The sequence below is a fragment of the Saliphagus sp. LR7 genome (assembly GCF_003344565.1).
Classification (GTDB): Archaea; Halobacteriota; Halobacteria; order Halobacteriales; family Natrialbaceae; genus Saliphagus; species Saliphagus infecundisoli.
The window spans coordinates 1-115,343 of record NZ_QPND01000013.1 but is presented as its reverse complement, the minus strand read 5'-3'; the positions used below and the strand labels follow the sequence as shown (position 1 = coordinate 115,343).

At 57.6% G+C, this 115,343-nt stretch carries 113 protein-coding genes, 3 pseudogenes and 1 CRISPR repeat array (1 of these 117 running past the window's edge); of the genes and pseudogenes, 75 read left to right on the top strand and 41 right to left on the bottom strand.

The annotated features are described in order from the left end of the window. Window positions 1-50, bottom strand: the start of a protein-coding gene (locus tag DVH23_RS16535; protein ID WP_232833790.1) for a halocyanin domain-containing protein. The gene continues 550 nt to the left of window position 1, outside the view; only the first 50 of its 600 coding nucleotides appear in the window; the start codon lies at window positions 48-50; the stop codon falls past the left edge of the window. A gap of 1,031 nt (window positions 51-1,081) precedes the next feature. On the opposite strand from DVH23_RS16535, the gene DVH23_RS16530 reads away from it, so the two are divergent. Next, window positions 1,082-1,720 (top strand): sensor domain-containing protein, encoded by a 639-nt coding sequence (locus DVH23_RS16530; protein ID WP_157972446.1) that lies wholly within the window; start codon window positions 1,082-1,084, stop codon window positions 1,718-1,720. A gap of 151 nt (window positions 1,721-1,871) precedes the next feature. Here the strand turns inward: DVH23_RS16530 and DVH23_RS25275 are convergent, their stop codons facing one another. The 3 genes from DVH23_RS25275 to DVH23_RS24610 form a co-directional block, all read right to left on the bottom strand. Then, on the bottom strand, window positions 1,872-3,062 hold the full coding sequence (locus DVH23_RS25275; RefSeq protein ID WP_394342640.1) for a transposase: 1,191 nt from the start codon (window positions 3,060-3,062) through the stop codon (window positions 1,872-1,874). Between the two features lie 595 nt (window positions 3,063-3,657). Next, complete coding sequence (locus tag DVH23_RS16515; protein ID WP_114578527.1) at window positions 3,658-4,056, bottom strand: hypothetical protein; 399 nt, start codon at window positions 4,054-4,056, stop codon at window positions 3,658-3,660. A 1-nt stretch (window position 4,057) separates the two neighbouring features. After that, window positions 4,058-4,405 (bottom strand): helix-turn-helix domain-containing protein, encoded by a 348-nt coding sequence (locus DVH23_RS24610; RefSeq protein WP_114578526.1) that lies wholly within the window; start codon window positions 4,403-4,405, stop codon window positions 4,058-4,060. Window positions 4,406-6,082: 1,677 nt separating this feature from the next. On the opposite strand from DVH23_RS24610, the gene cas6 reads away from it, so the two are divergent. The 4 genes from cas6 to cas5b all read left to right on the top strand — a co-directional run bounded on the left by cas6 (window position 6,083) and on the right by cas5b (window position 10,746). After that, window positions 6,083-6,838, top strand: a complete 756-nt coding sequence (gene cas6, locus DVH23_RS16500; protein WP_114578538.1) for a CRISPR-associated endoribonuclease Cas6 — start codon at window positions 6,083-6,085, stop codon at window positions 6,836-6,838. Continuing rightward, on the top strand, window positions 6,838-8,910 hold the full coding sequence (locus DVH23_RS16495; RefSeq protein WP_157972443.1) for a TM1802 family CRISPR-associated protein: 2,073 nt from the start codon (window positions 6,838-6,840) through the stop codon (window positions 8,908-8,910). The genes cas6 and DVH23_RS16495 overlap by 1 nt, the downstream gene beginning before the upstream one ends. Further along, window positions 8,907-9,926 carry a type I-B CRISPR-associated protein Cas7/Csh2 gene (gene cas7b, locus DVH23_RS16490; protein WP_114578523.1) on the top strand — a complete coding sequence of 340 codons (1,020 nt, stop codon included), beginning with the start codon at window positions 8,907-8,909 and terminating at the stop codon, window positions 9,924-9,926. The genes DVH23_RS16495 and cas7b overlap by 4 nt, the downstream gene beginning before the upstream one ends. A gap of 79 nt (window positions 9,927-10,005) precedes the next feature. Further along, a complete protein-coding gene (gene cas5b, locus DVH23_RS16485; protein ID WP_114578522.1) occupies window positions 10,006-10,746 on the top strand; it encodes a type I-B CRISPR-associated protein Cas5b in 741 nt (246 codons plus the stop codon). Between the two features lie 129 nt (window positions 10,747-10,875). Beyond that, window positions 10,876-11,165: a CRISPR direct-repeat array (repeat unit 30 nt; unit sequence GTTCCAGACACACCCATGAGGTCTTGCAAC). Between the two features lie 220 nt (window positions 11,166-11,385). Here cas5b and DVH23_RS16480 read toward each other — a convergent pair. Continuing rightward, window positions 11,386-11,781 carry a PIN domain-containing protein gene (locus DVH23_RS16480; RefSeq protein WP_114578521.1) on the bottom strand — a complete coding sequence of 132 codons (396 nt, stop codon included), beginning with the start codon at window positions 11,779-11,781 and terminating at the stop codon, window positions 11,386-11,388. Further along, window positions 11,768-12,124 (bottom strand): helix-turn-helix domain-containing protein, encoded by a 357-nt coding sequence (locus tag DVH23_RS16475; protein WP_114578520.1) that lies wholly within the window; start codon window positions 12,122-12,124, stop codon window positions 11,768-11,770. Before DVH23_RS16475 ends, DVH23_RS16480 begins: the two co-directional genes overlap by 14 nt. Before the next feature lie 206 nt (window positions 12,125-12,330). Here DVH23_RS16475 and DVH23_RS24605 point away from each other — a divergent pair, with 206 nt between their 5' ends. The 4 genes and pseudogenes from DVH23_RS24605 to DVH23_RS16465 all read left to right on the top strand — a co-directional run bounded on the left by DVH23_RS24605 (window position 12,331) and on the right by DVH23_RS16465 (window position 14,968). After that, entirely contained in the window at window positions 12,331-12,492 is a 162-nt protein-coding gene (locus DVH23_RS24605; protein ID WP_157972442.1) for a hypothetical protein, read from the top strand. Then, entirely contained in the window at window positions 12,489-12,677 is a 189-nt protein-coding gene (locus DVH23_RS24600) for an SWIM zinc finger family protein (protein WP_114578519.1), read from the top strand. The genes DVH23_RS24605 and DVH23_RS24600 overlap by 4 nt, the downstream gene beginning before the upstream one ends. 54 nt (window positions 12,678-12,731) lie before the next feature. Then, window positions 12,732-12,845, top strand: a pseudogene (locus DVH23_RS23685) (hypothetical protein); the annotation flags it as partial. 830 nt (window positions 12,846-13,675) lie between these two features. Next, on the top strand, window positions 13,676-14,968 hold the full coding sequence (locus tag DVH23_RS16465) for a Cdc6/Cdc18 family protein (protein ID WP_114578518.1): 1,293 nt from the start codon (window positions 13,676-13,678) through the stop codon (window positions 14,966-14,968). Window positions 14,969-16,319: 1,351 nt separating this feature from the next. On the opposite strand, the gene DVH23_RS23675 is transcribed toward DVH23_RS16465, so the two are convergent. Continuing rightward, entirely contained in the window at window positions 16,320-16,613 is a 294-nt protein-coding gene (locus tag DVH23_RS23675) for a hypothetical protein (RefSeq protein ID WP_157972440.1), read from the bottom strand. A gap of 471 nt (window positions 16,614-17,084) precedes the next feature. Here DVH23_RS23675 and DVH23_RS16460 point away from each other — a divergent pair, with 471 nt between their 5' ends. Then, window positions 17,085-20,042, top strand: a complete 2,958-nt coding sequence (locus DVH23_RS16460; protein ID WP_114578517.1) for a plasmid replication protein RepH — start codon at window positions 17,085-17,087, stop codon at window positions 20,040-20,042. A 132-nt stretch (window positions 20,043-20,174) separates the two neighbouring features. Here the strand turns inward: DVH23_RS16460 and DVH23_RS23670 are convergent, their stop codons facing one another. Beyond that, window positions 20,175-20,435 (bottom strand): hypothetical protein, encoded by a 261-nt coding sequence (locus tag DVH23_RS23670; protein ID WP_157972439.1) that lies wholly within the window; start codon window positions 20,433-20,435, stop codon window positions 20,175-20,177. A gap of 522 nt (window positions 20,436-20,957) precedes the next feature. Here DVH23_RS23670 and DVH23_RS16455 point away from each other — a divergent pair. Together DVH23_RS16455 and DVH23_RS16450 are read left to right on the top strand one after the other, a co-directional pair. Then, window positions 20,958-21,857, top strand: a complete 900-nt coding sequence (locus tag DVH23_RS16455; RefSeq protein ID WP_114578516.1) for a hypothetical protein — start codon at window positions 20,958-20,960, stop codon at window positions 21,855-21,857. Continuing rightward, window positions 21,854-22,492 (top strand): HNH endonuclease, encoded by a 639-nt coding sequence (locus tag DVH23_RS16450; protein ID WP_114578515.1) that lies wholly within the window; start codon window positions 21,854-21,856, stop codon window positions 22,490-22,492. The genes DVH23_RS16455 and DVH23_RS16450 overlap by 4 nt, the downstream gene beginning before the upstream one ends. 32 nt (window positions 22,493-22,524) lie before the next feature. Here DVH23_RS16450 and DVH23_RS16445 read toward each other — a convergent pair whose 3' ends face one another. Further along, a complete protein-coding gene (locus DVH23_RS16445; protein ID WP_114578514.1) occupies window positions 22,525-22,704 on the bottom strand; it encodes a DUF4177 domain-containing protein in 180 nt (59 codons plus the stop codon). A 121-nt stretch (window positions 22,705-22,825) separates the two neighbouring features. Between DVH23_RS16445 and DVH23_RS16440 the strand changes: the two genes are divergently transcribed. Together DVH23_RS16440 and DVH23_RS16435 are read left to right on the top strand one after the other, a co-directional pair. Further along, entirely contained in the window at window positions 22,826-23,806 is a 981-nt protein-coding gene (locus DVH23_RS16440; protein WP_114578513.1) for a hypothetical protein, read from the top strand. 17 nt (window positions 23,807-23,823) lie between these two features. After that, window positions 23,824-24,807, top strand: a complete 984-nt coding sequence (locus DVH23_RS16435) for a hypothetical protein (RefSeq protein WP_157972438.1) — start codon at window positions 23,824-23,826, stop codon at window positions 24,805-24,807. A 31-nt stretch (window positions 24,808-24,838) separates the two neighbouring features. Here the strand turns inward: DVH23_RS16435 and DVH23_RS16430 are convergent, their stop codons facing one another. After that, window positions 24,839-25,906 (bottom strand): hypothetical protein, encoded by a 1,068-nt coding sequence (locus DVH23_RS16430; protein WP_198667958.1) that lies wholly within the window; start codon window positions 25,904-25,906, stop codon window positions 24,839-24,841. Between the two features lie 579 nt (window positions 25,907-26,485). Here DVH23_RS16430 and DVH23_RS16425 point away from each other — a divergent pair. Together DVH23_RS16425 and DVH23_RS16415 are read left to right on the top strand one after the other, a co-directional pair. After that, window positions 26,486-26,923 (top strand): hypothetical protein, encoded by a 438-nt coding sequence (locus DVH23_RS16425; protein ID WP_114578510.1) that lies wholly within the window; start codon window positions 26,486-26,488, stop codon window positions 26,921-26,923. Window positions 26,924-26,933: 10 nt separating this feature from the next. After that, the gene (locus tag DVH23_RS16415) at window positions 26,934-28,571 is read left to right on the top strand and encodes a hypothetical protein (protein WP_157972436.1); all 1,638 of its coding nucleotides are present in this window, start codon (window positions 26,934-26,936) and stop codon (window positions 28,569-28,571) included. 194 nt (window positions 28,572-28,765) lie between these two features. On the opposite strand, the gene DVH23_RS23665 is transcribed toward DVH23_RS16415, so the two are convergent. Continuing rightward, on the bottom strand, window positions 28,766-29,347 hold the full coding sequence (locus DVH23_RS23665; RefSeq protein WP_157972435.1) for a hypothetical protein: 582 nt from the start codon (window positions 29,345-29,347) through the stop codon (window positions 28,766-28,768). Between the two features lie 564 nt (window positions 29,348-29,911). Here DVH23_RS23665 and DVH23_RS16410 point away from each other — a divergent pair. The 10 genes from DVH23_RS16410 (at window position 29,912) to DVH23_RS16370 (ending at window position 46,241) form a co-directional block, all read left to right on the top strand. Further along, complete coding sequence (locus DVH23_RS16410; RefSeq protein ID WP_157972434.1) at window positions 29,912-32,722, top strand: hypothetical protein; 2,811 nt, start codon at window positions 29,912-29,914, stop codon at window positions 32,720-32,722. 75 nt (window positions 32,723-32,797) lie between these two features. After that, window positions 32,798-37,450, top strand: a complete 4,653-nt coding sequence (locus tag DVH23_RS16405; protein ID WP_114578506.1) for a PH domain-containing protein — start codon at window positions 32,798-32,800, stop codon at window positions 37,448-37,450. Next, window positions 37,447-37,761 (top strand): hypothetical protein, encoded by a 315-nt coding sequence (locus DVH23_RS16400; RefSeq protein ID WP_114578505.1) that lies wholly within the window; start codon window positions 37,447-37,449, stop codon window positions 37,759-37,761. Before DVH23_RS16405 ends, DVH23_RS16400 begins: the two co-directional genes overlap by 4 nt. After that, a complete protein-coding gene (locus tag DVH23_RS16395; protein WP_114578504.1) occupies window positions 37,758-38,666 on the top strand; it encodes a DNA primase in 909 nt (302 codons plus the stop codon). The genes DVH23_RS16400 and DVH23_RS16395 overlap by 4 nt, the downstream gene beginning before the upstream one ends. Window positions 38,667-38,671: 5 nt before the next feature. Beyond that, the gene (locus DVH23_RS16390; RefSeq protein WP_114578537.1) at window positions 38,672-40,204 is read left to right on the top strand and encodes a primase-associated protein; all 1,533 of its coding nucleotides are present in this window, start codon (window positions 38,672-38,674) and stop codon (window positions 40,202-40,204) included. A 722-nt stretch (window positions 40,205-40,926) separates the two neighbouring features. Continuing rightward, window positions 40,927-41,097 carry a hypothetical protein gene (locus DVH23_RS23660; protein WP_198667957.1) on the top strand — a complete coding sequence of 57 codons (171 nt, stop codon included), beginning with the start codon at window positions 40,927-40,929 and terminating at the stop codon, window positions 41,095-41,097. Window positions 41,098-41,277: 180 nt separating this feature from the next. After that, window positions 41,278-41,769, top strand: coding sequence for a hypothetical protein (locus DVH23_RS16385; RefSeq protein WP_114578503.1), 492 nt, complete (start codon window positions 41,278-41,280; stop codon window positions 41,767-41,769). A 1,800-nt stretch (window positions 41,770-43,569) separates the two neighbouring features. Continuing rightward, window positions 43,570-44,427 carry an SOSS complex subunit B family protein gene (locus DVH23_RS16380; RefSeq protein WP_114578502.1) on the top strand — a complete coding sequence of 286 codons (858 nt, stop codon included), beginning with the start codon at window positions 43,570-43,572 and terminating at the stop codon, window positions 44,425-44,427. 623 nt (window positions 44,428-45,050) lie between these two features. Beyond that, entirely contained in the window at window positions 45,051-45,539 is a 489-nt protein-coding gene (locus DVH23_RS16375; RefSeq protein ID WP_114578501.1) for a hypothetical protein, read from the top strand. Window positions 45,540-45,833: 294 nt separating this feature from the next. Continuing rightward, on the top strand, window positions 45,834-46,241 hold the full coding sequence (locus DVH23_RS16370; protein WP_114578500.1) for a hypothetical protein: 408 nt from the start codon (window positions 45,834-45,836) through the stop codon (window positions 46,239-46,241). Between the two features lie 478 nt (window positions 46,242-46,719). Here the strand turns inward: DVH23_RS16370 and DVH23_RS23655 are convergent, their stop codons facing one another. Then, on the bottom strand, window positions 46,720-47,421 hold the full coding sequence (locus DVH23_RS23655) for a hypothetical protein (protein WP_157972432.1): 702 nt from the start codon (window positions 47,419-47,421) through the stop codon (window positions 46,720-46,722). Between the two features lie 298 nt (window positions 47,422-47,719). Here DVH23_RS23655 and DVH23_RS16355 point away from each other — a divergent pair, with 298 nt between their 5' ends. The 13 genes from DVH23_RS16355 to DVH23_RS16300 all read left to right on the top strand — a co-directional run bounded on the left by DVH23_RS16355 (window position 47,720) and on the right by DVH23_RS16300 (window position 56,130). Next, on the top strand, window positions 47,720-48,361 hold the full coding sequence (locus DVH23_RS16355) for a hypothetical protein (RefSeq protein ID WP_114578498.1): 642 nt from the start codon (window positions 47,720-47,722) through the stop codon (window positions 48,359-48,361). Continuing rightward, window positions 48,354-48,752: a hypothetical protein gene (locus DVH23_RS16350; RefSeq protein WP_114578497.1), complete on the top strand. Its 399-nt coding sequence runs from the start codon at window positions 48,354-48,356 to the stop codon at window positions 48,750-48,752. Before DVH23_RS16355 ends, DVH23_RS16350 begins: the two co-directional genes overlap by 8 nt. A gap of 378 nt (window positions 48,753-49,130) precedes the next feature. Then, entirely contained in the window at window positions 49,131-49,445 is a 315-nt protein-coding gene (locus DVH23_RS16345) for a hypothetical protein (RefSeq protein ID WP_157972431.1), read from the top strand. Between the two features lie 173 nt (window positions 49,446-49,618). Beyond that, entirely contained in the window at window positions 49,619-49,792 is a 174-nt protein-coding gene (locus DVH23_RS23650) for a hypothetical protein (protein ID WP_157972430.1), read from the top strand. After that, complete coding sequence (locus DVH23_RS16340; RefSeq protein ID WP_114578495.1) at window positions 49,789-50,166, top strand: hypothetical protein; 378 nt, start codon at window positions 49,789-49,791, stop codon at window positions 50,164-50,166. Before DVH23_RS23650 ends, DVH23_RS16340 begins: the two co-directional genes overlap by 4 nt. 6 nt (window positions 50,167-50,172) lie before the next feature. Then, window positions 50,173-50,346 (top strand): hypothetical protein, encoded by a 174-nt coding sequence (locus tag DVH23_RS23645; RefSeq protein WP_157972429.1) that lies wholly within the window; start codon window positions 50,173-50,175, stop codon window positions 50,344-50,346. A 63-nt stretch (window positions 50,347-50,409) separates the two neighbouring features. After that, window positions 50,410-52,038, top strand: a complete 1,629-nt coding sequence (locus DVH23_RS16335) for a DNA cytosine methyltransferase (protein WP_114578494.1) — start codon at window positions 50,410-50,412, stop codon at window positions 52,036-52,038. A gap of 164 nt (window positions 52,039-52,202) precedes the next feature. Beyond that, a complete protein-coding gene (locus tag DVH23_RS16330; RefSeq protein ID WP_114578493.1) occupies window positions 52,203-52,652 on the top strand; it encodes a hypothetical protein in 450 nt (149 codons plus the stop codon). 244 nt (window positions 52,653-52,896) lie between these two features. Continuing rightward, window positions 52,897-53,241 carry a hypothetical protein gene (locus tag DVH23_RS16325; protein WP_114578492.1) on the top strand — a complete coding sequence of 115 codons (345 nt, stop codon included), beginning with the start codon at window positions 52,897-52,899 and terminating at the stop codon, window positions 53,239-53,241. A gap of 5 nt (window positions 53,242-53,246) precedes the next feature. Continuing rightward, window positions 53,247-53,663 carry a hypothetical protein gene (locus tag DVH23_RS16320; protein ID WP_114578491.1) on the top strand — a complete coding sequence of 139 codons (417 nt, stop codon included), beginning with the start codon at window positions 53,247-53,249 and terminating at the stop codon, window positions 53,661-53,663. Window positions 53,664-54,125: 462 nt separating this feature from the next. Next, window positions 54,126-54,350 carry a hypothetical protein gene (locus DVH23_RS16310; protein ID WP_114578489.1) on the top strand — a complete coding sequence of 75 codons (225 nt, stop codon included), beginning with the start codon at window positions 54,126-54,128 and terminating at the stop codon, window positions 54,348-54,350. 93 nt (window positions 54,351-54,443) lie between these two features. After that, a complete protein-coding gene (locus tag DVH23_RS16305) occupies window positions 54,444-55,130 on the top strand; it encodes a PD-(D/E)XK nuclease family protein (RefSeq protein ID WP_114578488.1) in 687 nt (228 codons plus the stop codon). 157 nt (window positions 55,131-55,287) lie between these two features. Next, window positions 55,288-56,130, top strand: coding sequence for a hypothetical protein (locus DVH23_RS16300; RefSeq protein ID WP_114578487.1), 843 nt, complete (start codon window positions 55,288-55,290; stop codon window positions 56,128-56,130). Window positions 56,131-56,534: 404 nt separating this feature from the next. On the opposite strand, the gene DVH23_RS16295 is transcribed toward DVH23_RS16300, so the two are convergent. The 11 genes and pseudogenes from DVH23_RS16295 to DVH23_RS16245 all read right to left on the bottom strand — a co-directional run bounded on the left by DVH23_RS16295 (window position 56,535) and on the right by DVH23_RS16245 (window position 67,797). Continuing rightward, on the bottom strand, window positions 56,535-58,007 hold the full coding sequence (locus DVH23_RS16295; RefSeq protein WP_232833785.1) for a transposase: 1,473 nt from the start codon (window positions 58,005-58,007) through the stop codon (window positions 56,535-56,537). A gap of 235 nt (window positions 58,008-58,242) precedes the next feature. Further along, a pseudogene (locus tag DVH23_RS16290) lies at window positions 58,243-58,503 on the bottom strand (hypothetical protein); the annotation flags it as partial. 78 nt (window positions 58,504-58,581) lie between these two features. Further along, the gene (locus DVH23_RS16285; protein ID WP_114578485.1) at window positions 58,582-58,947 is read right to left on the bottom strand and encodes a hypothetical protein; all 366 of its coding nucleotides are present in this window, start codon (window positions 58,945-58,947) and stop codon (window positions 58,582-58,584) included. Window positions 58,948-58,950: 3 nt separating this feature from the next. Then, entirely contained in the window at window positions 58,951-59,442 is a 492-nt protein-coding gene (locus tag DVH23_RS16280) for a hypothetical protein (protein WP_114578536.1), read from the bottom strand. 360 nt (window positions 59,443-59,802) lie between these two features. Continuing rightward, window positions 59,803-62,619, bottom strand: a complete 2,817-nt coding sequence (locus tag DVH23_RS16275; protein WP_092635704.1) for an aconitate hydratase — start codon at window positions 62,617-62,619, stop codon at window positions 59,803-59,805. A 174-nt stretch (window positions 62,620-62,793) separates the two neighbouring features. Then, window positions 62,794-65,199, bottom strand: coding sequence for a cation-translocating P-type ATPase (locus DVH23_RS16270; RefSeq protein ID WP_114578484.1), 2,406 nt, complete (start codon window positions 65,197-65,199; stop codon window positions 62,794-62,796). Window positions 65,200-65,258: 59 nt separating this feature from the next. Further along, entirely contained in the window at window positions 65,259-66,008 is a 750-nt protein-coding gene (locus DVH23_RS16265; protein WP_114578483.1) for a helix-turn-helix domain-containing protein, read from the bottom strand. A gap of 61 nt (window positions 66,009-66,069) precedes the next feature. Beyond that, complete coding sequence (locus tag DVH23_RS16260; RefSeq protein ID WP_049983734.1) at window positions 66,070-66,354, bottom strand: hypothetical protein; 285 nt, start codon at window positions 66,352-66,354, stop codon at window positions 66,070-66,072. Window positions 66,355-66,391: 37 nt separating this feature from the next. After that, window positions 66,392-67,054, bottom strand: a complete 663-nt coding sequence (locus tag DVH23_RS16255; protein WP_114578482.1) for a DUF6735 family protein — start codon at window positions 67,052-67,054, stop codon at window positions 66,392-66,394. Window positions 67,055-67,121: 67 nt separating this feature from the next. Further along, window positions 67,122-67,502, bottom strand: a complete 381-nt coding sequence (locus tag DVH23_RS16250; RefSeq protein ID WP_114578481.1) for a hypothetical protein — start codon at window positions 67,500-67,502, stop codon at window positions 67,122-67,124. A 106-nt stretch (window positions 67,503-67,608) separates the two neighbouring features. Next, on the bottom strand, window positions 67,609-67,797 hold the full coding sequence (locus DVH23_RS16245) for a hypothetical protein (RefSeq protein WP_049987720.1): 189 nt from the start codon (window positions 67,795-67,797) through the stop codon (window positions 67,609-67,611). A 201-nt stretch (window positions 67,798-67,998) separates the two neighbouring features. On the opposite strand from DVH23_RS16245, the gene DVH23_RS16240 reads away from it, so the two are divergent. After that, window positions 67,999-68,970: an IS1595 family transposase gene (locus tag DVH23_RS16240; protein WP_114578480.1), complete on the top strand. Its 972-nt coding sequence runs from the start codon at window positions 67,999-68,001 to the stop codon at window positions 68,968-68,970. A 226-nt stretch (window positions 68,971-69,196) separates the two neighbouring features. On the opposite strand, the gene DVH23_RS16235 is transcribed toward DVH23_RS16240, so the two are convergent. Continuing rightward, window positions 69,197-70,669, bottom strand: coding sequence for a transposase (locus DVH23_RS16235; RefSeq protein ID WP_232833784.1), 1,473 nt, complete (start codon window positions 70,667-70,669; stop codon window positions 69,197-69,199). 395 nt (window positions 70,670-71,064) lie between these two features. Here DVH23_RS16235 and DVH23_RS16230 point away from each other — a divergent pair, with 395 nt between their 5' ends. Beyond that, window positions 71,065-71,382: an SWIM zinc finger family protein gene (locus DVH23_RS16230; protein WP_114578478.1), complete on the top strand. Its 318-nt coding sequence runs from the start codon at window positions 71,065-71,067 to the stop codon at window positions 71,380-71,382. Window positions 71,383-71,488: 106 nt separating this feature from the next. Here the strand turns inward: DVH23_RS16230 and DVH23_RS16225 are convergent, their stop codons facing one another. Further along, window positions 71,489-71,956 carry a DUF5518 domain-containing protein gene (locus DVH23_RS16225; RefSeq protein ID WP_114578477.1) on the bottom strand — a complete coding sequence of 156 codons (468 nt, stop codon included), beginning with the start codon at window positions 71,954-71,956 and terminating at the stop codon, window positions 71,489-71,491. 289 nt (window positions 71,957-72,245) lie between these two features. After that, window positions 72,246-72,551 carry a hypothetical protein gene (locus DVH23_RS23640; protein WP_157972428.1) on the bottom strand — a complete coding sequence of 102 codons (306 nt, stop codon included), beginning with the start codon at window positions 72,549-72,551 and terminating at the stop codon, window positions 72,246-72,248. Window positions 72,552-72,586: 35 nt separating this feature from the next. Here DVH23_RS23640 and DVH23_RS16215 point away from each other — a divergent pair, with 35 nt between their 5' ends. From DVH23_RS16215 to DVH23_RS16160, 13 genes are all read left to right on the top strand, one after another. Continuing rightward, window positions 72,587-72,772 (top strand): hypothetical protein, encoded by a 186-nt coding sequence (locus DVH23_RS16215; protein WP_114578475.1) that lies wholly within the window; start codon window positions 72,587-72,589, stop codon window positions 72,770-72,772. A 175-nt stretch (window positions 72,773-72,947) separates the two neighbouring features. Continuing rightward, window positions 72,948-73,214 (top strand): hypothetical protein, encoded by a 267-nt coding sequence (locus tag DVH23_RS16210; RefSeq protein ID WP_114578474.1) that lies wholly within the window; start codon window positions 72,948-72,950, stop codon window positions 73,212-73,214. A 254-nt stretch (window positions 73,215-73,468) separates the two neighbouring features. Further along, a complete protein-coding gene (locus tag DVH23_RS16205; RefSeq protein ID WP_114578473.1) occupies window positions 73,469-73,798 on the top strand; it encodes a hypothetical protein in 330 nt (109 codons plus the stop codon). Continuing rightward, window positions 73,791-74,183, top strand: a complete 393-nt coding sequence (locus DVH23_RS16200) for a hypothetical protein (protein WP_114578472.1) — start codon at window positions 73,791-73,793, stop codon at window positions 74,181-74,183. Before DVH23_RS16205 ends, DVH23_RS16200 begins: the two co-directional genes overlap by 8 nt. Next, entirely contained in the window at window positions 74,180-74,353 is a 174-nt protein-coding gene (locus tag DVH23_RS23635) for a hypothetical protein (protein WP_157972427.1), read from the top strand. The genes DVH23_RS16200 and DVH23_RS23635 overlap by 4 nt, the downstream gene beginning before the upstream one ends. 51 nt (window positions 74,354-74,404) lie before the next feature. After that, a complete protein-coding gene (locus tag DVH23_RS16195) occupies window positions 74,405-75,223 on the top strand; it encodes an N-6 DNA methylase (RefSeq protein WP_157972426.1) in 819 nt (272 codons plus the stop codon). A 68-nt stretch (window positions 75,224-75,291) separates the two neighbouring features. Continuing rightward, on the top strand, window positions 75,292-75,750 hold the full coding sequence (locus DVH23_RS24325; RefSeq protein ID WP_198667956.1) for a hypothetical protein: 459 nt from the start codon (window positions 75,292-75,294) through the stop codon (window positions 75,748-75,750). 194 nt (window positions 75,751-75,944) lie between these two features. Then, complete coding sequence (locus DVH23_RS16185) at window positions 75,945-76,952, top strand: hypothetical protein (protein WP_114578470.1); 1,008 nt, start codon at window positions 75,945-75,947, stop codon at window positions 76,950-76,952. Between the two features lie 113 nt (window positions 76,953-77,065). After that, entirely contained in the window at window positions 77,066-77,302 is a 237-nt protein-coding gene (locus DVH23_RS16180) for a hypothetical protein (RefSeq protein WP_114578535.1), read from the top strand. 164 nt (window positions 77,303-77,466) lie between these two features. Next, the gene (locus DVH23_RS16175) at window positions 77,467-77,772 is read left to right on the top strand and encodes a hypothetical protein (RefSeq protein WP_114578469.1); all 306 of its coding nucleotides are present in this window, start codon (window positions 77,467-77,469) and stop codon (window positions 77,770-77,772) included. Window positions 77,773-78,039: 267 nt separating this feature from the next. Then, window positions 78,040-78,435, top strand: coding sequence for a hypothetical protein (locus DVH23_RS16170; protein WP_157972425.1), 396 nt, complete (start codon window positions 78,040-78,042; stop codon window positions 78,433-78,435). A gap of 1 nt (window position 78,436) precedes the next feature. Then, window positions 78,437-78,856, top strand: coding sequence for a hypothetical protein (locus DVH23_RS16165; protein ID WP_114578467.1), 420 nt, complete (start codon window positions 78,437-78,439; stop codon window positions 78,854-78,856). A gap of 111 nt (window positions 78,857-78,967) precedes the next feature. Next, entirely contained in the window at window positions 78,968-79,798 is an 831-nt protein-coding gene (locus DVH23_RS16160) for a hypothetical protein (RefSeq protein WP_157972424.1), read from the top strand. A 141-nt stretch (window positions 79,799-79,939) separates the two neighbouring features. On the opposite strand, the gene DVH23_RS16155 is transcribed toward DVH23_RS16160, so the two are convergent. Further along, the gene (locus tag DVH23_RS16155; protein WP_114578465.1) at window positions 79,940-80,218 is read right to left on the bottom strand and encodes a PadR family transcriptional regulator; all 279 of its coding nucleotides are present in this window, start codon (window positions 80,216-80,218) and stop codon (window positions 79,940-79,942) included. 194 nt (window positions 80,219-80,412) lie between these two features. Between DVH23_RS16155 and DVH23_RS16150 the strand changes: the two genes are divergently transcribed. From DVH23_RS16150 to DVH23_RS16135, 4 genes are all read left to right on the top strand, one after another. Continuing rightward, entirely contained in the window at window positions 80,413-80,862 is a 450-nt protein-coding gene (locus DVH23_RS16150; protein ID WP_114578464.1) for a hypothetical protein, read from the top strand. A gap of 101 nt (window positions 80,863-80,963) precedes the next feature. Beyond that, window positions 80,964-81,317: a hypothetical protein gene (locus DVH23_RS16145; protein WP_114578463.1), complete on the top strand. Its 354-nt coding sequence runs from the start codon at window positions 80,964-80,966 to the stop codon at window positions 81,315-81,317. A gap of 147 nt (window positions 81,318-81,464) precedes the next feature. Beyond that, on the top strand, window positions 81,465-82,259 hold the full coding sequence (locus tag DVH23_RS24320; RefSeq protein WP_198667955.1) for a hypothetical protein: 795 nt from the start codon (window positions 81,465-81,467) through the stop codon (window positions 82,257-82,259). 274 nt (window positions 82,260-82,533) lie between these two features. Continuing rightward, window positions 82,534-83,409, top strand: a complete 876-nt coding sequence (locus DVH23_RS16135) for a hypothetical protein (RefSeq protein WP_114578462.1) — start codon at window positions 82,534-82,536, stop codon at window positions 83,407-83,409. A gap of 179 nt (window positions 83,410-83,588) precedes the next feature. Here DVH23_RS16135 and DVH23_RS16130 read toward each other — a convergent pair whose 3' ends face one another. Both DVH23_RS16130 and DVH23_RS16125 read right to left on the bottom strand, forming a co-directional pair. After that, on the bottom strand, window positions 83,589-83,810 hold the full coding sequence (locus DVH23_RS16130) for a hypothetical protein (protein WP_114578461.1): 222 nt from the start codon (window positions 83,808-83,810) through the stop codon (window positions 83,589-83,591). A gap of 61 nt (window positions 83,811-83,871) precedes the next feature. Further along, the gene (locus DVH23_RS16125; protein ID WP_114578460.1) at window positions 83,872-84,147 is read right to left on the bottom strand and encodes a PadR family transcriptional regulator; all 276 of its coding nucleotides are present in this window, start codon (window positions 84,145-84,147) and stop codon (window positions 83,872-83,874) included. 179 nt (window positions 84,148-84,326) lie between these two features. On the opposite strand from DVH23_RS16125, the gene DVH23_RS25040 reads away from it, so the two are divergent. From DVH23_RS25040 to DVH23_RS16110, 4 genes are all read left to right on the top strand, one after another. Beyond that, a complete protein-coding gene (locus DVH23_RS25040; RefSeq protein WP_255565262.1) occupies window positions 84,327-84,461 on the top strand; it encodes a hypothetical protein in 135 nt (44 codons plus the stop codon). Then, on the top strand, window positions 84,461-84,811 hold the full coding sequence (locus DVH23_RS16120; RefSeq protein WP_114578459.1) for a hypothetical protein: 351 nt from the start codon (window positions 84,461-84,463) through the stop codon (window positions 84,809-84,811). The genes DVH23_RS25040 and DVH23_RS16120 overlap by 1 nt, the downstream gene beginning before the upstream one ends. A 149-nt stretch (window positions 84,812-84,960) precedes the next feature. Beyond that, a complete protein-coding gene (locus DVH23_RS16115) occupies window positions 84,961-85,968 on the top strand; it encodes a DUF6610 family protein (RefSeq protein ID WP_114578458.1) in 1,008 nt (335 codons plus the stop codon). A 106-nt stretch (window positions 85,969-86,074) separates the two neighbouring features. Beyond that, window positions 86,075-87,007 (top strand): ArdC-like ssDNA-binding domain-containing protein, encoded by a 933-nt coding sequence (locus DVH23_RS16110; RefSeq protein ID WP_114578457.1) that lies wholly within the window; start codon window positions 86,075-86,077, stop codon window positions 87,005-87,007. Window positions 87,008-87,133: 126 nt separating this feature from the next. Here the strand turns inward: DVH23_RS16110 and DVH23_RS16105 are convergent, their stop codons facing one another. The 3 genes from DVH23_RS16105 to DVH23_RS16095 form a co-directional block, all read right to left on the bottom strand. Next, complete coding sequence (locus DVH23_RS16105; RefSeq protein WP_114578456.1) at window positions 87,134-88,294, bottom strand: DUF4238 domain-containing protein; 1,161 nt, start codon at window positions 88,292-88,294, stop codon at window positions 87,134-87,136. A gap of 121 nt (window positions 88,295-88,415) precedes the next feature. Continuing rightward, window positions 88,416-89,144, bottom strand: a complete 729-nt coding sequence (locus DVH23_RS16100; protein WP_198667954.1) for a hypothetical protein — start codon at window positions 89,142-89,144, stop codon at window positions 88,416-88,418. Window positions 89,145-89,177: 33 nt separating this feature from the next. Then, window positions 89,178-90,047 (bottom strand): hypothetical protein, encoded by an 870-nt coding sequence (locus tag DVH23_RS16095; protein WP_114578454.1) that lies wholly within the window; start codon window positions 90,045-90,047, stop codon window positions 89,178-89,180. Window positions 90,048-90,516: 469 nt separating this feature from the next. Between DVH23_RS16095 and DVH23_RS16090 the strand changes: the two genes are divergently transcribed. From DVH23_RS16090 to DVH23_RS16070, 5 genes are all read left to right on the top strand, one after another. Further along, window positions 90,517-91,602, top strand: coding sequence for a hypothetical protein (locus DVH23_RS16090; protein ID WP_157972423.1), 1,086 nt, complete (start codon window positions 90,517-90,519; stop codon window positions 91,600-91,602). A gap of 3 nt (window positions 91,603-91,605) precedes the next feature. Further along, window positions 91,606-93,030, top strand: a complete 1,425-nt coding sequence (locus DVH23_RS16085) for a hypothetical protein (RefSeq protein WP_114578452.1) — start codon at window positions 91,606-91,608, stop codon at window positions 93,028-93,030. 326 nt (window positions 93,031-93,356) lie between these two features. Then, entirely contained in the window at window positions 93,357-93,989 is a 633-nt protein-coding gene (locus DVH23_RS16080) for a hypothetical protein (RefSeq protein ID WP_232833783.1), read from the top strand. A gap of 186 nt (window positions 93,990-94,175) precedes the next feature. Further along, window positions 94,176-94,364 (top strand): hypothetical protein, encoded by a 189-nt coding sequence (locus DVH23_RS16075; protein ID WP_114578451.1) that lies wholly within the window; start codon window positions 94,176-94,178, stop codon window positions 94,362-94,364. Beyond that, window positions 94,354-96,807 carry an AAA family ATPase gene (locus DVH23_RS16070; RefSeq protein WP_114578450.1) on the top strand — a complete coding sequence of 818 codons (2,454 nt, stop codon included), beginning with the start codon at window positions 94,354-94,356 and terminating at the stop codon, window positions 96,805-96,807. Before DVH23_RS16075 ends, DVH23_RS16070 begins: the two co-directional genes overlap by 11 nt. Before the next feature lie 157 nt (window positions 96,808-96,964). On the opposite strand, the gene DVH23_RS16065 is transcribed toward DVH23_RS16070, so the two are convergent. The 3 genes and pseudogenes from DVH23_RS16065 to DVH23_RS16055 all read right to left on the bottom strand — a co-directional run bounded on the left by DVH23_RS16065 (window position 96,965) and on the right by DVH23_RS16055 (window position 101,839). Then, the gene (locus DVH23_RS16065) at window positions 96,965-100,249 is read right to left on the bottom strand and encodes an Eco57I restriction-modification methylase domain-containing protein (protein WP_114578449.1); all 3,285 of its coding nucleotides are present in this window, start codon (window positions 100,247-100,249) and stop codon (window positions 96,965-96,967) included. A gap of 169 nt (window positions 100,250-100,418) precedes the next feature. Next, a pseudogene (locus DVH23_RS16060) lies at window positions 100,419-100,556 on the bottom strand (IS1595 family transposase); the annotation flags it as partial. A gap of 611 nt (window positions 100,557-101,167) precedes the next feature. Next, window positions 101,168-101,839, bottom strand: a complete 672-nt coding sequence (locus DVH23_RS16055) for a hypothetical protein (RefSeq protein WP_198667953.1) — start codon at window positions 101,837-101,839, stop codon at window positions 101,168-101,170. 276 nt (window positions 101,840-102,115) lie between these two features. On the opposite strand from DVH23_RS16055, the gene DVH23_RS24595 reads away from it, so the two are divergent. Beyond that, window positions 102,116-102,325, top strand: a complete 210-nt coding sequence (locus tag DVH23_RS24595; protein WP_232833782.1) for a hypothetical protein — start codon at window positions 102,116-102,118, stop codon at window positions 102,323-102,325. A gap of 206 nt (window positions 102,326-102,531) precedes the next feature. On the opposite strand, the gene DVH23_RS16045 is transcribed toward DVH23_RS24595, so the two are convergent. Further along, on the bottom strand, window positions 102,532-104,466 hold the full coding sequence (locus tag DVH23_RS16045; protein WP_114578533.1) for an aconitate hydratase: 1,935 nt from the start codon (window positions 104,464-104,466) through the stop codon (window positions 102,532-102,534). Window positions 104,467-104,806: 340 nt separating this feature from the next. Next, a complete protein-coding gene (locus DVH23_RS16040) occupies window positions 104,807-105,802 on the bottom strand; it encodes an arsenic resistance protein (protein WP_114578447.1) in 996 nt (331 codons plus the stop codon). 102 nt (window positions 105,803-105,904) lie between these two features. On the opposite strand from DVH23_RS16040, the gene DVH23_RS25155 reads away from it, so the two are divergent. Continuing rightward, complete coding sequence (locus DVH23_RS25155) at window positions 105,905-106,156, top strand: low molecular weight phosphatase family protein (RefSeq protein WP_342764188.1); 252 nt, start codon at window positions 105,905-105,907, stop codon at window positions 106,154-106,156. 405 nt (window positions 106,157-106,561) lie between these two features. On the opposite strand, the gene lpdA is transcribed toward DVH23_RS25155, so the two are convergent. Both lpdA and merA read right to left on the bottom strand, forming a co-directional pair. Next, window positions 106,562-107,947, bottom strand: coding sequence for a dihydrolipoyl dehydrogenase (gene lpdA, locus DVH23_RS16030; RefSeq protein ID WP_114578446.1), 1,386 nt, complete (start codon window positions 107,945-107,947; stop codon window positions 106,562-106,564). Between the two features lie 256 nt (window positions 107,948-108,203). Then, on the bottom strand, window positions 108,204-109,643 hold the full coding sequence (gene merA, locus DVH23_RS16025; RefSeq protein WP_114578445.1) for a mercury(II) reductase: 1,440 nt from the start codon (window positions 109,641-109,643) through the stop codon (window positions 108,204-108,206). A 78-nt stretch (window positions 109,644-109,721) separates the two neighbouring features. Here merA and DVH23_RS16020 point away from each other — a divergent pair, with 78 nt between their 5' ends. Beyond that, window positions 109,722-110,084 (top strand): helix-turn-helix domain-containing protein, encoded by a 363-nt coding sequence (locus DVH23_RS16020; RefSeq protein ID WP_114578532.1) that lies wholly within the window; start codon window positions 109,722-109,724, stop codon window positions 110,082-110,084. A gap of 209 nt (window positions 110,085-110,293) precedes the next feature. On the opposite strand, the gene DVH23_RS16015 is transcribed toward DVH23_RS16020, so the two are convergent. Together DVH23_RS16015 and DVH23_RS16005 are read right to left on the bottom strand one after the other, a co-directional pair. Continuing rightward, a complete protein-coding gene (locus DVH23_RS16015) occupies window positions 110,294-110,461 on the bottom strand; it encodes a DUF1931 domain-containing protein (protein ID WP_114578444.1) in 168 nt (55 codons plus the stop codon). Between the two features lie 567 nt (window positions 110,462-111,028). Further along, the gene (locus DVH23_RS16005; RefSeq protein WP_114578442.1) at window positions 111,029-111,448 is read right to left on the bottom strand and encodes a RidA family protein; all 420 of its coding nucleotides are present in this window, start codon (window positions 111,446-111,448) and stop codon (window positions 111,029-111,031) included. Window positions 111,449-111,586: 138 nt separating this feature from the next. Here DVH23_RS16005 and DVH23_RS16000 point away from each other — a divergent pair, with 138 nt between their 5' ends. The 5 genes from DVH23_RS16000 (at window position 111,587) to arsB (ending at window position 114,915) form a co-directional block, all read left to right on the top strand. Continuing rightward, window positions 111,587-111,985 (top strand): metalloregulator ArsR/SmtB family transcription factor, encoded by a 399-nt coding sequence (locus DVH23_RS16000; protein WP_114578441.1) that lies wholly within the window; start codon window positions 111,587-111,589, stop codon window positions 111,983-111,985. Between the two features lie 88 nt (window positions 111,986-112,073). Then, a complete protein-coding gene (locus DVH23_RS15995; RefSeq protein ID WP_114578440.1) occupies window positions 112,074-112,472 on the top strand; it encodes a metalloregulator ArsR/SmtB family transcription factor in 399 nt (132 codons plus the stop codon). After that, window positions 112,469-112,912: a low molecular weight phosphatase family protein gene (locus DVH23_RS15990; protein WP_114578439.1), complete on the top strand. Its 444-nt coding sequence runs from the start codon at window positions 112,469-112,471 to the stop codon at window positions 112,910-112,912. Before DVH23_RS15995 ends, DVH23_RS15990 begins: the two co-directional genes overlap by 4 nt. Further along, window positions 112,905-113,759, top strand: coding sequence for an arsenite methyltransferase (locus tag DVH23_RS15985; RefSeq protein ID WP_114578438.1), 855 nt, complete (start codon window positions 112,905-112,907; stop codon window positions 113,757-113,759). The genes DVH23_RS15990 and DVH23_RS15985 overlap by 8 nt, the downstream gene beginning before the upstream one ends. Continuing rightward, window positions 113,752-114,915 carry an ACR3 family arsenite efflux transporter gene (arsB, locus tag DVH23_RS15980; RefSeq protein WP_114578437.1) on the top strand — a complete coding sequence of 388 codons (1,164 nt, stop codon included), beginning with the start codon at window positions 113,752-113,754 and terminating at the stop codon, window positions 114,913-114,915. The genes DVH23_RS15985 and arsB overlap by 8 nt, the downstream gene beginning before the upstream one ends. The last annotated feature ends 428 nt before the right edge of the window (window positions 114,916-115,343 follow it).

The window sequence follows — 115,343 nt, the reverse complement described above, 5'->3', positions numbered from 1 at the left end:
GTTATCGATGATCCTCGGTCTGGAGTCGAGTTAAGGTGCTTGGAGGTCATTTTCTCCACGTTATCACCAATGAGTCGGATATGAATAGAGCAGACAGCACAAACGCCAGGGCAGCGTTTGTGCATAAAATATATAACTGAGATAGTTCATGGACCGAAATCTCCCAGGATGATGTTGTGTTTCTCACTTGGGTGTGAGTCACCTGATTATCCGAGTAAAATTCCCTCGGCAAATCGGGGTATTCCGTTCCAACGAATTTTCTCATCACTGCACCGACAAGATCTACCCTCCGTTACTCGTAGGCGGGATTGAAAAGCGCAATTGACGAGGGACCAGTTAGTCTACTAATCGGCGGATTCCTTCTGCGATGAATCCCGCGATGCCACCCCATACGAGATTAGTTATCATGATTGAGGGACCGGCGTACCCGAGCTGTGATACTCTCGACGGGTCACCCACGATCATCATCACGAGAACAAACACGCCGTACATCCCGCCTGCGGCTGTGAGCGTGATAATCGGACGCTGGACACACCGAATCACGACTGCAGCAATCCAAACGACTGTAATCAGAGCCGTGGCGACTATGGGGACCCCTGGCCCTCCCTCAGATAACCCGAGGATACTCAGAAATGGGCGAATAAGCGCGAAGGCACCTAATGCTACAATTAGTGGCCAGTGAAGGTTCGTGGGCTCTGCATCAGTGCTTGACGTCGATTGTTGTTGGGACATTTAACTTCTGTACTGTCCTTTGGTGGGGCACAGGAATAAGAGAGAAATCACGGTCGCTAACCTAGCGTTCGTGCACAAGGTTTAAATACTCGAATGGCGATCGACGGCTTTGACGAATAGACGATCCCCTAGTACGATAGCTTCGAATGCCCGAACTCACATAAACCCACGATGATTAAGGCCGCTCGTATCCAAGAAGGGAAGAGATCTCTGTAGAATGCCTCTCGAAAATAACCCACTGTCACTAAAGACACCATCTCTATCGCGAGATATCAGCCGATTATTCAGCCGTGTTCTCCGCACTCCCGTACGATCCCAAACGTATCGAAATCTGCTCTATCTTGCAGTGATGTTTCCGCTTGGGGTCTTTTACTTCAACTTGTTGTTAGCCGGGTCGCTAGCGGCAATTGGACTTGTGGTGGTCGGAATTGGAATTCCTCTCCTCGTTCTCCTCTTCGTGTTAGCCGTTGAATTGGCGGGGTTTGAACGGGTACTCGTTCGAAGATTACTGTGCGTTGATGTTCCTACGCCCCCTGCTGAAACGGACGGCTCGCTCTGGAGTCGAACGTGGAGACTCGTAACCGCAATCCAGACATGGAAGGCTATCGTGTATCTGCTCTCTGAGTTCGCATACGGAAGCGTTGTATTCGGATTCCTCGCCTCAGGAATCGCAACCTCAGTGAGCTTCCTTCTCGCACCATTCTACTACACACAAGCGCCTATTGCCGCATACGGGCCAATTCCACCGTCTGAATTTACACTCGATGTACTATTTGGGTGGGACACTCTCCTAATCGGACTCACAAGGACATTCCAACTCGGATCTTGGCAGATCGAGACACTCTTCGGTGCGCTGCTTGTTTCTGGGCTCGGTGTTCTTCTCTTGTTCGTAACACTTCTGCTCAGTAATACCGCTGCTCAGCTGTGGGGTCGATATGCACGATTGATGCTCACAACACCTCGCTATTGGACGATCCCGAACTGGTGATCAGTCATTATAGCGACTACTGAATTTGATTGTCTCTTACGAGCCTGTCTAAGAATTCCGCCTCACCGGTTCTCCTGACGCCAGTTGAAGATACCGCTGCACGCTGCGACAGATCGATTCACCCGTCGACAACAAAGAGAACCGAGCTCGGTTACCCGGCGATCGCGTCCACCACTTCGTGGCTGTCCGGCCCCTGGCCGGACCGCCACAGCTTCAACAGGTTGTGCGTCGCAGAAAACAACGACCACTCCGCTTGTGCTCCCGCCTCCCCGCGTAACAGGAATCGGTCGCAGCCGCGGGTGACGTGCTGACCGAACACTGCCTCGACGCTCTGGCTGCGCTTGCGGTAGATGCCTCTGCCTCGTTTCGTCCGGAGTTTTCGCTCCATGCGTTCTTTCAGCCCGTACCACTTGGGGATCCGCCCTCGTGGCGGATCCGCTTCCTGGAGTTCTTTCCGTCGCTTCCAGTCTTTGGTCGTCGCGATGAACAGTTCCAGTTGCTCATCGGCTAACTGCGCGTTCGCTTTGCTCCAGTACCCAGCGTCGGCAAGCGCCTTCTCCGGGCGCTTGCCGTTCATCTCCTCGCAGGTCTCCAGCATCGGCTTGAGCTGCTGGACGTCGTTTGCGTCGGTAGTGATCTCCTGAGCAACGATGACCTGTGTGTCGCAGTCTACCATTGCTTGGCCGTTGTAGCCCTGTTTCCACCCGGTGCTGGTTTTGAGCGTTTGACTCGCTGGATCTGTCGTGTTTGCCTTCGAGTCCTCCGGAAGCTCCACCTCCTCCGGAGGTGTGGGCTTCCGGCCACGCTTCTTTTGGCCTGATTCTTTCTCCTCCTGTTCTCTGTGGCGGATTTTCTCGGCTTGCTCCTCTTTGAGCTGCTGTTCGGTGGCGTTGAGTCGGTCCCTGGCTTCCCGCAATCGATTCAGTCGGTCCTCTCGCTCCCGGAGTTCCTCCGGGAGCTCGTCTCCACGCTGTTCGGGGCCGTATTCGTCGTCTTCGGCTTCGTCGACCTCGGCAGCTTCCTCAAGGATGTCGTGGATTTCGTCGGTTATCTGCTCACGAGTCCGGTTTTGGTCGAGGGCCGCGTCGCCCTGGACGCGACGGCCGTCCAGGGCGACTTCACCCATCTCAGCCATGCCAGCTTCTCGGCAAAGGCGAAGGATCTCGACGAAGAGGTGCTCGAACTCCTCGCGGTGGTTCTTGCGGAAGAGGGTGATCGTGCGGAAGTCCGGATGTTGATTCGCGGCGAGGTAGCGAAAGGCGATGTCACGTTCAAGGAGGCGGTCGAGTTTCCGGGAGCTCCGGACGCCGATGCAGTAGCCGAAGACGAGGACTTTGAGCATCATCACGGGATGGAAGGACGGCCGCCCGCGGCCGTCCTCCCGATTGTCCGGATAGAATGGGTCGAGCCGACCCTCGTTGTCGAGATGATCGATAACGTCGGAAACGTAGCGTTCGAGGCTATCCTCTTGGACCCACTCCGCGACGTTCTTTGGCAGGAGGTGTTGCTGATCTTGATCGTATCGGATAAAATTGAACGTCACGGATGAATCCTTACGCTATACAGGATTTTCTGCTAGATAAGGTCTACGTCATGTGAGTTCTCTGTCGATGTTTCTTGGACAGGCTCTTACGCCCTCGTTAAAGCGTATAAAATCACGGCCACTCCCGCGAGATGGGAGACGGTGATGAGAAGAAGGATTTCCGCATCAGTCGCCGCCGTCAACGCTGTCAACGTATAATTCACACCCACAGGAATCGTGGTGAGTAAGATGATTCCGGTAGCAAGATACAGCATCGGCTGGCTATTGTTCCGACGATACCCTTGGTAGGCGAGTGACGCGACGAACAAGCCCCCGATTGCGGTCGCTACCGCAAATACAGGAATTAGTCCTCCACCAGAGCCGTCAACGGTTAGGAGTCGTAGGCTCATTGGTATCATGGATCTACCTCATTCGAGTGGTCTGTCTCAAGCGTTGAATCGCTCCCTTTGTCTGGACGGGAGTGCTGATTGGATTGGCTGACGCCATAGATTGCATAGAGCATCGCCGCGAGCCCCAGGAGTTTACTGGTATTGGCTGCGGCTGAACGAAGACCTTGAGGGGTGTCTGTGAAGGTCGTCAGGGTGAACTGGAGGACAATCGGGCCAGTTGTGAGGAGTATGAGCCCTATTGCGAAGGAGAGCCGTGCGCGATTCTGGTTTTCACGATATCCTTTCACCAGGAGATACGCGACGATGAGCGCTAAGGTTGCGGTGGCGAGGAGACCGATGAGCGTGAGAACCACCACGACTAGCGAGCCACCTGTTGCTGCTTGGAGTGGAATGAGTAACAGCATGCTATCGGAACCCCTCGAAGAGATCGGTGAACCGATCGGCAGCGTTCTCTTCTCGATAGCTGACTTCGATCTTGAATTCACCGTCCACGAGTTCGATTTCGATGCGTTCGAGGCGCGCGATATACGTGTTATAATGATGGCCGTCTTTGTCAAGTTGGAGATGTTCGTCGAGAAGATCGTACTGTTGAAGACGCTCAATCCGCCGGTAGATAGTTGAGACAGATGCATCACACGCCTCGCTCAGTTCGGGTGCGGACATTTCTTGTCTGCTTGTGTGAATGAGGATGGCATGGGCGTATTCGTCTTCGAGAAGCGCACCGATTTCTCGGACGTCACTGTCCTCGGACATCCCTATTGAGCGGCACGGGCGAACGAAGATTCCGGATTAATCAGCGCTTTCATTACTTCCATACATTTGAGAAAAGATGAGCGAGGGAGTGACTTAAAAGGGTAGACATAGTCGCTGAACGAGCGACTGTGGACTTCAGATTAATGGGTGAACCATTTCAGCATACAATGCTATGTCCGTATTCAGTAGACGATCAGCGGAAAACCAGGCCAATGACAATGACGTGTCTGTTCTTGCACTAACTGATGGGAGTGAGAGAGCACTACGGATGGCTGAGTGGGAACTCTTTTTCACTGAGTTTCGGTGCGCTCACGTTCATCATTTTGAAGTGGTGAACTGCTGTGATTCTGGAGTAGTTCTAAAGCAGTACAAGAGCTGTATGAGAAATGAACAGAACAACAGAGATTTCGTATCGAGTAAGGTCTCTACGTTTGAGTCTGATCAGGTAGTCAACTCAGGTCCTGAAGTCTTTCATGAAAGACCATCAACAGCAATTCTGGAGTATGCCGCTACGCATCAGATTGACATACTCATACTTGCGTGCGAAGAAAAGGGCTCTAAGCACTCATTCCTTGAATCTATTTTCGCCCGGATTGAGAGAACTACGTCAATCACTGTTCTCTCCACTATTGTCAGTACTCATCGAAAAATTTGACTAGCTACTCATCGTTGAATCGAAACAAGAGCTTCCATCTCTACTACCCAAATTTCGACTGTACAGCGTCGCAGCACGACGCTAATCTACACCCATGAAAGCTATCAGATCGTCTCACCAATTCCACGTCGCTCATCTCGATAAATCGTCACGCGCGAACTCAGCTCCTGAGACACACAACAAAGGGTTAGGATGACCACACACCGGGTGTACAGCAATCTTAGAAGATCAATCCTGGGATGGGAGAAATTCGCCGTGGCTGTTTCGGAAGAGCTTGTAGACGAACTTGAAGGACTGGTCGATGAATATGCTGATATCGGTGCCTCTTTTGCTCTGAGATCGTGGAAACCATCCTCACTGCGTACTTCTGATCAGACATTGATGATGTAGCACGCGTTCGAGAACTCATTATACGCCATCGTAAAGAGGGCCTCTAACTATTGTAAGTCATACACCGAGTGCACGGAGTTCTCTACGCGTTATCGGTACAAACCCGACTCGTGATATGGCAGGTTACGGTTTATCGGGATGAGTGTTCCACGTTTGATGAACCGGCCCAGTATCTCTAGTTATGCGGTACAGATGTTCTATGTTTGTAGACCCCAAAATTTCAACACTCGACATCTCTCTGGAACAAAGCCACGCATCAAAATCATCCTCCGAGGTTGTATTTTCAAATATATTTGGGGCGGATTTAAGGTTCTGAACATGGTATTGCCTGAGGGTCAAAAACCCCAAGCTATAGGCTTCTGGAACGTTGATTTGGGAGTGTTCCAGACACACCCCCTGAGGTCTTGCAACCTAGGGTCGATGGGCGCAGTCCTTGACTACCTCAGTTCCAGACACACCCTTGAGGTCTTGAAACTTGCTGGGACAGGGGAAGGAAGGGGAAGGTCGTTTACACACGCGCAGCTCGCCTATCGGATCTGCTTGCGGGAAGCAGAGGAACGTATCAGTGACATTTTTTGTCAAAGAATACCCTGTCTGCGTATGGACAGGAGAGACAGATACGAATGAGGGTCATGATCGAGATGACCGCACGGCGTGACTACGAGTACGATAACACCTACAATCGTGCTCTCCAAAGCCGCATCTACGCCGATCTCGACGGGACAGAGTATGCAAACCTCCATGAGGAAACAGGGATCAAATTATTCTCATATTCCCCACCAATTCCACCACGAAACGCCGAGGAAGGCGACACACGGCGACTTATCGTCGCTGGGCATGATGATCACCTGATTACAACTATCGCCACGAAGCTTTGCCAAGACCCCGAATTAAATCTGTATGAGATGCCTTTTCACGCCGACCGCGCGTTTTCTATCACCACCCCGCTCCGAGATCAGGGAACACTCACCACCGGCACACCGATCGTCGTCCGATATTCCACGGAGACCGCCGACGAGTACGGCATTGACACTCCCTACGAGACAACCCACTGGCAGCCCGAACACGGGACCGAACTCTTCTTCGAGCGTCTGCACAACAACCTGGGGCGGAAATACCAGCTCGCTTACGACGAGGAGCCACCCGAGCCACCGTACTTCACCGGGTATTCATTCGAACGCACGATCGCGAAACCTCTCTCGTTCGACACGGAGTCAGTCACGTTCATTGGAAGTGAATGGACGTTCGAGTATGAGATTGAGAGCGGTTCCCACCGCAAGCTGCTCCAACTCGCACTCACCGCCGGACTCGGTGAATTGAATTCCCTCGGCTTCGGGTTTATGAACCGGGCTGAAGATGTCAACGACGGGGCTCCCGAACAGCCATGATGCAAGCCGCACTCCGAACGATCGGCCAGGCCATCATCGACGACGAGTACACTACCGAGTACGAACCCTACTACACGGCGAGCCCGATCGCTGGATCCAATAAAGACATTGAGTCCGTGGTCGTGATACGCTTCGAGCGGATCGCCGATCGCGTCGAATATCTGGGAACAGAGGTAATCCAGCCCGAAGACAGCCCTGAAGCCACAGCCAACACATTCGGGTACGTCTACTCGTCGGGGAAAACCGACAACAGCGTCACGAAACGTCTTACCGAAACGAGACCTGCCGACGAACGGTTCCCCGCCCTTGTTGGCTGGTTCGACGAAGACGTTCTTGGCGACGAACTGCTCTCACAGCCTGAAATCGCTGGCGTTCGCAACATTCTTCGAGGCGAACTTGGCGCGACCCACGAACAAATCGAGCAGGACATTACAGCTCTCGCCCACCGCATCGAGTATCGTGCGTTACTCACACTCTCAATCACTGAAGAAGGTGAGGAACGCTACGTCGGCGAGCTCGCCCCGTATAATGAGGGAATGAAGCAATGGGCAGCCCAAGACTTGCGAACCAAATCAACCGCTAAAGACAGCTACGGCTATGCACGCTGTAGCATCTGTGACGCGGAAACAGAGTGTTTCGGGCTCGGCGCGAAAATGGCCGAGCAGTACACGGTCAAACAGCAGTGGCCCTTCCCCGAGGTAAACAGTTCAGAAGCCTGGCGCAATCGCCCGCTCTGTCTCGAGTGTATCACCGCGATTGAGGTCGCGTCCGACCGGTTTCTCGAACCTCAACACTACGGCGTTCCAGGCATTCGCTGTCGCGTCATCCCCTATGCACTCCCCATGCCCGGCGCTGATGAGCAACTGAAGCGGGTGATCCAAGAAGCACGCGTTCACCTCAGCGGCAGTGACGACGCAGAACCAGACGGAGTACCCACCGAAGAGAACGCAACCAGTCGTGAGCGCCCTCTCTCGACAGCATGGGAGCAGTATCAGAACGCGGTCGAAACGACCGATCAGCCCGACGCCCTCCGACTCGCGTTCAGTCATATCATTCGAGAGTCAACCAAAATCCACGGTGTCGCGTGGATTGACGGCGTAAGCATCGATCAGGTCGTTACCCTCCAGACGGCGATTGAACAGCTCTATGCAACTGATCCCGTGTTTGAACAGGAGCTTCTTCCCCAGCCGGATCCCCCAACCGAACGGCAGCTGTTCTCCGGTGGCTGGCTATTCAGCTTGCTGGCCGGAACACGCGGAAGTGACCACCAAGGTCAATACATCGGCGACGAAACCCCGTGGGTAGAGTACACCGAACAACTACTCACGAACGGGACGATCGACTACACCGAACTCATTTCGGTGCTAATGCGGGAGATCCACGCTCGCTATCGCGACCGCCTCGGGACGGATACCAACTACCCGTATGATGGCTTCCACATCGCGGCGACGTATGGCTTCCTCCGCCTCGCGGAGAGCCAGGATATTCTTCAGGACACGCACACAGATCAAGATGAAGATGAGGATGGAAACACACGCATGACCACAGCCCCACTCGACGGCACCTATACTAGCTTCGGCGCTGGCCTCCAAGAGTTCGTCAACGCCCATCCGAGTATCGAACACTCACCAGGTCGGACCGCCGCATTCGTTCTCGGCGCGGTCGCAGCCCAACTCTCGAACTGGCAGGCCCACCGCAGCCTCAGCCAGACGTTCGTGCAATCACGCGACGTCGATCAATTGACCGCCGAGACACTGACACGCTGGCAGACTGATATCTGGGAGAAAGCAAAAATCTATCAGGCCCAAGCCAGCCGGTATGGCACCCCCTGGGCGGACGCCGAACAACTGTTCCACGAAGCCGTTCTCGCCGGCCAGAACGACGGCTGGCAGGCCACTGCTGAGGAAATCCGCTATCACTACGTCCTTGGTGTGAACATCGGCCCAAACATCAGCCAACGTGCCAAAGAAACCGACACACAACGTACCGACCCAACCTCAGCAACCAGAAGCGAGAACGAAGAAAGCGAACCGACCGACGACACTCCGACCCCTCCCACTGAGAACCAATGAGCCAACACCAGCAATCCGATATCAACACGGACTTGGACAGCATCGACAACCGTAGCGAGATCGTGTTCCTCTACGATGCTGTCGACACGAACCCGAACGGAAATCCGCTCACCGAGGAAAACCGGCCGCGTATCGACGACTACACGGGCGAAGCACTCGTCACCGACGTCCGGCTCAAGCGCGTCGTTCGAGATTATCTCGACCGTCAGGGCGAACCGATCCTCATCAAAGCATCCGGCGATGACGGCCGCGATGACAAAGACGACCGCTACGCGGTCCTGAAAGAGAAAATGGAGCCGCTGCTGGATGAGAACGGCCCGAATATGACCGAAGAGGAAGCGTTTCTTGCGGTCGCGACCGACGTTCGGCTGTTTGGGGAGGCAATGACCTTCGACGCGCCAATCACCACCTCGTACACTGGCCCCGTCCAGTTCAACTTCGGTCGGTCGATGCATGCAGTCAACGAATCGAGTCACGGGAAGACATCGGTCGTCGCCGCCAGCAGCGACGAGGACGACCGCAGCCAGGGTGGGAATATGTTTACCGACTACCGAATCGATTACGCACTGATACGGTTCCATGGTGTGATTAACGAGCACAACGCCGCTGAAACCCACCTCGACGCGGACGATATCGAACTCCTCGAAGACGGGCTTTGGTACGGGACCCGCACCGAGACGAACACAGCCTCGAAACAAGGCCACGAGCCACGCTTATTAGTCCGCGTCGAGTACGAGACCGACGACTACCATATCGGTGACCTCCACCGCGCGTTCACACTCGAGCCTGACGGGAAAGACGAGCGCGCGATGCGCGACATCAGTGACGGACTGGTGAACGCAACCGAGTTCATCGCACTGCTCACCGACCACGCCAGCGACATCGCGAGTATCTCGATGCGAGCAAGCCGCCGGCTTCGCGTGCGTGTCGGCGACAACGATGGCGGTGTAGCCGATCTTGAACAGGCACTCCACGACGCGCTCGATCCAGCGCGCGTAGACCTTACTACCGAATGATCAAGGCGCGTATGCTCGACTCTCGACTCCCTCCCACAACACGAGCCCCTAACCACGTCCGCGAGGAACCTGAGTATCCATGAACGACGTCCCGGATGAGTGTATTGTTCTCGAGATCAGCGGCGAGTTTGCCCATTTTCGCAAACCATCGACGACATCGCCAGCACAGACATTCGGTATTCCTCCACGAACAACGATTGCAGGAATGCTTGCGGGGATGCTGGGAATGGAGCGCGATTCATACTACGATCTGTTTAGCCACGAGAACAGCAGTATCGCCGTCTCACTGGAATCCTCAGTACGACGGCTTTCGCTCGGGATCAACATTCTCACGACCGACGGACCAGCCAGCTCACCCACCAGTGGTCGTCCAGGCACCCATATTACCGATCACCGCCAGCAAACAGTGTTCGAGGTACTATGCGATCCCGTGTATCGCGTCTACGCCAGCCTCGAAGACGAGACAGTAATGGATCAGATGGAACAGCAGTTCGCTGAAGGCAAATCAACGTACACGCTGTCGCTCGGACTCAGCGAACATCTCGCGACGTACGAGTACATCGGCCGGTTCGACGTAAGTGAGCACACGGGACGAGCGTCGGTTCGATCAGCAGTTCCCGGCGAGGAAATCGACCTGATTCCCTCGCCAGAGGCCAGATACGTGACCGAGCGGTCGCCAGCGTTCATGACAACGCGCGAAGCGGGTGGCCGGAAAGCAGATGGGTGGCAAACGCTCACGTACGAGAGAAGCGGGGACCCCCTCGACCTCCGCGAAACATCGTACGCTGTGGTCAACGGCAATGCAATCACCTTCTCTTAATATCCTCTCGCGCCGAAATCTCCTAATTCGTTCCCATCGACCTCCAGTGGAAGCACAGGATTGGCGGTCGACGGATATCGACCGCCGAAAACCCCAATCTATAGGCTTCTAGAGTGCTTATCGCCGACCGTTCCAGACACACCTATGAGGTCTTGCAACCTTGTCTTTGGGTTGTTGACACTGATCCTCATCCTCGTTCCAGACACACCCATGAGGTCTTGCAACGTTGGTACCTGGGGGCTAGTGCCTGCTCCCGACGGTTCCAGACACACCCATGAGGTCTTGCAACATCGAGTTCGCGTTCAACGCCGTTGGCGGGCCGGGGTTCCAGACACACCCATGAGGTCTTGCAACTTAGGAAGTATGAGTGCAGTCCTCGACTACCTAGGGTTCCAGACACACCCCTGAGGTCTTGGCTGTGTCACAAAGCCCTCTAGACATTACTCTCCACGTCAGAAGCATGCTTCAGCCGAGCGCCTATTACGCTGTTTAAACGCCGTACACCCGATGCACACGATCTTGAAGGAGTAAGAGGACGGATACCAGTCGCTACAACACGAAACTCTGGACCGCTTTGCGACGCGATCAAGATCTTCGCACCGAGGTGGAAAAGCCTCAGTCAGACGCGCGACTGACGTATTAGTAGGTCTGGACGTCGAGCCCGTCGATCCGTTCAAAGTGGTCGTCGCGTGTGACCACGGTCCCGCCGGCTTCGCGGACGGCGCCGGCGATCATGATGTCCGCGAGATTAATCTCTTGGCCGGCGGCGACGAGCTCCCCGTCGACGAGCGCCGCCTCTCGAGCGGCGGTGGGGGTGAGCGGTAGATGATTGGCCCACCCGAGTTGATCGACGAGGTCGGCCACGCCGGCGGGTCCCCGGAGCCGGGCGCCGCCACGGAGGACCTCGAAGAACGCGACTGACGGGATACGGTATTCGTGATCGCGGCGGTCGTCGAGAAACGCCTTCGCGTCGGCAGTCGCCGGGCGTCCCTCGTCGAGATAGTCGAGCAAGAAGCTGGTATCAGGACAGAGCACGGCCGTCCTCGCGCAGATCCTCGTCTAGCTCCTCACGTCCCTGCTCGACGGCCTCCGAAAGCCCGGTCCCCGTCCATGATCCGTAGCCGGCGAGGACATCACGCTCGCTCTCATCGTCAGGGCTCGGGACCCACCAGACGCGAGAACGGCCGCCGACCTTCTTTGAGGCGACGTCCCCCCGATCGGCGAGCGTCCGGAGCCGTTTCAGGGCCGTCGTTCGTGAGCACCCGAGTTTGTCGGCGATCTCCGGAGCAGTGAGCGGTTCGCTGTCGTCGTCACGCTCCATGAACACCTCGAGGACGTCCTCGGGGGTCACGGCCGGCGCCGGTCCTGGTTTCGCCATACGATCCCTTCGCGTGTGGGTGACATAACTCTTTGCACGTGGGGAGGATTATACCACACTACACAAGGGTGATAGTGAGATATAGGTTTATCATCCCTACTCACGTAGGAATCATTAGAGACAGACCCGTTCCTCGGGGCGTTCCGTTCGTAGGAATGCCCGGGTGTTGGACCACCCGAGCGGGGTTGTCTCTAGGGCAGACAATCATGACGACAAACGCACTTGCGGAACTTGAACCCGACGCACCGACCGCGAAGCGAGCCCAGTACGAAGCCTTCGAGTTCGCCCTCGAGGCGCCCGGTTTGCTCCGGGTCACGAACGGGAGTTATGGCGACGACGAGAAGGCCGACCACTCCTATACCGTGTGAACGTCGAGAACGGCGTGCCTGTCGCCTGTGAGTGTCCCGCCGATACCTACCGAGACGGTGCCTGTAAGCACCGCGTCGCCGTGGCGATCCGCGAGCCCGTTCTGGCGGCGGCGACCGCGGACGGCTCCCGGGACCGCGTCGCCACCGACGAGGGCGAGATGACTGTCCAGCCACGCGACCTCTGATGTGAACACTCCCCGGCGTGGTCGTGTCGCCAGGGAATATGGGGTGATCCATAGATGCGAATTAAGTTCGACGGAGGCACGCACCTGCTTCGAGAGGCCAGTGAGGATGTTCCGTATTTGGAGTGGGATAACCGGATTGAGGACTACCGTGCGCCCGCATATCGCTATTTTTGGCTCGACGTTAGTTCGGTTGATATTCATTGGTAAGGTCGATGTAGTCTCTTCTCGGATCATAGAAGGAGTATGTCACTAAAGGGACGGAGACCCCTCGTTTGGAGTGAGTCACTCTGTATATAGACAACTATCTAGCTAAACAAGCGTCTCCCGTCTGAGACGATGTAGAATGACGATAAACTATAACGCTTATATAAAGACGGTATACCACTAACACGAGGTGAACCTATTATTGCGAGAAGTTGCTAGTCTAATAGTGCTTGAGCTGTTTTCTCTTTCCCCTGTCTTGCCCCTACCAATAAATATAAAATAGAGTTTCTAGACTAGTAGTAGAACAGCGTCTCAACAAGAAAAGATGGTGGTATAGAACATATCTTCTAGTCAGTAGTCTCGTCGATATTGACGATCTCGTTGAATTCCTTTGGAGATTATGTCTGTTGTTGTAGTGCAGGTTCACCCAATGGAACTCACTCCAAACTAGGGGTGGGGGAGGTAGGTTAACCGACCATCAAATCATCACATCTGCACGCTCAATGTGGTTTGAGGAACCTCTTTTCTCCTTTTCTTGACAACCCTTCTCTAAACCGGGGGTGGAGAGAGGAAACTTCATGCGTTGTAACATTCTGTACGAAATACTGTCAGTCTTTTCTCATTCTCACTCCAAACTAGGGGGGTGATACACCGATAGCCCAAAGCTCACTCCAAATTGGGGGTGTTGAAGCTATACAATCAGTCCTATATTTCTGATCTAGAGATCCCTACTGAGGGAACTCATTCCAAACCGGGCCCGTCATCTTTATTTGGTTGTTCTTAGATGTCAGAGTATGGGCGACACAAATCAAGACGAGTTCTCGGTGGATCAGGTCATCGGTAACTCTCCTCGAATTTTCAGAGACAAGTCTCTCGTCTCAGTCGGAACAGTCCCCGACGAAGATCGAATCGTTGGGCGACAACAAGAAATCACCAATATCGCTCTCAGTCTCGAAGATATAATTTACAATGATGTCCCCGATAACGCTCAAATCTATGGTAAGACTGGGACGGGGAAGAGCTTAGTCTCACGCCACGTCTCTTCAAAAATCGTCGAACGTGCAGAAGCCAACGGCGTTCGCGCAGCTTCTATCTATATCGACTGCAACCAGGACAATACAATCACACGAGCAGCGAGGTCGCTGTATTTCTCGATCTTTGATGAGCTGGACAAGAAGTTCGGAATATCAGACCAGCCCGATGTCACCCAACCTCCGAAACGTGGGGTCGGTTGGAGAACATACACTGAGGAAATTTGGGGTCTCGTCGATGGCCACTACGACGGCCTCATCATCATCCTCGATGAAATCGACCTGCTGGAAGAATTCAATAAGTTACTCCATGCTCTCTCTCGCGCCCGTGAAAACGACGAGATCGACACGTACATCTCTATTATCCTGATTAGCAACAAGACCACACAATTCAGAAATGACGTCAACCAACGTGTGCAAAGCTCGATGGGTGGATCTGAATTCGTCTTCTCGGCCTACGATTCAGACCAGCTCAAAAACATCCTCGAAAATCGTCGCGATGCCTTTGAGGACGGTGTTCTAAGCGACGGTACGGTCTCTACAGCCGCCGAACTCGCTGCTGACGAACATGGAGACGCACGCAAAGCTATCGAATTGCTGAACAAGGCTGGGATGATGGCTCGTCGGAATATGGATGAGGAAGTCACTGAAGAACACGTTGAGGAAGCACGAGATCTTGTCGAGGCAGATCTACTCTCAAAGAGTATCAGTACGCTCCCGGATCAGGCCAAGCTGGTTCTCTACACGCTCGCAAAGCAACTCAATGGTCCAGCATCTACCGTCTCTACGTCACAAGTCTACGACCGTTATCAGACTGTCGCGAAAGACGTGCAATCGAACGTTCTCGGTTATCAACGGGTGTCGGATCTCCTTGATGAACTCGAGTTCCTTGGGGTAACCATTAGTGAACGAAAAGGCCGTGGTGACCGGAAAGGCATCAAGAAAGACCACGAACTCAACCATAGACCAAGGATCGTGCTTGCGGCAACACTCGCAGAGGACAAACGGCTACAAACACTGGAAAGTGTCGAATCTTCTGAAGACATTCTCCAGTGAACTGCTCCAGGGCCCATCCGTTCTAGGCAAACTGGAGAAGATGCAGAGACCGCCAGCTGTTAGTGGGGTGAAATCCGGTGGGGAGATGCATGGCTCTCCCCTCGGATTCGGTGATAGAGGGGCGGTTGGTGAAGACGTTTCCGAATACCCGGCTGTGCGAGCTGGCTCGCGCAAACAGGTTGGTCCAACGCGATGGCGGGAAATTCGAGCTGATACCCTGTTTTGGTCGCTCACACTCGGTTCGTTACCGGACACTATCGAACACTTGGAGAGTTCCGTCCAGAATACATCGACAGCTTCGGCGGAACATTTCGCTACTTATCGTTTCACGATTGGTTTACTGAGCGGCTCTGTGCGTTTCTCTGAGAGGCCGTCAAGGGGGCTCTTGAGTACCTCGAACAGCAGGAAGACCGTCTTCAGGGTGGATGATGTACCTACAAGCCCACGATTGAAGCTACACCAAGGGACGCGTCGAGAGTATAGCCGTCTCGCCTTGTGCAACAGTAGGATAAATACTCCCTCCACTGTTGCACAAGGCAGTGGGGATCAAGTGTCGGTGTTAGCGGATTCCATCCCCACCTCAGCGGAAACGCGGTGTCTCGTGACCGTCGAAAACCCTAAGCTATAGCCTCCTGGAATACTGATTTCCATGCGTTCCAGACACATCCCAAGGTCTTGAAACGCAGCATTCATGGATCATATCTCATCCGTAGACCGGGGCTGTCCGCGATGAGGACAGTATCTCTCCCAACCTGTCCAGGCGCGAGCGGCCCGCAACGTGTCTTTCAACCCTGTTACAGCTCCTGATCAGTGACTTCCTCCTACTTTCAGTGAACTACCCCGCCCTGCTTGGCCTTGCGGCCTCGCTGAGGACGGGGCTTCCTGTTTCGATGACGCGCTTTGCAGGAACCGAATCGGTTCCCGAAGGGAGCGCAGTCTCCGCAGGCGTTGAATCGAGGTAATCCGTTCCACTTATGCGAGTGTACGCCAATATCCACCGCTCCCAGATCGGATGGTGAGCCGTAACGCGCGTTCTACGATGATTTTCGACGGCAGATAAAAGCTGTCAAAATATCACTCGGCTTTGCACGTTGGAGATGCTACAACTTGTATCGCCAGACCAGCAGAAGAGTGGCTGTTGACCAGATATCCCGACGCTGGTTAAGCATCCGATCTCGTTGATAGCGCACCGATCGGTGCGAAAACGCGGGCCGGTCGCTCCTATCGAGGGCAACTCGTCGTTCGGCTCACCAGGGGAAATACGTCAGTAGACGGCGTTTCGTGGCTGTTTCGGTAATAAAAATGTCACCCACACTACGTGCAAAGCCGAGAATATCATCTAAATATGTGATTATCCATCAGGCCCCAATGCTTCGAGATCCTCCGTGGATATGCTACGGTTTAATACTTTCTCACCGGTGTCATTAATTGAATAAAATGGCCCTCCATCTTCATCAATATCCAATAATTCACAAGAGACAAGCAAATCTGCTCGTCTTCCTACATAATCGGGGGAATAATCAATGTTCTTGGATATTGCACCGCGATTCAGGCTCAGCCTCTGAGGAGGACCAAGTACCTCTAAGATTGCAATATCTACCGGACGTAACCACGACACACGGCTAAACACATTACTAATATCCATGCACAGACGTTTTAACTGCCGGGATTGGTTAAAAACGTTCGCCATTTAGAGCTTTTGAGTGCGGGATATCACTCACAAAGGTTAAGAGGATGGCTACTAACAGGCTATCACACGCACAACCTAAAACTCAAAAATCGCAATGGAATGAAAAATGAACCAAACATTACCAAAGGGATTAATAAGCCCTCGGGAAAGCGACTAGGTCAAATATAGGAACGCACCAGACACCAGCGGCTCAGGGTCGATAACCGCAGGAGGATGATTGGTACCTTCTCCTGGGTTGTTCGACCACATAAGTGTTCCGCTTAGATAGCGGGAGCGCTGTTCCGCAATACGAGATTCATCCGCAATCTCGGTGGAGTAGCGTCTGGTGTCGAGTGTTCTCTCGACCAACCTCATGCCAAACCCCGATATGCCTGTCTACGGGATTGACGAGCGCTCTGCCATCGGCACCGAGCCGGAGGTCCAGCTATGACCGAAGAGAGCGGCGCCCCCACGAATGCAGGGCTCCGGGCGGTCGAACCGCTCGGGCAGGCGTCGCTCTCCGATGTGGTCATCTCCGCCGTTGGGCCGCGTCGATCATCCTGGTTGCCTGACGTCCTCGACGAACTCTTACCGACGACGAGCCGCGCGATCCGCGAGCTCGTGGGGGATCATGATCCCCGCGTTTTCGCGGACAAGCGGCTGCGGTCGTCGTTCGTGCGCGAGGTTCTCCTGGACGATGTAATCAATGAGACCGGCGAGGTCGCGATTGGGACCGCCGATGCTGGCGTCGCTCTCGAGACCTACCTGGAGTCGCTAACGCGCTACGCGCTGGAATTCGACGGATTCGAGGCAGAGATCGAGGACTGGCCTCGTCAGTACCGCCAGCAACGCGTCGGGGATATCGAGACAATCACAACCATCGGGACGGGCCGCGGCAAGTGGAATGCCGGCCTTCCCGTCCTCGAGCATGGCTTCTGCGAAGTCCACCGTCGTGCGGAAATCGCGCCGACGGTCCTTCTCCTGCTCGACGGCCAAGAGTGGCTCTCTGTCGACGACAACCGGACAATCCAGTCGGCTCTCGACGCGATCACGCTGCTTGGCGAGGTCCTGGACCTCCGACTCGTTCTCTCACCGTCCTTGGAGCGCTACCTCGAGCAACACTTCCAGTCCTTCTGTGAGGACGTTGTGGGTCTTACTGAGGAGGGGGATGCCTCCACCACCCCACCCCCTGTTTCTGCCGACCCGACTGAGTCTGATCTGCTCGCCGACGCGTGGGATCGCCTGTGTAATCTCGACGGCCGGGGGGAAGGACGGCTTCGGCTTCTCGCGAATCTCGATCCAGATGGCGCTCGCGAACATCGAGACCTCAAGCAAGACGATGAGATCGACTTGGCTGCTGGCTCAGTGGATCGTTACGTCGGTGACCTCGAGAGCATAGATCTGGTGACCGTCGACGACAGTAGCCGATACAACACTGTCTCACTGTCGCCTCTCGGGGAGGCCGCACTTGAGTTCATCACTGACGACTACTCTGTTCGTCACCCGCTTCAGTCCCAACTCGACGCGCCTTACGCGGACCCCCCTTTCGACGACAAGTACAGTGTATCGCCCGAAGATGAGATTCCCCCCCAGGATGGCCAGGACGACGAAGACAGCTCCGAGAATGCATCTACTGCTGAAGAATGGCTGGCTGAGACCGGCAATCCTGACGACGGTGCCGCGTACGTCCAATGGATCGACGGCGGGCCAAGTGAAACGCTCGACGCGTGGACGATGCACGATCGACTTGCTGCTGGTCGCCGCGTCGAGGGCGTCAACCTCGTCGATCACGAAATCTCCGAGTTCGAGGACGGCCGCATCGCCCAACTCTCTTGTTTCGAGGACGACGCTCAGGTCGTCGTCCAGTGGGGCGGGTCGCTCCCTACACTGGCACGTCTCCCAGCAGCCTTACTGAGCGACCGCGCGTTCTCGAAGATTCTCGAACCCAGTGCAGTCGGCTCCGCGTTCGAGAACCTCTTCGAAGCCCACCTCGAAGAGGAGATCGAGGCAGTCATCCAGCGTGGGATGCAAATCGGCTGGTTCTCCGAAGACGAGCTGCAGTACGAGTCCTGGCGTAAGCGGTGGGGTCACGTCCGGACGGAGCTGCTCCAGCGCCTCGGCGAGGCCGTCGGAACCCGCGATTACGAACTCAGACAAGAGTTATACAACGACCTCCACGGCCTGCTCGCGTCGGCGACCGCGCTCTACCGCTCGCTTGGGATCGACGTCACGATCCACATCCGGATGCCGGATACGGCGATGCTGCGAGATGACGAGACGCGTCTCGGCGATTTCCTCTCGTTCATGCGCCACACAGTCCCGAAGCAAACCGCATACGGTATCCACAGCGGGAACCGGATGCTCCTCGAGGACCGACGCAAGAAGCTCCGGCAGCGGCTCCCATATGATGTCCAGGCCGACGACCCGACGATGGATCTCACCGCATCCTGGGTCGTCTCCGGTCCCCAAGCATCGCTCCTCCAAGAAGACCTCGAGAATGCGATCGGCGCCGCAGACGAAGACGTCCGCGAAGCCATCCAGGAAGGAGCGGAGACGGCGCCGACGATGGAGATTCCCGTCGTCGTCGCAAACGAGTTCGGTGCGATCAAGTCCGAAATTTCGCGCCACCTGGAGCGTAAAGGATTCCGCCAGCGTCACGACAACGTCGTCTCACTCACGAGGGCTTGCATGGCCGTTCTGGGTACGGAAACTCGGGGTGCGAGCCCGTTCGATGTCGCCGAAGCGCTGCTGCACCTCAAAAAGAAGCCGGGTCTCTCGCTTTCACTCGTCCAGCTGGAGAATGCGCTCGCGATGCTTCCGGCTGATCGTCTTCTCCGCGGCGAGAAGGCGACTGTCCAGAAGATGGTGAAAGCACTCCTTGAGGCCGACGATCCACTCGGTCGGAAGGAACTCATCGAGACAGCAGGGATCTCGGAGAATAGTTACGACCGGAACTGGCATGATCTTCGCGCTCTCGAGGCCTTTGGGCTCGTTGACCGACTCAACGATAAGCGCTGGCAGGCCCGTCTGATCCCGTTTTGGAGTGACGTCGGATCGAAATCGTCCCCAGAGGACCTCAAAGAGTGGGAAATCCCGTCAACGTGGTCGGAAGTCCTCTTCGAGGCGGTGTTTGTTCTTGGTCGCGACGACGATGTCGACGTCAACGACCTCTTCAGCTGGCCGCAGGATCTCGCCGAGATCCTCCGGGCGATTGAGTGGGAACACTGGAGTCCGATGCTGGTCTTCCTTTTCGATGGACTCTTCGAAAATCGCCAGACTGCAGTGATGGGGGATCCCGGTAAGATACTGAGAGATCCGAGGAAGAGAGGAGTCGCGACGATTGGGCGGCGCCCAACAGGAACCGATCCGAATCAGTGTGAGATTGTCGAGAAGCCGACAGTATAGGGTACATGAAAGCTTCTGCACAACTGCTAAACCACTAAACGAACGCCGAACGCCTTTGACCGGTTCGATGGCGTTCTTCGAGGCGCCACAATCGACGACGGAACGGTACCCTCTCTACAGGGATCGGCGGGTTCACATCGATTCTGAACGCCGGCTTCTGAGAACCAATACCGTTCCGATCCAAGCCAGAGCTACTCCTATATAAAGAAGAAAGGCGATACCCAAGAGAGGCAGAAGAAATTCAATGTCTCCTGCTTGTGCTGCTGTTAAGACCGTCACAAAGGGGTTTTCCAAAGTGAAGTGAAGGAGAATGAACGTTACCCCTACAGCAAACGCTGCTGGAAGAATCGGTAGAGGCGGAGTTCTTGACACTTCATTGGGGTTCTCTATCATATTTCATATCTGTTAGACATTACTACTTAACATTATCCATTGTTTTCCAACCAAATCTATTGAATTCAACAGTGCCATCGAGTGTGGGTGAGAAGGCTACCACTCTCCAGGCAGGGCAGGCCGAGTGCCTCGGGTCAAGCTCGGGGGGTCCATGATTATGGTGAGCCGTGAAATTTGCTGGTCTAAAACCGGCACCAGCAGAGCGTCAGATCCAGGGTTCAAGCCAGCGGCGGAGTTCATACGCGCTCGCAAGCGGAACCGGAAGGACCAGCAGCCCACCGAGGAAAACGACAGCAACGTCGACGTTCGAGATCGTGGCCCACCCAATGATTGCGACGGGCAGCGTCACGATCAGATTCCACACGCGCACTGTTCCGACACAGATTGAAACTCCAGCGTAGATAGTCGGTCCGTCGTACGTGTCTCATTAGCGGCTGAAAACCTCAATATTGTGGGGTAACCCTCTCCGAATTCTTTTCTCCTGGCCGAACACTTATGTAGAGTAATATGAGATAGGTCAGTATGGATCGACGGCGGCTGCTCACCGCCTCGGGTGCGTCGTTCGCCGGTTTGGGAGTGGCAGGATGCCTTGGCTCGGGATCCGAGGAGAGCATTTTCGAGGAGATCACGGGCGCAGGCTGGAACCTCGTAGTCTCATTCGCCGAAGGATCGGAAATTGAAGAGATCAGCCTTGTGACGCCCGACGGTGACGTGTTCACTGGGGGATCCCTCGAGTTGGGACAGCGCCGCATTGCACTCCCGCTCGTCGAGCACAACTTTGGCGAGATTCAATCGAGCTACCGCCCGGGGGATGAGTACACGCTCGCGGTTGTTGATGCCGACGACGAGCGTCACGAGCGAGCGATCACGCTTGACCCAGCTGTCGAACTTTCCGGTATCGACATTTTCGGAGAGACCAGGATGGGACAGGACCCCAGCACTGGACCATTCACCGATCTCCGCGGGGCTTCGACGACAGCACCAGCGATCACACTGGAGAATAACGGGAACGCCCCAGGCCTCCTTCTTGAATCAGGCGTCATTGGCGACCGGGTCCCAAATCCACGGCGTGGTCCGGGGAATCGCGACGATTCAACTCCGGATGGGGCGAGACTCATCCCATTGAATGATGATCGATATGGGATGCAATCGACGATCGACGGCGTAGTCGTTGGGGCAGACGAGACGACGCACGCCGTCACCGCGTATCACCCGTTTGCGTTCCCCGAGGAAGACTTCACTGAAGATGATCTTGCAACGGAGTGGGCGGGTACGGAAATCGAGGCTACGTTGGTGGTCGCGACATTCCCCGAGACCGAGCACCATGCGTCGCTCACGGTTGCGTTCAACGGCGAGATTTCTCGCGAGTCGAACGTATGGTATTTCGATGAGACACGACTCGTGGAGGGAGAGATTGAATGAGTCAGTATGAATCCCAGATCAACTCTCGCTATGACGATCCAGAGACGTACTCGGGGAAGAATCCGCCGGACTGGGAGGCACGCCGCAAGACAGTGTATCGACGAGACGACTGGACGTGCCAGAACTGCGGGCGACAGAGCGGACCCCACGCTGGTGACGACGGCGAACGCCTGCACGCTCACCACATCCAAGCGTACGCCAACGGCGGATCGAATCACCTGTCGAACCTCGAGACGCTGTGCGAGCCCTGTCACCAGAACAGCCACGAGCACAATATTTTCCAGGACGGCTGGGTCGGCGACGGGCCGACAGTGTATCGGATTGGGGCCGTGCGAGCGAGCCTACGAGGGATTCTCGCCGCGCTTTTCATGTCGATCTGGATTGCGCTGTTTGGTCGATTGATACTCTACGAGGGAGGAACTTCATTTGGATCGCTCGTGAACGAGGCGGGATTGATCGGAATCCCAACGCTGCTCGTGTTGGTAATCTTGCTTCCGAAGCCGCGAGTCGTTACGAGCCTCCTTGGGTTAGGGACAACAGGGATCACAGCGGTCGCATGGCAGGAGTTCGGGGCGAGTCCCGAACTGCTGGCGATGGCGCTAATGGTGTGGCCACCAGTTCTAATCGGACTGTAGGGGATCGTTCGAGGCCATTTGAAGGGGTCGGTTTAGCGAGAGCGTCTCAGAATGAATTTGAAGGACAGTGACCACCCGTCGAATGGTGTTTGATCGAGTTCCCATCCCTCTTGCGCGAGCTGATTGAGGCGCTGTTCCGTTTTTTCCTTCTTAATACGTCCGAAGAATGTCGTTGACGGCTCGATCACTTTGTACTCGTACTGGTCAGCCATGTTATTTGTCGTTGATTGGAGTTGGTATAGTTTTTAGGGGGCCCAGTGGTACGTCGGTTCAGATCGGGGGGAAATTTTATTGCTGATAGGTATCTAGTATTATAGAACAGGAAGAGAGATAATGGCACTCACAACGTACATCCCAGGGATGGCACCGGGTCGGACACCGCGCAATCTTGTCGTGCTTGTGGTGTACCTTATCTGCTTCCCGGTCGTGCCGTTCGTTTTGGCGTATGCAGCTTTCTCAAACTATAACCAGATTTCCGACCGGCTCGCGATGAGAAACACGCCTGGCTTCACTCCCGGGGGAGGTGCGAAGCCAGCAGCAGTCACACTTATTGTGTTGCTCGTGACGATTTCGCTGATCGCAAGCCTCGGTGCCGCTCCGTTCTTGGTGCTCGCCGACAGCGGTAGTGGGTCCCAACCTAGTACTCAAGCTAGTGCCGATGATGAACAAGACAGTGGCGCCGACAATCCGACGGCTGATGAAGGGGGAGGAGACGAAGAGCGGGGAGAAGAAGCAGGCGAGGGGGAGGAACAAATGGGGAATACAGCCGATAGTGATGATGGTTTTGGCGGGGAATCGCTCATGGATGGGGAATCGTTCATAGATGGGGGAGCCTCAGCCTCAGATAACCTCTCTGACGAGGAAAGGGCAGCTAACACGCAGGCGCTATTTGAAGATATGCTAACAGAAGCTGGGTATGAAATCACTGATGGGGAAATGGATGATGGAGTCATCCACATTGAATACCGCACGTATGCAGAAGATCGGGATGAGGCCCTCGCTGAAATAGTTGAGATTGCCGGCGGTTATGTTGCGTTGGAGGGAACCCTTCTAAACGAATTTGCAGAAGAAGACCAATATGAAGGTGTATTCAAAGAACAGACAGAGGGGCTCCACGTGACTATCCTCGATCCGAATGATGTTGAACAAGGGACATTCTCTATTGAAAGTGAATGGGCTCGAGCATTTGCCAACGAGGAAATTTCGGAGGAGGAATATTTAGATCGGATCGAGGAGACGATCGAAATTCCTGACCACTTTGAGAACAGTGGCGAGTTCGGCGACAGTGGGAGAGACAACAACAGTAGCGGCTAACGATGGACCACCGTTATTTGGCAGACACAGGCGAATCTTTTCCTCGGCGTGAGTATCTTCTTGCCGCTGGGGCTGGGAGTATCGCAGTTCTCAGCGGGACTGCAGGCTGTCTTGGGCTGGGTGACGATGAACAGCAATCTGAGTCCAGTGACGAGACGGACGAAAACAACTCTGAAAACGGAAGCGACAACGGGACAGAGGGGACTGAGAACGAGTCTGAAGACGAGGACGCGACTGACGAGGAAGATGTAGATGATGAGAGCGATGGTTCGATACTCGAGGATGAGGAGTCGGATGAGAACGACTCTGAAAACGAGAGCGAGGCGACCGAAAACGAGTCTGAAGACGACGAGGCGGGTGATGGGGATACCGAGAACGGCACCGCAAACGAAACTCAAGACACTGAAACTCCTGAAGAACCCCAAGAAGACGCGGACAATGAGACTGACCGGAATGAGTCTGAAGCTGATGCTGCCAAGAATGAGTCAGAGGACGGCGCTAGCGAGACCGACTCCGAAGGCGACCACGAGGGTTCCGGTACCGAAGACCCTGATGAGGGTGAGGGCCGGAGCTTCGAGCAGTATGCGATTGACGAGCTATCTTACCACGTCGACTACCCAGCTGACTGGGAAGTGGACGAGTCGAACGACGGCTACGTCCAAATCCTCAATAGCGATGAAACGGCGTGGATCTGGATCGAAACCGAGGAGGCTCGTCTCACACTCGAACAGGAGGTCCGAAATTACCGCGAAACTTTCGAGCCCGAACCGAGTGCTGAGATCCATGCGGACGACTCGGTGACGCTCTCGAGTGGGGAAGACGGCCATCGGTTTGTCATCGAGATGGCCGACAGAGAAACCAACCAACTCATCGCTCACGAGCTCTTTGCACATGCTAACGGCATTCAGTTTCTCACCTCTGTCATGTTTTCACGGTCGGAATACAACGAGGACTACGCTCAGTTAGCAGAGAAAATCCTTGCGTCGGTTGCTCTTGACTGACTCAGAGAACGGTTCTCCCAGGTCGAGATGATTACGTAGTGTTCACGATGACATCTTTGAGTTGATCGGCACCCACGCCACCGATGAGGCGATTAAGCCTGGTATCCCAGCCGACAGTGTTGATCTCAATATCGTGGGCCTCGAGGGAGTTTGTGTACGGCGAGACGTAGATCGCATCCGTGTTTTCGTGGAGCGTGATTGTTGAGTTCTCGACGATGGCTGGGCCGGCCGGTGCCGATCCGCCTTCGCCGCGCGTCCCGAAGCCGTACGTCCCTCCAGCCCCGCCGCCCTCGGCATACGAAATCTCGACTTCACAGTTGCGAACGATCTGCGGGCCATCTTGGAGTAGGATTCCACGCGGGTTGATGTAGACACCCTCTGGCTTCTCATTGATCAAGACGTGGCAGTTTTCGATGACGGAGCCTGGATACGGCCCGTTGAGGGCTTCCTCTTTGCTGTCGGTTCCATCCAGCCATTCAACGGGTTCCCAATCATCGCCTCCATTGTTCCGGATTTGGGACCCACCGCCGTTCCAGACGGTGCATCCAGAGACGATCTTTCGGCCGGTGCCCCCTCGAGGATAGACCGTGTTATCGGGCCAGGGGCCACAGACCATGTTGCGGATCACGGTCGTCCCCTGTTGATCGGGATGGCCTGTGAATCCCGTCGAGCCCCAGCTTTGCCCGAAATCGGGATGCTCAGGTCCCTCATCGAATCGGCGCTCTTCTCGCGTGTTGATCGTATCGATGTAGTGGAGCCCGCCCCCGCGCATATCGATCGAGTCAACGAGAGCCACCGAGTCGGGCGTGGCGCTCGCGACGCGTAAATTGGCGAACGACCCAAGCGAATGAGTTCCCTGAAAGGCGATATTCCGGATCTCAGCCTGTCCATCGATGAACGCATTGAGGCCCTGCATTCCCGCGTTCTCATGCCACCCCCAGTCGAAAATGAGACCGCCGAAGACGAGATCGCCATGTGGGTTCGTTGAGGTCCCGATACGGAACATCATCGTAGAGCCGGTATACTCGCCCCGATCGACAGTGTGTCTATTGATTGCCTTCACTTCACCGTGCCGGATAGTCGCGTTCTGGCCGATCAACCCAACGTTCGAGGTCCTCGTCCGTCGGAAGGGGCGATTCATCTTGTATTCGCCTTCCGGGAGTACGATCAGTCGGTCGTTGTCCCAGGCTTGTCTGAGAGGGGCATCGATCGGCTGTTCGCCCGATGAGTCCGCACCGAAATCGTCAACGAGATTGACGACCTCGGAAAAGCGATCTGCATAGTGATCTGGCCGAAGGGCGGTTGGCGTATCCGTCTCCCCAATGTTGGGAGGGACAGAGTTCCTTTGGTCACCACAGCCGGCAAGTGCCGCTGCACCAACTGCGCTCCCGATCCCCGCCAGGAGCCGACGGCGTGTTAGTCTGGGAGATGGCATACGGATTGTTCCCCTTTACCAGACTAGTGATCACTCCTAGACTATTCAATTTATCTATTATTTATACCTGAAACCCCCGGGGAATCAATTCAAAACAACCAGCCATAAAATATTATACAATTTATATATTATCTATGTGGCATTACCAATAAATATTTTCACCTAGCAATACCATATATTGAACTACTGAAGACGAATAGATTTTGAGCAAGCTATAAATGTCTCTGCCTAGACGTAATCTCTATGGGTGAACATACCAATAACCAAAGGCGACCGACAGAGGTAACTCTCCGAGCACTGGCTCGAGTGAGTCCCATAGCAGCCCAGATCGCGATGGTCACCGCAGGGGTACTGATGTTGATCCAGCCCGTTGTTGCCCAGTCTGCGTTTGAAGAAGCAGCCGAGGTTGCTTGCGGGGGTGCATTGGGATCGGCGGTTTTCCTCGCGTTCGGATTGTTGACATTGATACTAATACTAGCTGGCATCGCCCAAATTGCGATCGGCTTTCTCGGTTTCGGAGGTGGCGGCCGTCGAGGCGAGCGCAGTTCGATCATCAACGGATTTGTGACTCTTCTCGGAGGGTTATTCCTAGGAAGCATGTCAGCAGTACTTGATTATTTAGGCATCAATATCAGTGGGTGCTTGCAGGGCGAGATCTTGTGGGTAATGGTGCTGATCTGACGATCCACGCATGAGCTCCCGGTTGTTCATCGGTCAGAGATGGTTGGTGATTGCGGTTTTAGGGATGTTGCTCGTGAGTGTGGGGCTCTTTGGTACGATCGGGGCCGGAATCGTTGATGCTCAGGAAAATGAAAGTAACGAGTCTGAAGACGATGGATTTGGGATTGATCCTGGCGAGGTAGCGAATGCAACGAATGGGTCTGGTAGTGAAGCAGGTGGGAACGAGACGGCCGAAAACGAATCCACCAACGCGAGTGAAGACGATGGATTCGGTATCCAGCCAAATTCTATTCTTACCGGTGAGGAAAATAATGAAAGTCAATCAGATTCAGAGGACGAAGATGGCAACGGTGGAGTATTATCCTCAGCGGGGGATGTTGTCGAATCTGCGGGCCAGTTTGCGGGTTATGGTCGGGATGTTGCTGAAGAGCACATTCCTGGGGCAGCACAGGCTGGCCACATCTATGATACGCTGACTAATCCCTCAGACGAAGCAGTCCAATGGTTCAATTCGTGGGTGGCAGCGTTCGTTGACGGGGTGTTGTCGGAAGTGATTGGGGCCATCAATGCGATACATGCTATCGCTATCCAGGTTCCAGCACCGGGGGAGGCGGAGGACCCTTCGAGTTGGGCCGAGCCAGCGAGTGAGCAGTGGCAGACTGTCTTTGCGGTAATCTCGTGGCCGCTCGTGGTCGCCATAGTCTGGCTGATGGCACAAGTAGGCGTCTCGTTTTCCTACGATAGCGCCGAAAAACGCCGTCGGGGCTGGAAGCGTATCGCTCTCGCTGGCGTGATGGTCTTTGGGACGTGGGTGTTCGCGCCGGCACTCCTGCACTTGTCTGCGGAGATGGCCCAGGCAATCTACCCTGATGGAGAACAATTCGTCACTCCGGACGGTGCGATCCGCTTTGGGCTCGGTCTCTATCTTCTAGCAATCTTATTGATATTCAAGGCGATCGTCGTCGTCGCAGCACTCGTCAGTGTCATCATGCTACACTTATTGACATATCTTTCTGTGCTGTTTTGGCCGATTTCGTGGGCTGCATGGGCAACCCACGGTCAAGCACACGCGTATGGAAGTTTTGGGCTGTTCGTTTTCGGATCTCTTCTCGCCCTCTCGATTGTCCAGTCGATCATCTTGCGGTTCCTCATTTACCTGCCGCTCGATGGGTCAATTGCCGGAACCGCTGGTTCGATCGTTTTGATCCTCTTCGGGCTGGCGTTCGCACTCGTCTATCTTCCGTGGAAAATGCTCGAAAAGGCGCATGTCGCCGCCGCGCTCAAACTTGGGAAAGGGCCCACCCAGGATGTGAGTCAACGAATGCGGCACGCTCCTAGCGAGGTACACCACTTGGCTCGGCATTACAGAGCAGCATATGAGCAGAAAACCAGTGGTTCCGACAGTAACGACGGCAGTGACACTGTGCTTCCGGCGCCGTCGGATACGAACAATGGAGGCGGAGATGGAGGTGGAGGCGGAGATGGGGGCGGAGGTGGTGGTGAAGACGAGACGAGTGAGCAAGAGTCGCCGCGGACTCAGGATGGTGATTCCAACCAGGAAAACCGCAGGCAAGGCAACAAATCGCGCAAGAAAACGACGTTCAGCGAGACGCAAAAAGATCGGATCAATCGGAAAGTGAACTCGTAAAACAACCACCACTGCCCCACCACTACCCCATGACAACCGACACATCACCGACCAACGCGGATACGACCGACCGAGATCCGTCACAGCTCGCCCTGCCGTACATCGATTCGTCGATCAAAGTGCGAGGGTACAAGCTCAAACACATCTTCTACGGCGCGCCTGGAGGAGTCATCCTCTTTTTCGGGATTTTCACCTCACCGTTCACGAGTGGCCCTGGGCTTTTCTGGATGACAGCAGCCATCGGGATCCCGCTGGCGGTGATCGGGATGACGGTTTCTTATAGCACGGATTACGAGACGACGACGGGGATCGACCGGGCTCGGGCCGGCCTGCGGTCGCTCGTCCTGCGTTGGCGGTACCCGAAAAATCACCTTGAGTCGTCGGTCGAGCCGATTCACGGTGTCAAGCGAATTTTCTCGAACGGGTTCGCCGAGATGGAGGACGGACGGTATGTCGCGCTCGTTCGCGTCGATGGTCGTAACACTGAGCGACAGTCCCAGTCGGCTGTCAACGACATGGTTCAGGATTTGACGTTCGCGATTCGCCGCGAGATGGATGATGTGTTCGATTTCTTTGTCACAACGTTTGATACTGATGTCGATAAAATCACGGACAAGTACCGTGAGCAACTCCACAGCGGGCGATTTGGTGGCGACGAGTGGATAATCGCTCGCGATTTGCTCGAGGATTACATCCTGTATGAGGAGGAGGAGGCCGAGGCGTGGGAGGCTCGCGAACTCCGTTCGTACATCGTTGTCGAGGTCGATCCGACTCACCTCGAGCACCGCCGCCGGTCGGATAGTAGCTCGCTCTTCTCGCTTGGTGGAGACGAGCCCGACGCACGCCAGCGCAAGCAAATGCGACGGCGACTGCGTGATCGAGTTGCCTCCGCGAAGACTGTCGCGGGTTCGGTAAGCGGATGTTCGGGTGAGTTAGTCGACCCGGCCGAGCACGCGTTCTTGCTTGCGAAATACTGGGCCGGAGTTGAACACCGGCAATTCACCCCTGAGTCGGCATCCCAAGTGGCGAACCTCTCGGTGTGGCCCAATATCAAATCGGCCGAATCGGGATCTCACGAGCACGAGCAGGCAGAGACGGACAGTCACCGGCCGGGAGCTGTCGACGCACACCTCGACGAGCAAGCTCGAATCAGCGCGGAGACAACCACCGCAGGTGAAGACTTCGACGAAGCGGCTGATAGGCAGCTATCGCTCGATGCGGTTGCAAACGTCGATACGGTTGAAGTCGCGGGCGATGGCGGAGCGACCGGGTTGGAGGCGACGGATAGCGTTGTCACTCAGCTGCTCCAATCACCCGCTGAAGCCGGACGTGCTGAGGATATGATCGACGATGCGGAGACAGCAGCACAGACGAGCACGCTCGCTCGCCTACGTGAGGGCTTGTTCCACCCGCTCTCGGATTCGGACACTGACAGTGGCGTGGAGTCGTCGCCGCTTCAGAACGCCCTCTCTCCCGGAACGATCGATGTTCATGGCGATTTTGTCGAGGTCGGCGATCAGTACGCTCGCACGTATTGGTTGACTGGCTGGCGAAAGCGTCCCTCGGGGAACTTCCTCAAATCGTTGCAGACGCTCACGGGCGTGGATTTCGATCTACGACTCCGTGCACGCCCGGTTGAGAAGGCTGATGCGATCGAGCGTCTGAAGCCGAAAATCAAGGATATCGACGCGGATATCAGCGATCGACAGGAGGTCGACGATATCGAGTCCTCGGTCATGACCGAGGACGTTCACTACTACCAGGGGATGTATAAGCTGCTCAAGCAGACGACGGTCCAGCCGTTCGATCTCAACGGCTATCTCACTGTCCGGGCCGGGTCGAAGCGAGCACTCGATCTGGCCGAAGAACAGATCAAGCAGGGGTATGAATCCCCGGAGACGCTCACGCTCGATGTCGCGAAACGTCGCGCACTCGAGGATGCTGAAGAGCCCGTATTGAACGCAGTCGAAGACACTCCTGCGGAACTGTCCGCGATATCGTCATCGCGTGCGGACGAACTGTTCAAATCGGGCGCTCCGGGTGCTCGCGACCAGTACAATGAACTCTCGTGGAAGGACCACACGACGATGGTGTGTGATGGGGCGCTCGGTGCTCTGTTCCCGTTTGCCCGGTCGACCGTCCAAGATGAGGATGGCGTGGAGTACGGCCGCTCGGAACATCACGGACAGAAGATCATCGCGAGCCAGTTCGAACGAGGCGGTGCCGGGCACAAGATCACGCTAGCGGACTCAGGGTCCGGGAAAACGTATCACGCAGGCAAGCAGGCACTCCGCTGGTGGCTTGGCAAGGAAGATCGAACCGTGATCTTCCTCGATACGATGGGCGGTTTCTATCAGCACACGGAGGCAGTCAACGGCAACCGAATCGTCGTCGACGGGAATACGACGATCAACCCGCTGCTGATCCAGGAAACGCCCGAGACGGTGATGGAAACGAAGGACGTCGATCCGTTCGGGATGGCTCGCGACTCGGCAGTGAGTTGGATCCTGTCGATCATCAAGGCTCAGGGCGGCGATCCCGACGATTTCAAACATCTGGTGAGCGAGATCGTCACGGAGACCTACCGCGAGGCTGGGATCTACCCCGGTCGCCCGGAGACGCATGGCCGGGAGAGTCCGACGATGGATGACTTTATCGAGAAGACGACCACAATGCTCGAGAACCCCACCGAATACACGCTCTCCGGGCACAATATCGAAGGGGAGGAAGTCAAACAGGAGGTGCGGCAATTCCTCCGCAAGTTGGTCGGCTTCAAGAAGCATGGGCGCTACCAGCACTTGATTGGGGAGAGCGAGGTAACCCTCGAGGAGGGCCAGGTTAACTACCTGGACCTGCAGCAGATCGAAGCACTGGGCACGGCGGACAAGTCGACGATGCTCCAACTGCTGTTGCGCAACGTCTACGAGATGGTCAAGCGCGCGCCCGAAGAGACGATTTTCGTGGTTGACGAAGCGCACTATCTCTTGCACAGTGAGGAGATGCTCCCGTGGCTCCAGCAGGCCGCACGCCACTGGCGCCACTACAATGCGGGGCTGTGGTTCCTCTCGCACCGACCGGACGAGTTCATCAGCGGCGACGAGGACGGAGCCGGACACAAAAACGCGATCCGAGGACAGTGTACAACGACCGAGTTCTTTCGGTTGAAGGATCTCGATTGGTCGGTCGGTAGAGCGTTCGGATTGAACGAGAGCCAATACAACTTCGTGACAAGTCAGGCAGTGACAGGAGAGGCAGATGTGGGCTATTCGACCGGGATCGTCGGGTTCAGTGACGAAGAAGAGTGGTACACGTTCGAGGTCGCTTCCGGGGACTTTGAGGACGCACTCCTGAGTTACAATCCGGACAAGCACGGCGCGTTCAAGTCGTACATCCGCCGGTTTGTGAGCGATCCCGGTGCCCTCGATCGGGTCTTCGGGGCTGAAGATTCCAATGAGGAACGCACTGATCGGGCGGTAGGGAAGGACGAGGACGAGGAATCCGACGGTCACACGGACGGAACCGACGGCGACGAACGCACTGCTCAGGCGACGAACAAGGACGAAAACGAGGAGACAGGCGACGGGCCAGGTCCACTTGAGTCAGCTCTCGCGGCAATTCACAAGGAGGATCAGTCGGCAGCTGACGAGACTACTGACAGTACCGCCGGCACTGCGAACGCACTCTCCGCAGATGATGACTCGACCGGGACGACGACCACAGAGACAGACGGTGAGGACGAGTCAGCAAACGAAACAGAAGAGCGCGAGACGCCGACAGAGGCGACAGAAGACGAACAGGAGGAACGTAGTACCGAGAACACTGACGACGAACCAGACGACGAGGCGCCCGAGGACGAGAGTGAAGACGAGCGCCAAGAGATCACGACGATCACGGGTATCGGAGAATCCTACAGCAGTCAGCTCCGTGAGGTGGGGATCGAAACCGTTGACGACCTCGCGGCGGCGGATCTAAACTCCCTTGAGGAGGAGGAGGTGCTCATCTCCTCGACGCTTTTAGAGAAGTGGATCGGTACTGCTCGGACCGAGTGTACCACCAGCAGTGACACTGCTGCCGATGAGCAGCCAGGTAAGCCAGACAGTGGTGGATCAGCCCCTGGGGACGTGGAGGTGAGTCTCGATGATGACGATTAGGACAGCAGTCCCTGAGTGCGACTGGTCTGTGGGACCCGTGTTCACCCGTCTGCAAGTTCACGAGGTGAGATTTGAATGACCAATCCAATAGACAACAATCCAACGGACGACCAAGCGGACGACGAGCGAGCGAGTGAATCTGCCCACGAAAAATCAAACAACACTCCGAATCTCGAGTGGATCGTTGCAGAAGACGACCGAGTAGCTGGCATTGCCGACCTCGACGTTCGGTGGGCTGGCACGCCGCTGGCTCGGAGCGGTCTTCGTGCGTACGTGGGCGCGATCCTCCTCGTTGGGCTTGCAATCGCCCTCGCGACACCCAGTGTCGCTGGATTCGCTACGGGGCCGGCCCTCATTGGGCTCGCGCCGGTCGAGCTTGGGCTGGTTGTGACGACCATCACTCTTCCATTGTGGTGGCTTGGGGCGATCCCAATCATCCTCGGAGTCACGGGCGTTGTCGTCGGCCTGCTTCCACTGGTACGGTCGGTTCGAACCGAATACGTTCTCACTTCAGACACCCTCTACGCGCGTACGCGAGGGATTCGACGGGATCAGTTTGCGAAGCTTGCTCTCGAGCGTGTCGTCGAAATCACTCGTCACCAGTCGCTCGTGGGACGACTGCTCTCCTACGGGACGATCACGTTCCGGACGGTCGAAGCCGAGATCCCAAAGGTGGTCTGCAAAGGCATCCACAACCCGAGGGAGGTCGAAGCGAACGTCCTCACTCTCGACGCCTCCACTGACTCTCCGCTCGATCGCAAACAGGAGTACGTTCGCGTCATTCCCTCGACGGGCGAACGGGCGCCCTCAGAAATCGTCAATCAAATCCGCCCTCTACACGCCCTGAACCCGACCGAAGAATCATTCTGGCAGCGGATTAACCCGTTCGCCAGCCCTGACCCACTGACGTTCGATTTCACCATCTACAGCAACGGAACGGATTCGCCAATCGAGTTCTATTACTCGACTGACCAGCACCTCTCGACGCTCTATGATCGGCTCAACTCCGCCTACCCGGATACTGTCGAAATCGAACGCGTGACCGTCGATCTGGCCGAGAAACTCGTCGCTCCAGAACAGTACAGTTACGAGGAGTTCGAGACAGCGCTGGAAAAGGGGGCGCTTCAGACCTCTGTCGAAGAGGTCGAAGCGATCACCCGCGTTCACGGCGATCAACCCCTCGCTGCTGATGGGGCCGGTATCAGCGACGGCCCGGGGACGGGGACGGTATCGGGAACGGGATCGGAGCCGGAGTTGGGGTCGGAGTCGGGAGCCAACACTCTGCTTGGAGGGCAACTCCCAAGCGTTGATCTTGACGCACTTCGGAAACAAGAGGAGGAGGAAAACCGCGATCCAGGCTCACTGAGATTCGGACTCGACACCCCTGTTGATACCGGCGAGGGCGTTCTCGCGCGGCCCCACCCAGACGACGTTGAGCCGTATAGTCTGCGGTGGACTGGCAGTGGCGACCCGATGACGCCGATCAGGCTCTTCGACGAGGAACTTGATGGCGAAGACTTCACGAAAGATAGCTCACACGCGCCTCTCACTGTACTGATCGACCACTTCGCAACGACCGATCATCCGATCGTCTTCCAAGCCGCGTTCGAAGGCGAATCGGATTCGACTCACAGTGGTAATCAACGGATTGAGCGTATCAGAGGCGACCGAGAAACGTGGGGAGATGTCATCATTCAAGCTATCGAGGACCTCATCTATGGCGCCGAACCCCAGCAAGAGCACCATCCACAGGAGTCCCAGCCGATTCCCGAAGCTGATCGTGATCTGATCGACAACCTCCAAACAGAAGACTTGGGGCATACGTTCACGGCTAACCTGCGGGTCGTAACCGTCCCCGCGAAGTCGGCGAGCAGTGACACGTCCGAGCTCAAACAGTCGCTCCGAAGCATCAGCACGGTGTTCGACCCGCTTGAGGGGCGATTCTATGGCATTGAGAGCGAGAAACTATACGACAAGGGGCTGGTCGCCCGCCGCAGCCGGACGTTCTCACGGCGCTGCTTCAACCGTGTCCTGAATCGAGACGTCGTGACTGGCAAGCGACTCGGCCGCTCGACGCCCGACCTCCACCTCGATCCGAACGAACTCTGCAACATGATCATCGTACCGAGCACGGAACACCTCACGGACGAGGCAACGAAAGAAACCCACGCGAATCCCGAAAGTCGGACCTCGCTCCCCGGCTTGGACGCGGCCCAGCGCCGCCAGTACACCACGGGAATGGTGCTTGGTCAGGACCCCACGAGTTCCGTTGATGGGCCGCTTCGATTACCGCCAGCTCTCCAGACACGCCACTGGCTGGCTTGCGCTACGACTGGGGCGGGGAAAAGCCAACTCGTCAACCGGATGCTTCTCTCGCTTGCGGAGACGACGTTGGGGCCGAACATCCTCTTCGAGCCGAAAGGCGACGGGATGTGCGTCAACTACCTGATGGGCCACTACAAGAAATACGGCTCGCTCGAAGACGCCTACTACTTCCGCGAGCCCGAAATACTCCCAGCAGTCTCGTTTTTCGACCTCCGGCCCGCGCTCGACGCCGGCCACGATCGGGAGACGGCAGTCAAAGAGAAAGCCGACCACTTCCACGCGTTGATGCGGATGATTATGGGGGCGGACCGTCACGAACAGGCGTTCGTCGCGAACGAAGTGCTGACGTTCCTCATCTATGCGCTGTTCGATCCCGTCCACGGTGATGACGTCTTCGGGTTGGATGATCTGGTCAATGCCGCAACGCGAATGCAGCAGAATCAAGAACTGCCAGACATTTCGGATATCAATCAAGACATCCACAAGTCGTTAGCCAATCAGTTCACCAAAGAGGATCATCAGTTCCACACGACAATGGGTGCGGTGCTCAACCGACTCAACCGGCTGAAAGAGGATCGTCACCTCCACTGGATGCTGCGACACAAGCCCGGTCGAGAGGCCGACAGCGACCCGCTCTATGGCTTTCACGAACAGGACGTCCACTTTGATTTCCGCGATATTCTCGACGAGGACGTGACGGTCCTGTTCGATATCGGCGACCTCACGCTTGACGCCCAGCGGGGGTTGACAACTATCCTGCTGAGTGATCTATGGCACTCCATCCAGCACCGACAGCAACCATCGTCGGACCACGTGGTGAACGTCATTCTCGAGGAAGCAGCACCGTTCATCGCGACCGAACTTGTTGCTGACCAGTTACTCCCGCAAGGCCGGTCGGCGGGATTGAGCCTGGGATTCGTGATGCAGTACCCCGAACAGGTCCGAAGCTGGGATGATGGAAACGGGGCGTACGAGGAACTGCTGACGGAAGTGCATACGAAGCTCGTGGGGGATATCTCGATCACGGATCGATTTGCGAAAACGTTCACCCACGACGACCTCTCGGTTGAAGACGTTCGCAATCGGAACAACCGAATCGCGTCGGGCGAGTGGTTCACGAAGCTCGCGAGCCCGCAGTTCGGCGAGGAGCGACCAGCTCCGTTGACGTTGCACTCGCTACCGATAATCAGCGGCCATCCCGAGAGCGACGACCCGCTGTCGGACGCCGAGCAGAAACGGTTCGACGAAGACATCCTGCCGGAGGTCATCGAACGGACTGACGAGGAGTACGGCCTCGACGTGCCGACCCACGAGGATACACTCGAATGGTCGCCGTGGAGCGATGCCGGGACAGGACGAAGTGTCGGATCGCCACCAACACCAGACGGATCACCGGAACCGACACCGGAGGGAGATCCAGAATCGGAGTCGGACCAAGTAGGATCACCGGGACTAGGGACAGACAGGGACCCGGAGTCAGATACACAGGCAACTTCTCCTAAGGCCGACGCTGATGGGACGAATGCCCCTCCCGAACAGTCGGCGGACGAGGAGAATGAGGACGCCGAAGGCGCTGACTCGAGAGAGGAAGACGAAAGCAATAGCGAGAGCGACGCCGACCAGTCATCGGAGGGGTCGATGGGGGGTTCATTCTTCGGCGGCCACGAGGAGAAGGATACCAACCCGATCGACGACGAAACGCTTCGAGCACGGGGACTCTCTCGAGATGACGCCACGTTCCTGAAACGGGTGCTGGACGCGATGAATCGGGACCTTCCCGGCTATACGCTCTTGGAGGGGATGGACGAGTTGGAAGACGGTCTCCCTCAGCTTGATGTTTCGATGCTGATCGAGCGAGGGCTCCTCGAAAAAGCACGGGTGAACCGGCGGCCGTACTACACACTCCTTCCAGAGGGGAGAGAACTGCTTGACGAGACGATCACGGCTGAAACAGGCGTGGGCGATCTCGGAGAGAAGACACCCCACAAAGTGGGCGTTGAACTGCTGTTTCAGTGGCTGAGTGAGCAAGAGGATGTCGAGCGCGCTGAGCGGTATTACCAGCAGGACCCAGAGGCGATCTTCGATGTCGTCGGGTTCGATGCTGATGGCGATCTCATCTGGGTTGGTGAAGTAGAAATGACATCGAATAACCCCACCGCAGTAACAGACGACTACGACAAGATGGCCGCTGTCGATGCGGACGCCGTATGGGCTTTCTCTTCGAGAGATGATGCTCGAAATATAGTGAATCTGCTTGCCGACCACGATCGAGTTTCTGGCCGAGTGGGTGGGCGGGCAGCACGTACGATTGCACAAATCCAAGAGAGAGTCGACGAATTGGACGCAGACGGGCTGACGACGGTCCAAACGTTCCGGCGGCTGGGAGACGAAATAGGCGAATGAAACTTCTCGAGTTACTCCAGAGTCTCGTTTCCGAGCTGGGCATTATCTCAGCGTATCTCTCCCAATACATGCCGATCTACAGTTACGGGGGAGTGATGGAAATCAGCCTCAGTCTAATCTTTGTGACACTCATCGTCTACGCGCTGCTCTTGCCCGTTCTTTTCATTTTTCGACTGTTTGTTGGGACGATCCTCACTCCGAGTTGGACGCCGTTCCCGCGACGTGGTGATGGCGTCGTGGTCGGTGTCATTTCACTCCTGGCAGTAATCGTGATGATCGACTTTCTCCAATTCGCGGGAGGAGGACTATGACGTGGAGAAAAGCAAGCCGCGATGAGATATATACGTACTACAACCAGGAGTTCCCCGCGTACACGGATCAGATTCCGGGGTTCATAACAGCAACTGGGCCGAAAGAATTCGGCCTCAGCTTTCGCGATCGGCACCCGATTCGCAAAGACGGACGGCCCGACCGGGACTTCATCCGACGGGCGACGTGGCGGACGGATTCGACTGGCGAACAGCTCTCACACAACTTCGACGGGTTCGAGGATGTTCTCTCGTTCATCCAATCCCCTGCGCGCCACGATCCCTTCGGTGACAGCGAGTACGCACTCGCCGACCCGGATCTTCTTGTGAAATCAGATCCCGTGTCGGCAGGCGTCTACTACGGGTTAGATAACTGGGAGCGTCCCTGGGTAATCGCTGTCGACATCGACGCGAAAGACATTGCCGCAGCACGGGCCGAACGAGAACTCGCGGAAGTTGAAAGCGACTACGACACTCACCACGACGAGCGCACCCGTGACGAGAAATTGCTCGGTGAATCCGGCATCAAAGCGGCTGATCCCGCGGACTATCCCTACGCGTTCGAGGACCTCGAGCGCGCCATTGAATACGGCTTTGAAACGCGTGATATCTTCGAAAGCGAGTTCAGCGCCGAGGAAACGATGGTCGTCTACTCCGGACAAGGTGTCCACGTCTACCTGCTCGACGACGATCCCGAACACGACTACGACGAGAGCAGCCGGGAAGTGCTCAACGATCTCCTAATCGAGCGGTACGAGATCCCAATTGATCCTGTCGTGACCGCCGATCGAAGCCGCCTACTCCGGGTCCCCTACTCATTGCACGCGGAGGTGTGTCGCGTCGTCCAGCCGATTGACAGCCCCGCGTTCAATCCACGAACGGACGCCCGACCACAGTTCCTCGAGTGATCACAATGGTTGATCCACGCAACACCGAACGAGACGCCTACCTGGTCGCCGCTGTCCCGACCCAGTACACGATGAGCGAACTCGTCCAGCTATTCGACCGGGGGTACGATCGCTACCTCGTCGACGACGAACCAGACCCTGACACCTTGCTTTCGGATGTCGAACACTTCGGAACCAGTGCGTTTGAGCAAGCCCAACGCGAGCGAACCCTCGAGCGATCGTTCGTCGATTGGCCCGCGACACTCGTACTGCTCGCAACCATCGGGGCGATCTGCGTGATAGAACAACCGCGCTTTGAAGACACGCCCGTTCGGCGTAACCAAGTCATTCAGAACATCCGCGAACTGTTCGCAAACAACCTCATCTCACTCATCCGTGAGTACGACGACCCCACGCTCTACCAAGACATCGCGGAAGTCCTCTACGCGAAATCACCCAGCGAAGACGGGCCACATCCGGGGCGGGTCTGTACCGACGTCACCACCATGCCCCAGTTCGAAACCGACGAATTCGACGAGGACACTCTCTATATCGAGGTCCCGATGGCAGCCGCCTCACGGGCTTGCCTCACGCGGACAACCGACGAGGCGACCAGCGCCGAGGAGACAGGCGAAATCCGGACACAGCTCGCAAACAACAATCTCTATATCCCGATCGAAGATTTCGAGGCCAAATACCAGGAGTACGCCGAGACCGGTTTTGCTCGCTTGCGCTCGGCCCAAGAAGACGAACTGGGCGAGGACGAACGCAGTTGGCTGACGGCCAACGAAACAGCGGTCAGCGACCGGACCGAGCGAGCCCTTCGTGGCGGCCACTACGAAAAGGTCTGGAAGAACTGGAACCGTGGCGAACCCCTCGTGCGTCTCCTTCGATCGGCCATCAGCGCGAGTTCGCACACCCAGGTCGGCGAATTTCACACCTCGAAGGAACTCTACGATGCCCTCGATACGTACGACCCTGACAATAACGGAGAGCAAGCACAACTACGACAATTCACCAATCCGCGGACGGTCGGCAACACGCTCGCGAATCACGATTCACACCAGTCAGTAACGATCGATCGGAGTGGCCGAATCAACACCTATCAGATTGCTCACTCGAGTAGTGGGGCGCGTCCGATCGAAGTCGACGATCTCGAAGATCTGTTCGAACTGCCGTGTCTGGCCGCCTTGGATGAGCGCCTACAAGACGAAAAACCAGTCCGAAAAGATCTCTTTAATATCGTCCGCATGATCATGTGGCTTCCTCAATACCAAAATACATCAATCGAAGAAATCATTGATGATATCCAGGATCTCTTCAGCCGCTGGCCGTGGCATGACCCCGAGATTACCGAGTACCAAATCAAATATGAAGCCCGTCGTGGAGAGCGCGGTATTGGTCCCCAGGGCACGACACCACTCCCGATGAACTGCGATAACGACGACATGCAACGGTACTGTATCGGGCAGGATCAGTGCCCCTACTCGATCTACGGAAGTCTCCCATTTCCCGACGATATGTACGACCAGCTAGAAGGAAATGGGGACTGGTTTTGAGACGCTTTTCTCTACACGTTTCGCTGTGTAGATGGGTCAAATATCACACTGGCAGATCGCTCCTTTTCGACCGATGAAATCAGTATTTGTAGGGGTGGAACAAACGGTCTGATTAGGTTACTGAGTTCAATCATACTGATCACTCGTTGAAGTAGTTCAGCCTATCTGCAAAGCTCCACTCTGGCAATCACCTATTCAATAAGAAAAATAATAATATCCTATGATATTGGTGGGATTATATCGCGTCGGGCACGATCTGAGGGCTGAAACTCCAAAAATCCCGGCTTCAGTGGTTTCAGACCATCCACCGGACATTCAGTCTACATTTCCTAATCAAAACTCAGCTGTCATTATTCTCCTGATTTTGGCGATATTGCCGGTTTCACCCCCTCGTCACGCACCTTTTGGATTCCACCTCCAAAATCCGGTTTTGTCACACACCTTGAAACGGCCTGAGAGGTGCGGGACGGGCCTCTACTCCATTTTGCATCCGTTAAATCGCGTTCGTACACCTGAAAATCGTCCAAAGGATAAGAGGGGTATGCAGAAACTGAGAGGTGTGTGACGGGGTGTGAAGAGTGGACGGTGAAGGGGGTGGAGAAGAAGGAATGTATCAGAATGCGTAAGAGGGTGTGAGCGGGTGGGATGGGAGAGACAGGGTGCTCAGAGAGAAGCTAAGATGAGGATGCGAAGGTAGGCAAAGAGGGGTAAAAACAGGATGGGTGGTCAGCTGGGAGAATAAGGTGACCGAGGTGGGTGTGATAGAGGATGAAGAGAGGAATCACACCGGAGAAGAGACGGGGGAAGAGGATGACAGAAATGAGGAGGGTGAGCGGTGGATGTATCAGATAGAAGAGAACGAAGTGACGGGGGTGGATAGAAGGGACGAGTAGGGGTGGGACAGCGGGGGAAGGAGTGGACGGGTGCCGGGCTCGAGGGGTACGGGGGTGAGAGATAGCCTCGAGAAACAGGCTCGAGGAAACCGTTTGAGGATGAGGGTGGCGCAATCGGAGGCTGCCGGACGGACACTTGCAGGGTGGTGTCGGTCATCCCCCAAGAGGGGTAGAGGTCTCATGAGTTGGAGCGATCGGAACGAATCAGACGACGAATCGGACGGCGAAACAGAGAGTGCGCTAGACGACGAGTTCGACGAGTGGGTTCGGGAGGGGGGAGAGCCAGGGCCGAGGGGTCAAACGGGATCCAACGCAGACCACGTTTCGAGGGGACAGGAGCCACGACAACGGGGGGTAGCAGACGACCCACTGGCGATGACGCAGTGCCCTCGGTGTGACAGTCGTAGGTTTGTCTCGAAGAAACTGGTGTATGAAGAGTTCCACTACAGCGAGGGTGGCGATCTCGAGCGGCATCAGAATCGGGTCCGTGCTGAGTTCGAATACACGTGCATTGGCTGCGACAAGCGGTTCCACGAACTGCCGAAGGGGGCCCGTTCGTACTACTCGGAAGTGGCCGTCCTCAAGCAGGATCTTCGAAAAGCGATCCGGGTGCAAGTGCGAACGTGGGCCGGCTCGGTGTGTGAGTTCGTTCGCCGCCCCTTCAGAGACTGACTCGAGGAACGTAATTCGACTGCACGATCCAGTGTCCAGCTATGACCGTGATCAATCCATCCTCAGAAAGTACAGAGACGTGCGAGAACTGTGGCAGTACGGAGGTTCGGACTGTCGCGTGTGCACTCGGTCCTGGAGAAGCAGTCCCCGTCACGTACCAGTGTCAGAGTTGCGGACACATGCCCTAGGAGTCGGTAGGCAAGCGTAGACTGGCTCGAGAGAAGAGAAAGAGAGCGGAGAGATCGAAGGGTAACGGAGGGGGCGATCGGTACCGGCGAGACGAGACTGGACGCCCCGCACAGCACCGCCCACCCACGAACCCCCACCCACCTCCAGGGTCCGGGCGGCTCGCTCCCTGCGGTCGCTGCGCTGCCGGGCTTTCCCCAGCGTTCCCAGGCCGGCTCTGTTCGGATCTGGATTGTTCGTCCGTGACGACGGCTGTTCACCCTCGACCAGCCGGGATGGGGATGATGATCGCGGGAGACGGTGTAGATGGATGATGATCGCGAGAGGGGGTGTGGGCGCGTGGATACGACGAGATCGACGTCGACGGCAACAGCGACAGTGACAGCGACAGGGAGATCGGGAGCCCTCGAGACGTGAGGGGAGCAAGCGGAGCAACAGGCGCAGGTAGAGTATATACTGCCCCCGAAAGCCCTCGGTCGCTCGGCATCCCGCGACCGCCGCTGCGCGCCTCACTGCGTTCGGTGCTTACGGGGTCGGGGGACGACCGAGACGCCCTCGCCCTTTCGAAGTCCACCAGGAGGGGTGAAGCCGGGGACGCATTACACCTCGAGGATTGGTGTGTGCGAGACGGGTTGCTCCTGCAGGAAGGGGGGTGGACAGAACGGGCTGGCGCGACTGGGAGGGGGGTCGCTCGATCGGTAGCGTTGGATGGCAGTTTGAGCGTCATCAGTGGTGAGCGCGGGGGCCGGAACGCCGGATGGCTGGTGTGTCGCCTCTCCCGTTTCCTTCGATCATCGCGCCGCCGAGAATGCAAGATTCTCGGCTTCTGGCCTCTTGCTGCGAGACACCGCAGCCAGCAGACTCCCTCCGGTCGCCGCGCCTGTCGGCGCGGTCGTGCCGCCGATCTGCAGGCAGCGGGTCTCTCGCGGGCGAGTCCAGGCGCGAGATCGAAGTCCAGATTCCGACTCGCCCGTCCACCGTACTGCACCGCACCGCCGGACGGGCTCGCGGAACTACGGGAGACCACAACTGCCCACCTCCCTCCAGTCTTCTCTCGCCGCGCCTTCGATCACCGCACCGCACCGGGCCGCACTCAGGCGCGTCGGAGACGGCTCACGGATCCTTCCCACGCTCGCCTTCTCCGCACCGCTCGGCAGGCGAGCGCGGGTCCCGTCCGTTGTGCCGCCCGGAGGGTTTCCCACAAACGTGTCCGTTTGATCTAGATTTAATTGAGATCGCTTGAAGGAGTCGGTCCAGCGTTTGCCGCGCGCTCACGCCGCACCACAACCGGCCGCGAGCGCGCGTTTCCGCTGGACTGCTCACCGCACAGCACCGCGATCGCATCTCTCAGCCACCCGCTTCAGCCAGCGGACTCCTCGCCTTCCGGCGAGCTTCCGCTGACCTTCGGGGTGGCTTCGAGACGAGCACCAACAAGCGATCTCAATCATAAGATGGAGGTGAACTTCGTCAGGAAGGACAGCAGCGTCGCCTGACGGGGTGCCGCAGAAGGCGCTAATCACCGTGTCTGACGTGACGATTCGCTCACAATCGGAGTTGGCACTCAGAAGAGTTGGAGTGAAGACGCGGTGGAAGGCGCCTTCGGAGTAATCAACAATGAGTTCTACGAACTACAGCGGTGATAAAGGTTCCGACGAACAGGACGATGATCAGGCGGTTGCAGGCGAGGACGAGCCGTTCGCGGATGACATCGTGGACGAGACGCCAGAGTTCGCGGCGTCGGTCGATCAGGAGGTCAACACGAAGGTTGAGACCGAGCACCCGGAGACGGTGGTCGGGCGGGAGGAGAACGAGTACGGGCATCTCCCCCTCGCCCAGGAAGAGGAGATCCGGGCTCGGGAGGAAGAGCTCGATCGGATCAGTGCGAAAGCGACGTTCGGCCAGCAAGAGGGGCGTGAAGAGCGCACCCGTGAAGTGGTCGTCGAGCAGCGGCGTGAGCGGCGGATCGAACGGGTCGATCCCCGGTCGGAACTCGAGCAGACGGAGGTTGCAGAGGTGAACACGCAGTCGGTGCGGATCACCGAGAGCGTGCGCAGTGGACCAAGCCGGGCGGCAGTGAGCCGTGGGCTGGCCGAGAAGGTCGAGAACGGAAAGTCGATGATCGAGGCGACTCTCGCACAGATGGAGGAAGTCAAGGCTGAAGCGGGGACGATCGTGGATATCGCGGACGTCCCGGAGGTCGAGACGGGCGAAGTGGACGTGGAAGGCGAGATCATCGAACTGTGGGATCCCGCGGATTCCTCGCAACAACAAGTGGGGCTGATCGCGGACGACACAGAGAAGATCAAGTTCACGGTCTGGAAGAACTCCTACCAGACGAAGGTGAGTGAGGGCGACACGGTGCGGTTCAAGAACGTGAAGAAGAACTGGTACAATGAGACGTGCAATCTGGCCGTGACCGGGTGGAGTCGGATCGAATTCCCCGAGCGCGGCCGGTGGTGGACCGGGGAGTAGCCGACATGCCCCTCTTTTTTCGTGTATACGACCACCCGCTCGCTTCGCTCGCGTCCTCCCCAACCGACTCCCTACGGAACACACTCTGTGAGTGTGTCCTTCGGTCGTCCCTCGCGCGTTCTGCGCTTCTAGCGAAGCGCTTTCATCGCGCGCCACCGCTCCTCGCAGCCCCGCAGGGAAGGGGTGGACGGAACCGCTTCGGAGAGTGTGACAGCAGAGCGCACAGACAGTGGCGTTACTCGCCCCCTCGAGGGGTAGAGGGAATCAGAGATGAACGATCGACCAGACGGCCAGCCGGAGGCGATTGTTGTTGAGTTCAAATCGAGGGACAACCCGCTGTTCAAGAAACCCGATCGCGATCCTCACGGTGAAGTATCGGCGCTTGCAGCCCGTTCTGGAACACGGTGCGACAGCTGCGGAACCTACGGCCTGGTCCCGACGGCAGCGTGCGATGACGCCATGATCCGAGACGTTGATCTCATCTGCTCGAAGTGTGGGTGAGTTCAATGAGACGACGCCCAGCCGGTTGATGAACACGAACAGGAGCAGGAGCACGAATGGACGGACAACGCCGCCGCCCGGTGGCGTTGATCGACCCCCAAGAGGGGTAGAGGGTTTCAGAGATGTCGATACATGATTCAGTTAGCCGATCCGCGACTGCACAGAGACTCGAGACGCCGGAGAGCATCGAGCAGCGATTCGACGCGTGGGATTGCGAGGAGGGCAGCGTCCGATCGTGGGCACTGGGACGGCGGCAGTGTGTCCTCTCGTTGGTTCGATTGCTCGCTGACGACACAGAGGAGATGTCATTCGCGACGCCGATGGAGGTGACGATCGCGCCGACAGCGGTGTACCAGCGATCGCCAAGCTGGCGCGAACGCTTCGGCGGGACGTACCAAGTGGCCGTCTACCCGAATGCAAATCCGGACTGGGGGTCGGTCGAGGCTGAAGTCGGAACGCTCGCAGACGCACTCGCGGCCGCAGAACGCCTCTGTAGCGACCTCGAGGAGCAGCACGACCTACAGAGGGCGGGAGAAGAAAAAGAGGAGCGAGAGGGACGAGAGGGCGGAGAGATCACCCTCTCGTGGCGGGGACCGAAGCCGATCGTCTAAGGGAGGGGAAGTCGCTCAGTCGTCGTCGTTCCGCTCTTCTTTCAGCCGTTCGATTCTCGAGGGTGCGGAACTGCTCACATCGCTCACAGGGCCCTCTACCGGCCGCTGCGTACGCTCGTTGTGGTTCCGGGTTTCCCCTTTGGTTCGCGCTCGGACGCTGCTGATGCGCCTGAGCGCGCGTCTCTGTGCGTGCGTTGGCGTCTCCCGTGATCCTGCCGCAATCGTGGCCCGCCCAGAGAGCGTCGGCACGCCGCTCTCCTTTTCTCTTTCCCTCGAGCGAGCAGCGGAGGTCCAGTGGCGTTGATCGACCCTCAAGAGGGGTGGAGGATTTCAGAGATGTCGACGAGTGACAGCTCGGCTGGCGGACGTTGCACCGAACTTCAGACAGAGGCGGCCGGGGCGGTGGAGTCGCTGTTCGCGGGCGGCGAGTTGATCGATGCGGCGGAGATGGTCGGCCTGGAGACAGAGTTCAGCGTGACGTCGCTCCAAGAAGAGACGGAGCAGAAGTTCTGGACGGACGACGAAACCACACACAAGGGCGAGGTGGAGACGCTGGAAGAGGGCGCACAGAGAGCGCGGTGTCCGAACTGTGAAGAGGAGGTAGGTGTATCGGTCGTGATCCAGCAGACGCGGGCCGCAGACGAGGCGGGAACGAGGCTGTACAAGGGATCGTGCGGGTGTACGTGGCGGCGAGGAAGTTAACTCGGTCGCAAAGCGCTTTTTTTTCGTGTATACGACCACACGCTCGCTTCGCTCGCGTCCTCCCCAACCGACTCCCTACGGAACACACTCACAGAGTGTGTCCTTCGGTCGTCCCTCGCGCGTTCAGCGCTTCTGGCGAAGCGCTTTCATCGCGCGCCACCGCCGGCAGTCCCGCAGAGGTCAAGGGGAAAAACGGTATTGCGGCACATCCCACAACGTGAACATCCCCCTTCTCCAAACGAACCTCATGAACGAATGCGCCAATTGTGGTGAAACCGTCACCGACGACTACCGGCGTGTGTTCGCGGACAACGACGGGACGCTCCACGGCTGCCGGCACTGTCGGACTAGCGGTTCCATGATGGAGGGCGCTGGTGCTGGCACCGACAGGGAAGCAGGCCTGTGACCCGCACGGAGTGGACCGCCTTCATTGGATCCGTACTCGTCGTTCGGGTTGTGGATGAAACCGCCAGAACGGTCAGACTTTCGTGGCAATCTCTTCGATCTGGTCGCGGTGGGGTCCGTCGCCCTCGAGGAGTTCGCCGGGTTCGAGGCGATAGGTGACGCCGAGTTTTTCGGTGACGACAGTGTGTCCGTCGGGTTCGATCTCGGCGGGCAGTCCATGGTCTGTGAGCGTTTCCTTGAGCGCGCGGACGTCAGCGGAGGGCTCGGGATCTTCGGGAGGTTCGTCAGCATCTGGTGCCGTCTCTTCAGCATCTATCGGTGGCTCGTCAGCGTCCGTCGTGGATTGGTCAGAGTCGCTTTCGGCCTGGTCTTCACCATCTGTGTTTGTACTCTCGTCGTCGGTGTCGTCGGCTTCGTCAATGTCGTCGGCTTCGTCAATGTCGTCGGTGTCGTCGGTCGCGACACTGGTGAGACGGGGGGCGGGGTATGCGTAGTGAGAGACGCCTCCTTCGTTGAGTGTGCCGAGTGAGAACGGCTCGTCGTGATCAGCCCAGTCGGGATCAAACTCGGCGAGTTCATCGCGGTAGGCCACGACGACAACGGCGGCATCCTCGGGGTAATCAGGATTGTCCTCAGCGACCGTCGTATCGTGGTAGGCGTTCCACTCGTCGGCAGTTTGTGGCGGGCAGTTGACGACGATTGCCGTGTTCGGATCGTCATCCGGTGAATCGCGATCGATCACTGGCTCACCGATATCATAGGACTCTCGACTCATGCTCACTCCGATGCTCGGCTGTTCTGCCTCTTAATTGGTACCGTCTTGATCCTGGTCTTGATCTTGGGGGCGGTGTCGGGCGTGTGCCGACCGATGAAACTCTCTGAGTTACCCCACAGGGGGAACGGAACGCGAGAGAGTGGGGTAACTCAGAACCCTACCGCTGTTCCACCGCACCAGCTGGCCGCTGCCCGCACCGTTCGGTGGCGTTGATTTCCCCCTGAGAGGGGTGGAGGCGAACAGAGATGGAGATGCAGTTAGACACGAGAGAACAGACGGAGACCGGAGGCGAGAACTGATGGACCGAGACGAAGCCCACCGCGAACGCGATCGGGTCGCTAACCCCGACCCCCACGACGTGCCCGGCTTCGATCGCGCGACCGGGATCGACGACCCGATCCCGGACGCCGAGTACGGCGCCATCCAGCCCGACGATCGTCCCGCCCCGAGAGATGTACAACGTCGCGACGAGGGCGATGGCCCGGCCGACATCGGCGAGCTCGAGCGCGAAGGCTGTCGCCGCTGTGGGGGGTCCGGCCAGATCACGAAGTCGGTCGCGGGCCGTTCGGGGCTCGTCCCTTGTCCCGGCTGCGAGAACGTCCCCGACTACGCGGTTCTCGACGAAATCCCGGAGGATCCCGAGGGGCGGATCGAGGAAATCGAGGCTGAGATCGGGGCGTTGGACAGGGAGAAAGAGGCCGTGGCCGACCTGCGTTCGGGGGTCCTTGGCGCAAAGGACAGACTCCTTAGCGCCGCCAACGACGACCTCGTGGGCGACGAGACATCGATCAAGCTGGCATTCCTCGCGACCCAGGTCATTCGCGTCCTTGAGACGATGCAGGACGATCGCCACTACAGCTACCAGCGCGAACAGCTCGGCCGCGAGAAGGCCAAGCTCCGAACCTATCTCGACCACCTGGAGGACGGCAACAATGCCTGATCCCGGCGCACACATTTGCGTCTCGGAGTGGCGCGACATTGACGCGGCGCCGTCGGTCGTCTCGGGACAGGACAAGGAGCGGGTCGCCCAAGTGCTCCGATCGACGGACTGGGCGACGGTCGTCTGGACACCGACCTGGATCCTCGAAGACCCCGAAACGACCGTGCTCACGATCGGCGGCTCGGAGAACCTGCTCGTCGGGGAATGCGACGATTACAGCGAGGACTCGTGGCGGCTCTCCCAACCTCAGCACGAGGACACCCTCGATGATCCGAGCGCCTATTTGGCGAAGTCGCAGGTTGTTGTCTTCGAACTTACGGGAGATTCCGACCACCTCGAGTCCCCACAGCGGGGACTCGCCGACTTTGACCGGGACGATCACAGCCGCTGACGCGCCCGGACCGCATGGTGGTGTCGGTTCTCCCTCAGAGAGGGGTGAGGGTTTCACAGATGGCCCAAACCGAGACAGAGCGGTTGATCGCAACGTGGTCAGACAACCCGTACACTGGAGTTCGAAAGCGTCACATCACAGTGACGCATCGAATCATAGTGAACTGGTATCCCGGCAGTGGATGCGACATTCGCCACGAGATCAAATGCGCCGATCGGGGATACAACGACTGGACGCCTGCCGAAACATGGGAACTGCGGAGCCACGGCGTTGAGAAGATCCAAACGCAGACTGGGAGAGGATTGCCGTGACGACGGAGGGTACTGACAGCGAGAGGGACAGCAACAGAGACAGCGACCATGCGGCTCGCACCGCACGGTGGTGTCGGTTCCACCTCAGAGAGAGGTGGAGGGTTCGATAATAATGACGACAGCAAAGCAAACCAAGAACGCAGTCGACCGGATCGGATCCCAGCCACTCGTTTCGGACGCCTGGGGCGCGGATCGGGGATACGTTATCGCAGTCCTCGACCGGAGCGCAACGAGTGGAACCATCTTTCAGGTCATCGACGTGGCGAAACATCTGGAGATGGATGGCGAAATTCGGATCGTGACTGAGTTCATGCACAAGGGGGAGAAACGCGAGACGATTCATTTCGAATCCGTCGAGAGAGTCCAACCACCTGTCTCGTGAGTTACCCCACGGGCGAGAGACAGCACCTATTCGTGGGGTAACTCAGAATCTTGGCGCTGTTCCACCGCACCAGCTGGCCGCTGCCCGCACCGTTCGGTGGCGTTGGTTAGCCCCCAAGAGGGGTAGGGAGGCGAGCTGACGTGCAAGAACTCGTCCCCCGGAAGTGATTTCGAATGCCACTCAGAGAAGTGTACGAACGCACGTTCGACGAAGACGTACCGCTCTCGGAAGGGGACAGTGCTCTTCCGACCACCCCGAGTGACCGACGCGAGGAGCGGGACGAACACCGACTTGTCGGCCAGTCCAACGATTCCAGCGAGGAGGTCCTCACCGAGGGGGAGTCATGACGCTCGATGCTGCTGAGGGTGCGCCAGCACGCCAAGTGGATCTCGCCGACCGGTTCCATAGGCTGGCGATCGCTGAGTGTGGCTCCGATGGGTGCAACATTCTCACACGAGTCCACAACGACGGAACGATCACCATGCAGATCGCTCCAGGGGCCGGGAGCAGCACCGATCCGGAGGTCCAGACGCTCAGCCTCCCGCGAGGGCACTGTGGCTTTGTTGGGAGCTACAGTGGGGCACCCGGCCTGTCGATCGACGTACACCGCGATTACGTCGAGGAGACCGACGAAGCGTCCATCCGTCGTGACGCACTCGCTATCCTCGAGGTACTCTCGCGGGAGGTCTGGGACACTCGCCACCGAGTCGGATCGAGGTAAACGAGAATGGCAGACTCTCACTGCGCCGAGTGCGGCTACGAAGGGCAAAAAGAAGGACCGCTGCCCCAGCGGGGCTCGGACGTCATCCCGATCTACGAGTGTCCTGAGTGTGGCGACGTCGCCGCGATCGGCTGTTCCTGTGACGATCCCGACAGCCACGAGCCGTCGGGTTCGGCGTAACCGCCCGACTGCACCCACGTGGTGTTGGTCATCCCCCCCGACGAGGGGTGGAGGGTTCGAAAAATGACAAATCGAGCAGACGAGACCGTGCGTGCCGTGGACCTGTTTTGCGGCGGTGGAGGCCTTTCAACCGCCCTCGCGGAGGCCTGCGAAGAGTTAGATCGCGACGTCGAACTCGTCGCAGTCAATCACTGGGGGAAGGCCATCGAAACCCACCAGCGAAACCACCCGTGGGCAACGCACTTGAACGCGAAAGTCGAGGAACTCCACCCGCCGGACGTCATCGACCCTGGAACCGTCGACATCCTCATCGCTGCTCCCGAGTGTACGCACTTTTCGGCGGCTCGAGGCGGGAAGCCGGTGAACGAACAGCAGCGTGCGAGCCCGATGCACGTCCTCGACTGGATCGGCAAACTCCAACCCGAGTCGGTCCTCCTCGAGAACGTCCCCGAGTTCAAATCGTGGGGGCCGATCGTCGATGGTGAACCGACGCGTGACGGGACGAAATTCGACGCCTGGAAGACCCAGTTGGAGGCCGACCGTTATTCGGTTCGCCACACAACGTTGAACGCAGCGGACTACGGTGACGCGACGTCTCGCCGCCGCTTCTTCGTCATGGCGCGTCGGGACTATCGTCCCGAGTTCCCCGACCCAACTCACGGCGAGAACGGCGACGAGCCGGGTACCGACGAGTGGCGTAGTGCAGCGGAGATCCTCGACTGGAACGAGCTCGGCGACTCGATCTGGACGCGCTCCCGGCCCCTGTCGAACAACACGATGCAGCGGATCGCCGAAGGCATCCGCCAGCACTGTGCCGACAGTCTCGCCCCCTACGCAGACGCCATCGCCGAGATCACGCCCGAGGACGTCGAGCGGATGCAGGAGGACGTGGTTGCCCTCGACGACCTCGAGGACACAGCCGACGAACGCGACGAACCGTTCCTCGTCGAGGGGCCAGCAGCCGGTCCTGACGCCGATGAGACCCAGCTCTCGACGACGATGGTGATGGGCCAGCACTCGAACGCGCTGGCGAAGGACGCCACCGAAAGCCCCGTCCCGACGGTCGCCACGCGGGGGGCGATTCACTGTATCCACGCTGACCCGTTCGTTCTGCCACGCAACGGAGCGTTCCGAGGGCTGCACAGCAACCCCACGTACGAGCCGGGCGAGCGTCCGCTCCACACGGTGACGGCGAAAAACCACGACGGACATCTCGTTTGGCCGTTTTTCGTCCCGTACAAGAGCGAACGAGAGGGACAGAAACCCCGAACTCACGAGATCGAAGAGCCGTACCCGACGATCACTGCGACGGGGTCAGACCCGTACCTTGCTCGCCCGTTCCTGGTGGAATACTACGGAAATTCCGACGCGAAGTCGATCGGCGATCCACTCCCGACGGTGACGACGAAAGATCGCCACGCGTTGTGCATCCCAGACTGTTACCCGTGGGGACTCGATCTCCGCTACCGGATGCTCCAGCCGAGAGAACTCGCTGCGGCGCAAGGTTTTCCCAGCGAGTACGAGTTCGCCGGCAACAAGACTCAGACCACGAAGCAGATCGGGAACGCTGTGCCGGTCAACCTCGGCAAATCCCTCGTGAAGCAGTTGCTGCTCCCGACGAACCAGCCGACGATGAGTCAGTACGAACAGCCGGAGACGGTCGCCGACGGTCGTGGAACTGCCGACGACTAGCGACCGCGATTCGGCAGCTAGCCGACCGCGTATCCCCACCGCAGTAGTGTAGATTGGTCCCCGGAGAGGGGTAGAGCGATCATGAGTTGGAGCGATCGGAACGAGTCAGACGAGGAAGCGGACGACGATCAAGTGCAAGGCCGCGGCGAGGAGGTGCAGGCCTAATGGACCCCTCCGATTGGGACCCCGACCCGAGTGCCGGCGAGTGTTTCACCGCAGCCGACGACAAAGCCGAGTTGGAACAGCACATCTCCCCCCGTTGGACGGTCGAAACGTTCGACGTGTGGGGGCCTACTAAAACCAACCACGGGGGAACAGTCGACTGGAAAGTTACGCTCTCCCATGAAGCGGGGGTCGTCGTAGAGTTGGTGCCGGCAAGCACTTTCCCAGACCGCGCCCAGGGGAGGACCGTCTACAACAGCCACCGACTGTACCGAAAGGACCCAGGCGGAACACGCGAACTCGTTGCAGACGAGCGAGAAATGCTTAATTCCGACCATCCAGGCGACGTGTTCGCCACGGTGGTCCAAGCTGCCCAGGAGTTTTCATCCCGGTACCAACTCTGGCACGGGAAGCCCCGCGAGGAGAACGAATCACCGGAGGTAGAGGGCTGATGGCGACCGTTCGCGAACGCAACGAACCAGATCACCAGGTAGGCGCATCGGCTGAGTTCTAACGCCTTGTGCAACACAATTGCTGGTGTCCCGTCCATTGTTGCACAAGGCACCCAGCAGCCGGCGCCGTCCGGTGGCGTTGGTCGCCCCTCAGAGAGGGCTGGAGGGTTTCACAGATGGTTCACACAGGCGAACTGGCAGGAGCACAGCTACCGACGACCACCGACACCAGGGGTGGGGCGTGATGGTCGCCGATCTATTGACCCACGTCGACAGAGCTGAGGCTGCTTCGGAGACGTTGACCGAGTCCCAGGCGTGGGAGCTCCGAAACGGCGTTCGGGCTGCCATCGAACGCGGTGAGAAGAGCTTGTCTAGTCCGTCAGCAGCCCTCTCAGCAGATCGGTGGTACCATTGGGGCATCGGCGTCTCCGTCTGGCTCCACGACAGCGGCGTGGTCGTTCTTCAGAAAGACGGGAACACGATCGTTACCGACATCGCGATGCTCGAGCACGTCCCACAGGTGCTGGCTGGCGCTCACGGGAACATTGGACGGATCACCCGGATCGACCCCGACGGAAGTGAGGGGTGATCAGCATGGGAATCGTCGAAACCGAAGATCGCTACAGTGGCGCGTTCGACGTCGTGACGTGTCCGGTCTGTGGGTCCGATGACTGGACCCATCTGGTGTACCAGGGCGTGTTCTGCAGGCACTGCAACACGAAATGCACGCTACGGGAACCAGCCGGCGATCAGGGGTTCATCGCAGAGTTCGACGGCCAGTACACGTGGTCGGTCGACGACGGCGAAAAAATCCCCGATACCGAGGAGTATGGTCCGGTCGCTTCCGGAAAGTGGCTTGGAACCGAGAGCAGCGGCTACCACCAGCACTGGTTTTCGGCGCGCGCAGACTACGTTCACGACGACTGTGAATGGGACCCAGCATGGAACCGGGAACCAGAGAACGAGGACAAGGATGCAGGTGAGTATAGTTACCCCACGACCGAGAAGTAATTAGCACTTGAGGTTTTCATTGAGAATGTGATCGGCACTACCTCTACAAAGGTTGAAACTTAGGTGTGGACGATCGGTCCGTCGGGTGTATCTCATTGATGACTGAAAACGCCAAACTCGTGGGGTAACTCAACCAGACCAAGTCACCTATCAACCCAGTGGCTGCCCGGTCGCACGAACGGCCAGCCGGTGGTGGTGTTCGTCCCTCGCAGAGGGGCAGAGGGATGATGCGATCAATTCGTCCTGACGAGGAACCTCAGATGCAACAACAGTGTCCAATCCCCGCCAACGAGCCGCCTGACCGAACCACGACGTCGGTCCCTCGAGTGCAGTGCTTGGGGACGTCCCGGTCGCACGACCCGACGTTTCTTACGATTCGCACGGCCTCGCCACTCGTGATGGAGTGTCCGATCTGCCAGCTCACCATCCGGGTTGATCCCACTGAGGACGACGGTGATCACGATGAGTGAGAAGAAGACCGAAACGGAGATCATCGACGATCTTCGCGACCGAGGGATCGCACAGCCGATTCCGACGAACGACACGGCTGGCGACCCCTGTCCAGTCTGCACAGAACCGATTCCCGAGAACAGCCACAAAACGCTCAATCTTGGGCTGCCAGACTACTGTTCGCTGGCCTGTCGATTGGAAGGTGAAGACAGCACAGAGACCGAAGACAGTGGCTGATACCGATGAGGCCGCCCCCAATCGACACTGGATCCCAATCACACAGTCGGTGGCGTTGTTCGTCCCCTCGGAGAGGGGTGGAGGCGAACAGAGATGGCAATAGAGCCAACATCGACAGCACAGACCGACGGTCGAATCGACTTCGATCAGGCAGTTCAGACGGCCCTCGAGGACGCGAACGATCCAACGAGTCACGTCGAACGCGACGCGGAGACGTTCCACCCGAGCCAGATCTGCATGTGCGAGCGACGAGCCTACTGTTCGAAACTCGGGCTCGACGATCAATCCGACATCCTCGGCGTCTTCCAGACAGGGACGCTGATCCACGAGTTCCTCGAAGAACGGTTCACCGAGCAGTTTCCCGACGCAGAAGTCGAGCGTGAGATCGAGTACGAAACCGAGGACGTGCGGTTCGTCGGCCGGGCCGACTGCTATGATCCGGCGACGAACGCGGTCTACGATTGGAAGACGCGCAGTTCGTGGTACAACTTCGACCCGCCGGTCGATCGCCACCTCGACCAGATCCACGTTTACATGGCCGCCCTCGGTGCCGACTACGGCCAGGTCGTCTACCTGAACAAGGGCTCGATGGAGGTGCGAACGTGGCCCGAGGACGGCCTCTTCGAGTTCGATCCCGAACGCTTCGAGGCGATCGTCGAGAAAGCAACCCGGATCCGTGATGCGATCGACGCCGAGGGGATCGCCGAAAGTGCCGAGGAGATCCCGTTCGAGAAATGCGATTGTTACTTCTGTTCGCAGGAGACGCTGGATTTCGACTGACTGGCTCTCGGAGCATTGGCACGATGGCGTTGTTCCCCCTTCTTCGAGGGGCGGAGGGAAAGTCAACGATGGTCAGTAACAGCATACGAGCGCGTTCTACATCGAACACCGACCAGGAGCGGACCAATCGCTATCAGCTGAGGCACACCCAGGACCCATGAGTGAGCAAACTACCTTCAGTACGGGTGATCGGGACGAATCCGACAGCCGTACTGCTGACGAGGCGACGACCGATCGTTCCGCTCGTCGGAGCTCAACACCCGAAGACGCCCAGATCGACATCCTCCACTCGGAAACAATCGATCAGTGGGTCACAGAACGTGAAGACGCTAATGAGTCCTACGGCTACTTCCACCTGTACGTGGCTGCCGAGAGCGACCTGAGCGGCGTGCAGCGAGCACTCTGCTGGGAGACACGGATCGAACACGCCACCGACGACGCTGGGGAACCCTCTCCTCGGTTTGGCACTGGTGGGAGTCGCGCTGCGAACGCCCGTGACCGGCTCCTCGAGTGGAAGCTCGGCTTGCTGGCCGTCCCGTTCCATCCGGAGTTGCGGACAATCCCAGCCGAAAACCTCCGCGTGTTCGTTGCCGACCCAGCCCGCGAGTATCTTGCTGAGAAGGGCGTCGAGATCAAAAGCACCGTCGAGCAGGTGAATGCCCTCGACGAGCACACTCCCTCCAAGGAGCAACTGGTGCGTCGGCGCGAGTACGCGAAGATGAAACGTCTCACCGGGGTGTCAGGGCCACTGGAGGGACGAATCCGAGCGATCGAAGACACACTTCGGGCACGCTTCGAGTTCACCAGCCGCTACGGCTACGACGTCCCCGATCCCGATCCTGTATACGCCGAGACGTCGCTCAACACGCTCGAGGAGATGCTCGAACGGGCACGCCGTGATCACGCCGAGGCAGAGAGCCGGTGCGAGGAGCTTCGCGACCAGATCAGTTCGGCAGAAGCACAGTGGAGCGAAGAAACCCGAGTAGCACTCCGCGAGTAAGCTCCAGTTCCTGGTGTTGATCGCTCTCCTGAGCGGTGAGAGAGTCGAAATGATCACTGCCAGCGAAGCTTCAGAGCCGATCGTCGCAAAGTTCACCCCCGAACCAACGCTGACCCTCGACTCCGGGTCGGCCAGTTCCAGCGTCGAGGTGTTAAACGATCCAGAGCAGACTAACACGATACCCTGTTGCACGTTCAAAATTAGTTCGCCGGACGGGACGGGTGGGCCTAAAATTGACCACCCATCGGTGGTGCTGACCCGATGCTGTTACGTTTCTTGATAGAAACACCTGTATCAGCTCGGAAATCGCGCTGACTACTCAAGATACGAGCACAAAAGCGAGCCGTCTGAGAGCGACGCCTCTCAGACGGCGGCACCTGTTTTTTGGACAGATGGCGCGGCGATCAGATGAGCCGACTTGGTGAGCGTATCAGCCCTGGTTTGTTCTGGCGGTGTGCAGTGAGAGACGCTGCGACAAGTGCCACTGCAGAGAGAACAACGTGCGTCTCGACGTTGTTCTCCTTGCGTGCCCGGACACGATCAAGACCGGTGAACGACTTCATCCGGGAGAACACCCGCTCGACACCTGCGCGCAGGTGTCGATGCATCCGCTCTTTGATCGCCTGGAAAATGTAGGTCTCCTCGACGCTGCCAACCTCCACGCCGTACTCCGAGAGTTGCTCTTGTGGAAGTCGCTCCAGAGCGTCGTAGGGAGTGTCGATCTCCTCGCCGTGGTCCTCGAACAGCTCTTTGATTTCGTCCTTGATCGTCGCTAACGGCGACGATCTGCGGGGATTGATCGACGTCAGCAACGGACAGTCAAGACGATCTTGGCAGAACTCACGGTTGTCCTGACTGTCGAAGCCGGCATCAGCCAGTGCAGCCTGGAGTTCGTCGGTGTCGTACCGCTCATCGAACTCCTCGATGAGCGGTTCAAACGCCGTCGTATCGTTCCGTTTGCCGGTCTCCATCGTGATGGCGACCGGCAACTCGCTTGCGGCGTCAACGACGAGAAACACCTTGTAGCCGTAGAACGAGCCTTCGTGTTTGCCCCAGCTCGCCCCTTCAACGTCGTCGTTTTCGATCTCGTCGCGTGTGTTTGCCCAGGCAGCGATGTGAGTGCCGTCGATGATGATGAACTCTCCGGCATGGTCGTGATCAGCGAGCAACTCGCCACACATCGACTGGAGGCAGTCACGGAGTTCGTCCGGCTGGAGGTCGTTGAAGGCCCGCCAGAGGGATGTCCCGTCGGGGACATCCTCTGGCTCGACGTAGTCGAGGGCCTCCCTGAACGAGTGATTGCGCCGGAGGCGGCGTTCGAGGGCGTCGAAGGAGTCGCCCTCGAACTGCCGAAGGACGAGTGCAGCTGCACGCTCAGGAGGGATGGATTGGATCTGTGAGACAGCAACCGAGAGGAAGGTAGCAACGAGTTCATCTCGGTAGAGGTAGCCGTCTTCGGTTGGTTCTTCGGGTGTGACATCGGTCGGCTGGTCGGTGCGGCGTTGTGCCAGCTGGTCGTCCCTTCGGGACGGCCAGCTGTGGAGGTAGAGAGTCGTGTTTTGGGAGTCAACGGCATGGATTTCTTGTTGGTCAGCGAGGTTGCGGAGAGGCCGATAACAGCGACGCCCGAGAAGATCGGTTGCTTCTGCTGGCGTGAGTCCGGATGGACGCCTAAATGCGAGGTGTTTGAGGGTTGGCTTGGTGTCCTCTTTGCGGTGGAAGACGGCAACGCCGTCATCCACCTCGGGCCGCCAGAAGCCGTCGTGGGTTGATCGGTGGCCAACGACGTGTTTGCTGGCGACGTATCTGCCGTTTGAGTTCAGCGAGGTGTAGAAGGGATCTTCGGAGGCGATCTGATCGATATACCACGCTGGCACCGAGGTGCCAGCGCGGAGTTGCTCCTTGGAGACGACTTCACCGTGGGTACGGAGGAACTGACGAACAGCAGTCTTATGAGAGGTGGTCGTGTTTTCATTCATGTCGGATCTGGTAGTAGACATACCTTTGATCCGACTTCTAGTCTAGTTAAAGTGACTATTTTTGGTCGTAGTGACCACACTGTGAGAGGTCGGAGCTAATTTCGAAACCGTGCAACAGAGGGTAGAACAGATGCCGTGCCGACCCATCGGGTAGGTCGCGACGGAGCTTTTCGTCGACGTGGAGATTCCAGGTCGTGTCGGTATCGAAGCAGGCGAGGACGGCTTCCTCGTAGCCACGATCCTCTCGCGATTCTTGGAGTTCGACCTGCGTGTTGCAGTGCTTGCAGAACACACCTTCGAACGGAATGTGACTGAATACCTCGTGCCCGCAGACGGGACACCAGAGGAACTCGAACAGTGCTTCGCTGTGGCGGTCGATGACTTCCAGACTCATCTGTGGATCTGGCCCGATTGAGACGGGCCACCCCTCCCGGCCCAGAAATAAACGCCATCACAGATGCGTCCGTATCAATCAGCGCTCGGCGCCGTACACGATTCGCGAGGATGCTTCGTACCCACAGTTCCGACACTCGAACCAGCGCTGGACCTTCGCGCCGTCAGCCGTTTTTCCACCGATTGCCACATCGCTGTTCGGACACTCGGGACAACTCAGTTCGGGCGCTGGCAGTTCCCGGAGCTTGTCACGGAACGATTTCGCGTCCTTCGTCTCGTACCCCCGTGACCACACGGGGTAGCCGTTGACGAGGATTGCGCCACGCCACTTGTAGCGGTACGAGTCCGGTGCTCGGTGTAAGACAGCCCGAGCTCCGGTCTCGGTATTCCGGTATGCGAGTGTGGGCGACCGACTCTCGCGCTTCCAATTTGTGATCCGGGACATCTGTTAGAAGTGGACGTCAGCGGGCACGATCCAGAGCTCCTCGCTCTCCTCCAGCACTCGATCCAGCTGCTCACGGTGACGGATACCGTTCGCATATTCGTTGTACAGGAAGATCGTTGGCCCGTCGTAGGCGCCGACCTGGTGGAAGGCGTGCCGAGCGAGATCTTCGTCGCGCATGATCTCCTGATCGGAGAGTTCGTCAAGTGCTTCCCTCACCCGGTCGAGGTTGCGCTCGAACTCCTCTTTCGTCGCCTCCCAGCCACGCTCAAGCAGGTCTTGGCCGTCATCGGAGTCGACGGGCACCGCGGTCGGGAGATCTCCCCATCGCGCCTTCCCCGCAACGGACGTGTCCTCCTCGTCGAAGGTCACATAGTAGTCGAAGACGGCGCCGGCATGTGGGTCCGCGCCGACCAGGCGATCGAACACCGTCTTTCCGGTGACCAGCGCGTCGTCGTGCGTCGATGCCTCTACCAGTGCGTAAATCACCATATGCATCTCGAACACCTCGAAACGCCGACGCATCGGGAGTGATTGCTCGCTCGCTCCTGCTGCGCCGGCACCCATCGCCGGTGCAATAACAAACACGGCTCTCATGAGAACTCATAACTGATGATTGGCATCTGAGGCTGTGTGAATGGCTGAACGTAGTATGAGTGGCTTGAGCTATATTGGGTGTGTGATTGATTAGAACAGAAGGGAACTTTTACGGCTGAATGTGTTTGGAATGAAATGAGGATCGCAACCAAATCGGACTTCTCCTCAACACAGTACTGCTGTTTTCGATTCTAAGTAGTTCCAAATACAAAACCAGATACCTGAAAGCAGTCGATCCTACGCGATTTCACCCGGAACGCGTCACGAGTCGGTCAGAAGTTGCCGAAGCACGTAGTGCAGGATACCGCCGTGTTCAACATATCGCACACCGGCGGGCGTCCCGACCTGGGCCGTCACCGGGAACTCGACCGACGACCCGTCCGACCGCTCCGCAGTCACCGTCAACTCGGCCATCGGCTCCAGCCCGTCGTCCAACCCGTAGATAGCGAAGACTTCTGACCCGTCTAGTCCGAGCGCTTCACACGAGTCGCCGTCCTGGAACTGCAACGGCAGCACGCCCATCCCGACGAGATTGTCCCGGTAGATGCGCTCGTAGCTCTCGGCGATGGTTGCGCGAACGCCGAGGAGGTCGGTTCCCTTCGCCGCCCAGTCACGACTCGAGCCGGTTCCGAACTCCTCGCCCGCCATCACGACGAGGGGCGTCCCCTCCTCGTGGTAGCGCTGGCTGGCCTCGAACACGGTCGTCTGCTCGTCCGTCGGCTGGTGAATCGTGTAGCCGCCTTCGACGTCGTCGAGCATCTGGTTCTCGATGCGGACGTTGGCGAACGTCCCCCGCATCATCACCTCGTGGTTGCCCCGGCGGGCACCGTACGTGTTGAACTCGTGAGGCTCGACACCGTGGTCCATCAGCCACTGCCCGGCGGGGAGGTCCGAGCCGAACGGTCCTGCGGGGCTGATGTGGTCGGTCGTCACCGTATCACCCAGTGTCAACAGACACCGTGCATCCTCGACGTTGGAGACGCTAGGTTTCTCCAGTGGGAAGTCCTTGAAAAACGGCGGTTCCCGGATGTACGTCGAGTCCTCGTCCCACTCGTAGACCTCGCCAGTCGGCGCATCCAACGCCTCCCATCGTTCGTCGCCCTCGAACACGGAGGCGTACTTCTCCTCGAACATCGACGGGTCGACGAAGTCGTGGACGGCTTCGTGGATCTCGTCGCTGTCCGGCCAGAGGTCCGACAGATAGACCGGGTTGCCGTCCTCGTCGTACCCCAGCGGGTCGTGCTCCAGATCGATGTCCATCCGACCGGCCAGCCCGTATGCCACCACCAGCGGTGGGCTGGCGAGGTAGTTCGCCCGCACTTTTGGATGGATGCGTGCCTCGAAGTTCCGATTCCCGGAGAGTACGCTCGTCGTCCAGAGGTCGTGTTCGTCGATCGCGGTCTCAATCGGTTCGGGGAGTGGCCCTGCGTTTCCGATGCAGGTCGTACAGCCGTAGCCCACGACGTTGTAACCCAGGTCTTCGAGGTACGGCAAGAGTCCCGATGCTTCGAGGTACTGGGTGACGACGCGGCTGCCGGGTGCGAGGCTGGTCTTGACGTAGTCCGGGACGTCGAGGCCGCGCTCGACGGCGTTCTTCGCCAGGAGCCCGGCTGCCAGCATCACGGACGGATTTGACGTGTTCGTACAGCTGGTGATGGCGCTAACGACGACGCTCCCGTGCCCGATCTCGATTTCGTTGCCGTCGAGGTTCACTGTAGCGCGCTTCGTGAGGGGTCCCAGATTCTGTTTTTCAGTGTCGCCCGCTTGTTGAACGCCGCCGTCAGTTCGTTCGGCGTCGGTTGGTTCTCCGGTCAACTCGGCCTGGGTGTTGCCGCCCTCTCCGAGCCACCGGGCCAGCGCCTCCTCATCGATTTCATCGAGGGCTTCTTCGAACTCGCCGTGGAGTAACTCCCGGAAGTGGCCCCGCATGTCACCCATCTCGACGCGGGACTGGGGCTTCTTGGGGCCGGCGAGGCTTGGAGTGACTGTCGAGAGGTCCAGTTCGACTGTCTCGGTGTATTCGGGATTCTGCTCGCCGAACAACCCCTGGGCGTCCAGGTAGTTCCGGACGAGTTCGATGTGTTTCTCGTCGCGGCCCGTCAGTTCGAGGTAGTCGAGGGTGGCCTCGTCGACGGGGAACATGCTGATGGTCGAGCCCTGCTCGGGGGCCATATTGGCGATGGTCGCCCGGTCAGGGACGGTCAGCGTCTCCACGGCGGGGCCGTAGAACTCGACGAATCGGTCGACGACGCCGACGTCCCGGAGCAGTTCGGTGACGTGCAGTACGAGGTCGGTCGCTGTCGCACCCTCGGGGAGTTCACCCGTAAGTTTGACGCCGACGACTTCGGGGAGGTTCATCGTGATGGGCTGGCCGAGCATCGCGGCTTCGGCCTCGATGCCACCGACGCCCCAGCCGACGACGCCGATGCCGCCGATCATCGGCGTGTGACTGTCCGTGCCGACGAGCGTGTCCGGAAGCAGCCAGTTCTCGCCGTTCTGCTCGCGTTCGTGGACGACCTGCCCGAGATACTCTAGGTTCACCTGGTGAACAATTCCCGTTCCAGGTGGGACGACGCTGAAGTCGTCGAAGGCGTTTTGCGCCCACTTCAGTGCCCGGTACCGTTCGCTGTTGCGCTCGTACTCCAGTTCGACGTTCTTCTCGTAGGCGTCCTCGCTACCGAAGTAGTCCACTTGGACGCTGTGGTCGATCACGAGGTCGATGGGCACCTCGGGTTCGACGAGAGTTGGGTCGCGGTCCTTGCGGTCGACGGCCGACCGGAGCGCCGCGAGGTCTACGACGGCAGGGACGCCTGTGAGGTCCTGGAGGATGACCCGGGACGGCTGGAACGGAATGTCGGCGTCGGAAACGTCCGGTTGCCAGCCAGCGAGGTCACGGATGTCGTCCTCGGTAATGTCCTCCCCATCGGCGTTTCGGAGGACGGATTCGAGCATGACACGGATGCTAACCGGGAGTTTATCAAGTTCACAGAGGCCTTCCTCTTCGAGGACGGTGAGGTCGGCCATCTTGTAGGTCGTTCCATCGGCTTCGAACTCGCGGATCGCATTGAAGGGGTTCATTATTGTGGAATACTTCAAACGGAGTAACGGTTATTCTTGTCCCCGTTCTCGGGAGACGGGATTCGAGCAGTTGGACCTGCCCGAAGGGGTTCAGAGAGCTCGTTGCTCTCGCGTTCGACGAGTGGTACAGTTCTGCATAAGGTGGCACTGCCTTCCTCGCTAGTGTTCATGGGTTCAGGCACCCGTTTCTTGGCCAGTCTTACTGTCCATGCGTTCAGGCGCGATTCGTGACAACCGCATCGCGTTCCCGGTGACGCCGAGACTCATCCCCATGTCGCCGACGATGACCGCGACCGCGACGCTCACCAGTCCCAGTGGGACGCCGAGTCCAAGCAGGGCCTTCACGCCGAGGCTCGACCAGATGTTCTGGCGGATCACGCCGTTCGCCGTGTGCGACAGCCCGTAGAGATACGGCAGCTTGCCGATGTCGTCGCCCATCAGCGCGATGTCGGCGGTCTCGATTGCGGTGTCCGTTCCGGCGGCGCCCATCGCGATGCCGACCTCAGCGGTCGCCAGCGCGGGCGCGTCGTTGATGCCGTCGCCGACCATCGCCACGTCGCCGTACTCCGCCTGTAACGCCTCCACGGCATCGACCTTCTCGTCGGGCAATAGTTCTGCGCGATACTCGTCGACGCCGACCTGTTCGGCGATCGCACGGGCCGTCCCCTCGTTGTCGCCGGTCAGCATCACGACGTGCGCGACGCCGAGTTCGTGCAGCCGTGCGACCGCCCGTTCGGCGGCCGGCCGCACCTCGTCGGCAATGGCGATAATGCCGATCAATTCGGTATCCGTGCCGACGAGGACGACCGACTTCCCCTCATTCTCGAACCGCGAGATCGCGCCGTCCTCGAGGTCGGCACAGTCCTCGCGTTCGCACTGCTCGTGGGCCACTTCGGCGACTGCGCCGCCGTCGGCACGGAGGTGGGCGTGCGACAGGTCGAAACCCAACTCCTCGAAGAGGGCGGGCTTGCCTGCATAGTACGTCTCGCCGTCGATGTCTGCGCTGATCCCCTTCCCGGTGATGCTCTCGAATTTCTCGATACTCGGCACGTCATCGCCGGCATTTTTCTCGGCGCGTTCGAGTATCGCCTCGGCGATTGGGTGTTCGCTTCGCTGCTCGAGTGCAGCCGCGTGCCGGAGTACCGTCTCGTCGTTCGTACCGCCAAGCGCTACGACGTCCGTGACCACGAGTTCGCCCTTGGTGAGGGTACCAGTCTTGTCGAGGGCGATGGCGTCGACATCACCCATCGCTTCGAGGTGGTTGCCGCCTTTGATGAGGACACCGTTCTTCGCGGCACTGGTGATCCCCGACACCACGGAGACTGGGGTCGAGATGACAAACGCACACGGGCAGGCGATCACCAGCAGAGTAAGCCCCCGAATGAACCACGCCTGCCAGTCGCCTGCGAAGGTGAACCCGTAACCGGCTAGGTCCACCGACACCGGATCAGCGATAACCAGCGGCGGGATAGCGGCGGTCAGGATTGCCAGCACGACGACGAGGGGTGTGTAGTAGCCGGCGAACTGGTCGACGAACTGCTCGGACTCGGTCTTCTTCGCCTGTGCGCCCTGGACCATCTCGATGATCTGCGAGAGCGTCGACTCCGAGGCGGCCGAAGTGGCCTCGAACTCGAGGTATCCTTCCTCGTTGATGCTGCCCGCGTACACTTCGTCGCCGGCAGCCTTGTCGACGGGGACGCTCTCGCCCGTGATCGGCGACTGGTCGACTGCACTCTCGCCTTCGATGACCGTCCCGTCGAGCGGAATCTTGTCACCGGGGCGAACAACCACGGTCTCGCCCACCTCCACTTCGTCGGCGGGCACCGTGACTTCCTCACCATCGCGAAGGACGGTCGCCTCGTCGGGCGAGAGTTCCATCAGCTCGCGCAGGGAGTCCCGTGCCCTGTCCATCGCATAGTCCTCGAGCAGCTCGGCGATGCTGAACAGGACGGCCAGCGTGGCGGCCTCGACGAAGTAGCCGATGCCGGTCGCTGCGATGATGGCCGTCCCCATTAGCAGGTCGATGTCCAGACTCCGGTTCTTCGCGGAGTAGTACCCGCCACGGACGACCGGGATGCCACTGGCCGCGACGGCGCCGAGGAACAGGACATCTGCGATGTGGAGCGGGTACTCGAGGACACTTGCGATGGCGATATTCTGTCCTGCGAGGAGGAACTCGAAGAGGAGCCCGACGGTGAGGAACGCCGCGCCGAGCCACGTCTTCTTCGCGCGAGGACTCGTCCAGACCTCCGATGGTGGTGCGATGTCGACGCCATCGGCCGCCTGGTTGTCCTCATCATCGCCCTCGGCGTCCGAGCCCCCGACGACCTCGTAGCCGGCGCCTTCAATCGCCTTGACGACGTCGGCTTCGCTAGTTCGATCAGGGTCGTACGTGACGTTGGCTGTGCCGGTGGTCGGCTGGAGCGTGGCGTCAGTAATGCCGTCGACACGCTGGAGGCTCTTGTCCACCTTTTGGGCGCAAGAGGGACAGTCCATCTCGGGGACGACGAGGCGAGCGGTCAGCTCCCGCCGCTGCCCGCCGCCGCTCGTCTCCCCCGCTGTGTCCGGATTCTCTGTCATCACCTCACGGTAGGTGCGTCAGATCGATAAGCCTTTGTTGGAGTATTCCAAATCAAGGGTCAGCGTGTTGCTGGGGGCTCTTCGGGCAATCGTTCCCCGGCGACGTGCTGCTTCGCCAAGTGTTCCTCCGCCCGGCGGAGCCGGTAGGTGAGCGTCGACCGCGGCACGTTGAGATGCTCGGCCAGTTCGCCGACGTCGACCTCACGTGGGGACTCGTAGTATCCGTGTTCGACGGCTGCCTGAAGCGCGGCCTCTTGCTTCGGAGACATGTCACTTTGCGTCTCGTCGACTCCTTCCCCCGACGCCGTTGTGTCCGCGGTTCGGAGCATCTCCATCTGGGCGCAGTCCCCGACGGCGATTTTGAGGGCGTCGAAGAACGCGGACACGTCGCCCTCTCCGGAGTGGATGAGTCGCCACGTGTAGTGGTGGCCCTCGTGACGAGTCTCAAACAGCACGCCGTCGCCGAGGTGGTCGCGGGCGATGTGGGGGACGGACGCGCAGGAAGGGGTTCGCTCCCAGTCGGAGTAGAGGACGAGCGTGTCGTCCATGCGGTCGAGAACGCGGGTGGTCTGGGTGGCATTGCAGTCCTCGGTAGCCAAACAGTCGGCGTAGTAGTCGCTGGTGCGAAACGCGTCCTCGATGGCGTCAAGGGCATCCGGGCTGCCGGTAGCGTGGTCAACCCGCCAGAGACGCTCGGCAGTGGCGTGCAGCGAGAGCGACCGGACACGGGCGTCAGGGTGGTCGGCGAGGGTGTCCGCCACCCTGTTGCAGCCGGGCTCGTATTCGAGAGCGAAGACGAGTTCGCGCATACCTCGTCTAAGGCCTGCTACGACATAACCCATGGCCTGCAGCGTTGTCGACCAGTAGACCTCAGATTACGTCGTCAGGGTCGTGAACTTCCTGCATTCGCTGTGCTTCGGCCGCGTATTGCTCTTGGAGGTCGGGGTCATCGACCATGCCAAGATTGCCGGGTTCAGCATCGACTGCTGCTGTCGTGTCTCGGACGTCGGTGAAGGACGTGAGTGCGCGTTCCTTCCGATAGTACTGTTCTCCATCGGGCGTCGCGTAGGTGAGGATGATCAGGTTCTGTTCGTCATCGGAGTACGTTCGTTCGACAAGCCAGACACGAAGACCGTCTTCAGATTGATTTGACATACTTGTGTGTTCCCCGGTATCCACTAAGGGATTGGTGTTACGGCTTGCCGAGACTCGCTGTCTCGAAGGGTGATTCTTCGGTCGGAATGAGCAGCTCCTGTCGGTCTCCGACTCGCTCAGCGAGCTTCCGTTTCAGGTACTGTCTCGCCGTCGACGGCGTGAAGACGCCCTTGTCGAGCATGTCGCCAACGACGTCTTTGAGGGCCGCGAACTGTCCCTGTAGGTGGCCGTCGCCGCCCGGCTCGCCGTCGTACCAGCGCACCGTCGCGAGCGCGCCGTTCCCGACCGTCTCTCCCTGTTCGACCGTCTCCGAGTCGTACTGGAGCCCGAACCACAGCGTCCGATAGGCGGTTACCTCGAACGTCGTCGACACCACGAAGAACGCCTCGTGGTGGAGGTAGTCGAGATGGTCCGCGACGATCTCGTCGAGGGTGAGCCCGGTGGCACGGGGCTTTGGCTCGACGACCGTCGACGGTCGTTCCTCGTCGGCGAGGTAGCCGTCGACCGCATCTGCCTCAAGGCCATCGCCCAGTTCAGCCAGCAGCTGTTTCGCCCACTTGGAGTCGGTGTCGTCGCCACCGAACGGCGACTCAGCCGAGATTCGCTGCTTGAGCTTGAGATTCGCTGCACCCCAATGAGAGTAGTGGAGCGTATACTGTCCGTCTGTCCGTCCGTACGCAACGAGTGCGCGATGACCCATCGAGTAATCACCTCACGGGGCGACCGCGACTGGATCGCCCCGCACCCCTCCCGGGGGACGAACAACGCTACTCGTCGATCAGATCGGGGGAACTGAGGTCCGCGTACAGCACCTCACCGTCGCGGACGACGTACCGTTTCGCCAGCACGGGAAATCGGCACGTGGTAAATCCGGCTGTCTGAATGTCGAATTCTTCGTCCGGTTCGAGATACTCCGCGAGCGACCGGAGGAACTCGTGGGTGACGATGCCACCGTCGTAGTCAGGAAGCCCGTTCTCACGAGCCTCGTATACTTCGAAGCTGTCGTAGCCCCAGATGATCAGTTCGCCGTCGTCGTCCACCTCCCAGTTGAGCGTCCCGAAGCAGTAGCTCTCACAGAGCTGGCGGACGGCCTGTGGGTCTGTTACGAGCGCGCCGGTCGATGTCGTTGCGGCTTGGAGAGTTGCCATCGGTTGTTCTCGGGAGCTGTCTCGCGCCCCCGCACCCCTTCAGGGGGCGAGCAACTGCTCACGCTGTGACGGCCACATGACGTTGCGCTGCCGATGCGTCGAGCTGTCAGGATTCTCTGTTGACGTCACCGTCCCTCGTCGTATTCGGTTGGGTGAGAAAATCCACCTGCTCGAGGAGCGTCGTCGCGGTGCTAATTCGCTCTTGATCAGCGGGCTCCAATTGGTCGCTGTCGATACTGGTGAGGCTACTGAGCGCGCGGTGGAGTCGATAGCCGGGGGTGTCTCGTGGGTCCATGTGTGCGCCTCCGCCAATTTACGGCGCGAAAAAAAACACCGGCGGGCAGTCAGCGGGGCGGTTCGGGAGTGATCACGAACTGACCTCTAGTTAACCAACAGAACGAGTCGATATCAGGGTTCGTTGGTTAAACTGACTCGCTCTTATGTAGAGCTGCGGAATGCCCCGTAGTTACACTATAGTGGCTGATCTTGGAGAAATATGTCTCAGCCAGCTTTCGGAAAGATGCTGCAACAACTCGTTGGGCTTGGAGTAATTGAATTGCGGACAGAGCCGCTCGATGCCCGCATCGAGCGGCGACTCAAGAAATTCTGGGAGCGTACTCCCTGTCCAGAATGCGGTGATCCAAGCATCCGAACGTGGCCTTCATCCGATCGGATTATTTGCCGAAGCTGTGGGTTCAAGCCGGTCTATACCTATGGAACCCCCTTTCACGAGAAGCACCTCTCCAGCGGGGAGGTGCTTCTCGCGGTCATTCTCTATGCTGATACACTGTTGAGTATCTCGAAAATCGCGACACTGCTCGATCGAGCGTACAAAACCGTGTACTACGCCATTCGAGAGGTGGAAGCCGCGGTTCATCGAGGCTTCCCAGCTGTCTGGAACCAATTTCAACAGATAATCGATGGACCGGTACAAATTGACGAGTCAAGTAGCGTCTGCTCGGGGTACAAAGGCCAAGACCCGCCGCGAGACAGCCGTCACCGCGGCGGGTCGTCTCGGTCGGGACGCTCACGCTGGCGTGGAAGACACGGTGACCAAATAACGCTCGTCGCGGCGTGCCGCGACGTGCTCCGGGTTATTCGTGGTCGGCCTGGTATCAGATACGAAACCGATCTAGATCCAGTCATTCAGGAGGCTACAGACCTCTCCCAGCCTCTGGGAGAGGTCTGGACTGACGGCCTCCAAGCGTATCGACAGATGGAGTACACTCACCAGATCGTCGTACACGACGAGACGTATGTTTCGCCCGATGGTGTCCATATCAACCAGGTTGAGTGCCTCTTTTCGCTTGTCAAACCATGGCTACGGAAATTTCGCGGCCTGTCCAAGCACGGCTTGGAACAGGCCGCTCACACATTTGGACTCATCCGTTCGTTGAATCTCGCCGGCGCATCCCTCCTCAGCGTCATCGACTGCCTTGCTATGGGGGCATTCCACAGCTCTACATAAGATACCCTGTTGCACGTTCAAAATTAGTTCGCCGGACGGGACGGGTGGGCCTAAAATTGACCACCCATCGGTGGTGCTGACCCGATGCTGTTACGTTTCTTGATAGAAACACCTGTATCAGCTCGGAAATCGCGCTGACTACTCAAGATACGAGCACAAAAGAGAGCCGTCTGAGAGCGACGCCTCTCAGACGGCGGCACCTGTTTTTTGGACAGGTGGCCGGCGGTCAGATGAGCCGACTCGGTGAGCGTATCAGCCCTGGTTTGTTCTGCCGATGTGCAGTGAGAGACGCTGCGACAAGTGCCACTGCAGAGAGGACAACATGCGTCTCGACGTTGTTCTCCTTACGTGCGCGGACGCGATCAAGACCGGTGAACGATTTCATTCGAGAGAACACCCGCTCGACACCTGCGCGCAGGTGTCGATGCATCCGCTCTTTGATCGCCTGGAAAATGTAGGTCTCCTCGACGCTACCAACAGAAACGCCGTACTCCGAGAGTTGCTCTTGTGGAAGTCGCTCCAGAGCGTCGTAAGGAGTGTCGATCTCCTCGCCGTGGTCCTCGAACAGCTCTTTGATTTCGTCCTTGATCGTCGCTAACGGCGACGATCTGCGGGGATTGATCGACGTCAGCAGCGGACAGTCAAGACGCTCTTGGCAGAACTCACGATTGTCCTGACTGTCGAACCCGGCATCAGCCAGTGCAGCCTGGAGTTCATCGGTGTCGTACCGCTCATCGAACTCCTCGATGAGCGGTTCGAACGCAGTCGTATCGTTTCGCTTGCCGGTCTCCATCGTGATGGCGACCGGCAACTCGCTTGCGGCGTCAACGACGAGAAACACCTTGTATCCGTAGAACGAGCCTTCGTGTTTGCCCCAGCTCGCCCCTTCAACGTCGCCGTTTTCGATCTCGTCGCGTGTGTTTGCCCAGGCAGCGATGTGAGTGCCGTCGATGATGATGAACTCTCCGGCATGGTCGTTATCAGCGAGCAACTCGCCACACATTGACTGGAGACAGTCACGGAGTTCGTTGGGCTGGAGGTCGTTAAAGGCCCGCCAGAGGGATGTCCCGTCGGGGACATCCTCTGGCTCGACGTAGTCGAGAGCCTCCCTAAACGAGTGATTCCGCCGAAGGCGGCGTTCGAGGGCGTCAAACGAGTCGCCCTCGAACTGGCGCAGGACGAGGGCAGCTGCTCGTTCAGGAGAGATGGATTGGATCTGTGAGACAGCAACCGAGAGGAACGTCGCAACGAGTTCATCTCGGTAGAGGTAGCCGTCTTCGGTTGGTTCTCCGGGTGTGACATCGGTCGGCTGGTCGGTGCAGCGTTGTGCCAGCTGGTCGTCCCTCCGGGACGGCCAGCTGTGGAGGTAGAGAGTCGTGTTCTGCCAGTCAACGGCATGGATCTCTTGTTGTTCAGCGAGGTTACGGAGAGGACGATAGCAGCGGCGCCCGAGAAGATCGTTGGCTTCGGCTGGCGTGAGTCCGGATGGGCGCCTGAACGCGAGGTGTTTGAGCGTCGATTTGGTGTCTTCTTTGCGGTGGAAGACGGCAACGCCGTCGTCCACCTCGGGTCGCCAGAAGCCGTCGTGAGTTGATCGATGGCCAACGACGTGTTTGCTGGTGACGTATCTGCCGTCAGAGTTCAGCGAGGTGTAGAAGGGATCTTCGGAAGCGATCTGATCGATATACCACGCTGGCACCGAGGTGCCAGCGCGGAGTTGCTCCTTCGAGGCAACCTGACCATGAGTGCGGAGGAACTCACGAACAGCAATCTTATGGGTGGGAGTCGTGTTTTTACTCACGTCGGATCTAGTAGTGGACATACTACCGATCCGACTTCTAGTCTAGTTAAAGTGATTATTCTAGCCGATAGTGATCACACAGCGATAGATCGGAGCTAATTTTGAAACCGTGCAACGGGCTAACGAGCTGTGATTTCTGCGGAAGGGTTGGCGTGGTCGAAACAGACCACTGCGAAACCGCCGAGAAATTCGACCTGCCGCTGATCTGCACCGACTGTGAGTGATCGATCTGTGTGTTCACTTCCTTTGCCTACAGAACCACTCACGGGCGCTAAGAGACGGTAACACAAACCATGCCAGCACATCCACTTGATCGCCTCGAGACGACCGAGCGGACGCTCCGACGGGCTCAGTACGAAGCCTTCGAGTTCGAACTCGTCGAACAGGGCGTGCTCGTTCGCAACGCGAGCCACGAAAACCCGAGCAAACACGAGTACCTCGTGAGGATCGACGACGGCTTACCGGACAGCTGCACGTGCCCAGCAGACGAACACCATCAGGGGGCGTGCAAACATCGAGTCGCAGTTGCGATCCGCTCACATGTCCTTGAGCCAGCCTGCGATATCCAGCGGGTTCGCGATCACTCCGCTCGGCCAGTTTCTACTCAGTGAGCAATACTTGCGGTCGCGTTACATCCGAGTGCGTACTTACCAACAAATACACTGTATAAGTGGATGAAATCAATTCGCAGGTAGATTATGACCTCCTCAGAAACGACTATGCTTCTGATCCGAGCGGGTGCGTTCGATCAATTCGATTGTTCATCCACTCGCCAATGGATCCACCGATTGATCCGATTACCATCATTACAACCGTCAGAATACCGAAGGTGACCATACCCGCTCCAACTGAAGAGACGACCATCAGCCAAGAGTCACCGACAGCATCCACAAGGATTGAATGACCCCACCAGTCAACGACTGTCGCTCCACTCTGCCAGAAGAGAATAGGGATTCCTCCAGTTAGCCCGGTTACCATGCCTGCATGGGTTCCTTTGATTGGCTGTGACTGGTATAGATACCCTGAAATTATACATACAACGAACAATGGCATTGCTTGAATGGGATCAGGCGTGAGTACCCAATTAACCCCGAAAGTAAATGGAATCGAAATGATTCCGAGGAGGACTGCTGTGCGAAACTGTCCGGAATTTGTGTTCTTACCGGATCTGAGGAGTGAGGTCATGTTCGTTCACCCACTAGTTCGTCCTACTGACACAAATATGTTTCTCCCCTCAGGTGAGCTATTTTCAGGCTGATCGATATGTGCTTCGCCTGTATGTAACGCGAAAATCAGACCAGAGCACGCTGGGATTTTCGCGCCCTGACCCGCTCAAGAACACGACTCGCATAGGAACCATTTGAGTTACCCACGCTTCCGATCGCAAAGCGGTTACGTAGGGTGACTGCCCACTCGAACCACTCTCAGCAGCCCGCCTGTGGTGTCGGTCTCCCCCTGAGAGGGGTGGAGGGTTTCAGAGATGGCACAACACCGCCAGATCGACGCGATCGTACAGCGAGCTGATCACTACGAAACCGACACAGGCCGCGAACTCCGCCAGCGGGCCGCAGCCCGAATTCGCGCGCTCCGAGATCGAGACGCCATTACCGACGGCGGAACGGTTGCCGACAGGAGTGAACAAGGTCGTGAGACGACGGCCGAATCGCCGTACACGTACCACACCGAGCCACCGGAACAGGGTGGCAAAGCCTACGTCCGGTGTCGGGATTGCCAGCGTGAGCTCCTCGTCGACCTCGGTGGCCGCGATCGTCTGCCCCACGCACCGGGGTGCCCCCAGCGCAGGGGTGAGACCCAATGAACTCCCGTGATTCCTGGTCGAGCGAACGGGTCAAAATCGAACTCGAAGACACGCTCGAAAACCTCGACCGTCTCGAAAACCACCTGCCCGAGCCGTTAACGCTCACCGAGTCGATCGGCGAACTCGAGACGACGCTCGCTCTCTACGACCAGCTCACAGAGACGGAGGGTCACGATGGCTAAGTGCGAGAACTGCGGCGGTCACATTAGCGACCAGTACAAACGCGTGTTTGCGGACAACCAGGGCACGCTCCATGCCTGTCCCCACTGTCGAAGTCAGACAGATCGATACGACGGAGCCACCGCTGGCCTCAAAAATTAACCCACTCGCCAGCACATATCGAAACCAGACCCCCCGATGGGCTCTTCAGACAACGCAGAGAAAGCACTCGAGCAGTTCCAGTCGCTCGCACTCGTCGAAGACGGGTGGATCCCCATTCAGGGGTACCTGATCCTTGTGTTAGATCGAGACGCTGACGCTGGCCTCTTCGATCTCCTCGACATCGCTAAGCGGTTCGACATGGATGGCGACATTCGTATCATCACCGATGTTCGCCATGACGACGAGTTGCGCGACACCATCCATCTCGAGTCGGTCGATCGCGTTGAACCGCCTCTCTCGTGAGTTACCCCACGTCCTGGATCAGTCCCGACAGCGTGGGGTAACTCCGTAGACTGTTCCCAGCGGGTCCGCACCGCGCGGTGGTGTTTATTGGCCCCCAGAGAGGGGTCGGGAGGCGAGCTGAAGACGTCACTCGTCCCCTGGAAGTGACTTCGAATGCCACGTAGAGAAGTGTACACACGAACGTTCGACGAAGACGTACCGCGCTCCGAATGGGACACCACTGTTTCCAGTGAAACCGAGGAGAGAGAGCACTAATGGACCGTGAACTCCGCGATCTCCATCGAGGCGCTCGCGACGAACGCGGGCGTATGCTCTCGGATCTGGACCCGGATCCTCACGACGTTCCCGGATACGATCGGGCGACTGGGATCGACGATCCAGTGCCCGACGCCGAGTACGGTGACGATCACCCGGAACCGACCGAGGGCTATCCCGAAGAGACTGGCGAAGAGCGCATCACGTTGCCGATCCCGGACGGTGTTGAGTACGATGTCGACGACCTCGAGGACGGGACGATCGTCGTTCAGTGGTGGTGCCCGGCCGACGAGAGTCCTGATAATCCGGGGGTCGATCGGGATGACTGACGAGGAAACCGAGGTATGCGTTTCGGCGTCGATTATCTGCGATCACGCTGAGCAGCTCCACGACGACGTTCACGAGTCGGGCCGGTTCGACGACACAAAGTTCGACTGCTGGGGTGCGCGGGCGCTCCTGCGCTTGGCCAAACTCGAAGCCGACCGTCCTCCTGAGGACGCTCCCGACCACGAACACGAGGCCTACGCTCACAAACGGGCGGCAACGATGGCTTCTGTCGCGAGCGAACTGCTCTCGGCAGTCGCTCGCTCCGACGTCGTGACTGATGTGGAGACGGGCCGGCTGCTCGCCGGGACGACCACAACGCACGAACTGGTTGCTGACCACCAGCAGGCGGCCCACTGGGTCCGCGAGAAAGCACGCCGAGAGCAATGAGTCGCTCTCACTGTGCCGAGTGTGGCTACGAAGGGCCGAAAGAGGGGCCGCTGCCCCAGCGGGGCTCGGACGTCATCCCAATCTACGAGTGTCCCGAGTGTGGCGACGTCGCCGCGATCGGCTGTTCGTGTGACGATCCAGATAGCCACGAGCCGTTGGGTTCGTCGTGACCGTCTAAACGCACGCAGGGAGTGTTGATCGTCTCTCCTGAGGAGCGAGAGATGAGTTCCATAACGACGTTAGACATCGATCCTGTCCTGGAGCCGCTCAGAACTATCGAAGCCCAAGGGTTCAGTCGCCACACGGTTTTCCGCGACTGGGTCCGTTTGATGCTTGCGGCACTCCAGCGAGATGACGATCAGTATCTCGAAATTCTCGATACGTACGGTCGGGGCGAACATGTCGCTGCGCACTTCTCGGAAGCATTTGGTGAGCTCCTGGCAGCGATGGCCGACTCGAATCAGGACGTCCTCGGGATGGCCTACGAAGAGTTTGGCATGCAGTCCGATGCGTTCGGCCAGCACTTCACGCCCCACACCGTCGCTGCCGGGCTCGCTGAGATGCAGACCACCGATAACGACCCAGATCCACCAGTCACGATCGCCGATCCCGCGTGCGGCTCCGGCCGATTGCTCATCCTTGCCGCTCGAACCCACGACGTCCAGACGATCTGTTTCGGGCAAGACAAAGACTCTCTCTGTGCGCGGATCGCAGCTCTCAACTTCTGCTTCTTCAATCTCGATGGGGTTGTCGCCTGCGGTGACTCGCTTCAGATGAAAAAGCGGCGTGCGTGGGAGATCCAGAGCACGATCTGTGGCGGGGAAATCCGCGAAGTGGACCCCGACACAGTTCCCTGGCCGGAGACAGCACTCCACGCGGAGACGGATGCTGCACAGGCGACAGAGGCCACCGACGGAGCGCCGTCCGAGATCGACGGACCATCCTCGGAGGCTTCAAGCAACCGGCTCGCTGTCGAACAAGGCGACGAAGCAGCCACCCAAGCCGACCTCGACGCATGGCTCGACTCATCCACCGACTAGCAAGCAGCCGCCTCACCACTCCAGTTCGGCCCCCCTGTGTTGTTCGACGGTCCCGAGGGTCGAGACCGATGGCATCAGACATCGATCCAGTGAAAGCCGCTGTCACGTGCGAAGAATGTGGAATCGCACAGCCCCATCATCCAGTCCTCGCCGTCGAGTGTCCCGACTGTGGCGCCGCGGCCGGTCGGAAATGCCAACGACCGAGCGGCCACCGAGTCCGCAACCCACACGCGGACCGGGTCAACGCTGCCTACGACGCGGGCTACACGAAGTGTCCATGCAAAACGGACAACGCCGTCATCTGCGCCGGCTCGATCGTCCCTGAGAACGTCCCCTTCGACACCGACGCGGTGACGATCAAAGCCACACCCGACGAGATGGACCGACTCGATCCCGATGTTCTCCCCGAACTGCCCTGTTCGCTCGGCGACGACGGGCTCCCTCCAGTTGGATCGCAACGTGCTCGACACTCGAACGCGAGCGAGAATCCAAACAGCCAGCAAACGCTCTCGTCTTTCGATGGCTGAAACACCGCCTCGATCGACAACACGCACGTCCTCGAGACCCATCGTCGAATCTGGTCGTTACCCCACAAACGTGATGACCCTTGGTCCGTGGGGTAACTCCCATCAATTCTGCCGAGCACTGATCTGTGCGCGGCCACGTTCACTTTCACCCCGGTTCCCGGACATTAACTAGACTCCAACACGAAACATAAACCATGAGCTACTACGACGACGACCGCTGGGAGTTCGACCCCGAAGGCGAAGGCCGAATCGAGCCCGATCCAACTAACTCGACCGCCGTCGACGACGGCAGCTACGAACGCGGTGAGGACTCCCTCGAAGACGACCACATGGACTATCCGGATACGTCCGGCACGGAGTCGGGCGATGGGGGAGACTCCACTGAACACCACTGTGAGTGTGGTGCCCCGCTTGATCCCGGCAGAACGAAATGCGACTTCTGTCTCACCAAGGAGGTCGAGTACGAGAAGTCAGCCGACGCCGATACCGATCGTGAAGTCATGGGCGTGATTCACGTCCTCGTCGACGCGAGCAGCGAAGCCAACGCCGTCTGCATCGCCCAAACCGTCTTCGAGGATATCGCTGAGGATTCGTCGACCACGTCGATCGACGGTGTCGACGAGTGCGAGCTCGTCGCCCACCTTGACGACGACCTCGCCGATCGGTTCGCTCGCAAGTGGGGCCAGCTGCCCGCTGCTGCCCCAGTTGACTCGATTCCCGGCCAACGTCAACTCGACACGATCCGACAGAACGCCGGCCACGACTATCTTCTGTCGAAAGACGGCAACACTGAGAACAACCGCCCGACGCTCGATCCGGTGCTGTTCGATGCCGACGGTGAACCGATCACCGACATTGAGGAGGTCGGCCAGCTGATCGCCGGAGGCTCGCTCGAGCGGACCCGCCTCGAGTGGGATACGGTCGACGCCAGTGACGAGCCCGGCCAAACCTGGATCGTTCCTGCAATCGCCCTCGAACACGTCGTTCGGTCAGAATCCACCGAATCGTCTCGCGAAGGGGGAACGCGCCGAACACTCGCCTGCCGGGAGTGTGGCGAGTCTACACGGCATACATTCGATGGCGTCGAGGAGATTCCCCACCCGGAGTTCAACGGGACGCCGATCTGGAAATGCACGCGGTGCCGGTCGCACCGGCACGGCCCCGACCCCGACAGCGAACCGACCGACTCGCGGTCCGAGTGAACTGCCTCGGAAACAGGCGTTGAAGCACGGCCTGCCTCGCCAAGTCGATTGCCGCACCGAGTCCAACCCCCTCGGTGGTGTTGATCGTCCTCACAAGGAGCGAGAGGATTCTGATGAACGGAGATATCGATCAGACAGCTGACGGCAACGACTCGGCGAGTGAACTCACGCCGAAACAACGTGTCGAGGCCACTAACCCACGGGTGTTGGACGCCTGTATCGCCACCATCCACGATCTCGAGACGCTCCAGGCGTGTGTCGCCTACGAAAACCAGCACCAACAACGCGTCCCGATCCTCGAGATGCTTGCCCGACGTGCCGAAGAACTGCGCGAAGAAGACGAGTCGTGAGCGATCCCACAGCCCATCCCGACGATTACAGCAAGTCGGCTGGGTTTCGCCGCCTTGTGCAACAACGGGCGGGATACCGGCAACGATGTTGCACAAGGCTTCCAGCAACCGGCGCCGTCCGATGGTGTTGTTCACTCCCTCAGAGAGGGGTGGAGGGTTGACAGATGGCAAATCGACCAGAGATCACGATCCAGCACCAAGCCGCGTTCACCGACGACGGTGAGCTCGAACTGACCGACGAAAGCGTCGAAACCTCCCTCGAGGATTTCGGCGCTGACATCAGCCATCGCGACCAAGAGACGCGTCTCGATCGCCCCGCTGCCAGTCAGTTCGGTGTCGACGATCGCGTCGAAGTGCGCCAGTCGGAGGCCGACGACACCGATCAGGCGTCACTGTTCGCGGATACCGCCGACGACCAGCAAACGCTGACGGGCGAGGACGCCAGTGCACAATTCCTCTTCGATGACTGACCACCAATCTCCACGCAGGAACCCGAGAGCACGCGTTCTCGCGCTAGCCGCAGCGGCCCCGAATCCGCCGACCAGTGGGGAGTACGCACACGGTGAGCCGTGTCCTCGCTGCGGGGCGGCAGTATTGGCTGGACGGTTCGACGAGAAGGGAGAGCAGTTTCTTGAGTGCGAGCGGTGCTTGTACCGTCCAGATCAGACCACCACGAGTTCGTAACCAACCGCGTGGTGGTGTTGATCCACCTCACAGAGGGATGGAAGGTTCCACAGATGGCAGATCATCCAGACGAAACGCCAGTACAGTCCAACAACCAGGTGCGACTTGTACTCACGATCGACGGGAACACTCTTCCTGACGACGCTTCCCCAACCGATCTCGCTGCGCTGAGTCGCGAGCTCACCGCTGAGGACATCAGCCTCAGCACGGGCCACCAGTACACAGAAATCGACGATCGCTGTCCAGAGTGCGACACGAAACTCGAAATAACCAGGGTCCAGCCCGACGCAGAAAACGGGGCACATGCACCCACTCGTTGCTCAAACGACGACTGCGAGTGGGCCGGGACGGCGGTCTATCGGTTGATCGACCTCGAGAAGCGGGCTGACGGGATCCCCGAAAGTGCCGTCGCGAACGGGGGCGCACAACCCACGTATTACCCCTACTGAAATGTCCTCGACAGACCCATTCGCCGACTGCGAACTCGGAGTCGAGGACATTCTCGGCACGCGAACGTTCGAAAACGTGCTTTTCACACCCGAGACACCAACGCCAGTAGACGTCCGGACCGGCGAGACGCCCGACCGCTCGAACACGACTCTCGAAGGCGCACGGGAATTCGCCGCAGACGTGGGCGAGGACCGAAACGCTCCGTACGTCCCGTTTGCGGCGTCAGTCGAATCTCAGATCGAAACCTGCTGTAAACCGTACACGGCGGCCGTTTTCTACCACTTCAAAGCAACCGGCTCGCTTGCACGCCACCGTGCGTACGCCGCTGCCTACGACTCCGATGCGTTCACTGTCGAGTTCGACTGTGATTTTGCCACAGGTGATCTCACGATCACCGTCGAACGCGTACATCCTCCCTAGCGTAGCGTTGGTCGTACTCAGCTTCGCTTCGAAGACGCCACTATCCGGTGGTATCCGATGGTATCCGGTGGCGTTGGTTCCCTCCCGACGAGGGAGCGGAGGAGTTAGAACATGTCCGTTCAGACCACGACTGCCAGCACAGGCGACGAAATGACGTTCTTCTTCGGTGCAGCAGGCGGCTCCGCCCAGAAAGCGCTTCGCACGCTCGGTGAATCGAACGTGATGCTCTCCTACCAGACGAAGAACAACCGACCGTGGGACGGCATCGAGACGCTATTCATCGACTCAGGTGGGTACAGCCTGATGCTCGCAGAAGGCACCCACGAACGTGCCGACCCGTACCTTGATTACGTCGAGGAGGTCGATGCCGACCTCTTTGCAGTGCAGGATTTCCCGTGCGAACCCGACATCCTCGACGAGTACGAACGCAGCGTCGAAACCCACCAGCGGCTCACGGTCGAAGCAGCTGCGGAGGTCCTCGTTCGCTCCGACGAGCGGGGGATCGACGCCGAGCCTGTGACCGTCGTCCAGGGATGGGAGCCTGAAGAGTACGTTCGTCACGTCGAGATGCTCGAACGCGAGGGCTGTCTCACCGAACACGTTGGAATCGGGTCGGTCTGCCGGCGGAACGCGACTGACGAGATCCGCGAGATCATCCGTGCCATCGATCAAGCCACACCTCCCAGGACGAAACTCCACGCGTTCGGAGTGAAGCTTGAGGCACTGCGAGACGAGCAGGTTAGGAATCGGCTGTGGAGTGCAGACTCCACTGCCTACGACTACTGGGTCGATCCCTCGCCGCTGCCCCACTGGCAAGCAGTCGCTCGCGAATATCTCGACTACAAAGAGAAAATCCTGCGAACAACACAGGGGGACGAGGACGCCCCTCCAACGGTCGATCCCACCCAGCAAACACTGGGCGCAACACCGATCGACGAGTAGCCAACCGAAGGCGAGAACGGATGAGGGTCTCCAAACGAGCGTCGACCAGTTCGAAGAGCGTGAGCAAGCACTTCGGGGCCAATGGCAGACAGCGATCGAAGACTCAATTCCTCGAACCTGCAGCCTCCGTCAGTTGCGGTGTTACAAAAACTCGGCATGCTGGTCTTCCCATTCCCGGTGCTTGCCGATTGCCTGTTCTCCCGCGTCGCTGAGTGCGTAGTAGTTGGTTCGACGGTCGAGTTCGCCTTTTTCGACGAGACCCTTCTCGGCGAGTGTATCGAGATTCGGATAGAGACGCCCATGATTGATCTGCTGGCTGTAGTATGTGTTGAGCTCTGATCTGACCGTCTCACCCGAGGGTTTGTCAAAACTGGCAATGGCAAACAACAGGTCACGTTGAAAGGCTGTCAAATCGTCCATGGTTCGGGATTATAATACGTTCAATATAAATGTTTCACTCTCAATGAGAATAACGAGTCCAGACAAGCTTCGGTATGATTCTGAGAAGCGGGAGAAACGAGAGACCAAGAGATTTCAGGATCCAGCGGTCTGCCCGCTTTCCCAGTGAGGGTCGGCAGTGGTGTCGATTTCGGTCCCCACAGGGGGTGAGATCAATGAACTCGAGTTACACTGGAACGAGCGAGGGTCCCGACGAGTTCCGGCCCAAAGACGCACCGTTCATCGTCTGGAAAGGTGAAGCGAGGACGGACGTAGCCAGATCCGGTCCCGAGTATCCCCTCCTGGAAATACATATCGATAACGGGGTGTGGACCGTGGTCAAAGTGTTTCGTGCAGTCTCGACTGGAGACGAGACGGCAAGTATCGAACTCCCCACGGAAGTTGTCGGTGGGGAGTCGTTCGAAACCGGAGCCGCCGCGTTCCAGCGAGCGCGCGAACTGCTCCCCGACGATCCCCACTACGCCAAAGCGACCGCTGACCCAGAGACAGATGCCGAGGAGGAGGACACCACCACATTAAGCGATAACGCTGAGAACATCAAACACAGGCAAGACGAGGCGGAGATCGGCGGTTCTGACGAGCAACGTTCGCTCACTGATTGGTGAGAGAGGGGTCCACGCAAAGTCGTCCATCGAGGACTGATCTGCCATTTGACGCCCACAACAGTTTTCCTCGAAACTGTCGAACACCCGAACACGAGACCTCAGTGGCTGGAATTCCCCTCTTCGATGTTGTTCGAGATGATCTCGAGCATGTCGTCACCTACCCGTTCTGTGTTGGGTGTATATTGATCGTGATCGGTTCGATGGCCGCACTGGGAGGATCCATTGTCGCCCAGTACATCGGCGGCGACGTGCTGGTAGCCTGGCACATCTTTTCGCCACTAGGAAACTCGTTTGGAGAGTTCAGGTGGCTCTCTCCGATGCTTGGAGAGGAAACGATCTTGGTCAGCGTAGTGCTCCACGACCAGTTCTGGGTTCTGCCGGGGCTCATCCACGCGATCGGACTGCTTCTGTGCGGTGTCGGGATCGGGCTGGTTTTGTGGGCCGCTCTCAGGTAACTCGACTGGAGGACCAGCAGACGGACTGCCGGCCATAGTTCGAGACTCCCGCTACTCGTCAGTCCTGCTGGTGTTGTTCACGCACTCTGAGAGCCGTGCGAGCGCGGGTGAGAGTCCTCGAAATACCGATTCCGGAGAGATTCACTCATGTCAGAACCAACCAGCCAGCACTCGGTCGAACAGTTCCACCATTGCCTCGAGACGGGAGACGAATCAGGATGCTCCTGTCCGATCCACCGTGATCGAGAGCGCGAACCGTTCACCGCTCCACTCGGATTGTCCTTCGCCGACCGGGTGAGTGTAGAACCGATCACGCGCCAGCAAGCCGCCACAATATACGACGCCCACCACGCCTATATGGACAGCCTCCCGTCGGTGAATCTCGCCCATCACGGCCTCTATTACCGGAGCGAGTTGATGGGCGCGATCACGTACCGTTACCCGCTGCTCTCGAAAAAGCGACTTCACTTCGGACCTGACGGCAACCTCTTTCCCGAGCCGATCAGTGACTCCGACATCGACCGATTGCCACCCGAGTTACGAACCACTGCTCGGCGGATCATCCCCGCTGTCAGCGACACCGACGTCGCAGCCACGACAGTCGTCCCTGGCGATACGATCGTCGAGGCGGCACGAGTCTGTCTCGGCGTTCGGATGGCGAATCTCGCGAGCGCGACCCTCGCCCGAAGCCAAGAGCGATTCGTCCAGAGCCCCGCCTGTGAGGACGACGTGCGCTACCTGCTCACGTTCGTTCGTGCGGACTACGACGGGGCGATGATTCGAGCGTTGCGAGACAAAGGGTGGATCTGCACCGGGTGGACAACACCCTCTCAAGCAGGGAACCGCGAGGATAAACCGATCCGCGAACGCTACAAGTGGCGGTTTCTCTGTCCGGTCGACCCACCCGAATCGCAGGCAACCGTCGATCAGTGGTTGTCATGAGCTAGGTTGCCGACAGAGGTGGCTTCGGCACCGAAGACAGGTCGACGGAGCCGGTATATCGATCTCGAAGCTGGGCGCCACGATACCCACACACGAACCTGAAATTCGGATTAACGTGTCCGTCATCTATTAGTATTCGTCATGAGGGGATTGATGTATCCTATGAGCCAGGCGGCCCAGCTGGAGCGACCGTACGAGAACTCCTCGACGGATAAGACCGCAAGGGGTTCTCATTGAGGTTACGTTTATTTCATTTGAACCTGATGGGTGGAATATGGACCGCCGACAGTACCTCGGCGCTGCTGGAACGGCGCTCGCAACGGCCACCCTCGCCGGCTGTGTCGGCTCCGGTGACGAAGACGCGGATGGCGTTTTTGTTGAGACCGACGTGAACGGCCTAGACCTGGACGTCGAGTTCACGGAGGACTCCGACATCCGGGAGGTGAACCTCATTAACGACGGCGAACTCGGGAGCCACGCGACCCTCGCGGCCGGCGAGACCCGCACGACGGTCCCGCTGATCGACTACGGTACCGGCACCAGAAGTGTTCGCGGGATGTACCGGCCGGGGGAGCAGACCCTCGTCGCGATCGACGCGGACGACGACGAGCACGAGCATGACCTGACTATCGAGCCTGCGTCGGAGATCGTCGGCGTCGCTATTCTCGAGGAGTATCCCCACCGACTGGCGTTCCGCATCGAGAACGACGGCACCGGCCCCGACGTCCTGGCCGACGTCTCTGTCACCGGCGACGACCTGGCCCAACCGTTCGACGTCGAGGACGGGATCGACGCGCACACCTTCCTGGAACCGCCGGCAGAGGATGCCGCAGCGGCCGCTCACCTCCCGCTTCCAGCCGGCGAGACCATCGAGGTCGTCCCGTCCGATGACTTCCTGGGCTTCCCCGTCGCCGTCGACCGCGACCCCGATGATCCAGAGGAGTACGACAGCGTCGAGGAACTCCAAGAAGAGTGGGGCAGTGAAACCACCGACATCGATGTGGTCGTTGAAGCCACCGTCCACAAGCTCCTCGCCGACGTCGAGATCCGCTTTGAGGGCGACCTCTCTGAGCAGAGCGGCCTGAGCCACTTCCACAATTTCACCGACCTCGAGATCCTCGACGTCGCGACCGACACCGAGGAGTTCTAGCCGACCGGCCCCCGCTGACCCCGGCCCTCCTGACCTCATCCGCAAAGCTTCCGACGTGGGGGGTTCCTCGAACTCATGAGCATACCAGTTCAGCGGTACGGCGATCAGCAACTCGTCCCGGCGATCAAGATCGTGGTCGGGAGCTTTCGCCCGGCCCGCCCCCGTCCTCGTATAAAACCTCAATCCTCGTCTGTCTCGTCATCCGTCTCCTCGTCGCTGATCGTCTGTGACCTTCCCACTTCAGACCCGTACTGCACGGCGTCAGGGTTGCTGAAGGAGAGCCAGTCCTCACGTGTAAACCCGCCGGGGTGGTTCTCGTTGATGTGTTCGGCTAGCCCGGCGATCCCCTCGATCGTCCAGGTGCAGTCGGGGGACGGGCACTCGTAGAGGCCGTCAGTCATGCGTATTTCTTCCGCCGCTGGCCTCACCAATGTTCGGGTCCCGGTGGGTGGTTGCTGCCACTTAGAGGTCGACGTACTGGTCTTCCCACTCGCGGCGCTCTCGGATTGCGTCGCTTCCGGCCTCAGTGAGTGCATAGTAGTTCGTCCGGCGATCGAGCTCGCCCCTCTCGACGAGTTCGTGATCAACGAGTGTGTCGAGATTTGGATAGAGACGACCGTGCTGGATCTCGGAATCGTAGTACTCCTGGACTTCGTCGTTAACGGTTTGGCCCGAGGGCTGGTCGAAGCTGGCGATCACGTACAACAGGTCGCGCTGGAATCCAGTGAGGTTATCCATACTCAAAGATGGAACTTAACGCACACAAAAATTACGGATTATTATAATAACGGGCTGGCTGATAAAATTGCCTTCCGGACGCCGGAGGTGTTGATCGACCCCCGAGAGGGGTGGAGGGTTTCAGAGATGAACGATCGACCACCAACGGCAGTACAGACCACGAGCAGAGGCGAATACTGATGTTCGACAATCTTCCACCGGGTGTCCATCCCGAGAATTGCGAACCTGATGAGCCCGAACCACCTGCAGATCCGGATCGCTACTACGAGGCCCGGATCGAACGCGAACTCGAACAGGAGATGGAGGCCCGCTGATGGGCGCTGTCACCTTCGAGACGCTTGCGTTCGGCACGACCGCCGACGAGGCGTTCACCAGTGCCGTCGAGGACGCCAAGCACATGCACGGCCACAGCGGCTACACGGGAACAATCGCCGAGAAGACGTCTTTCACCGTTATCCCCGAACACGAGCACAAAGGCCGCCAAAAACTGACCGTCGCTCGTGAACTAATCGATCAAGAGGACCAGCGGATTCAGCGCAAGCGTGGTCCCGCCGGGGCGATCAACTGTTCTGGAACGAAAGCCGCCAAACGGTATCGCGAACAGCACGGACTCGAGGGCAAGCACGGCGATGTCTGGCTCTTCTTCGGCTGGGCCGCCCACTAACCGATCGACACGGCATGGTGTGTTGGTCACTCTCCTGAGTGCTGAGAGAGTCGAACTGGATCCCTCAGAGTTACCCCACACGTGCCGGCGACGATTTCGCTCGTGGGGTAACTGAGCGGCAACTTACCGTCCTCTCCGCGAACTAACCGATGTCACGATCAGTACACCCCACGACAAGCAGTGGCGACATCGCTCCAGAGGTCGAACACGCTCGACAGGCAGACTACGTCGCCTTCCTCCACCGTGCACCGTTCGCCGTCGACGCTGCGAACATGGGGTTTCTCACTGGCTATCGTGAGGACTGTTCCTACCAGCAAGACCAGTACCTCGATCTCGAGCTCTCGGTGGGGATGCTCGATAACGACTTTCGCAATCCCGACCTCAAGCGCTATATCGAGCGCTTTCGCGAGTGTGAACCCGACGTCGGCGTGATCGGTGATGCATATTCCACTGAAGAGGCCAACGAATACGTCCAGGCCGTCCGAACGCTCCAAGAGGAGTATCCCGACACTGAGATCATCATCGCCCCCAAGTGTCGAGAGGCACTCGACGTCATTCCCGACGATATCACGCTGGGATATTCGTGCGGAGCCGCAGACCTCCTCGCTTACGAGTTCTCCGATCCCGCTGACTGGCGCGGGCGGCGCGTCCACCTCCTCGGCGGCAGTCCATACAAACAACTTGATGCGATCGAGCAGCTCACCCGGCCAACGCTCACTGGGGATCCGCCTGCTCAGATCGTCGGCGTCGATTGGAACGGGCTGCATCGTGGGGCGCAGTTCGGTGAGTTCTGGACCGCTGACGGCTGGGACGACAGCGGTCGTGACGCCGATCACGTCACCGTTCGGAAGCTCGTGCGCCATAGCCTCGGTCGGATCAAAGCCTTCTGGCAAGCACAGGGCGTCTGGCCCGAGACGGGACCGTCCGGCGACAGCGAGCCTCTTGAGTACGAGGGGCCGACGCCGAGCGATCTCAAACGATCGGCGTGTACAGCCTGTTCAGCGAACGTCTGGACAGCTGAGCGTGGCCCGATTGTTGCCGAGTACGGTACTGGTGACGTTCGAGGGTACTGCTCACACGAGTGCTACTTCGAGCACCGAACGCGGAACCGCCTCGAGGAAGCCGTCGACGAACGCAGTGTCTTCCTCCCCCAGTGAGCCAGGTTTCACTTGAAATCCGGTGTGTGCCGACGTGGTGTTGATGTCCCCCTGAGAGGGGTGAGGCGCTTTCGAGCAGGCGAGAGCGTCAATACGAGTGATTCCAATGTCTGTGAATACAGAGTCGACAGCATCGTTCGACGAGACCGAGACGCGAAGCGACGAGATGAACAGCACGATCGAACAATGGGTCGAAGACCTTGCGAACGACGTCGACGAGGCGGCGGCCAGCGAGGAATTCCAAGAGTGGCTCGACGTCCAGAGTCGCTTCCACGACTACTCCCACCGCAATACGCTGTTGATCAAGCTCCAGTGTCCCGAGGCAAGTCGCGTTGCTGGGTACAACACGTGGCGAAACGAGTTCGACCGGTATGTCCAGGAAGGCGAGAGAGCGATCTGGATCTGGGCACCGATCATCACCAAGCAGTGTCCCGAATGCGAAAACTCGCCGAGTTATCACGACAACAGCGACTGTGAGTACAATGAGACACCGCCCGAAGAGTGGTCGAAAGGCCTCGTCGGATTTCGACCCGCCTCTGTGTTCGATATTTCCCAAACGGAAGGCGAGCCGCTGCCCGATCTCGAGACCGAGGCGACTGGTGACCCCGGTGAGCTGGTCCCGGCTCTCCTCGAGAGTGCAGATTCGCTGGGGGTCGAGACTCGGATCGTCCCTCCAGACGAGTGGAGCCACGGGGAAGCGAAGGGAGTCTGCAAACGCCGGAGTATGATGACAATGCGGCCGAAAGTTGAAGTGAAAGATCGAAAGAGCCGGGCCGATCTCGCGAGCACGCTCATTCACGAGTACGCCCACGCACTTCTTCACTTCGAGGTCGAAGACGACACTGAACGGTCGAAACGTGAAGTCGAAGCCGAAGCCGTCGCCTACGTGGTCGGGCGCTATTTCGAGTTGGACATGAGTGGGTCGGCGTTCTACCTCGCGGCGTGGAGCGGTGACAATACTGAAGAGATCACCAGCCGACTCGGCCGTATCAGTCAGACGGCCCAAGAGTTGATCGACATACTCGAAGAACAGTACTGAATCGCGATACAGCAGTTGATTGGAAATGGTCTCATTTTCCCAGACACTGAACAATCACTGGGTCGTCCCTGTCATCTGAACCCGCCACATACGGATATTTCTTCTAGTCATGGTCTGATATGTACTCTATGACTCAGCAATTCCGAACTCTTTTCCAGCGTCGTTGAGCATGAATACGACTGCTTGGAGAAGTGCTTCTTCAGTGGTCTCCGTGCGTTCTAAGAGTCGCCAGACCACGTACCGCTGGCGCTCAAAAGCTTGCTCTCGCTGATGAAACTCTACACCGGTCCGAATGGAGACTGCCTTTGGAGTTGGCGTCAAATCATGGAGCTGATGCGGTGGTTCATAAGGATACTCCGAGTCCGTCTTGGTGCGATCCGGGAAGGGTTGTGAGACCATCTGCCAGTTCTCGAAGTCGCGTGCTTCATCTACTAATTCTGCCATCATTGTCTCCTGTCCCGGTGTTTCATAGAGCACGAACGAATCCGTATTGAGCACCTGGAGGAGATTTAATTCTCTAATGTCGCGGCTACGAGTCAACGAGACGTGCCAGTCACGGTTCGCTTCCACGAAATACGTTCGCGGGTCGTAGAACAGGAGGCATAACTGCGGCGAGAGAGGACAATAGACTTGTAGACCAGCATTAGCCATTCCAGCATATGCCAATTCGCGGTCTTCTTTGAACCGGGGGTTTGCAAAGACGACCGGCGCTTCCGATGTAATGAAGTTTATGTCTGTCTCATTTTCTAACACCACACAGGCGAGTTCATGCATCCCGATCGGGGCGAGGATACCATGCATCATCATGAAGTGATGCGAGCGCTGTACGGTTCGCTTGAACTGGGCGTCTTCAAGATCAGTGTATTGGTCCGGGTCGTAGCCAGCTTCGGCGACGTCCTCACGAATACCCTCGCGGAAGTAGTCTTCCGAAGAAGCGCGGATTTCATCGCGCATCAAACGAGTGCGCTGTCGTTGCGTGAATACAAAGGAGAGAAGAAGGCGCTGTCCACCGACCGAAAGAGATCGGAGTGACTCGCCGGTACGAAGAGAATTGAAAGCGTCAGCATGCGCGCCTTCGAGTTTTCCGAGAACTGGTTCGATAAAGGTCTCCTCACTGTTGAAGTAGGATCGGGAACAAAGACGGGAGATTGGTTCTGACGGGATTTCTCGCTCCGGTTCAATCAAATAGATTGGAAGCTCTTTATCGTCTGACCAACCTTTGAGATAAGATTCGGGGACATAATGTTGATTCTTGTAAGAAGGCATCGTCGATGTCGAGCGGTACACGCGACTGAGTTATTCCACACTCAAAAATCCGTACCATCAGAGATGACACTCTCTCACATCAAGAGCAAGCACGACAATTCCGAATTTCTGATAGAAACAAAGCAGTGGTTAGACCGATGCGTTAATACGCGGTCTCTGACGGCTTGGCGAACTCGTCTTTGATGAATACGACGTTGATGCCGACGCTCGCCCGAATCCGATCTCTATCGTTGTACATATCGGAAGCGTCGCTTGTCACGATTCGCTGAAGGAAGTCCCTGTCGCTCAACCACGCTACACTCGAGAGAATCACCATGTCAACGTATCCATCAACAAATTCGAGATGATCAGTATACTGTTGCCATTGCTCCTCCCTCACGTCTTTTTCGCGTACTCGTTTGCGAATTGCCTCGCGTTTTTCCCGTGCCTGGGTTTGAATCGTATCGCACAGGGTTTCCATCACTTCAGCGGCGATCTCCGTGGTGATCGGTCGCTCATCAACTTCCTCTTCCAGAAAGCCTCGAATCCGTGGACGGATGTATTCCTCAATGAGATTCGGATCCGTCTTCTTCTTCACCTGGCTTTCCACCAAAAACGAGTCCACAAGCGTCTCTAAATCCAACTCGTCATCAGTGAGCGACTCCATTTTTAAGTCTAGATTGAATTGGGCGGCACGAATCGGGGAGAGCTTCTTTCCAAAGACGCCCTCTTCCGTATCCCAATCAACGTCCGCCTCTTCCAACGAATTCTCCCGAGTCCGGTTACAGTAGTCGTAGATGACGGCCTCATTGACGAAGAGCGCGTTTTCGGTGTCGAAGAGCCGCTCGGCTTCGTCCCTCCAGGCATCGTGTAGGAAGGTGAGCCCGATCAATAGACCGTTATCCAAGAAATATCGCGCCATGGTTCACCCGGTTACCTCGATGTCAAGGAATGGTACGATGAAAGCTTCTCCCGCTTTCAAGGCAGTTTCCGTGTTCCGAGCATTCTGGCGAGCATTGGTTCGCTCTCGTTCCAAAAGATCGGCCCGCATCGTCTTTTTTTCGGCTTCTATATCGAAGATATTCCGCTCCACCTCAATCTCGTCCCTAGAAACGCCATTATTCTCACGGGAGGCTAACTCCAAGCAAAACAACCGCCAGAACTTCGTCGCAAGTCGATCAATCTTTTCCGCATTGAAGTCATCGTCATTTAATTCAGCTCGCATCACCCGATACCAGATCATCAGATCGTCTTCGTAGGCAGGGAAGTCGGCTGTCGGGAACGCTTGAACGAATAACAGAAGATTCCGCCGGATCTGTTTTCGATTATTATCTCCAAATAGAGTGGCTTGGTTTGAGTCAGCGGCAACCTCGATTTGCGTATCTAACTCACGATAGATCCGTTGTACGTCGTACGGAGCCTCTTCGTACATTTCGTCAGTGATGCCTTCCAGATTATTGCTATAGTACTTGTCGAGGCTCCGTGACACCGCCTTCCTCGCTTTCCGAATTGTCCCATGAGATGCCTGAATATCCTCAATGCCAGTGTCACATCGGATCCGTTGTCCACTACCCGTAGAAATAGTACGAATACCTGTATTTGCGGTCTTCACCTCTGCCCCATACATGTACCAAAAGTACGGGATATCAGCGGTGACGTTCTCGTCCTCGAGTTCCTTCGCGGCAAAGTAGAGGATCTTGTTGAACGCTTTCGGTGGAATTGATCCAGAATACGTTGATTGGTGTTCGTTAAGCAGTATTGCGGTGATTTCTTCCAACGATAGTTGGGGACTCATAGGAGCATCTTGTCAAAACAAAGTAGAGGTGTTGTAAATAACCTCGCCCGAGAATGTCGATTTATACGGAGGTTTTTTCTCATATACTTTCGTAGTCCTATTCACTGTGTCATGGGAGGATCTTGAGGGACAAGGTGAGGCGAGCCATCACCGCGGAGAGGTCTATCGCCAAGTCGTAGAAGAATACTTGGAGTCGGGCGAATTTCTTCGGCAAGGTGAGCCCTATTCGGGCACAAAAGACATTCGTCTCACACGACCGGCGCACAATGAGGAGAAGGTGTTCCGAGTTGAGACGAAAAATACCAAGGCCAGAATTGGGAGCAAGTCATTCGTAACCGAGGTGGCTCGTCACTGCTTAGATTTCCGTTTCGGCGATGAAGAGTTTGAGTGGTACATTTTCGCGCCCGAGTATTCGAACCCAGATCGGTGGCGGCACGTTTTCGACGGGCGAATTCGCCGTGAGGACAAGGTGGAGGACTACTTCGACGAGATCACTGAGAAACACAATCTCACCGAGGAGGAAGCTGAGAAATTTGATGAACTGAACGTCGAAGACTTTCGAGAGTTTATCGAGATTGTCGCGCTGAAAAAGGCCACATCTGGTCGTCTCCAAGAACTGCTTCGGGAGAATACAAAGACCGATCGTGCTGAAAAGAAGTGGGAGTTCTACATCCAGGAAAACGAGCCCAAGTACGAACCGACTGATTATCTCCCGAACTTCTTCAAGATCAGAGCGTATCCGGACAGTGTCTGGGAAATTCAGAGCCTGGAAACTGGACTAAACGACGTGTTTGACGCTGTTCCCCGGTATTTTCCTCTTTGGATTGAGGGGACCAGTGCGTACAGCCTAGTGGGTCCGGAAAACTTGCCGGCGGAACTAGAACCGCTTCTCAAGGTAGACGACAGCATTGAGCACAAGTTCGAAACGTGGGCCTTCGAGGACGGGGCCGCCTCTGACCGACGAATTGTCACCGGGTTGTTGAACAAACAACTGGTTTGGCGTGGGACTCAGCTGCACGAGGAATGCCGGGCAGTGCGCCATAATGGGACATTCAAACTCATCCTCCCTCTCCCGGAGGGTGGACATGTCCAAAAGACTCTCACGGGGGAAATCATCGATCCGGACGATGCGCAAACCGAGAAAGTAGAGGGCTACACGGTTACACGGGATATGGGACGAGGAATCGGGCATAGATATGGTCATCCTGAGGTCAAATTGTACGGTCGCCACGGGTACGCGTTTATTTCGACAGGCTGGTTGTTCACAGCGGAGGGCAGAGGCGATTCAGTAATCGAGGGTGATGCCGCAGACGACCTTCATAACAGCCTCGGGAAGAACAATTACGGGAAGACGCCAAATCGACGAGCGCAATTTCGACAGTGGCGACAGTATCTCCGCATGGGGCAGGGTGATGACGAAAAGCTCGTCGGTGAGGAATTAGCCCAAATGGACGCCTCTCAGTGGATGGTGTTCAAACGTCCACAAGAACTGCATCTCTCGATGCGGCCTCCGAAGAATAGCGAGGAACGGGACGAGCTTATGGAGGTGAACTAACTGATGACAGGTGACCAGTTCCAGTTGGAACGACTCGAGGAACCGAGTCTCGTATTCGCGGGCGGCAGGGAGAAGAAAGACCCGCGTGCTGGAATATTGGAACATGGTCCATGCCCGCGGTCCACGGAGGACGTTGCTGAAGTTGTGAATGTCGGCATCGTCGGCGATAGCCGTTCAATCAGCATGATGGAAGGGCTACTGCGGGCGATGCGCGGTGGGATTGAGAGCCGGCAGAAGCGAAAGCGCTGGAAACCACCGTTCCCGGGGCTTGGTGTCAATTCTCGTCTAGGATTTGACTACCAGCTTGTGGAGCAATGGAAGGGCCGGATTCGTGATGACAAGATGGAGGCGCTAGAGGATGTACGCGGGCGAGATGAGCGAGCTGAGTTCGCGTTTAAGCACATCAAATACCAGATTCAGAGTATCTGCAACACGACGCCATCGCCCGACGTAATCTTCGTCACGATTCCTGAGCGCATCGTAAAGGCCTGTTCGGACCCGAACACAGACACAACTAAAATTCGCACTGAAAACGGGAACTTCCGGAGCCGACTCAAGATCGCGGGGATGGAGAAGCATACCCCGACGCAACTCATGTCGCCGGAAGTGCTTCGGGACACGCGTGACGTTCAGGAGCGGTCCGAAGTCGCGTGGAACGTCGCGGTCGGGATGTTGTATAAAGCCCGTCGCGGGCGTCCGTGGAAGCTTGGGAAGCTCCGGAATCAGACTTGTTACGCGGGGATTTCGTTTTTCAAAGAGCGCGGTGAGGATCCAGAGATGCGGGCTTCAGTAGCGCAGGTCTTCATCCCAGATGGCCGGCATTTTGTAATTCGTGGCGATCCTGTAGAGGATATTGCGAGTGATGAACCGCAGACGCACTTGTCGTATGAAGATGCGAAGACCCTGGTGGAGGACATCTTAGAGAACTACGGGAGCCACATGGATGAGCGGCCGCGGCGACTGGTGCTCCATAAGTCGTCGAACTTCTTGGACGAAGAAGCGCGTGGCTTCCATGACGGGGCAGAGGACGTCCCAGAGAAGGACTTTGTCACCATTCGAAAGAAGCATCCTCTTCGCATTTTTCCCCCGTCTGGTGATCACCCAGCGCTTCGAGGCACCTTAGCTATCCCTCCAGGCGAGAAGGAGTACTATCTCTACACAAAAGGGTACGTGCCTGAACATTCGGTGTACAATGACCCGGGGACGCCAAATCCGATCGTCATCCGGCCGCACACAGAGTACTACACAGGTGACTATACCCGGATTTGCGATGAGGTTCTAGCTTTCACAAAGCTCGACTGGAACAGTTCTGACTTCTGTAAGCGAATCCCGGTCACAATCGGTATCGCAGATGCAGTGAGCGACATTCTGGCAGAACCCGAAGCCTCCGACGTCAACCTTGAGACACACTATTATTACTACATGTGAATTCACTCGCTTCACAAGGGCTCGACCTACCTCCTCATTGCAGAGTATTAAAAGACATTACGGTTTTCGTGGGATTGGTCGATTCGCCATTTGAGTCGGTTGCCTTTCACCTGCATTATAGAACGTCGTCAATTCCCGCCTATGCAGAGATATAAGCCGTTTTGCCCCGAAATTTCGGTATGGAACCCGTCGACTCGGAGTACCGCCACCTCGAGAATGGGACACACTTCGTTCGCATAGTCGATTCGTACTCAGACGGATGGTTGGAGTACCAGACTCCTGTTTCTATCGATACAACCGACTGGCGATAGGTGGCTGGTGTTCTAATGAGTCTGGTCTCTAGGGTTCCACGCTCGTCGCCACCCCCGCCCATCGGAATGAAACTCATTGCTGTCGTGCCCTCGATGCAAAAACATCTCTCGGTTAGGAGAAGTGCATACAGCGGGAGTACCGCCGACTGGGAGCAACTCTTGGCGCTCCACCGTGTGTTCACAAGCATGACCGAGTTGGAGATCCACGAATACCGCGATTACGACCAGTTCACTGCGGACTGGAAGGATGACGACGTCGCGACACAGCAGGTCTGGCACCTCCTTGGTGAACTCGAGGATGACGAGCTCTTGGTGCACCTCCCCGAGTGGCTCGCCGAACAGAAGGTCGGGTTCATCGATGGGGCAGTCCCGACGGCGTTCGTTGGCCGGATCACTCGTGACACCGATGACGCGATTCGATTTGGTAATGCAGCGGACGCGTCATCATTGCAGAAGGTCGCCCATCGAATCCACCAACTCGAGGAGGGTATCAAGAACGCTGGCGACGATGACTCTCGTCGAGAATGGCTTGAAGATCGGCTGGAGGATAACCGTGAATCGTTCGACCAGCGGGAGGACGCCGTTAGGCTTTCAGAAGAGTGGCTCCCGAAGAGTCAGATCGAGCGTGCAGTACGACGCCGTGCGTGAATAGCAAGACAGATGGAGATCCTTTGCTGGTAGTTTTTGAGCGAGTCGGTGATTTCTCCGAGTGTGTCTCCTTCGACTTTGAGCTGCATGACGGCGGTGACGTCGTATCTGGCTTGATTGTAGTCGATGACTGATGTACTCACTTTGGCGTAGTTTTATGACATTCAGGTCAGACTAGGGTTGTATATGACGGATGACTCGCAATCGCTTGAGGATAACATCGTAAGCAAGTTCCTCGACAATTTAGAGTCGTCCGATGAGGTTACGGAGGAGGTTTCGAGTGCTATATCTGACCTCTCCGATGAAGGTGATTTCGGAGGCCGAGATCAAATTGCAGATTTGGCATTAGAGGCGGTGAGTGAAGATGGAGATTAAGGAACTCAAGATCCACAATTTTCGAGGGATTCATGAGCTTAAGAAACAGCCAGAAGGCGAGAACATCGGTCTAATTGGGCCGAATGGGGCAGGGAAAAGCTCCGTCATGGATGCAGTCGATTTTCTTCTCACCGGGGAGGTTCAGCGAATGACTGGGGAGGGAACTGGCGATATTTCAATTGATGATCACGGCCCGCATGTAGACAGCAAGCCTGAAGAGTCGTGGGTGGAGATCACGTTCTCGAACGGCTCCGAGCAAACCACGTTGAAGCGGACAGTCAATGACAACTCGTTAGACTACGATGGTGATCTTCCTGACTCCCTTGAGCTTCTTATGGGCGCTGCGGAGAGAGGCCAACATCTGCTATCTCGAAATGAGATACTTAATTTCATTGTCTCCCGGAAACAGAACCGGTCTGAGCAGCTTCGAACCCTTCTCAAATTAAGCGATATCAAGGAGAAACGGTTGGAGCTCCAAGGCGCAGCGGACAATTTGGATTCTGAGGCAGACCGGAAAGAAAGGGAATACGAAAGTAGCCAACGGCGCTTGTTTGAGCTTTTTGAGGAAGAGGCATCCGACTTAGACGATGTTCGGGAGAAAGTTAACGAGTTGAGAGGGGAGTTAGACGGCGATCCCCTAGCAGAACTAGATCCAGATACACCATTCCGAAGCGAGTTAGAATCACCGACAGATCGGGCCAGCGCTAGTCCGATACAGTCGAAGCAGACCAGGGAGCTATTAGAAAAAATCAAGGAGTGGTTCGAGAACGAGGTTGAAGGTTTCCTTGAGGTAGATTCCGAGCTTAGAGAGAAAACAGTGGCTGTACGCTCTGACAAGGAAGCACTACGGGCATTAGACGTCTTAGAATTGATCCAGGACGGTAGACAGTTCCTTGATGAAGACGCTGACCGCTGCCCTCTCTGCCTTACAGACTGGGATGCGGATGATCTGGAAACACTTCTAGCCGAGCGAGAGGAAAAAGCATCCAAGGCTAACGAGAAGATGGAAGAGTTAGATGGTCTTCGGCAGGACGCTCTTTCCCTACTAACCGAGATCCGAACCGCGGTAGAATCACTTGTAAATGTTTTAGACCAACACGAGGACTTTGATACAGAGGATCTCGATAGCTTTCTTGGCGAACTTAAAACGTACGAAGAGGAGCTGGAGGATGGTATTATCGACGAACTTCCCCACGAGGAGTCCACTAGAGACGAGAGAAAGAAGGTTCTCTGTCCTGATGACGCTGTAGACTATATCTCGGATTTAACGAGTAGAGCAAAGGAACTGCCCGAACTCGACGCACTCCAGGATGCCTGGGACGTTCTGAACTCGGCCTACGAGAACTACCAAGAGATCTTGGAACTGGGAGAGGTGGCAGAGAAATACCGAGAAGCCGCCGATCAAATGGACGAAGTTCAGAAGGAGTTCATCAACGCACGTGACAACGTCCTTAACAAGACCTATGAAGCCATCACGGAGAAGTTTGAGGAATATTACAAGACGATACACGGAGAGGAGGAAGAGTTTTCGCCTGAAATAAGTCCAACTGAAACCGGGTTAGATATCCAAGTCGGATTCCACGGTCGGGGCAAGTATCCGCCTCACGCACTACACAGCGAAGGCCATCAAGATAGTATGGGTCTCTGCCTCTACCTCGCATTATGTGATTACTTGGAAGGCGGCGAACTCCCCCTGATAATGCTTGACGACGTCGTAATGTCCGTAGATGCTGAGCATAGACGGCCTCTCGCAAATCTCTTGAAAGATGAGATCTCCTCAAACTTCCAGATACTGATTACTACACACGATGAACTCTGGTACCGTCACCTGAAAACGGTCGGCGTGCTTTCCCGGAAAAGTACGATCAAGTTCTCGAACTGGTCTCTTGAAGACGGTCCCCAGATACTCGGCCGTTCCGGCGATGAATGGGACCGTATTGAAGAACTCATGGACGAGGGTGATGTCCAGGCAGCATCATCCCGCCTTAGGCATACTGCGGAGTGGTTCCTTCGTGAAGCATGCCACCAGTTTGGGGCGGAAGTGCGATTCAAATCGGATTCTCGTTGGACGCTGGGTGACTTTGCAGGACCGGGAATGTCACGGTACAAGGAACTACTCAAGCAAGCGAAGCGTGCCGGTAATTCCTGGGGGAACGACATCTCAGATATCAATGAGCTGGATAATAAGCGAAGCGATGTGTATTCCAATTTCGATAGGGAGATGGGCGCAGTCAATCCCAACGTACACTTCAATGAGAACGAATGGGCCACGTTCTCCGTAGCAGAACTCCGGCCAGTCGTCGACGCTTTCAAAGAACTCTACGACCTGTTCTGGTGTAGTAACTGTAACTCCTGTCTATCCTTAGTCGAAGATGGATTTGATGAGGTAGCCTTCAAATGTTCCTGTGGTGGTAAAGCAAACTGGACTCTTGAAGAGCAGTAATCGCTTCTACGGCGTCTCGTGCGTCGTTATAGGCCGGTTCTGATGATTTAGACCAAGAGACCGGGCGCGAGTTAGACCGGTTCGCATACCGTGTACGCGCCGCTGAGACTGGTGACGTACTCCCTGTTCAGTTCCGGCACATGGATCTCGTCCCGCGTTAGTCGTCCGCTTCGGCAGCTTCCGCGGCGTCCACATTCAGCGTCACGTCCTGCTTCCGCTCCGGTGCCGGCGGCTTCCCATCTGGGTATAGCTCCTGCATCTTCTTGTGATACGCGCCGAGCCCCATCTGCGAGTTGATATACACGAGTTTTCCCGGATCCAGGCCATACAACCCCATCAGAAGCCGATCAATCTCCCAGTCTGTAGTGCCACCTAACTGACTGTCATCAAGCATCGTATCGACGCAATCAGCGATCTCTTCTGCAGTCTCACGCCCGTCCTCTTCGGAGAGTTTCGCCACTGGAACCGGAAGTTTCCTGATGTCCGTTTGTCGCATGTTAGCGAACGCTTCCGCGGCGTCGATTTCCCCTGATCGTTTGAACATATAATAATGTAGTACACGGGAGTTCATCAGTCCGAGTAGAAACTTGTGGTATGTCGTCGTGTCAAGTCCACTCGGGACGTTCTCTGGGTCGGTCCACTTGCCTTCGTACTCCTCGTTATGGTCGTCAAGATCGACGTCCACGTACCAGTCCAGCATATCGCCCTGATCCTCACGAATCTTGTACACGTACACTGATCGCGGGCAATACACCGTATCGTCGTGGAACGCGACCGACAACCCGACTCCGGCTTCCCTGATGAACAGCTTATCACCGTCGTACACGGACTGATCCTTGTAATTGACGCCGTCGAACCCTAAGTCGAGGCCCTTCAACTCCAACTCGTCGTACCGCGCATCAAATGAATCACCGTCCATGTACGGCACGTCACCGTTCGTTGGGTCGTCGCTAATCAGGTACTTTTCGGCCACTCGATCCTGGTACTCAAATTTGACGGCGCAGTAATTGCACGTCTTCTCCGTATCCGGATCCCGGCCGCGCGGCGGTGCAATCCACTTCCCGCACGCCGGGCACTTGATGACGTGCCCGGCCTTGTTCAACTCGACACCACGGTGCGACTCACAGAACGCACCGATCGGTATCGAATTGTCTTCCATTGTTTCGAGGAGTTCGTCGTCCTCAACGTACCGGAACGGCTCAATCTCCCCAGACACGATACACCGGCTCTGCGGGATATCGAACGCGTACGCCGACTCTAGTTGCGACAAGCTCAGCTCACCTTCAATCGCTTTCCGACGGTCTTCATCGACGAGCGTCATCGACCGGAACGTGTTCCCGTCGCCCGGCGCAGTTTTCTTAAACTGCATCGTCACGGTGGACATGCGGATATCGCTTCCGAACCAGTCTGCACCCATGATGTGAAATCGTTCGAATTCGTAGTTATCGAGGAGGTGCTGCCGGATCTCAGCCTTCTCGGACCGAAGCAGGGTTTTCGGGAGAACGTACGCTAACCGGCCACCGTCGTCAAGGTACTTGCACGCGGTGAGGATGAACAACTCGTACGTGTCCATGTTCTCGACGTCGAACTCGTCCCCGAACTCGCCGTTAACCCAGTCGGCCGCTTCAGGGCTTACTTGGCCACCCCACGGCGGATTCCCGATTATCAGGTCGAACTCGCCGAACCCGGCCGTTTCATCCAGGTCCTCGAACTGGATTTCACCGGCGAGTGCGTCCTGTGACGCGAAATTTCCGGTGAGCATACCCAGCGACGTGTTTTTCCGAGCGCTACGTAACCACACAGACAGTTTCGATATTTCAATTGCTTCTTGTAGCAGGTCGTTCCCGTGCAGGCATTTGTCGAGAATCTCGATTTCCCGCTTCTCGAACGATTCGAGCAGTACCTGTACTGGCCCATCCGAACCGGCTGCCGCTACCTTCGCAGATCGGAGCTTCTCGTGCACTCGCCGCGCCTCACGACTAAGATGGTTGAAACAAGACACCAAGAACGCTCCGGATCCACATGCGATGTCCGCAATTCGGATGTTGACGATTTCTTTCAGGTAGGCTTCAAGGAATTCCTTGTCGGGGTTCTCCATCTCAATCTCACTATTCTCAAGATCTAAATCGGCCCGAATCTTCACGCGCTTGTCCTGCAAGAGGTCCTGAATCGCGTGCTCTGCGACGAACTCGGTTAGCCCTTCCCGCGTGAAGTACAGGCCATAATCCCCGCGGTCGCCGCTGAACGGGTTACTGTCACCCTCTGCGAGGTTCGCCCGTACCTGCTCTATGTCACCGACTGACTCCTCGAAGATACGACCAAGAACGTGCTCATTCAAATCAGAATGGAAATCGTACTCGTAGAATCCATACACGCCGTCAATCGTTGTATCACCGATATCGTATTCTCGGGTGAACAACTCGTCCGGGAGCGTCACGGACTGCAGAACTTCGTCCTCCTCAAACAACCCGCCGTCGTACCCGAAGATGTCGTACGGGTACTCGTCGGGGCTCCCAGTGTCGATGACGCGGAACAGGTCCTGTATGAGCGGGTAGATTTTCTGGTCGGCAAGCGTCGGCAAGTTCCGACCGGTCTCGACGACATCTTCCAATAACTCGTCGGGGAGTAGTCCACTGGGGTGGTCGGAGAAGAAGCAAATCACAAGACCACGGTGTATGAACGTCTGTGCGGCTTGAATCGCGGCGAGTTGCCCGTCGCTGGATTCAGCGAGTTCTTCGTCGACGTTGATAATTTCCTCGTACACGTCCTCGACCGCTTCGCGGTAAAACTGGTAGAAGTCCTCGGTGAGATCCAACCGCTCGGAGAGATTCTGCGCCATAAGGTCCTCTATATTCGAATCAGCGTCCTCACCGATGAGGAACCGGCGGTGCATAATGAAGTAGAACCGCCAGAATGTTTCGGTCAGCTCACCCTCAGCGTCAAGGAACTCGTCGATCTCCCACTCCTCGTAGTGGTCAATCGACCCGTGGTGGTACAGTCGAACCACCTCCATGTTCGACGCGACTACCCACCGGACGGACAGGCCGTTCGTGATCGCGTACTCGAACGCTTGCTCGACCGGGGATTTGAGGCGTGACGGATCGACCTTATCGAGGTCTGTCCCCGGGTCTTTCAGCTCACCTACGACCTTCCGAACGTCTTCAGTGAGTTCTCCGTCGTCCTGTTCGAAGTGCCCGAGAAGCACGTCGGGAAACCCTTCACCGCCTTCAGAGAGGGATTCGGGGAGGAGTTGGAATTCACCAGCACTACCGCGCGGTCGCCGATATCCGAGTACATCTGAGAAAATGTCACTTATGAACGATTGCTGCAGGTTGCGCTCGGTGAGCGACGTGCTCGTACCTGTCCAGCCTTCCACGGCATCAACTATATCGTCGGTCTCGATCGGATGTTCGACTTCCTGTTGCTGTAAGTACTCGTCCACTAGGTCCGCGTCGAAGAGAGAGTGCTGATTAGTCGGCAAGGGTATTGGGTTCTTTCTTAGACAGGATACTTTGTTCTATCCCTTAACCAGTCTCTGCGCCGGTGTCCCTCCGCCCTCGGTCGGTATTCCGATTTGTTCGTACGCTCATAGGAAACACATTATTGGCGAGTTAGAGTACGGCTCGAACGATTTCTGCGAGTGCTTCTCGACCGGGTTTTCGAAGGAGACGTCGGCGGAGCTGGAAGGCGCTGAGATACGGCGTCAGTTTGTCTTGTGCGACACCTCTGTGTGGCGAGAGCCACCGCCGCTGTTGGACCGATTGATCGAAGACGCGCAGAAGATTCACCAGGAATGATCGATCCTCCAAGAGACGCTCGCTACCGCTACGCAACCGAGGTGTGAGGGCTAACTAAAGACAGATGGACGGCATGTTCATCTAACGTGCGAAGTCAAGTAGCTAAAGACGGATGGGTAGCGGATTTACCAGATCTATCAATCGAGGATTTCGATCCTGAGAATGAAGAGTCTGGAGATGATTCGCTGATCGCAGCTTTGTTCGCTTATCAGGACGGGATAATCGCGTCAACTCCTGCCAATCGCTTTTCGTGTTCTGGAGAGGGACAGAGAATCTGACTCAGGCCGGACGCGGTGAAAATCGGAGATCGTGGACAGAGCGTTAGCGGTACGCGATCTGCAGCACGAACCGATAGTTTGGACCCATATCACGGATGCCTACGAAGAGTTAGATGAGAAGAGGAATATGGTGGCACATGAAGGCCCTCAAATGGCTTTTTTATCCGGACATCGTGCCGCTGCAAAGCTTTTACTGGCACTGTCGTCTATAACATCAAGCGGATTGTGAAACAGTGAATTCCACCGCCCTATGGCGATTTAACAGAGCCCGACAACAACACCAGCTCAGTCAGCTGTCTCCACACCAAGCAAGTCCCGGAAATGACTCTCCAACTCACCACGCAACTCCGGAATATCATCCTCAGTCAACGCCTTCCAATTCTCCAACCACTTATCCAACCTTTTCTCAACATCTACAGGAGAATCCTCCTCGTGCAAGCGCAGAATCGAAAACTGATGAAACATATCCCGATACTCCTCTAAAAGCTTCTCCATCGTTTCACACACGTCAGACGGAAAATAGATTTTATTCTTTCGATAGAACCGTCGGAACTCTTCAGCAGATTCAGCAGCCCGCTCAATCTTCTCCTGCCGTGGCTCATCCCCTTTCTGGATAAGCGGATTTACCATGTCCCGCATATCCTCGTCAAACTCATTCATCTCCGCGTAGAACTCACTTACAATCTCGGCACGAGTCTCCACTAAACCAGAATAAACAATTTGCTCCTTCTCAAGCTCGGTCTGAACCCGTTGCAACTCCTTATTGAGCTCGTTCTGAAATCGCTGGACCTCCTTATCGATCTCGCCCTGGAAATCCTGCTCTTGCTTGTTGAAGTAGGTGGTAATGGCATGTCTCGCAATATATCCAATTAGGCCAGCTCCGATAAGAAGAGCTCCTAAATCACGAATCAGAGGGAGCAACTCTTCCCACATTACAACACTCCACTCTTTTCTCACCAGTTAATTCTTCCGTGGATTACGATCAATCTTTTCCAGAGACCGGCGGCAGCGGATAAGTACTCGAAGAAGCATATTCATTCTCAAACCTACTAGAACCCAATTCTCGACACAACCGCCCGGGGTCAGACCTCGATGTATGCAGTCGATCGAATCTATGCACGCTCGACGTCGTCACCGTCCCCCAAGTGTGCATACATTGACGTCGATCGTGGGCGCTGTCGGCCCGATCGCGGCGCCGTCCCGACCCGCCTTTATCAGGAACACCCGTTCTAGGTGCTCGGGATCGACGGGTTCGCACCCCCCGTATGCACATCAGTATATATGCCAACGAAACGGACGACCTTCAGACTCAGCGATGAACGCGAGCAGCTGCTTGAGGAGGCGAGCGCAATAGTGGCCGACGACCCGGAGGACGATTCACTGATGGCCGATGTAATCGACACGGCACTGACTCACCTGGCCGAGAGTGAGCAGAACATCTAGGACGCTCGCGACGAGTATCCACCTCACGTCATTCAGTCGATCGCGAACACGAGCGTCATCGCCCTTCGGTATCTTCGGTATCGGGCGAGAGTCGAAAGCCAGTGGCGGTAGGAAACGAAAATCCCAGTACTCTTCAGCCAGGTTCTCGCGTCACACTGGGGAGTGTGTGAAAACCGAGAGTCGTAGTCCCCTTGATGATCACCGCGTCAATTCTTGTAGTCCTCAATTAGTCCGCCTTGCAATACGATCTCGACCTGTCGCGGGCTCAGGCTGTGCTCAGCCACGAATCTGGTGTTCTGGGTGACGTTGCGCACAGTGACCTTAGAGCCGTCCTGCATCTCCGCGCGGACATCAGGGAGTTCGAGGCTATCACCCTGATCGATCGCATCGTAGTCGGCCCGCTCGGCGAACTCGAGGGGAACGATTCCGAAGTTGACGAGGTTCTGCCAGTGGATTCGCGCGTAGCTCACAGCCAGCGCGGCCCGCATTCCCAGATGATAGGGGGCTAGAGCCGCGTGTTCGCGTGAGCTCCCCTGTCCATAGTTGGACCCACCGACAGCCACCCAGGGTGCGCCTTGCTCTTGAGCGCGTTTGTAAAAGCCCTGCTCAACCTGATCGAACACCCATTCGCTGATCCGTGGGATGTTCGACCGATAGGGTAACACGTCCGAGCCGGCGGGCATGATCTCGTCAGTCGAGATGTCGTCGCCGACCTTCATCAACACCGGACCAGCGATAGCTTCGGGAACGGGTTCGAAATCGGGCAGGGACTTCACGTTCGGTCCCTTCTCGAGCTCGCCACCTGGAGTCTCTGGCGGCGAGCTCAGTGCAGCTTCGTCCACGATGATCGTCTCGGGTTCTGTCCAGTCGGGGTGGGTCATATCATGGGTGTCTTCAAGCGTACGCGGATCCGTGATCTCACCCACCAGTGCACTCGCGGTCGCGGTTTCAGGGCTGCACAGGAACACGCTGTCTTCGCGAGTACCGGTGCGTCCAGGGAAGTTCCGGGGAACGGTTCGCAGGCTATTCCGGCCAGTAGCTGGTGCCTGCCCCATCCCGATACAGCCGTTACAGCCGGCCTGATGGACGCGCGCGCCGCTGGCATACAGATCGGCCAAGTAGCCCATCTCGGTCAGGTTCTGGAGCATTTGTCGGGAGGTAGGATTGACGTCAAAGCTTACCTTCGGCGGAACGCGCCGGCCCTCGACCATCATCGCCGGCACCGCGAAGTCACGAAGACCCGGATTTGCGCTTGACCCAATGTAGGCTTGGTAAAGGCCCTCACCCGCTATGTCCGCAACCGGGACGACATTTCCAGGGCTGGAGGGTTTAGCGATCAACGGCTCGATCTCGTCAAGGTCGATCGTCTCCGTGACGTGATACTCGGCGTCGTCGGCCGCGCGCAACTCCCGGAAGTCCTCCTCGCGCTTTTGTTGGGTGAGAAACTGGTTCACGGCGTCGTCGGCGGGAAACACTGTACTCGTCGCGCCCAATTCAGTGCCCATGTTCGCGATCACGTGGCGATCCATTGCGGTAAGGGCCTCCAGTCCAGGCCCATGGTACTCGATTACGCGACCGACACCGCCGTCGACGTCGTGACGACGCAACATTTCGAGGATCACGTCCTTGGCACTACACCACTCAGGGAGTTCGCCACGCAGTTCGACGCCCCACACTTCAGGCATATCCACGTAGTAGGGTTCGCCGGCCATCGCCATCGCAATGTCGAGGCCACCGGATCCGATCGCCAGCATCCCCATTGCGCCCGCGGCCGGTGTGTGCGAATCCGAGCCCAGCAACGTCTTTCCAGGAATCCCGAAACGTTGCTGGTGAACGGGGTGTGAGACCCCGTTGCCGGCGGCCGAGTACCAGATGCCCCACTTTTCACAAGCACTATTGAGAAAGAGGTGATCGTCGGGATTCTTATTGTCTTCCTGAATCAGGTTGTGATCCACGTATTGGGCCGAGAGTTCGCTCTCGAGGGTCTCGACAGCCATAGCCTCGAGCTCAAGCATGACCATCGTCCCGGTGGCATCTTGAGTCAGCGTTTGATCGATTTTCAGCGCGATCTCTTCCCCGGGCTCCATTTGGCCTTCAATGAGGTGATCCTCGATGAGTTGCTCCGTTACTGTTCCAGACATGACTGACACCACGCTGAGCGCCACCTTCACTCTTCGGCATACATTACCATAGTGAATCTGGCTGAAAAACGCCCTCGTTGAATCGCTAGCCAGCGTCGGGGGAGCGACGTTCAATTAGTCGTCGTCGGACGAATCGACCACGGTGCTCGGACGACTCTCGTGTGAATCCTTTCGAGACACGAGCGGCCGTTTGAACATTAACCAATAGACCAGTGGATTATGGTCTGCTATCCATTGAAAAAGCCGTTCTATCAGCAAACCTCTTGGCTCTCTATCGATTCGAGAGAGCCTAAAATCAGATATAGCGTCATATTGGGGACCCCACGAACCGCGCTCGCTCTCAGGTGTCCCCGAGCACCGATCGACGGTCGAAGGGCCACCAGTTCCGGTCCCTGATCGCGACGTGGATTTGTGCGATGATCCCCAGCAATGGCAGTTCCAAGAGCGGACCGATGACGAGCGCGAGCGGGATGAGCGGCTCGTTGGGGAAGGCGACGACCGCGATCGCCAGCGCTGTCGGGGAGTTCCGCGAGAGGATCGTATTGTTGAAACAGACCATCTCTGGATAGGAAAACGACAACAGGCGACCGATACTGAAGCCGATACCGAGATTGATCGCGTAGAAGGCGATGACGGGAATCGCGAGCAACGCGAGCAGTCCTGGGTTCTCGACGATCACCTCCCCTTGTGAGGCGAACATCGCTCCGATCGCGAGGCTCAGAAAGACGATCTGGACCGGGCTCAGCCTCGAGAGGAATTGATCGGTGAACCAGGTCTTTCCTTTTGTGCGGGTCAACCCCCACCGAGCAAGCCCGCCGAATACGAGTGGAACCACGAGGACAAGCCCGACGCTCTCTATCAACACTCCCAGGGGTAATTCGACTAACGCTCCCGCAAAGACGTACAGATACACCGGAAGCAGTACTAACTGTAACACGAGGTTGTACGGCAGGATCGAGGTGGCAAGGGGAACGTCCCCATCGGCGATATCGGTGAAGATGAGATACCAATCCGTACAGGGCGTGACCAACAACATGATGAGACCGACCCAGAGCGCCGGGTGGTCCCGAAGGAAAAGCGCACCGAGACCAACGGCCAACAGCGGACTCCAGACGAAGTTGACCAGGAGGCTCGATCCGACGACGCGGCGGTTCCCGAACGCCGCCCGGAGCCGGGAAAACGAAACACCGGTGAATGCGGCGAACAGCATGACCATCAGAAACGGGAGTATCAGCCGATCCGCAACGGTGGGGACGCCCCCGATCTGACCCAGCGTGAGCCCGCCGACGATGGCGACGAGAACGAACACTGTCTGGTACTTCTCGACGAACTCCATTCACCGAAGCGTCGGTTCCACGCGGGGTTAGGACTGTGGATTGCATCTAGGATTCGCGCCAGCAATAGAGTATAGGCATCAGAGAGCGAACGCCCACAGACGATGACGAAGATCGCGTTCGCGTGCGTCGGAAACGCTGGCCGGAGCCAGATGGCAACAGCGTTTGGAGAACAGGAACGTGACCGGCGAGATCTCGACATCGATATTGTAACAGGAGGGACCGAGCCTGCGGAGAGTGTGCATGATGATGTTGTTAACGTACTCGAAGAGGAGGGTATCGACGTTAGCGACCGCACTCCACGCCGTATCACGCCGGACGATGTCGAGGATGCGGACTACATCGTGACGATGTGATGTTCGGTCGATCAGTTCCGACCTGACGGCTGGAAGGGCAAACATCGTGTGTGGTCACTCGAGGCAACCAGGGAAGGAATCGACGGGACACGAGAGCAACGTGATGAGATCAAGGACCGAGTGAACGAATTCTTCGATGAGGTCGAAAATTTTCACTAATCTGTATTCTTGAGAGTTACTGCCAGAAGATCGTGATATCACTCACCCGTATGTAACATCAGGCCCAGCGTTACATTGGGATGCGAACCTAACACGCTCACTTCCATCAACTAATAGAGATGTTGCATCGTGCTCTCATTGACCTGAACGAGACTGGTGTGCTTGACGACGTTTTCACCGGTAGTGACCGAGCTCTCGCTCGGCTATTGAGATCTCACCCCCGTAGAATACACGCTGAGAAATTCGTCATGACGGCTCGTGGACACCGCCAGCTGCTGAATTGATGCTCTCGGGCAAGGTCGGATGAATGTGTATCGTATTCGCGATGTCCTCGGCAGTCGCCCCGAGTTCGATCGCCAGAACGAGTTCATGGACGATTTCGGCCCCCTGTTCACCGACCACGTGACCACCCAGTAGCTCGCCGGTTTCGGCGTCCGTGACGAGCTTGACGAACCCCTCGGTTTCTCCGAGGGCCTTGGGCTTCCCTTGTTCGGCGAAGTCCTGCTGCCCGATTCCGACGTCGTAGCCCGCATCCCGTGCTTCCGTCTCGGTCATCCCAACGTGGCCAATCTGTGGGTCGGTGAACACCGCCCACGGTACGACTCGATCGGCGGTGCTGATCGTCTCGTCTTTGGCAAGATGGCGATAGAGGAGGTCTGCGTCGTCGCGAGCCGAGTGGGTGAACATCGGCGGGCCGCTCGCGTCGCCGATAGCGTACACACCGTCGGCAGTCGTCTCGAAACTGTCGTCCGTTTCGACGAATCCCCGCTCGTCCGTCTCGACACCCACCTCCTCGAGTTCGATCCCGTCGGTGTTGGGCTGTCGACCCGCGGCGAGCAGCACGTCCGAGACCGTTGCCGTGTCGACGTCATCGGACTCGTCGGACTCGATAGTAATGTCGTCACCACGAGACGAAAGCCCAGTGACAGTCGTCCCAGTTCGGACCTTGATCTCTTCTGCCGCGAACGCGTCTTCGATCACTGCACTCACATCCGGCTCCTCTCGTGGGAGGAGTCGGTCACCGCGCTGGAAGACAGTGACGTCAGCGCCGAATCGGCTATACATCTGGGCGTACTCGCAACCGACGTAGCCGCCTCCGATGACGCCCAGCGAGTCGGGGACTGAATCGAGAAACAGCATATCGGTGCTGTCGAGCACGTCGACATCGCTGAGCCCGTCGATCAGTGGTCTTGCGGGTCGAGTACCCGTGTTGATGACAATTCGGTCAGCCGAGAGCGTCCCATCGTCGACGCGAACCTCGTGTGCAGACTCGAAGACGCCGTGCCCTTCGACGAGTGTGATATTATCGTTCTCTTCGACGTTCTCGTAGGCACCCTCGCGAATGCTTTCGACGACCTCGTCTTTCCGTTCGACGATGGCGTCCAAGTTCGCCTTGATGTCGGCGTCGATTTCGACGCCAAACTCCTCGCTGCGGCGGGCGAGGTTCGCGACCTCTGCACTCCGAATCATCGTCTTGGTAGGGATACAGCCACGGTTGAGGCACGTCCCACCGAGAAAATCATCTTCGACGAGGGCAGTCTCCATCCCCGAGTAGGCGCACTTCATCGCGACCGGGAGGCCCGCCATGCCTCCGCCCAGGACGAGCAGTTCGAAGCTCTTGTCGGCACTCATCCGTCAACAACCTCCGTTTTGGCTTCGTCGACGTTGCGGACGGTTTCTGTCTTGATCTGTCGAGCGTTCGTTTCCACAGGTGGAACAGTTGAGGTTTTCATTGAGAATGTGATTGGCACTACCTCTACAAAGGTTGAAACTTCAGTGTGGATAGTCGGTCCGTCGAGCGTGTCTCATTGGTGGCTGAAAACGCCAAAGGGTCTGTTAGAGCAGTCATTGGCGTAGTGTTCGTTGACAACGGGCTTGTGGTTGGGGGCTATTCGACACAGCAACTCATCGTCGATGTATCACGACGAAACGCCTGACAGGCGTGCTTGAACGCTTCGGAGAACGTCGGGAACGGGTGGATCGTGTCGATGATGTCGTCGACGGTGAGGCCGAATTTCACAGCCAGCGTTGCCTCGGGAATCATGTCGGCGGCCCGTGGCCCGACCATGTGGACGCCGACGATTTCGTCGGTCTCGTGGTGCTTGACGACCTGCACTAACCCACGCGTGTCTTCGACAGCCTTCGCCTTCGGAACATCCTCCATCTCCACCGTCCGGCACGTGCAGGTTCCACATTCGTCCATATACTCCAGTTCCGTCGTTCCGACTGCGGCGACCTCGGGACTGGTGAACACCACCTTCGGGACGGCGTGGTAGTCGATGGTCGCGCCTTCGTCACCGAACGCGTTCTTGACGGCGTGGTTGCCCTCCTTGGCGGCGACAGTCTCCAGCATCGGCTCCCCGATGCAGTCTCCGGCCGCGTACACCTCCGGATTTCCAGTCTGGAACTCGTCATTCACGACGATGGCGCCCGATCCGTCAGTCTCGATACCGATTTCGTCCAATCCGATGTCGTCGGTGTTCGGGCTGACGCCGGTAGCGACGAAGAGGTCGGCAGCCGTGAACGTCTGTGAGTCGCCGGCAACCGTGGCCTCGACAGTGACGCCGTCTTCCGTCTCGCTTCCCGCGGAGACCCGCTCGATGTCCACATCCGTCTCGACGGTGATTCCCTCCGCCTCGAAGCACCGCTGGAGTTCACGCCCGAGCTGACCCTCCATCTCGGACAGGACGCGGTTCGACCGCTGGAGGATCGTCACGTCTGTTCCCATATGGTGGAGGATCTGGCCCCACTCAAGCGCGACATAGCCACCACCGATCATCACGATGCTCGTGGGGAGGTCGCGGCGTTCGAGGATGCTCTCGCTGGTCTCGTATTCCACTGTGTCGATTCCGTCGATAGGCGCGATGTCCGGAGAACTACCGGTCGCGACGAGCACCCTCTCTCCGGAAATCGTCGTGCCGGCGTCGGCGCCATCGACAACCTCGATAGTCGTGTCGTCGACGAGGCAGCCGTATCCCTCGTAGATGTCCGTGACGAAGTGTTCCGCCACGTCGATGTAGTTCTGTTCGCGGAGCGAGGCGACGATCTCGTCCTTCTCGTCGATGGCTGCCGACCAGTTCGTTGCCGGCTGGTCGTCGTCGTATTCGACCGCATCAAAGGGATTGTTCGGCGGCTCGTAGGCCGTCTTCCCCACTTCGAGGAGGTGCTTGCTCGGGACACAGCCGACGTTCACGCACGTCCCGCCGAGTGGCAGTCCAGTGTTCACCATCGCGGTTGAGAGGTCACGCCGCTCGGCCTCCGTGATGGCCGCAAAGGCCGCTGCGCCGCCGCCGAGAATTACGAGGTCATACGAGCGAGAAGTCGTCATCTTGGTCTATAGTTTGTAACGCGAAGTTATTATACTGTGAAGTCCAAAGCTATCGAGTGGGTTGGAGGCCTCAAAGTAATGGCAGACGCTACTTCTTCACCGGAACCGACGTGCGACGTTGACGGGACGTGTTACTGTCCACTGACGGGCGTGATCAACACGCTCAGTCGAAAATACGCGATGCAGTTGGTGAGCATCATCGGTGCCCACGACTCGCTTCGCTTCGCCGAAATTGAAAACCACCTCACGAGTGCTAGCACCTCGACGATCTCGAAGCGGTTGAACGAGTTCAAGGAGGCTGGACTGGTGTCACGCACGCAGTACAACGAGATTCCGCCGCGTGTGGAGTATGCACTGACCAAGGAAGGTCACGAAGTGCGCGAGCGGCTCGAACCACTGCTGAAGTGGGCGACGACTCGATCTGGCACGGCCACTGAATAAGCACCTCTATTGATTAGCTGAATGAACTCAAATTGCTCGGAACTAACAAGGTTAGTCTGCTGAACTCACTCACAATATTCAGCAAGCGATTTTATCGAATCTCAGATATACCTGTGGTCGATCCGGTAACTGCTTGCCCTGTATGTAACACGCGTTTCAGTCACACATTCAGCTAAAAGAAGTCGCTTCGATGAGTCCGATGGACCAGTCTACAGGTCGCGAGCTTGGACCGTTTTCCGGTCGTTGTCTTCGGCCCGCTGGGCGGCATCCTCGAGTAACTCTGCAACCTCCTCGTCGAGGACATCGTAGAAGTCCGATGCAACGTTGTGGTTGTCGAGGTGGTCCTTCACTGCCGATTGAACGATGAGGTCTGCCATACGACACTCATCAGTACAAACCTCTTCGAGAAATAGCCTTCCGCTTGCGACCCTCTAAATCGGCATCCGTACGGCCTTAACATGGCGATCACATCACCGCCTTGTGCAACGTCTTTACCGAAGATGGGGCCAACCGTTGCACAAGGTCATGCCTACACCCACCGCACCGACGTCACTCCCGAAGTACATTGCCAACGGGCTTCCGAAACAGAACGACGAGACGCTTCGCGACACCGTGAGTATATCAACCAACTGCTCGCTGATCGCGAGCGACGTCGTGAGGAGCCGGTCACTGAAGACGACTCCCCGATAACGTCGTCAAGGAAGATTCGGATGACACGGTCTATCATGAGTACTGCACGTGTGGCGACGACATCTATCACTGTATGACTGACGGACCGAAACACGGCCCGTATGCCTACCGAGCGTATCCAGACGGCGATACTGTTCCCGCGAGTACTTCGGCAAAGCCGGTTCGGAGTGAGCAAACGGAAGCACCGTACGGCTCTGTAGTATTATGTAGGGAGAACACTCCACGATGGCGTATGGAACGAGCAGTGTTTGGTACTATTCGAGGGCGACGACCGCGTCGACGGTGACTGCGGCACCTCCGAGTAGTTCGCAAACCCCGACAGTTGTACGCGCCGGACGTGTGTCGTTGAAGTACTGCTTGTAAGCCTCGTTGACCGACTCGTATGCGTCCATGTCGGCAAGATAGAGCGTTAGCTGAAGGACGTCATCCATCCCCTGCCCGCGCTGATTCAGTTTAACTTCAAGATTCTGTAAGGCGAGTTCGAGCTGCTGACTAGGCGATTCGTCGCTTTCGACCTGCCCTTCGTGCTCGGGAAGCTGTCCCTCGATGAAACGGAGGTCCGAGTTGCCAGTTTTCTTTCCGAATCCGCCGATGAATTCTGCCCCTTCGCGCTGCTTTCGGCTGGGTTCGCTTGCTCGGTTCGGCACCGTCTGACTAGCTTGCTCTGATTGCATGAGACGATTTAGTTTTTGTACAAGTAAAATTCTTTCGACTACGATATAGATTTCGGTATCAGACCAGAATAGTGCAAAATGAGAGCTAACCACGGTGGCACCGAAACAGTTAATTGAATTAGTAGTCAACTCAAACTCATGGCGAAAGCGACTGAACGGCTCCAGCGATACCTCGAAAACGAACTCGAGGAGTGTCAAGATGAGGACGTCAAGCAGCGACTCGACGAACTCGGTACGCTTGAAACAGCGCTCAGCCCAGCCCAGGTGAGTGCCGAACTCGGCGTCCTCGCTGCACTTGCCAACGACACGCGCTACACGCTGGCTCGAGTGCTCGTGGCGGCCGAGGAGGAACTCTGTGTCTGTGAGCTTCTGGCTGTCGTCGACGTGAGCGAGAGCGGGCTGAGTCACGCGCTTTCGGCACTCGTCGACGCTGGCCTCGTGACTGGGCGCAAGGACGGACGCTGGAAGAAGTACCGAGCCACCAACCGTGCGGTCGCGCTCGTGACAGTCCTCGACGGGTCAGTATCTGATGTGTAACGTCGACGCCCGGTGCGTGTAGCGCGGACAATGAATCGTCGTCTCTATCTCGACACCACTATATGAATGGATGCTCAATTAACCATCCATGGGTACACAGACAGAACGACTCGAACGCCTCATCACCGAGGAAAGCGGTGGCTGCTGTGAAGCCGATATCGAGGACCGGCTCGATTCGTTGCGCTCGTATCAATCGGAGACACCCACCAAGCTCGATACCGATCTAACCGCGCTCAAGACACTGGGGAACGATACGCGATACACCATTGTTCGGTTGTTGACGGCCGCGGATCGGGAGCTGTGTGTCTGTGAGATTAATCCAATCGTCGACGTCAGTGACAGTGCGATCAGTCACGCCCTTTCGGACCTCTACGACGCCGGGCTCGTCACGCGACGAAAAGACGGGACGTGGCGATACTACGAGACGACCGACCGGGCCGAGGCGCTTCTGACAGCCCTCGACGAGACACGAGGGGCCGATCGATGACCGACACACCGGTTCGCGTGGCGTTCATGTGTGTTCAGAACGCCGGGCGATCACAGATGTCGACAGCGTTCGCCGAACACGAGCGGGAACGTCGAGATCTCGACGACGACGTCACGATTCTCACTGGGGGGACTCATCCCGCGGAACACGTTCACGACGTTGTCGTCGAGCTGATGCGCGAGGAAGGCTTCGATCTCTCAAACCGGACGCCACGGAAAATTTCGACGGACGAACTCGAATCATGTGACTACGTCGCCACGATGGGCTGTTCAACACTCGACCTTGACGCTGACGACGCCAATGTCGATATCCGTGACTGGGCCCTGGACGATCCCGACGGGAACGATCTCGACCGGGTGCGAGAAATCCGTAATGAGATCGGTGGCCGGGTGAGTGCGCTTTTCGATGAAATCGAGCAAGAGGTGACCACGAGTGCCTGAAACGAACGATTCCTCGACGGAGTCCGGTCTCGATGCACAGACCCAACGAAAGGTTGTCCGAGAACGGTACGCAAGCATTGCCACGGAGAAAAGTGAGGAGGAGAGTAGCTGCTGTTCGAGCGACGATTCCTGTTGCAGTCCCACAGAAACGGCGGCTCCCACTGACGAGACGGCACGCCAACTCGGCTACTCAGAGACCGAGTTGGAGAGTGTCGACGGCAACGCAAACTTGGGGTTGGGGTGTGGGAATCCCCAAGCACTCGCGTCGCTGAATGTCGGTGAATCGGTGCTTGATCTCGGATCGGGTGCGGGGTTCGACTGCTTCCTCGCGGCTCAGGAAGTTGGTGAGACGGGCCGTGTGATCGGCGTCGACATGACTCCGGAGATGGTCGAGAAAGCGCGTGCAAACGCCAGTCAAAACGACGCCGAGAATGTCGAGTTCCGCCTCGGTGAGATCGAACATCTCCCGGTTTCAGATGACAGTATCGACGTGATCATCTCGAACTGCGTCGTGAATCTCTCGCCGGACAAGCCCCAGGTGTTCGACGAGGCGTTTCGCGTTCTCCGTCCGGGTGGGCGACTCGCGATTTCGGACGTCGTACTGACTGCAGCAGTGCCACACGAAGTCCGCGCTGATCCGGATTCCGTGGCATCCTGTGTCGCTGGTGCTTCGACAATCGACCGACTCGAAACGATGCTCACCGACACGGGCTTCGAATCGGTGGATATCTCGCCGAAAGACGATAGTGACGAGTTCATCCGCGATTGGGATGACGACTACGACGTGAGCGAGTTCCTCGTCTCTGCGACTATTACCGCTCGAAAGCTGGAGGTCGCCGATGAGTAACGTCGACGCCCACGATCACGGCCCGAACTGCGGCTGCGAGAGTTGTGGTGACCCCCGGTCGATGGACTTTCTCGATAAGTACCTCACCCTCTGGATTCTCGGCGCGATGGCGGTCGGTGTGGGACTCGGGTTCGTCGCTCCGTCGGTAACCCAGCCGATTCAGGATTTCCACCTCGTCGAGATTGGCCTTATTGCAATGATGTATCCGCCGCTGGCGAAGGCCGATTACACACAGCTTCGCGCGGTGTTCAGCAACTGGCGCGTCCTCGGATTGAGCCTCATTCAGAACTGGCTGATCGGGCCGACACTCATGTTCGGGCTCGCTGTGATCTTTTTCAGCGGGCTCGTGCCTGGCCTGCCTGCCCGCCCTGAGTTCTTTCTCGGCCTCGTCTTCATCGGGATGGCCCGGTGTATTGCGATGGTTCTCGTCTGGAACGAACTTGCAGAAGGATCGACCGAGTACGTCACCGGCTTGGTCGCGTTCAACAGCCTTTTCCAGATCATCACCTATGGCGTGTACGTCTGGTTCTTCGGGCTGTTCCTTCCACCGCTGCTCGGTATGGAGACACTCGTCGCTGGCATCGAGACATTCAACGTGACGCCGATGCAGGTGTTCCAAGCGATCGTTATCTTCCTCGGGATCCCGTTTGTCGGCGGGTTCCTCACGCGGTACGTCGGCACGAGAACCAAGGGTGAGGAGTGGTACGACGAGACGTTGGTCCCGAAAATCGACCCAGTGACGCTTGTTGCGTTGCTATTCACGGTTATCGTGATGTTCGCCACGCAGGGTGAGAACATCGTCGCTTCGCCCGGTGACGTGCTCCTGATAGCCGTTCCACTGACGATCTACTTCGTCGTGATGTTCCTCGTGAGCTTCGGGATGGGGAAAGGTATCGGTGCGGACTACTCGACCACAACGGCCATCGGCTTCACCGCCGCCTCGAACAACTTCGAACTCGCCATCGCTGTCGCCGTTGCAGTGTTCGGCGTCGGCTCCGGCGTCGCGTTCACGACTGTCGTCGGGCCGCTCATCGAGGTGCCGGTACTGCTTGCGTTGGTCAACGTCGCCCTGTACTTTCAACGCACGCTTGATTGGGGGCGAGCTGAGACTGGTCGCCTTGACGCGTCCACTTCGGAGCCGACGACTGACGACTAACCACCACACCTACTTGCGGCTGCTCCGATTTGACTCGTGTTCATGGGTGATCAGAATACTGGCTGTTCAGATCGCATCGGATCACGTTATGCGCTGACGATCTTTAGATTCCTTTCAGCGATCGGCTAATCACGATGCCCTCGAGGAAATCATGCCTGAGGGAAAAGCCAACCAACCTGACACCTACATTTCAATCCGTAGATAGGGCGATCGAGGTTACGACTTGAGAGACGTGGCACGTCTCACGCATACCACCTGACCGAGGCGGGCGCAAATCTCCACCTCTACCTCGATCATATAGTGCCTTGTTGAATCGCAAGACGTCGTCGAGATACGATCGATAACTCACACGCTCACGGCGTCACAGACGGAATTTCGGAGCTAGAAGATGCAGTAGCGGCCGCTACTGGTGTGTGTTGAAAGGTCAG

Coding starts and splice junctions, on each gene's coding strand:
- DVH23_RS16210 (WP_114578474.1), top strand. CDS start 72,948: ATGGGCTCTTCAGACAACGCAGAGAAAGCACTCGAGCAGTTCCAGTCG.
- DVH23_RS16115 (WP_114578458.1), top strand. CDS start 84,961: ATGTCACGATCAGTACACCCCACGACAAGCAGTGGCGACATCGCTCCA.
- DVH23_RS16405 (WP_114578506.1), top strand. CDS start 32,798: ATGACCAATCCAATAGACAACAATCCAACGGACGACCAAGCGGACGAC.
- DVH23_RS16120 (WP_114578459.1), top strand. CDS start 84,461: ATGGGCGCTGTCACCTTCGAGACGCTTGCGTTCGGCACGACCGCCGAC.
- DVH23_RS16375 (WP_114578501.1), top strand. CDS start 45,051: ATGTCGATACATGATTCAGTTAGCCGATCCGCGACTGCACAGAGACTC.
- DVH23_RS16225 (WP_114578477.1), bottom strand. CDS start 71,956: ATGACCTCACTCCTCAGATCCGGTAAGAACACAAATTCCGGACAGTTT.
- DVH23_RS16440 (WP_114578513.1), top strand. CDS start 22,826: ATGGCACTCACAACGTACATCCCAGGGATGGCACCGGGTCGGACACCG.
- DVH23_RS16395 (WP_114578504.1), top strand. CDS start 37,758: ATGACGTGGAGAAAAGCAAGCCGCGATGAGATATATACGTACTACAAC.
- DVH23_RS16495 (WP_157972443.1), top strand. CDS start 6,838: ATGCAAGCCGCACTCCGAACGATCGGCCAGGCCATCATCGACGACGAG.
- DVH23_RS16180 (WP_114578535.1), top strand. CDS start 77,066: ATGAACGGAGATATCGATCAGACAGCTGACGGCAACGACTCGGCGAGT.
- DVH23_RS16040 (WP_114578447.1), bottom strand. CDS start 105,802: ATGGAGTTCGTCGAGAAGTACCAGACAGTGTTCGTTCTCGTCGCCATC.
- DVH23_RS16340 (WP_114578495.1), top strand. CDS start 49,789: ATGACGCTCGATGCTGCTGAGGGTGCGCCAGCACGCCAAGTGGATCTC.
- DVH23_RS24320 (WP_198667955.1), top strand. CDS start 81,465: ATGTCAGAACCAACCAGCCAGCACTCGGTCGAACAGTTCCACCATTGC.
- DVH23_RS15995 (WP_114578440.1), top strand. CDS start 112,074: ATGGGTACACAGACAGAACGACTCGAACGCCTCATCACCGAGGAAAGC.
- DVH23_RS16270 (WP_114578484.1), bottom strand. CDS start 65,199: ATGACAGAGAATCCGGACACAGCGGGGGAGACGAGCGGCGGCGGGCAG.
- DVH23_RS16135 (WP_114578462.1), top strand. CDS start 82,534: ATGGACCGCCGACAGTACCTCGGCGCTGCTGGAACGGCGCTCGCAACG.
- DVH23_RS16475 (WP_114578520.1), bottom strand. CDS start 12,124: ATGGCGAAACCAGGACCGGCGCCGGCCGTGACCCCCGAGGACGTCCTC.
- DVH23_RS16415 (WP_157972436.1), top strand. CDS start 26,934: ATGAGCTCCCGGTTGTTCATCGGTCAGAGATGGTTGGTGATTGCGGTT.
- DVH23_RS24325 (WP_198667956.1), top strand. CDS start 75,292: ATGGCATCAGACATCGATCCAGTGAAAGCCGCTGTCACGTGCGAAGAA.
- DVH23_RS16230 (WP_114578478.1), top strand. CDS start 71,065: ATGCCAGCACATCCACTTGATCGCCTCGAGACGACCGAGCGGACGCTC.
- cas7b (WP_114578523.1), top strand. CDS start 8,907: ATGAGCCAACACCAGCAATCCGATATCAACACGGACTTGGACAGCATC.
- DVH23_RS16215 (WP_114578475.1), top strand. CDS start 72,587: ATGAACTCCCGTGATTCCTGGTCGAGCGAACGGGTCAAAATCGAACTC.
- DVH23_RS16110 (WP_114578457.1), top strand. CDS start 86,075: ATGTCTGTGAATACAGAGTCGACAGCATCGTTCGACGAGACCGAGACG.
- DVH23_RS16095 (WP_114578454.1), bottom strand. CDS start 90,047: ATGAGTCCCCAACTATCGTTGGAAGAAATCACCGCAATACTGCTTAAC.
- DVH23_RS16045 (WP_114578533.1), bottom strand. CDS start 104,466: ATGTCTGGAACAGTAACGGAGCAACTCATCGAGGATCACCTCATTGAA.
- DVH23_RS16530 (WP_157972446.1), top strand. CDS start 1,082: ATGTTTCCGCTTGGGGTCTTTTACTTCAACTTGTTGTTAGCCGGGTCG.
- DVH23_RS16350 (WP_114578497.1), top strand. CDS start 48,354: ATGCCTGATCCCGGCGCACACATTTGCGTCTCGGAGTGGCGCGACATT.
- DVH23_RS16425 (WP_114578510.1), top strand. CDS start 26,486: ATGGGTGAACATACCAATAACCAAAGGCGACCGACAGAGGTAACTCTC.
- DVH23_RS16080 (WP_232833783.1), top strand. CDS start 93,357: ATGAGTCTGGTCTCTAGGGTTCCACGCTCGTCGCCACCCCCGCCCATC.
- DVH23_RS16260 (WP_049983734.1), bottom strand. CDS start 66,354: ATGTCAAATCAATCTGAAGACGGTCTTCGTGTCTGGCTTGTCGAACGA.
- DVH23_RS16165 (WP_114578467.1), top strand. CDS start 78,437: ATGTCCTCGACAGACCCATTCGCCGACTGCGAACTCGGAGTCGAGGAC.
- merA (WP_114578445.1), bottom strand. CDS start 109,643: ATGACGACTTCTCGCTCGTATGACCTCGTAATTCTCGGCGGCGGCGCA.
- DVH23_RS16085 (WP_114578452.1), top strand. CDS start 91,606: ATGACAGGTGACCAGTTCCAGTTGGAACGACTCGAGGAACCGAGTCTC.
- DVH23_RS16380 (WP_114578502.1), top strand. CDS start 43,570: ATGAGTTCTACGAACTACAGCGGTGATAAAGGTTCCGACGAACAGGAC.
- cas5b (WP_114578522.1), top strand. CDS start 10,006: ATGAACGACGTCCCGGATGAGTGTATTGTTCTCGAGATCAGCGGCGAG.
- arsB (WP_114578437.1), top strand. CDS start 113,752: ATGAGTAACGTCGACGCCCACGATCACGGCCCGAACTGCGGCTGCGAG.
- DVH23_RS16160 (WP_157972424.1), top strand. CDS start 78,968: ATGTCCGTTCAGACCACGACTGCCAGCACAGGCGACGAAATGACGTTC.
- DVH23_RS25155 (WP_342764188.1), top strand. CDS start 105,905: ATGACGAAGATCGCGTTCGCGTGCGTCGGAAACGCTGGCCGGAGCCAG.
- DVH23_RS16285 (WP_114578485.1), bottom strand. CDS start 58,947: ATGTCCCGGATCACAAATTGGAAGCGCGAGAGTCGGTCGCCCACACTC.
- DVH23_RS16250 (WP_114578481.1), bottom strand. CDS start 67,502: ATGGCAACTCTCCAAGCCGCAACGACATCGACCGGCGCGCTCGTAACA.
- DVH23_RS23635 (WP_157972427.1), top strand. CDS start 74,180: ATGAGTCGCTCTCACTGTGCCGAGTGTGGCTACGAAGGGCCGAAAGAG.
- DVH23_RS23655 (WP_157972432.1), bottom strand. CDS start 47,421: ATGAGTCGAGAGTCCTATGATATCGGTGAGCCAGTGATCGATCGCGAT.
- DVH23_RS16185 (WP_114578470.1), top strand. CDS start 75,945: ATGAGCTACTACGACGACGACCGCTGGGAGTTCGACCCCGAAGGCGAA.
- DVH23_RS16460 (WP_114578517.1), top strand. CDS start 17,085: ATGACCGAAGAGAGCGGCGCCCCCACGAATGCAGGGCTCCGGGCGGTC.
- DVH23_RS16175 (WP_114578469.1), top strand. CDS start 77,467: ATGGCAAATCGACCAGAGATCACGATCCAGCACCAAGCCGCGTTCACC.
- DVH23_RS25275 (WP_394342640.1), bottom strand. CDS start 3,062: ATGCTCAAAGTCCTCGTCTTCGGCTACTGCATCGGCGTCCGGAGCTCC.
- DVH23_RS16015 (WP_114578444.1), bottom strand. CDS start 110,461: ATGGCAGACCTCATCGTTCAATCGGCAGTGAAGGACCACCTCGACAAC.
- DVH23_RS16400 (WP_114578505.1), top strand. CDS start 37,447: ATGAAACTTCTCGAGTTACTCCAGAGTCTCGTTTCCGAGCTGGGCATT.
- DVH23_RS23670 (WP_157972439.1), bottom strand. CDS start 20,435: ATGATAGAGAACCCCAATGAAGTGTCAAGAACTCCGCCTCTACCGATT.
- DVH23_RS24605 (WP_157972442.1), top strand. CDS start 12,331: ATGACGACAAACGCACTTGCGGAACTTGAACCCGACGCACCGACCGCG.
- DVH23_RS16310 (WP_114578489.1), top strand. CDS start 54,126: ATGAGTGAGAAGAAGACCGAAACGGAGATCATCGACGATCTTCGCGAC.
- DVH23_RS16240 (WP_114578480.1), top strand. CDS start 67,999: ATGTCTCAGCCAGCTTTCGGAAAGATGCTGCAACAACTCGTTGGGCTT.
- DVH23_RS16410 (WP_157972434.1), top strand. CDS start 29,912: ATGATCGACGATGCGGAGACAGCAGCACAGACGAGCACGCTCGCTCGC.
- DVH23_RS23650 (WP_157972430.1), top strand. CDS start 49,619: ATGCCACTCAGAGAAGTGTACGAACGCACGTTCGACGAAGACGTACCG.
- DVH23_RS16280 (WP_114578536.1), bottom strand. CDS start 59,442: ATGCATATGGTGATTTACGCACTGGTAGAGGCATCGACGCACGACGAC.
- DVH23_RS16390 (WP_114578537.1), top strand. CDS start 38,672: ATGGTTGATCCACGCAACACCGAACGAGACGCCTACCTGGTCGCCGCT.
- DVH23_RS16195 (WP_157972426.1), top strand. CDS start 74,405: ATGAGTTCCATAACGACGTTAGACATCGATCCTGTCCTGGAGCCGCTC.
- DVH23_RS16305 (WP_114578488.1), top strand. CDS start 54,444: ATGGCAATAGAGCCAACATCGACAGCACAGACCGACGGTCGAATCGAC.
- DVH23_RS24610 (WP_114578526.1), bottom strand. CDS start 4,405: ATGTCCGAGGACAGTGACGTCCGAGAAATCGGTGCGCTTCTCGAAGAC.
- DVH23_RS16205 (WP_114578473.1), top strand. CDS start 73,469: ATGGACCGTGAACTCCGCGATCTCCATCGAGGCGCTCGCGACGAACGC.
- DVH23_RS23645 (WP_157972429.1), top strand. CDS start 50,173: ATGGCAGACTCTCACTGCGCCGAGTGCGGCTACGAAGGGCAAAAAGAA.
- DVH23_RS16125 (WP_114578460.1), bottom strand. CDS start 84,147: ATGGATAACCTCACTGGATTCCAGCGCGACCTGTTGTACGTGATCGCC.
- DVH23_RS16020 (WP_114578532.1), top strand. CDS start 109,722: ATGGCAGACGCTACTTCTTCACCGGAACCGACGTGCGACGTTGACGGG.
- DVH23_RS15990 (WP_114578439.1), top strand. CDS start 112,469: ATGACCGACACACCGGTTCGCGTGGCGTTCATGTGTGTTCAGAACGCC.
- DVH23_RS16320 (WP_114578491.1), top strand. CDS start 53,247: ATGGGAATCGTCGAAACCGAAGATCGCTACAGTGGCGCGTTCGACGTC.
- DVH23_RS16000 (WP_114578441.1), top strand. CDS start 111,587: ATGGCGAAAGCGACTGAACGGCTCCAGCGATACCTCGAAAACGAACTC.
- DVH23_RS16255 (WP_114578482.1), bottom strand. CDS start 67,054: ATGGGTCATCGCGCACTCGTTGCGTACGGACGGACAGACGGACAGTAT.
- DVH23_RS16075 (WP_114578451.1), top strand. CDS start 94,176: ATGACGGATGACTCGCAATCGCTTGAGGATAACATCGTAAGCAAGTTC.
- DVH23_RS16265 (WP_114578483.1), bottom strand. CDS start 66,008: ATGCGCGAACTCGTCTTCGCTCTCGAATACGAGCCCGGCTGCAACAGG.
- DVH23_RS16005 (WP_114578442.1), bottom strand. CDS start 111,448: ATGCAATCAGAGCAAGCTAGTCAGACGGTGCCGAACCGAGCAAGCGAA.
- DVH23_RS16325 (WP_114578492.1), top strand. CDS start 52,897: ATGGTCGCCGATCTATTGACCCACGTCGACAGAGCTGAGGCTGCTTCG.
- lpdA (WP_114578446.1), bottom strand. CDS start 107,947: ATGAGTGCCGACAAGAGCTTCGAACTGCTCGTCCTGGGCGGAGGCATG.
- DVH23_RS16450 (WP_114578515.1), top strand. CDS start 21,854: ATGAGTCAGTATGAATCCCAGATCAACTCTCGCTATGACGATCCAGAG.
- DVH23_RS16155 (WP_114578465.1), bottom strand. CDS start 80,218: ATGGACGATTTGACAGCCTTTCAACGTGACCTGTTGTTTGCCATTGCC.
- DVH23_RS16070 (WP_114578450.1), top strand. CDS start 94,354: ATGGAGATTAAGGAACTCAAGATCCACAATTTTCGAGGGATTCATGAG.
- DVH23_RS16130 (WP_114578461.1), bottom strand. CDS start 83,810: ATGACTGACGGCCTCTACGAGTGCCCGTCCCCCGACTGCACCTGGACG.
- DVH23_RS16335 (WP_114578494.1), top strand. CDS start 50,410: ATGACAAATCGAGCAGACGAGACCGTGCGTGCCGTGGACCTGTTTTGC.
- DVH23_RS25040 (WP_255565262.1), top strand. CDS start 84,327: ATGTTCGACAATCTTCCACCGGGTGTCCATCCCGAGAATTGCGAACCT.
- DVH23_RS16455 (WP_114578516.1), top strand. CDS start 20,958: ATGGATCGACGGCGGCTGCTCACCGCCTCGGGTGCGTCGTTCGCCGGT.
- DVH23_RS16330 (WP_114578493.1), top strand. CDS start 52,203: ATGGACCCCTCCGATTGGGACCCCGACCCGAGTGCCGGCGAGTGTTTC.
- DVH23_RS16200 (WP_114578472.1), top strand. CDS start 73,791: ATGACTGACGAGGAAACCGAGGTATGCGTTTCGGCGTCGATTATCTGC.
- DVH23_RS16385 (WP_114578503.1), top strand. CDS start 41,278: ATGAGTTGGAGCGATCGGAACGAATCAGACGACGAATCGGACGGCGAA.
- DVH23_RS16170 (WP_157972425.1), top strand. CDS start 78,040: ATGGCAGATCATCCAGACGAAACGCCAGTACAGTCCAACAACCAGGTG.
- DVH23_RS16465 (WP_114578518.1), top strand. CDS start 13,676: ATGGGCGACACAAATCAAGACGAGTTCTCGGTGGATCAGGTCATCGGT.
- DVH23_RS16355 (WP_114578498.1), top strand. CDS start 47,720: ATGGACCGAGACGAAGCCCACCGCGAACGCGATCGGGTCGCTAACCCC.
- DVH23_RS16150 (WP_114578464.1), top strand. CDS start 80,413: ATGAACTCGAGTTACACTGGAACGAGCGAGGGTCCCGACGAGTTCCGG.
- DVH23_RS23675 (WP_157972440.1), bottom strand. CDS start 16,613: ATGGATATTAGTAATGTGTTTAGCCGTGTGTCGTGGTTACGTCCGGTA.
- cas6 (WP_114578538.1), top strand. CDS start 6,083: ATGATCGAGATGACCGCACGGCGTGACTACGAGTACGATAACACCTAC.
- DVH23_RS16245 (WP_049987720.1), bottom strand. CDS start 67,797: ATGGACCCACGAGACACCCCCGGCTATCGACTCCACCGCGCGCTCAGT.
- DVH23_RS16515 (WP_114578527.1), bottom strand. CDS start 4,056: ATGCTGTTACTCATTCCACTCCAAGCAGCAACAGGTGGCTCGCTAGTC.
- DVH23_RS16300 (WP_114578487.1), top strand. CDS start 55,288: ATGAGTGAGCAAACTACCTTCAGTACGGGTGATCGGGACGAATCCGAC.
- DVH23_RS16445 (WP_114578514.1), bottom strand. CDS start 22,704: ATGGCTGACCAGTACGAGTACAAAGTGATCGAGCCGTCAACGACATTC.
- DVH23_RS16275 (WP_092635704.1), bottom strand. CDS start 62,619: ATGAACCCCTTCAATGCGATCCGCGAGTTCGAAGCCGATGGAACGACC.